Source organism: Burkholderia mayonis (assembly GCF_001523745.2).
Lineage (GTDB): Bacteria > Pseudomonadota > Gammaproteobacteria > Burkholderiales > Burkholderiaceae > Burkholderia > Burkholderia mayonis.
The window spans coordinates 113,833-229,175 of the sequence record NZ_CP013386.1 but is presented as its reverse complement, the minus strand read 5'-3'; the positions used below and the strand labels follow the sequence as shown (position 1 = coordinate 229,175).

Here is a 115,343-nt window from a genome sequence, read left to right as displayed (position 1 = left end):
GCGCACGAGGTGGGTGAGCGGATCGATGATCCGCTCGATGAGGCTCTTGTCGAGCTCGGTTGCCTGGCCGAACGTGACGAGCTCGACCTGCTTGCCGAGCTTGCCAGCAAGGTCGCGCACGAGCCGCGGGAAGCGGCTGAACACATAGTCCATCGGCATCATCCGGATCGACATCACCGCTTCCTGCAAATCGCGCGCGTTGCGCTCGAGCTGCGCCATGCCGTTGTACAGGCGGTCGTGCAGCGCCGGATCGAACGCGCTCGTCGTCTCCGCGAGCATCGCCTGCGTGATCACGAGCTCGCCGACGAGGTTGATCAACTGGTCGACCTTCTCGACGCCCACGCGGATCGAGCTGCCCTCCGCGCTCGCGGCGGCGACCGGGCGCGGCTTGCGGTCGTCGTGATGCTGCGCGGCGGCTTGCGCCGCGCTTTGTGCGGCGGGAGCCGCGGCCGCCGGCGCGGCGGCGGCCGCGACGGGCGCACTCGGCGCGGCGGGTTGCGCAGCCGGCTTCGCTTCGGCGGCGGGCGCCGCCGGCCGGGCCGTGGCCGGTTCCGCCGCGGCTTCGGCGAGCTCAGGCTCGCGTTCGGCTTCGTACGACTGCGACGCCGCCTGCGTCGCGGCGGCCGCCTCGGACTGCGCCGCTCCGGTGCCCGGCGCGGTGCCGCGACCGATCGCGATCTGGCTTTCGTCGATCACGAAGCAGCACACGGCGATGATGTCGTCCGACGGCACGTCGGTTTCGAGCCACAGCGTGAGCGCGTCGCCCGCCTTCACGCGGCCGACGATCTGCCCGAGATTGCCGAGCTCCTCGGTCAGCAGTTCCTGGTCCTTGTCGCCGACGCCCGTCAGCGTGATCTTCAGATGCGGGCCGTCGCCGCCTGCGGCGTCGGGCGCGCCGGGCGCCGGATGCGCGGCCTCGACTGCCTGCTCGACGACGTGCTCGGGCACGCCGAAGAGGTCTGCCGTCGGCGCGGCGGGTGCGGCAGACGCGGCGGCTGGAGCGGGCGCAGCCGGTTGAGCTGCGGCCGGTGCCGCCGCTGCGGCAGGCGCTGCCTGCGCGCCGCTCGCCGACGCTTTCAGCCGTTCGAGCTTCCCGCAGATCGCGGCGGCCGCGGCCGCGTCGGGCTCGGCGCTCGCGCGGTAGTCGGCGAGCTGGTCGGACAGCACGTCCTTTGTCTCGAGGAACGCATCGACCATCTCCTTCGTCAGTGTCAGTTCGTGGTTGCGCGCGCGATCGAGCAGCGATTCGAGGATGTGCGTCGTCTCCGTGAGCGCGGTGAAGCCGAACGTCGCGGCGCCGCCCTTGATCGAATGCGCGGCGCGGAAGATCGCGGCCAGATCCTCGGGATCGGGCGAGGCGACGTCCAGGTTCAGCAGGAGCTGCTCCATCTGCGCGAGCAGCTCGTCGGCTTCGTCGAAGAACGTCTGATAGAACTGTGTGATATCGAGAGTCATGCCGGTTCACCGCATAAAAACGTCGTGTTCATCACGAAAGGCTCGACGACGACGCAAGCGCCGCGACGAGCTCGAGCAGCGCGTCCGGGTCGAGCGGCTTTTCGATCCAGCCGGTCGCGCCCGCGGCGCGCGCCGCGTCCTTGAACGCATCGCCGTTCTCGGTCGTGAGGACGAGAATCGGCGTCGCCTCGTAAGCGGGCTGCCCGCGCAGCGCCGCGATCACCTCGAGGCCGTTCTTCTTCGGCATGTAGTGATCGGTCAGCACCAGGTCGAACGTCGCGGCCAATGCAACCTCGAGTCCGGCCTCGCCGTCCGAGGCGACGGTCACGTCGTAGCCCGCTTCGCCGAGCGTCGCGTGCAACAGCGTGCGCATCGTGGCGGAATCGTCGATGGCGAGAATGGTTCGAATCATGTCGTGTCTCGAATGCGTGTCTCGAAAGCGTCAGGGTTTCTGTGCGGCGGGGCTCGAGGCGCCCGGCGAAGCGGGCGCGGCGGCCGCGCCGGGCGGCGTGATCTGCTGCGCGAGACGTGCCGAGCCGGCCGCGTCGGACGACAGCGTCGTCGTCGTCGCGTCGTCGCGCATCAGCGCGAGCTCGGATTTGCGGTTCAGCACGATGATGCTGATCCGGCGGTTCTCCGGATCGAGCGGATCCGCCTTGTTCAGGTTCTGCGTCGACGCGAGGCCGAGCACGCGCAGCACCTTCGCCTCGTCCATGCCGCCCGCGATCAGCTCGCGGCGCGACGCGTTCGCGCGATCGGCGGACAGTTCCCAGTTGCTGTAGCCCTTCTCGCCGCCCGCGTACGGCACGGCGTCGGTGTGGCCCTGGACGACGATGCGATTCGGCACGTCGTTGAGCGTCTTGCCGATCTCGCGAAGGATGTCGCGCATGTACGGCTCGACGGCGTCGCTCGACATCGCGAACATCGGCCGCTTCTGTGTATCGACGATCTCGATGCGCAGCCCCATCAGCGTCGAATCGATGCGGATCTGCTGCTTGAACTGGCGCAGCGTCGGGTTCGCCTCGATCGCCGCCATCAGCTTCACCTGCAGGTCGTGCAGCCGCACCTGCTCGCGGCGCTCGAGCGAGCCTTGCGCCTGCGCGAGCGCTTCGTCCTCGCTCTTCTTCGCGATGCGGTCGGCGAGACTGGTCGAACCGTCGGTGCGGCGCGTCGCGCCGGCTTCGATGCTCGAAATGTCGCGGCCGCCGCCCTTGACGATGCTCGAATCGTCGGCGCTGCGGTCGCCGCTGCCGAAAATCGCAGCCTTGAGCGGCGTGTTGAAGTACTCGGCAATCCCCTTCAACTGCACGGGCGTCACAGCGGAGAGCAGCCACATCAACAGGAAGAACGCCATCATCGCGGTCATGAAGTCCGCGTACGCGAGCTTCCATGCACCGCCGTGGTGCCCCTTCTTCTGCTGGTTCACCCGCTTGACGATGATCGCCTGATCCTTGCCTTTGCTCATGTCGGGGCCCTCGCGCTCACTTCGCTTTCACGCGGCGCACGTGCTCTTCGAGCTCGGCGAACGACGGGCGCTCGGTCGAGAACAGCACCTTGCGGCCGAACTCGACCGCGATCGCGGGTGCGTAGCCGTTCAGGCTCGCGAGGATCGTCACTTTGATGCACTGGAACATCTTGGTCGACTCGGCGACGCGCTGCTCCGCGAGGCTCGACAGCGGGCCGATCAGGCCGTACGACAGCAAAATGCCGAGGAACGTGCCGACGAGCGCCTGCGCGATCATCGCGCCCAGCACCGCGGGCGGCTTGTCGGCGGACGCCATCGTGTGGACGACGCCCATCACCGCGGCGACGATCCCGAACGCCGGCATCGCGTCGCCAACGCGCATCAGCGCGTGCGCGGGGCCTTCGCCTTCCGCGTGGTGCGTCTCGATCTCCTCGTCCATCAGGCTTTCGATCTCGAACGCGTTCATGTTGCCACCCACCATCAAGCGCAGGTAGTCGGTCAGGAATTCGACGATGTGCTTGTCGGCGAGGATCTTCGGATACTGGGTGAAGATCGGGCTCTTCTCGGGGTCGTCGATGTCCGCCTCGAGCGTGAGCGTGCCTTCCTTGCGCGCCTTCGCGAGCAACACGTACAGGAGCGCCATCAGCTCCATGTAGATGTCCTTGTTGTACTTCGAGCCCTTGAACAGCGAGGGCAGCACGCGCAGCGTCGCCTTGATCGTCTTGATGCCGTTGCCGAGGATGAACGCGCCGACGCCCGCGCCGACGATCATCAAGATCTCGACCGGCTGAACGAGCGCGCCCAGGTGTCCGCCCGCCAGCGCGTAGCCGCCGAACACGGACAACAACGTCACGAGAGTTCCCACGAAAATCAGCACTGCCTGTCCCTCACGAATGCGCGGCCGGGAGGCCGCCGTTAAGTGGTTTACGGCAGTCGGAACGAAAACTTTGAGAACCGCCCCGGAGAGGCCCGCCGGTGTAAACCAGCAGATGGGGAAAACGGCGCGCCGCCCGACGGACGGCGCGGCTCGACAGCCGGAGCGAACGCTCGCTCGCCCGCGGCTTATGCGGTTTGTCGACTTATGCGGCGATGGCGGCCCGGCCGGCCAACGCGGCGGCCTTGCGGGTCTTGCCCGCGCGCGACGGCGGCTGGCAGAGACCGCACACGTAGCCGTGATGCGGATCGTGCGCGTGCGCGACAAAGTGTCCGCCACAGCGGGTGCACGGTGTCATCTGCAGCATGCCGGAATCGAAGAAACGCACGAGCGTCCAGGCGCGCGTGAGGCTCAGCGCCGCTTCGTCGTCCGACATACCGACGTGCTCGAGGTACAGCCGGTATGCCTTGACGATCGCCTGGATCGACTCGCAGCCGCCGTGCTCGCGCATGAAACGGTAGATGTTATAGAACAGCGAAGAATGAATGTTCGGCTGCCACGTCATGAACCAGTCGGTCGAGAACGGCAGCATCCCCTTCGGCGGCGAAACGCCCTTCAGCTCCTTGTAGAGCTTGATCAGGCGATCGCGCGACAGGTTCGTCTCGGCTTCGAGCAATTGCAGCCGCGCGCCCAGTTCGATCAGTTCGATCGCCAGGGTGATCTCCTTGACCTCGATCACTACGCTCTTGGACGCCATCGCCGCTCCCCGTTATTTCCGTTAATCGAACAATAAGATTGACAATTTCTGCAGATGCATCAATGCGCCCGAACGGGAGACGCGGCTTCCCTCAACGGAAGCTTTCGACCGGCTGACCGGCCATCAGGATCGCCGAGTGCGCGTGCGCGACGGCAGAGCTGCGGCCTTTGTCGGCGAGCGACGACAGGAGCGAGTGATCGTCGAAACGGAAACGGCAGAGCATCTGGTTCGAGGCGGCGAGCTTGACCGTCTGGGCAAGCGTCAGGTTCACGAGCACGTCGGCGAGTTCCTCCGAAATCCCCATGCGGAACATGCCCATGGCCTTGTCCTCGCGCAGCAGTCGTTGCGCGAGCAGCAGGTAAGACAGGTTGACTTCGTTGATCTCGGCGAGCATTTCGCTGGTTGCGCTCATGATTCGATTCCCCCGTAAGAAATCTTTGGCCAATCGGTGATGCCAATGAAAACGTTTGCTCGATCTACCCAGTAAGGCCGGGCAATCGGCTTGTTTATATTCTTACGGGCATTTTGGCCAATCAGCGGGGACGCCGCTATCAGTGAAGGGGAATGCGCTTTGCCGGAATTGTCTGTAAACCGTGTAGGAATTTTTCTGACATAGCGCGGGGTGGCCGGCGGAGCCGCCCATCTGGCCGAAAGTCGCGCCAGTCAGCGCAGGGGGAAACACTATCTTCAGGCGCGGCAGCGGCAAAACGGCGCAATCCGCTCGAATGGACGGACGACTTTCGCATTCCGTTTTTGCCACATGCTAGCCATTCGGCCGGGCGATTTCTAGGGTTTTCGCGTATTTCATCCTGTAACAAGGGTTAAGCGTTTGAAAAATCCCTCGATACCGCGCGGACGATCCCGATAATGAATCGGAACGCCCGGTCCGGCGACATTCGCCGAGCACCGCTTGCTTGCCCCAGGGCAGGCGCCCGCCGCTCATCGGGAGCGTTGCTCGCGGCATCCGTCGGCGAGTTCCGCTCTCTTCGCAACGGAGATCGCTCATGCGCATTGCCCAAATCGCCCCGCTCTACGAAGCCGTTCCGCCCAAACTCTACGGGGGCACCGAGCGGGTCGTGTCCTATCTGACCGAGACGCTCGTCGAAATGGGGCACGACGTCACGCTGTTCGCAAGCGGCGATTCCGTCACGTCGGCGCGCCTCGAGGCCGCCTGGCCGCGCGCGCTAAGGCTCGATCCGTCGATCCGCGACGGAATGGCGCCCCATATGCGCCTTCTCGAGCAGGTTGCGCGCGTCGCACATACGTTCGATGTCCTGCACTTCCATCTCGACTACCTGCCGTTTCCGCTGCTGTCGCGTCTCGATGCGCCGTTCGTCACGACGCTGCACGGCCGCCTCGACCTGCCGGAACTGCAGCCCGTGTTCGACGCGTTTCCGAACGCGCCCGTCGTGTCGATCTCGGACTCGCAGCGCACGCCGCTGCCGCAGGCCGGTTGGGCAGGCACCGTCTACCACGGGCTGCCCGCCACGCTGCTCACGCCGCAGGCCGACCGCAAGCCCGAATATCTCGCCTTCCTCGGCCGCATCTGTCCGGAAAAGCGCGTAGACACCGCGATCCGGATCGCAGCGCAAAGCGGCCTCCCGCTCAAGATCGCGGCGAAGGTCGACAAGGTCGACGAGGATTATTTCAAGACCGAAATCGAGCCGCTCCTCGATTCCGCGCATGTCGAGTTCATCGGCGAGATCAACGAGGCGCAGAAGCCGGCGTTTCTGTCAGGCGCGAAGGCGCTGCTGTTCCCGATCGACTGGCCGGAGCCGTTCGGCCTCGTGATGATCGAGGCGATGGCGTGCGGCACGCCCGTCGTCGCGTTCAACCGCGGCTCCGTGCCGGAAGTGATCGACGACGGCGTGACGGGCTTCATCGTCGAGGACGTGCAAGGCGCGGTGGGCGCGCTGCACCGGATCGACGAATTGTCGCGCGATGCAATCCGCGCGCAATTCGAGCAACGTTTCAGCTCGCACGCAATGGCGCGGCGCTATATCGACATCTATGAAACGCTGCGCGAGTCGGCCAAGCAACCACAATGGCGACGCGCGGCGGCGGGTTAACCCTTTAGCCGGCGCCATTGCAGAAATGATGCGCCCATTACGTCCCACAGAGAAGAAAGCCGCATCGGTAAATGCGGCTTTCTTTTTGCCAAGCGCTCGATAATCAGCCGATCAAAAACCGCTCACGGTTTTTGCCGACGATCCAATGCGGTGGCTTCCCGCGGCCGCTCCACGTGCTGCCGGATTTCGGATCGCGGTATTTGGGCGGCAGCGGTCCTTTCTTCGGCGGACGACCGCGCCTTGCGCGTTCGGCGAATCCCAGATCCTGCGCCGTCAGCCCATACTCGGCGATCTTGCCTTGCAGCTCGGCGATCACGGCCGCGACTTCCTGATGACGCACCTCGTCCGCCTGAGCCTGCAGCTCGGCGATCTGCGCCTTGATTTTCGCGTATTGAGACATTTCGACTCCCTATATCATGATCCGCCTGGCATTTCCCAGCCTAGACACAAAGGATCTATTGCGCAATCGGAATTGCTACGAAATCCACCAAATTTATTTCGTCTGATAAATTTTAAAAATCAATTGCAATACTCCTGCAATGCGGCCTTATTCTAATAAAAACACTGATCGGCCAATCTCAATTTGACAATCGTTGACCCTTCACAATCCGTAAGATTTCCTATAATCCAGACGGCGTTCGTGGATGCGTCCCCGCTTTTGGCGGCGCGATCCGTTTTCGATTTACATGACCAGGAGCCACTTCAATGAAATTACCTCAGCGTCTCGCAGCGGAAGTGTTCGGCACGTTCTGGCTCGTTCTAGGCGGCTGTGGCAGCGCCGTGCTGGCGGCCGCTTATCCGGGCCTCGGAATCGGCTTTGCCGGCGTCGCATTGGCCTTCGGCTTGACGGTCCTGACGATGGCGTTCGCAATCGGCCACGTCTCCGGATGCCACCTGAATCCTGCCGTGAGCGTCGGCCTGACCGTGGCGGGACGTTTCCCGGCCCGCGATCTCGTGCCGTATGTCGTCGCGCAGGTCGTCGGCGCCACGCTCGGCGCGTTCGTGCTGTATCTGATCGCGACCGGCAAGCCGGGCTTCGACGTCGTCGGCAGCGGCTTCGCGACGAACGGCTATGACGCGCGCTCGCCCGGCCATTACTCGCTCGCGGCCGCGTTCCTCTGCGAAGTCGTCCTGACGGGCTTCTTCCTTTTCGTAATCCTCGGCTCGACCGACAAGCGAGCGCCAGCCGGCTTCGCGCCGATCGCGATCGGCCTGTGCCTCACGCTGATCCACCTGATCTCGATCCCGGTGACGAACACGTCGGTGAACCCGGCGCGCTCGACGGGGCCGGCGCTCTTCGTCGGCGGCGAGGCGATCGGCCAGCTGTGGCTGTTCTGGGTAGCGCCCATCATCGGCGCGGCGATCGCCGGTGTGGTGTACCCGCTCGTCGCGGGCCGCGACGAAAGCTGACGCCGGCGCGGCAGGATTCGCGCCGGCCGTCCGCACCTCGCCTCACGGGGCGACGCGACAGAGGGATACGATCATTCGCCCCTCGCCGGTCAGCGGCGACGGGGCGAAGCCGGAACGGGCGCCGTGGCGCCCGTTTTTTCATCGACGGCGGCTTGCCGTGCGCGTCAGTGCGTCGCGGAATCCTCGAGCACGAACAGCGTACGCAAATGGCGCGCGACGCCCGCTTCGAAATTGTTGCCGATCCGCGGCACCTTCGGCAGACGCGAGACGAGATCGGGATTCGCGTTGTTCATCATGAACGGGTGCCCTGCCGTCTCGAGCAGATCGATGTCGTTCATGTTGTCGCCGAACGCGACGCAATGCGCGGAATCGACGCCGAGCCGCTCGAGCACGACACGCAGCGCGCGCCCCTTCGACACGTTCGCCGTCATCACCTCGAGGCAATCGGGTAGCGAGTACGTGACGTACAGCGCGTCGCCGAACTGGCGCGCGAGGTTGTCGGAAATGACGGCCAGATCCCCCGGCTCGCCGATGTAAAGCACCTTCGCGATGTCCGCGCCGTCGTGCGACAGCATATCGACGACGTCGTAGCGAAATCCGGAATCCTGATGGAATGCGAGCAGATGCGGCGCGTCGCGGTCGATCAGCCAGCCGTCGTTCGTGAAGAGATTGACGATCACGCGGCCGTGCGGGCCGACAAGCTCGGGCCGCACCAGTTGCCGCACCGTGTCGGCGGGCACGTCCTGCGCGTGGATCCGCGTATCGTCGGGCGCATGCACCCGCGCGCCGTTCGACGTGATCAGGTACGGCCGGATGCCGAGCACGTCGCGAATGCCGGCGACGTCCGCATAGTGGCGTCCCGTCGCGATCACGAAGCGCACGCCGTCGCCCGCGAGCCGCCGTACCGTGTCGATCGTGTACAGATCGAGCTGGTGATCGCTGTTGAGCAGGGTTCCGTCGAGATCGGTTGCGATGACTTTGTACATGGCGGACATCGGAGGATGCGGGGGGCGCAGAGAGAAGCGGACATTCTATCGTCGGATGGAAAACGCTGCTCGCCGATGTCCGTTCACGCTCGTCGCACTCATTGCTGCGCCGTGAGCCCGAGCCTTGCCGCTTCCCGTGCGGCAAGCCGCAGTGCGCCGTGCGAGGAGTCGGCTTGCGGCGCGACGAGCCGCGCACGGTGGGGCTCCGGCACCGCGCTCACGAGCGCGTCGGCAAGCCCGCCGCACAATGCGACGGGCAGCGCCGCAGCAGGATCGAGCGCATCGATCATCTTGCCGATCTCGGCGCCCGCTTGCTCGATCCATTGCGCGGCGGCCGGATGGTCGCGATGCGCGAGCACGATCGGCGCAAGGCATGCATATGCCGTCTGATTCGCTTCGCATGACCAAACGATGAGCGCGTCGCGATCGGACGCGCCGGTATACGTGACGAGCGCCTGCGCGAACGCGTCGAGCGGAGCGCGGCCGTCGAGCGCCTGCTGCGCGTACGACAGCGCGCGCAGGCCGAGCCATGCGCCGCTCGCCTCATCGCCGGACGGAAAGCCGTACCCGCCCGCGATCCGGCAGGCGCCCGTCTCGTCAAGCGCGGCGGCAATGCTGCCGGTGCCGAGCGCGACGACGACGCCCGGCGCGCCGCCGTGCGCGCCGACGACAGTCGTGTATGCGTCGCTTTCGACCGCGAGCGCGGCAAGCGGCGCGCTCGCGCGAAATGCGCTCAGCCACTCGCGATGGTTCACGCCGGCAAGGCCGCAGCCAAGCACGCAGCGCTGCCAGTCGAACGCGACGCCGGCCCGCGCGCAAGCGTCCATGCAGGCGCCCCCGATCGAGCGCCACGCGGCGTCGATGCCGAGCGCGAGCCCCGACGGCCCACCGCTGCCTTGCGCGAGTTCGCGCCCCTGCGCATCGGCGAGCACCGTACGGGTGCCCGTGCCGCCGCCGTCGACGCCGATCAGAAAAATGTCATTGCCCATTGCCGCTTCAGTCCAGATGATTCGTCGAAGTGTCACTGATGTAAGAGCTTAACCGCAACGGCCCGCCGCGCCCATCGGCCGAACGGCCAGGCTTGCACGCGCTCGCCGATCCGTTATGCTGGCGCGACCAGATCGACGAAACAGGCGAGAGATGCCGATGCAGGAACGCTGCAATTGGGTAAAAACCGAAGCGGACGCTCACTATCACGATACCGAATGGGGCGTGCCGTCGCACGACGACCGGCACTTGTTCGAAATGCTCGTGCTCGAGGGCGCACAGGCAGGCTTGTCATGGTCGACGATCTTGAACAAGCGCGCCGGCTATCGCGCGGCGTTTGCCGACTTCGACGTCGACAAGGTCGCCCGTTTCACGCCGAAGCGGATCGACGAGCTGGTGCTCGATGCGCGCATCGTACGCAACCGCGCGAAGATCGAGGCAACCGTCGCGAACGCGCGCGCGGTCCAGCAGATTCGCGCGGAGCACGGCTCGCTCGCGGCGTTCCTGTGGTCGTTCGTCGACGGCGCGCCGTTACAGAACGCATGGGCGTCGTACCGCGAAGCGCCGGCGTCGACCGAGCGCTCGGATGCACTCAGCAAGGCGCTCAAGCGCTACGGCTGCAAGTTCGTCGGCTCGACGATCTGCTATGCGCTGATGCAGGCGACGGGCATGGTCAACGACCACGAGAAGAACTGTCCATGCCGCGCGCGCTGCGCGGCGCTCGGCAAGAAGATGGGGAAAAAGGGGTCGGCGGCATGACGCTTGGGCGTCCGGCCACGTGCGTCAGCGACGATCTCAGCCGAACTGCGGGGCGTCGGTTCGCGGGGCTGGGCGTGAAGTAGAAGCAGCGGACCGTCGAGCCGCCTTCGATTGCACTCGGCGAAGCGGGCGTGAATTCGAAGATGGGCGTGTGTCGATCGACGACCCGATGAACCGGCGGTCTCGGGAGCATCGGGAGTTCCAGCACGCGGACGACGTGAAACCAGGCGATCCACGCACGGCGAGCGCCGCCGCGAAGATCGACCTCTGGTGCGGCGAGCACGCGCCGCGCTCGATCGAGCGCGCGGCGCGTGTGGTGTGTCGCGACCGCTTGCACCCGCCCTGCCCGGCTGCTGCCCGCGCGACCCAAGCAAAACGGCGGTGCGACTTCTTGCGAAGCGGCACCGCCGTCGAGGCGAAGCGGACGAAGCTTAGTGGAGCTTCTTCGGCAGCATCTGGCTGCGCAGGCGCTTGTGCAGACGCTTCACCGCAGCAGCCTTCTTGCGCTTGCGCACGGCAGTCGGCTTTTCGTACGATTGGCGCTCACGCAGCTCGGCGATCAGGCCATTTTTTTCGATAGCGCGGCGGAAGCGGCGAATCGCCACTTCGAACGGCTCATTTTCTTTCAAAAGAATCGTCGTCATGTCGTTCCTAATTTGCTTGATACGGTCAAAAACGTAGCGGCCAAGCGCCACGCACCGGCCTTCCGGGCGTTTCCACGAACGGGCGAAACGAGCGGGTAAGCGGCCTCGGAGGCCGGAAAAGAGAGGCGGAATGCACCGCGAAACGCCCGGCAATCAACACCAGACGCCGCGTTTGACTGCCAGCAGACATGCCCTACGCATCCACGTAAACGGCAAAGGCGTGACAGAAATCTCAATTCAGCCGATCATCATAACAGGTAATTGTCGGCTGAGCCAGTGGTTTATTGTTCTTCCAAGGCTTCCGCATGAAGACCCTTGTCAATCAAGGCCAAGAATGGAACTTCGCAGCTCAGGGTCCCCAGCGGCGAGGTTGCGGATATTTTTGAGGCTGACTTTCTTGGGCTGCTGTTGCTGGGCCAGTCGGGCCAGATTAAGGGTCATTTTTCGCAAGGTCGCCATATTGCGGGCAGCTACTTTGTCGTGGATCAGACAGGCATCCTCGGCCCACGAGACATCCAGCATCCAGTGCAACTGGTTTTCGATGCCCCAATGGGCCCAGATCAATTGCATCATCTCTGCCGCCTTGGCCGGCTTCGAACTGATGGAGTAGCGCAGCTCGGTCGCGAGCTTCTCACCGATCCGGCGCGTGCTCTCGATCATCACCAGCCGCTTGATGCCCGCCCATTCCCGTTCCAGCGCCGAGAGCCAGTCCACATCCTCACCGACGCGGCAGATTTGTGTTTCGAGGCGGCCGTGCGACTTGCCATGCTCGACATGCTCCCAGTAGGAGTGCTCCAATTGATCTTGTCGGGCCGCGGTGAACCACTGGCGAATGCCCTCGGCCAGCTTGGGCTGGTTCTCCTTGACCGCCAGCACGTAATCCGCCTTGGCCTCGACGATGGTTCGTGCAATCTCGTGTTAGGTGCCCATCGCATCGATACTCACCGTCGCCCCGCTCAACTCCAGCGTTTTGAGCAATTCAGGAATCGCCGTCAGCTCGCTGCTCTTGTCGGCCGTGCTCACTTGCGCCAGACTCAAGCCGTTATTCGAGCACCACGCCGACACCAGATGCAGCGCCGATGCCTCTCGGGTGCGGCTGCCGCGCACGCTCTTGCCGTCGATCGCCACATGCTGACCGGCAAGGCTCGGGCACAAACCACTCGTCCAGGCGACAAAGCATTGTTCGAACGGCACCGGATTGAGCGCCGCAAACACCCGGCTGAAGGTATCCGGCGACGGAATGCCGTTCTCGTACGGCAGATGCTTGCGCAGCCACGCCAGTTGGCTACGCCCCCCACAGCGTCATCGTCTCCGCCCACACAGCACGGCGCACAAGGCTGTCAGTAGAATCTCGTCCAGCGCGTGGCGGCATTTACGGCAACGCGGATCGTATAGATCCTCAAACGCGCCCATGATCGTGGCCACCTCTCGGGTAAAAATCGAAAGTAAACCTCAGGCGATTCTTGCTTACAACCGCCTTCTGCCCTCAAGCCCATTGTTTATCGGCGCCTTCATGCGGAAGCCCTGCTTGTTCTTCTGACCGAAAACCTGTGCAAGCGCCGTTGCGCGCGCCGCGAACGGCACCGGGCCGTGCATGCGATTGCTGCACCTGCAACGTTTGCTCACCGAACGATCTGAGCAAAAAAATCGGGCCGAATCTCGTCGCGTCCCTCAAGTTTTTTTGGCGTGCGCCGAAATCCAGCACAAGGCGGCCGGCAAAGAACGAGTGCTTCCGCCCCCGCCAATAGTGGCATTGATGGGCTCTACGGCTCAATTAGGAGATTTTCATGCTCGGAATCAACAGCAACATCAACTCGTTGGTCGCTCAGCAGAACCTCAACGGCTCGCAAAGCGCCCTGTCGCAAGCGATCACCCGTCTGTCGTCGGGCAAGCGCATCAACAGCGCAGCCGACGATGCAGCAGGCCTCGCTATCGCGACCCGGATGCAAACGCAGATCAACGGCCTGAACCAGGGCGTGTCGAACGCGAACGACGGCGTGTCGATCCTGCAAACGGCGTCGAGCGGCCTGACGTCGCTGACGAACAGCCTGCAGCGTATCCGCCAGCTCGCGGTGCAAGCATCGAACGGCCCGCTGAGCGCGAGCGACGCATCGGCGCTGCAACAGGAAGTTTCGCAGCAGATCGCTGAAGTGAACCGTATCGCTTCGCAGACGAACTACAACGGCAAGAACATCCTCGACGGCTCGGCTGGCACGCTCAGCTTCCAAGTCGGCGCGAACGTCGGCCAGACGGTCAGCGTCAACCTGACGCAAAGCATGTCGGCTGCGATGATCGGCGGCGGCATGGTCCAGTCGGGCCAGACGCTCGGCACGCTCAAGGTCGCCGTCGATTCGAGCGGCGCGGCCTGGACGTCGACCAGCACCGGTCAGGAAACGACGCAAATCAACGTCCTGTCGGACGGCAAGGGCGGCTTCACGTTCACCGACCAGAACAACCAGGCGTTGGCTGCGGCGGCCGTCACCGCGCTGTTCGGTTCGTCGACCGCAGGCACGGGCACCGCGGCCGCGCCGGCGTTCCAAACGCTGACGGTGAACGCAGCTGCAACCAGTTCGCTGAGCGCGTCGGATCAGGCGGCGGCGACGGCAATGGAAGCGCAGATCAACGCGGTCAACCAGCCGCAGACGGTCTCGAACCTGAACGTCAGCACGCAGACGGGCGCCTACCAGGCGATGGTGTCGATCGACAACGCACTCTCGACGGTGAACAACCTGCAGGCAACGCTCGGTGCCGCCCAGAACCGCTTCACCGCGATCGCGACGACGCAGCAAGCGGGTTCGAACAACCTGGCGCAAGCGCAATCGCAAATCCAGAGCGCGGATTTCGCTCAGGAAACCGCGAACCTGTCGCGTGCGCAAGTGCTGCAGCAAGCCGGCATCTCGGTGCTCGCGCAAGCGAACTCGCTGCCGCAGCAAGTGCTGAAGCTCCTGCAATAACGTGTACCGAACGACGGGCCGCGCTGTCCGGCGGCCCGCCTTTGTGCGGCGGCGCAACACCCTCGTGGCCGCCGCACGTTTTTGTTTTCTGAATCTACCGAATCTCGCGAATTTCGCGCGCCGTTTCCGGCGACGAAGGGAGCTATCCGATGTCCACGCCCGTCACCAGCACTACGACTACGACGCAGCAGCAAACCAACGCGGCGCTACAGCAAGCAGCGCAGTCGATCATCAGCGGCTCGACGGGCAACTCGTCGATGGACGTCAACTCGCTCGTGACCGCGCTCGTCAACGCAAAAACGGCGGGCCAGACCGCCGCGCTGTCGACGTCGATCGCCACCGACCAGACGACGCTTTCCGCGCTCGGCACGCTGAAGGCCGCGCTCACCGCGCTGCAAGCCGGGATTGGCTCGCTCAGCGACGGCACGTTGACCCAGAAATTCACCGCCACGGCGACGGGCAGCGGCCTCACGGCGACGACGGCCGCCGGCGCGGTGGCCGGCAGCTATTCGGTTGCCGTCACGCAAATCGCCACGTCGCAGACGTTGTCTTCCGGCGCATTCGATGCGACGCAGCAGCTCGGCACGGGCACGCTGACACTGTCGGTCGGCGGCAAATCGACGTCGATTTCGATCGACTCGACGAACAACACGCTTTCCGGCATCGCCGCCGCGATCAATTCCGCATCGAACAACCCCGGCGTGACGGCGACGATCGTCACGGGCACCGACGGCGCGCACCTCGTGCTGCGCTCGGCGACGACGGGCGCCGCGAACGTGATCAACGTCGGCGTGAGCAACCTGTCCGGCGACAACGGGCTGTCGAGCCTCAATGTGACGTCGACGGCGAGCACGACGGGCGGCCAGTCGACGATCCAGTCCGGCGGCACGATCGCATGGATGCAAAGCACGTCCGCGCAGGACGCCGAGTTCACGGTGGGCGGCATCGCCGCGTCGAGCGCGAACAACGCGGTGACGGGCGCGATCGCCGGCGTCACGCTGAATCTGACGCAGGCCGCCGTCGGCACGACGCAGACGCTCGACGTCGCGACCGACACGACCGCGCAGGCGACCGCGATCACGAACGTCGTCAACCTGTACAACACGGTCGTCACGACGATGGCGTCGCTGTCGTCGCTGTCGGGCGCGGGCACCAGCTCGCAAAGCGCGGGGCCGCTCCTCGGCGACTCGACGCTCAACATGATCCGCAACTCGCTCGCACGGGTCGTCGGCGCAGGCGTCACGACGGGCGGCTCGACCGTGTCGCTCGCGTCGATCGGCATCACGTTCGCCGATAGCTCGACGTCGACGCAGGCGGACGGCACGCTGACCATCGACACCACGAAGCTGAATGCGGCGCTGCAGAACAATCCGTCGACCGTCGCCGCGCTGTTCAACTCGACGAACGGCATCGGCGCTGAACTGAACAACACGATCCAGGGCTACGTGCAGACGGGCGGCGTCTTCGATACCCGTTCGAACGCGCTGAACCAGGATCTGAAGAGCCTCGCGCAGCAGCAGACGCAGCTCGCGTCGTACGCGTCGCAGCTGACGTCGCAGTACAACGCCCAGTTCACCGCGCTCAACACGCTGATGGCGCAGATGAACACCAATTCGAACTACCTGACGCAACTGTTCGGCGGCGCCAACAGCTCGGGCACGCTGGCGACCAACAAGTAACGAATCGAGCACGATGGAGAAGCCGGAAATGGATCAGCTGTCGTTGGTTGAACACGTGCTGTCGATCACCCGCGAAATCGATCACGCGGTGCAGATGGCCAACTGGACCGAGGCCGCGCGCCTGACCGAAGAGCGCTCGCCGTATCTGATGTCGATCTCGGCCGAACAGACGCCCGCGTCGCTCGCGCTCGTGCGCCAGGTCCAGGCGATCGATGCTGCGCTTCTCGCGAACGCGAAGGCGGCGCAAGCCGAGTTGCAGGTCGAATACCGCACCGCCATGGATCGGTTGAGCAAGGCCGGCGCCTATCAGGCGGCTGCGCAGTTCTGATCTGACGAATTCCCCCCACAACAACAAATCACGCGTTTCGGCGCGTGCTCGTTCACCTCACGGCCCGCCGCAAGGCGGGCATTTTTTCGCCCGTTGTGCGCAGACGCGATCTATCAATTGGCGGACAATTTCTCACCGGGATGCTCGATTAGGCCGCTAGATATCGCTCATTCGGTCGGGGCACGTTCTTCATGCCCGCATCCTCGCTCGGCCCGCCCCTCGGAGCAGCAGATGCATGCCGACATCGCACTTGTGCCCCAAAAAGCATGCTTGCCCATCGTCGTGACGGCAAGTTCGAACGTGCTGGCCGAATGGCGCGTAAGCGCAGCAAGTCCGCAGTCTCGCTCGGCATACGCGGGCCGAGTCGAGCCGGCAACGCTTCGCCTACGCTCAACCCGCCCCGCTTCACCCACTCAAAATTCAATAGAGCCAAAATTGAGAACGCTTCCCCGAAGCCACAGCGGCCATCGACGCAAAGCGAAGAATGGTCGCCAGCGGGAACCGCTTGACAAGCCGCCCGCCGCCGTGGATCACTGAGGCTTCTTCTTACCCCGCCTTACCCCGCGAAAACGCGAAAGGATGCTCCCATGTCCGTCGAAACCTGGCTCGCATTCGCCGGCGCGAGCATCGTGCTCCTGATGATCCCCGGCCCGACGATCCTGCTCGTGATCGGCGATTCGCTCGCGAACCGCAATCGATCGTCGTGGAGCACCGTCGCGGGCGTCGCGGCCGGCGACACCACCGCGATGACGATCTCGCTCGCCGGCGCGGGCGCGCTGCTCGCGATGTCGGCCGCCGCGTTCACGGCGCTCAAGCTCGTCGGCGGCGGTTATCTGATCTATCTCGGCATCCGGTCGATCCTGCACGCGCGTCGCATCGGCGCGAGGGACGTGAGCGTCGAGCGCCGCTCGGCGAAGCGGCGTTTCTTGTCCGCATGGGCCGTCACCGCGCTGAACCCGAAGAGCATCGTGTTCTTCGTCGCGTTCACTCCGCAGTTCATATCGCCGCACGAGACGTTCGCGCAGCAGTGCGCGGTTTTGCTGCCGACTTTCGTCTGTCTCGCGACGATCAACGCCGCCTGCTATGCGCGCATCGCGCGTTTCGCGGCCGCTCGGCTGACGGGCGCCGCGGCGCAGCGCCGCTTCGGTTATGGCGGCGGCGCCGCGCTGATCGGTGCGGGTACGCTGACGCTCGGGATGTCGCGGAGCTGACCTCGCGCGTGTGCCGGCCGGCCGCGCAGGCAATGCCGGCCGCGCGTCCGAGGCGAACACGTGAATACTCCCGGAAGCCTGACGCACGTTCGAAGCGGCGCACGAGCGCCCCGAAAGCTGTCCCATCCGCGATGCCGGCCGCATCTGCTAAACCGGCTCGCAAGCACGCCCGACAACCGGGCGTGCTGCCCGCTACGGCATCTCGGCCGAGCGTCAGCCGAGATCGAGCGCCGCAGTCAGATCCCCCGGCGGCAGCGCGTCGCGCGCCGCGAACGCGCGCTCGCGCGCGAGCACGCCGTCGAGCGGCGAAAGCCCGTGCACGCGCGAAATGAAGCGCAGGATCGAATTCGTGTCGTACAGCGTGTGATCGACGTAGCCCTTCTTCGCGAACGGCGAGATCACCATCGCCGGGATCCGCGAGCCCGGGCCCCAGCGGTCGCCCTTCGGCGGCGACACCGGGTCCCACCAGCCGCCGTTCTCGTCGACCGTCAGGATCACGACCGTGTGCGGCCATTGCGGGCCGCGCATGATGTGGTCGATCACCTTCGCGATGTGACGGTCGCCCGACTCGACGTCCGCATACCCCGCGTGCATGTTCAGGTTGCCCTGCGGCTTGTAGAACGTGACGGTCGGCAGGCGTCCCGCGACGATGTCGGCGATCAGATGGTTCGTCGACGGATCGTCGCCGAGGCCCGCATCGCGCACGTGCCGGCGTCGCGCCTCCGAGCCAGGCGCGTAGTTCGCGAAGTAGTTGAACGGCTGATGGTGATACTGGAAATCCGGCATCGAGCCCGTGTCGCGATGCTCGAGCGCGAATTGCCACGCGCCGCCGTACCACGCCCAGTCGATGTCTTTCTCCGACAAGCGATCGCCGATCGTCGCGTAGTGCTGCGGCGGCAGCACGCGCGGATTCGACGGATCCGCATACGCCGGGTTGCCGTCGACGGGCGGCCGCACGCTGCTCGGCTGATACGGTGGCGCCATCGTGTTCACCGCGTAGCCGTCCGGCGTGAAGAGGCCGTCGTTCTCGAACTTCGGCGGGCCGTCGAGCGCCGATGCGGGCGAATCCGTCGCGAGCTTCAGGCGCGCGCCGGTCGGATCGTCGCCTTCGACGACCGACACCAGATGCTTCGCCGGACTCTTCTGCACGTCCGGATAGAGCGGCGCTTGCGCGGAAATCAGGAAGATGTGGTTCAGCCACGAGCCGCCGAACGCGGCCATGAAGAAGTTGTCGCAGAGCGTGTATTGCCGTGCGAGATTCCAGAGCCGCAGCGTTTCGGCCGAATTGCGGTAATGGCCCATCACGAGCCCGCCCGAGTCGGCCCATGCGGCGAACTGGTCGTTGCGGCCCGCGTTGATCTGCATCTGGTTCTGATAGAAGCGATGCCACAGATCGCGCGTGATGACACCGTTCGGCAGCGGCTTGCCTTGCGCATCGGGAATCACGAACGGCGCGTTGGGCAGCCCCGTGATGTCGCGCTCGCCGATCATATAGCGCTTGCCGTCGACGACCTGCGCCTGCGGCACGAGGCCGCCCCAGATTTTCGGCAGCGTCGGCAGCGGCGTCCTGCCGTCACGGTCGAGTTGCGCGTAGCGCTCGGACGGCACCGCGCCGAGTAGCTGCTGCACGCCGGGGAAATCGCCGAACAGGTTCGCGAAGCTGCGGTTCTCCGCATAGATCACGACGATGTTGCGCACCTCCTTGCGCAATGCGGCATCGAGCCGCAGATCATCGGCCGTGCGCGGGGCGCCCGGTTCAGTCGTCTCGCAGCCGGCAAGCGCGACGCTCGCGCCGAGCGCGGCGATGCCGCCGAGCACGCGGCGGCGGTCGGGGTCTTCGGGAAGGTCGGTCGACGGGGAATTCTTGTCAGTCACTTCTGCTCCTCGATCTTCTGGTTGGTCGTACGGTCCGTCGCGCGCATCGGCGCCTGGAACCGGCAGCGTCGCATCGCTGCTGCCGCAGTCGGACGTGTTTCGTGCGCGCGCGGCCGTTCGACGCCGCTGCCGGCACAATGCGCGCCGCCGACCTATCCGCAACACGCATTCGAACCGCTAGAACGTTTGCAAAAAGGCCGAAGCGACGTGGCCGCAAACCGTCACAAAAACATCACATTCGCGACTATAGCGTGCCGATCGCACTAAACCCTGCTCAATTGATGCATGAACAGCGAAAAATGAAACATTCGTGCGCAAGTTCACCGCGCAAGGAGATCATGTTGCGGGCGCGATCGCGCCGCGAACGCGGCGACCGAATCCGGCATCGCGCCTGTGCGTCGGCCGCACGAGCGGCGCGGTCGAGCGCGTCGCAATCGAGGTGCAGGCGCCGTAATGCGCAACACGCCGGCAGTGTTGCTCAAAAAAAAACGGCTTGGCCATCCCGGGCCGAGCCGTTTCCTCACCGATCGACGCCGACGCTCAGTCAGTGCCGTACTTCGGCGAATGCGGGCCGTACAGCAGCCCGTTCGGCTGGCCGGCCGACAACATCCGGCCGCTCGTCAGCCCCGCGACGTCGACCGCGTCGTCGCTCAGCGTGTGCGCGATCTGCTTGACGGCCGCCTGCGCGAGCGTGGCGATCAGGCCGAAACCGCTGAAATCCATGCTGGAGCCGAGTTCCTTGCCGGTCGCGCGCCCGGTACCCTGCCACAGCAAGTCGCCCGTGCGCAGGTCGACGAGCTTCGCGGACGCCGACACGACCGTCGTGCTGTCGAGCACCGTGTAGACCGAGCCGTACTGCGTGACTGTCGTGTACAGCGCCGCGTCCGCGCCGAAGATCTCGCGCAGCTTCGCGGGCGACACGCTCTGGACGTCGGCGGCGTTCGTCAGGCCGTTCTGCTTGAACGTCTCCTCCATCACGGCGACGGGCACGACATAGTAGCCCGCTTCGGCGACGGGCTGCGTCATCCGCGACAGGAGGCCATACGTCGCCTTAACGTCCGACGTGTCGTTCTGCGGCGGCAGCAGCAGGATCGCGCGCGGCTGGCTTTTCTTGAACGCGGTGTAATCGACGTGCTTCGCCGGCCCAGCGCACGCGGCGAGCAGCACGAGCACGGACACGGCCGACAGGCGTCTTGCGGAAATGAACTTGAACATGGCGGCCCTTATTGCTGTTGTGCGTGCGTTTGAGTTTGCACCGGCGCTTGCGGTTTCGGTTGCGGCGCCGCGGATTTCTTCTTCAGCAGGAAATCCATGAACGGCGACGATTCGGGAAACGATGCCTTCTCGGCCTGGAATGCCTGCTCGGCCTGCTGTTCCTTGCCGACGCTCGCGTACAGCATCCCCAGATGCGCTTCGAATCCGGGCGGCGGACGGTTGCCCTTCGCGCGAATCTGCTGCAGCGCCTTCTCGAGCGCGTCGATCTGGTCTTCGGGGCTCTTTTGTCCCTTGAAGTATTCGTAGACTTGCGGCTGATAGCCGTCCCATTGATAGAGCGGCTTCGGCTGATTCGCCGCGCAGCCCGTGAGCAGCGCGCCTGCTGCCGCGATCGGCAGCCAGGCCCCCGTCTTGAAGGTCTTCTTCGTTGTTGTCATTGTCGAATGAGTCGATGGATGAATGATTCGGCGCGCGCTGCGCCGCGCGCTTACTTGCCGGACGCGAGCGCGCCCGCGTCGACCTGCTCGACGAGGTGATTGACCGCTTCCTGGATCGCGAGATCGAGCACCTTGCCGTTCAGCGTCGAGTCGTAACCGGCGGTGCCGCCGAAGCCGATGATCTCGCGGTTCGACAGGCTGTATTCGCCCGCGCCCTGGCTCGACAGCACGACTTCCGACGTCGTCGTGTCGACGATGTTCAGGTTCACCTTCGCGTACGCGATCTGGCTCTTGCCGCGACCGAGAATGCCGAACAACTGCTGATCGCCGACTTCCTTGCGGCCGAACTCGGTCACGTCGCCCGTCACGACGTAATTCGCGCCCTTCACTTTCTGCGTCTTCTTCATGAAGGCGGCCTCCTGCTTGATCTCGTCGAGATTCTCGCGATCGAGCACGTTGAAGCGGCGGCTCTGCTGCAGCTCCGTGACGAGAATCGTCTTCGCCTGGCCGCCCAGACGATCGATGCCGTCGGTGAAGATGCCGCGCATGTAGCTCGAACGGTTATCGAACTTGCCGACCGCGATCTCGATCGGCTTGCCGGCAAACGGCTTTTGCGCGCTGGCCGACGCAGGCACGGGCAGCGTGCGCGACGCTTCGGTCGCGCAGCCGCTCAACGCGACGATGGCCGATGCCGCGAGCAACGCCAGAACTGTCTTCGAAGTTTTCAAATGATGGACCCTCCTTGGAGATCGCTAAAAACGCCGTGTCGACGGTCCGGTGCCGATCGGTCGGCCCGGGTCGTCGCACTCCGCGTGCGCGAATCGATCGGCGCGCTTGCGCGTCCCGGATTCGTCGCCTGCGGCGGCGTCCGTGAAGGCGCGCGCAACGAGCGCGCACGCCGAACGGCGTCGCGTTGCGCTAACGAGCCGCGACGCGACGCCGAATGTCAGATGCAGGATCGAATGAGAAGCGCGAATGGTCGGGATTCGCGCGCAGCGGCCGGCGGGTCCGGCCGTGCATCGGCACGCCGGCGCGTGCGCGCAGCGCGACGCGGCGCACGGCCGGACGGTGTCGAGCCCGCGCGCGGGAAGCGCAGGCCGGATACGATCGCGGCGCGACGCGCCAACGCCGATCGGCCGCGCGCCGGACCGCGCATCGGCCGCGACGCGACGCGCGCCGATGCGTTGCGGCGCACGGGTCCGTTCGCCGCGCATGCTGCCGGCTCGACCGTGTTCACCGCCCCCCGATGCCTGGATGAAGCCAGGCGCCAAATCTCGTTGTGTGCTGCCACTGAGCTCTCACGACACGCAATTATTCTCGTAGAGCGCAACGATAACGGCAACCGTGCACAGGCGACAACAAAAAAGTGCCGAATGTCGAGCGCCCGCAACGTTGCACGCATAACGGGCCGCGTGTCGACGCACCGGGATACCGGGCATTTCTCGATTTCGATTGCCATACCGAGTTTGAAATGCCGATGAAGCACGCCAGTTCGAATTCGGTGGCTTCGGCTCCGACCGGCACGATGGCGGCGAGCTCGATTGATTTCGACACGCGGTCGATATAAGGTGGCACCGCGATTCCGTCACCCCGCAATCAACGGCAGCGATTGCGACGATCGCCGCCGATTCGATTATTTCCGCACACGCGTCGATTCGGCGCGTTCACCCGAATTCCATCAACCGATTCACTGCCAGAGACCTTATCGATATGCCTTTCGTCACGATCGATGGCCAGCCTCTTCACTATCAGATCAGAGGCGCCGGCGCGCCTGTCCTGTTCGGGCACAGCTACCTGTGGGATTCGTCGATGTGGGAGCCGCAGCTCGACGCGCTCTCGAAGTCGTATCGCGTCATCGCGCCCGACCTGTGGGGGCACGGCCAGTCCGGCCCGCTGCCCGCCGGTACAAGCAGCCTCGACGATCTCGCGTCGCAGATGTTCGCGCTCCTCGATCACCTCGGCATCGAGACCTGCTCGATCGTCGGGCTGTCGGTGGGCGGCATGTGGGCGGTCCCGCTCGCGCATCGCGCGCCGCAGCGGATCGACCGGCTCGTGCTGATGGACACCTACGTCGGCGAGGAGCCGGACGCGACGCGCAACCAGTATTTCCAGATGCTCGCGGCGATCGACGCAGAAGGCTCGATTCCCGAGCCGCTGCTCGACGCGATCGTGCCGATCTTCTTCCGACCTGGCATCGATCTCGCGAGCGGGCTGCCCGCGGGCTTCCGGCGCGCGCTGCGGACGTTCGCGACGAACTCGCTGCGCGACTCGGTGATTCCGCTCGGCAAGATCACGTTCGGCCGCACCGACGCGCGCTCGAAACTGAGCGCGCTGCCGGCTGACCGGACGCTCGTGATGTGCGGCGCGAACGACGTCGCGCGACCGCCCATGGAGACCGACGAGATGGCGACGCTCATCGGCTGCGAGAAGGTGCTCGTGCCGAATGCCGGACATATCTCGAATCTCGAGAATCCGGAGTTCGTCACGCGTATGCTGCTCGACTGGCTCGGGCGCGACGGCCGTCAGGCATGACGAGCCTGACGCAACACAGGACGCGGCGCGCAACGCATTCGAAGTACGGCGGCTCGGCGCTACGTCGCGAGCGCCGGTGCGTCGACGCAACCTGACACGGTACGGCCCGCCGGAGACCGTTCGACGGCCGCGCCATCGCTCGCGACGATGCCGAACGGCGCGACGGCGTCGATGCGAGGCCGCACCGCGTGGCCGCCGTGCCGAATCGAATCAGGCGACCTTGAACTGCCCGACCGCTTCGGCAAGCTCCACCGCCTGCGTCTGCAGCGCCGAAGCCGCGGCGGCCGACTGCTCGACGAGCGCCGCATTCTGCTGAACCATCTCGTCGAGCTGCGCGACCGCGCGATTCACTTCCTGGATGCCACGCGTCTGCTCGTCGGCGGCGTTCGAGATCTCGCGCATGATCGTCGTCACGTTCGAGACCGTGCCGACGATGTCGCTCATCGTTTGCCCCGCCTCCTGAACCAGCGTCGCGCCCGTCGACACGCTCGTGACGCTCGACGCGATCAGCGCCTTGATCTCCTTCGCCGCCTGCGCGCTGCGCTGCGCGAGCGTGCGCACCTCGCCCGCGACGACCGCAAAGCCGCGCCCTTCCTCGCCCGCGCGCGCCGCCTCGACAGCCGCATTCAGCGCGAGGATGTTGGTCTGGAACGCGATACCGTCGATCACGCCGATGATGTCGCTGATCTTGCCCGACGCACCTTCGATCTCGTGCATCGTCGACACGACGTCGGAGACGACCGTGCCGCCGCGCGACGCGACGGACGCCGCGTTCGTCGCGATGTCGTTGGCCTGGCGCGCGGCGCCCGCCGATTGCGTGACCGTCGACGTGATCTCCTCGATCGACGCGGCCGTCTCCTGAAGGCTCGCCGCGGCCGATTCGGTGCGGCGCGACAGATCGTGGTTGCCCGATGCGATTTCGCTCGCCGCATGGCGCACCGATTCGCTCGCGTCGCGAATCGCGCGCATCACGTCGTGCAGCTTGCCGACGAACGCATTGAACGAGCGCGCGATCTGCGCGACTTCGTCGCGGCCCGTGTCGTGCAGACGCTGCGTCAAGTCGCCCGTGCCGGAGCCGATCGACTCCATCGCGTCGCGAACGCGCGCGAGCCCCTTGAACGCGACGCCCGTGACGGCGCTCACGATCACCGCCGCGACGACGACGAGCGCGACGAGCGTGCCGATCGACACGAGCAACAGCGAATGCATGCCGGCCGTCGCGTCGGACTTGTCGAGCGCGACGACGGTCAGCCAGTCGGTGCCCGGCACGGCGCGCGCGCGCATCAGCTTCGCGACGCCCGCGACGTGCGCTTCGATCGGCGCGGCGTTGTCGTCGGCCGACGACGCGGCGAGCGCGTCGATGCTCAGATCGTCCGACAGATCGGTGACAGGCTTGAGCGTGAGCTTCGGATCGGAATGCGCGACGATGTGACCGCTGCGGTCGACGAGCATCCCGAAGCTCTCGGGCGTCGGATGGATCGCCTTGACGTTCGCGATCACGCTGTCCATCGCGACGTCGCCGGACACGACGCCCTTCAGCACGCCGTCCCGCAGGATCGGCGCGGCGAACGCGACGACGAGCTTGCCCGTCCCGACATCGACGTAAGGCGGCGTGACGACGGGCTTGCCCGCCTGCACGGCCTGCTTGTACCACGGGCGGCCGGTCGGATCATAGTCGGGCGGGATGCCGGTCGCGTCGGAGAACTTCGCGGTCTTGTCCGCGTAGCCGACGTAGACGTTGGTGAATCCGCCAGCGGCGGCGATCTGCTTGAGCGCCGGAATCGGATCGGGCGCGAGGGTCGCGTCTTCGGCCGACACGATCATCTGCGTCTTCGACGCGACCCAGTCGGCGATGCCCGCCTCGTGGCCGGTCAGCACCGCACTGAGGTTCTGGCTGATGGACTCGCGGTTGTAGCGATTGGCGACGAAGTAGTTGAGCGCCGTGTTGATGACGAGCGAGCCGATGACGATGGCAAGGCACGCGACGAGGATGCGGGACCGGATCGAGGAGAGCATGAGGGCGACATGGGGGGTAGGCGAACTTATTGGTTAACGGCAGCGGAAAGGTCCGACTTAACCCGAAGAAGGCGGAGAGTCAGGGTTTTCGCGCTAGGGTTTACACCGGGTGCGCGAGTGTTTTTGTCTGATGTATTGCCATTTTTCTAACGACTCAAAAGGAATCGAGTCGATCGAAAAAATTGGCGATGAAACGTGAATCGATGGCTCCAAACCGAGTGACTAGCTGTTCGAGCGGAGCGCCATCTCGATTCCATTGCCCCCGTAGCAAAGGAACGGCGAACGACGCAATGCCGGCAACGCAGTCGCCGGCTCGACGCCCGGGCGAAAGCAGGCGCTCGCGAAGGCGGCTACGCATGCAGACGCGCATGACCGCACGGCGCGACCGCATGCCGCTTGACCGCCGCATGGAATCCCATGCAGCGATCGACCGTTCGGCTGTCACCGCTTCTGCTGCTCGTCCTCCGCGTGCAAGAGCTGCTTCTTGAATTTGCCCACCGTTGCGTGATCGTGGCCGTAACTCACCACGCGATAGACCGCGCGAGCAACGTTGCCGCCGCCCACGTTGCAGATGATCGTGCCGTTCGCGCTCTTCAGGCCCGGCGCGTGCTGGCCGATCCAATCGTGATTCTCGATGGTCGTTTCGATGCGGCAATCGTCGGGAATGTCGATCCCGATCTTCGACAAGAAGGCGCGCGGGTGAGACAGATATTCGAGATATTCGTCGGGCGTGCATTCCCAAAAATGAACATGGAATGGCTCGTCACGAATGATCTCGGAACGCGCTGATAGGTCCACGATTTTTGTCGGCATTTTGGTCTCCTGATGCGGCATCGACGCGCCGGCTTGCCATTAATGGACGAAACACAGTCAGTTCGAAAAGGCCGCCGCAGACGAATTCGTCTGCGGCGCTCTCGGGTCCGCGAACGTCGTTCAACGGAACGTTTGCAACCGATCTACAGCGAGCACTTCAGATGCAATCACCACGCATGGATCGGCAATCGCGCTGTCAGCCCACCGGCGGCGTCAGCGGAATCGACATCTCATGCCTGAACAAATCCCCCGGATCGACCGCCTGCTTCGTCGCGACGAGCGACGCCGCCTTGTCGCCGTAGTAAAGCTCGAGCCACCGCGGATCGATTCGCGCCGGGTCCTTCTCGAGATACTTCATGTCGATGTCCGGATAGTTGATGTAGCAGCCCTCGTAGCGGCCGCCGGCATCGTCATAGGGCTTGCCGCCCTGATCCGCATACACGGCGGTGAACAGATCGTGCAGCCATTCGACGTGGAACGCGTCGTCGCCGGGATTCGTCCAGTAGGTCTGATATTGGGACTTCAATAGCGAACGCCGCTGATAGACCGACGTCGGATTCGTGCTTTCGTCGTTCGTGTTCACGCAGCCCCCGTACGAATCGATCTGCACCAGCGTTTGATTCAGACGCGGATCGTCTCGGGTATTCAGATAGGTCCACAGCGCGTCGATCTCGGTGTTGTCGAAATTGCCGATCTGGTACGCCGACTTGTACTTGCCGCGCCGATTCGCGCCCGATGGGTTGATCATCTGCGTCAGATACAGCCAGTCCATCTTTAACGCGTTTCGAGTCGCGTGCGTCAGCCTCTGCCCGGCGAGCGGATGTCCGAGCGTCGGAAGATTCGGCGCGACGAATCGATCCCAGATGACCGGCATCTGGCCGGCCGCCGCATTCATCGTGTCGACGAAATCGATGAAGGGCGCATCCGCCGCGCCGCCGACCGTCCCGTCTTTTCCCGTGTACTGGATCGCGAGCACGATCGGCCCGGTCGAGCGGTGCTGCAGCTTCAGGAGCGTGAACAAACCGCCGTTCGCGCGCGCCGGATCGCCGGCGTTCCAATCGGCGTCGTTGCGGCTGAACCAATCCCAGTAAGTCTGGATGAAGTGGCCGAAGCTCGCCTTCGTGAAATGCGGCCAGGGATACGCGAGCGTCAGCCAGTAAGCGTCGCGCGGCGCATCGGGCAGCGCCTTGAAGTAGTAATTCAGGATGATGCCGAAGTTGCCGCCTCCGCCGCCGCGGCACGCGATGAAGAGCGCCCGGTCCATCGCGTCGGCGCAGCCGAGATGCACATGCTTCGCCTCGAGCGCGGCGCCGCCCCGCGCGGGCGTCAGGATGTCGACGCCGGCCAGCCAGTCGACCGTCAGGCCGTGCATGCGCGACAGCAGGCCATATCCGCCGCCAACGATATGACCGCCCGCCCCAACCGAATAACACGAGCCGCCGGGGAGCGTCTTGCCCGACGTCTTGTACAGGCCGACATAGCCGTCCCAGTTCTGGCTGCCCGAGGCCAGGCGAAACTGGTGACGCGCCAAACCGACGCGATCGAACGCCGACGTCAACTGCCCGCGCGGATCGAAATCGAAACCCGACATCAGACCGAGATCGACGATGGCGAGCGGTCGCCCATCGTCGCTCGGCAAACGGTTCGCGACGAAACCTTCGTAGCAGTGCCCGCCGCTGCGCACGGTGATCCTGCAGCCCTTCGCGAGCGCATCGCGTGACGCCGCGATCACGTCGTCGGCCGTGCGGCATACGTAGATCGCCGCGGCGCCTGCGTTGGCCGTCGGCGGCCAACGCAGGTTGAACCCCTTCTGAAGGGTCGAATAGCGGGGATCGGCGCTGTCGACGAACACATAGGCCATGTGAACCTCCTGCGATCGTATCGGGCACATCCAGACCGGTCGAACGACGGCCGTGCGGCTCGCGCAACGTGCGCGATCGTCTCGGCGATCGAAGGACGAAACGGCCAACGGACGGTCTCGAATCCGATAGCCGCGATTCTGTTCGCGCAGTCAACCGCAACCGGTCACGGGGACGGCGAACCGGCTCACGCGAAATTGAGGTCGATCACCTGATAGAACGCGTTTTGGGTATCGGCGACGTCCCAGGCTGCGAGCAGCACGTGATAGCCGGTGCGATCCGGCAGGTTGAGTTCGTGAACCGTGTCGCCGTCGGGGATCAGTTCCCGGTTTGCGTCCGGCCCCCAATAGGGCTGATACGTGTTCAGGTAGATCTTGAGCGGCTCGGATTCGAACTGCGCGCGTGCAAGCCGCGCACCGGCATCCCATCCCGGTTTGGTGATCCAGTACGTCCAGCGCCGCGTCTTGTGCGGCCTCGAATACGACCACGTGATTTGCAGCGATTGGCCGGATCGCACCGCGTGCTTCTGCCAATGCGCGACGGAATCGGGTTCGTTGAGCTGCGCCCGGGCGTCCGCGGTGCGTCCGCCGCTCGCGATTTCGCCATCGCGCGGCGGTACGCCGTTGGCGACGTCGTCCGGCGCGTCCGGATCTTTCAGCCCGCCTTGGGTTGCGGGAAAGAACTTGCCGCCCTCCAACTCGTTGACCTGTCCCAAATCGAGCTTGCCTGCTTCGTGGAGGAACACGGCGCGCGACTTGGGCGTGATGACGCGACCGTGCTTCGGTGAAATTGCCGCGGAATGTTTTTCGTCTTTCAAACCGGCAGTACTCATATCGCCTCCTTTGCTGCAAATATTCCGGACATCGGCAAAGCCAACGTTTGGAAGCCATTCTCGATACCAATGAAATTTATGCTAGGACTTTAATTCGAGATGCGCCAATTAACTTTCCGCAATGCCCTGCCGTTTGTATTTTTTATTATATCAACGGAATGAGTCTTTATTTATCATTCAGCCAATAATCAAAATTACTGGAATATCGATTCGATAATTGAAATGGTACATGCCCAAAGGACGCTGGCGAAATTAGTCGATCGGGAAACGGCGCGTCTTCGGATGCATGATCCGCGGCGAGTGAGCGCTGACGGTCCGAAATCATGTCAGTCATGGCTGGGAATTCGAACACATGGGCAGCATGCGCGCCATGCAAAGGCGCGACGGCAGTGCTATCTCGCTGCGGCAAGCACGCGGCGGAGGTAACGGCCGTTGTCGTCTTGGATGCTACCGCCGTGGTGAGCTTGCCGCCTGAGTTGAAATTAGCTGCAATTTAGCTGCAATGTCGGTACTCGACGAAGGAGGGAAATTGTCGAGGCCTTATCCGGCTTGGCGCGCCCGGCTGGGATCGAACCAGCAACCCCTGCCTTCGGAGCTTTACCGGCACCCCAAGACCCTTTAAAAATCAAAGCCTTGCGCAACTCGCAAACTGTAAAACCAAGGCTAACCAAGGCCAATCAGGGCTATCCAAGCTCGTCCAAACTGTAATTTCACTGTAGTTCGCGCAGGGCGCGGCGAAACATTTCAGCGCACCACGTCCCCCGCCGTTACACATTTCACCGCTCGCACTGCCAGCTCAGACCTTCAACAATTGCGGATTGACCCACTCTTTCCGCTCGGTATTGTTGAAGTAAACTCCCGCCCCGAGCTTGTAATCCTGTGCCAGGTCACGGAGTGCCTGCGTATCCGACTCGAAAAGAATAAATCGGTACGATTGCCGAAGGGCTGCTGCTAAAGGTGCCGTATCCATCGATATCTCAATGTCGTACTGCCCTGGCAGCCAATTGAAATGCGCGTCAAACATCGAAGTGAACGGAGTCACGAGACCGGGGTCCGCTTCGACTGCCCGTCGTTGCTGATCATTCAACGCCTGGATTTTCCCAATAATGTTGCTCCGGAGAGCATACTCGGCAGTTCGATACACACGGTCATCTTCCCGCGTGAACGGCAGAAAGAAGTTGACGACCTGCCCCCATTCCTCCCTGCTTTGTAACTTGAAGGGGGTGAACAACAGCGCCGGTCCCGTGGGCTGCACCGTGTTTCTTGCCGACATAGTTTGCAACACCTGGCCGTCGCGCTTAACGGTCACTGCGATGCGAGAAACCTTCACATCACGCGCACCAATATTCTGAAAACGAATATGTAGCTGAAGGATTGGGTATCCAATTTTGTGAGAGATCGCCAGAGTGTCGTACAAATCCATGTCCAGGCGACCAGGGCGAAGCCAGCGCAGAACATATGGGGCGGTTGATACAAGGAGTGCCGCCAGTGCGACGACCATACTCCAGAAGGTCCAATCGCTGTAGAAGGAAACTACTGTAGTTACCGGCATGTTGAGACCCCGTTCGAAATTGTTATCGGTTACGCATCAATCTCTTGTTCTGCTCGACGATGATGCAACATCGTGCGCCATTTTTGTAGGGGCTCAGGCTTACATCATGAATTCGCAAGTTAGCGTTTTACGAGTGAAAGGTGAGCTCTAGGCCGATCTCTTTAGGGTCGACGCATCAATTCGCATCGTCGCGCACCAGAACGCACGATTTTCGCACTCCTCGAAACGCCCGAAACCCCGCGCCACATAGGCAGCCGAGCCGAACGGCAGCGTGCACTAAAACCACCCACTCAAGCGAAGCCCGCAGGCGAGGAGGGGACCGCGCAAAGGCGGCTGCGGCGCCCTCCTTCGCACATCGGCCTCCTCCCCCCATTTCCGCCCCCATCCGCCCGCCTGACGGGACTACAGCGGCCTCGCGCGATCTGGCTGAAGCCCGGAGAACGCCCCGCGTCCCAAGGCGCTGTAGCGCCTCTATCCAAACGCAGTCGCATAGGCTTGCACTGGCCGCCAAGTTCCGATAGAAATTAGCGCAAGACTAACGGGGCGCCGCCGCGCTAGCCGAACCTGCGCCATAACAACCTGAGAGCTCTGTCCCGAGGAATACCCTATGCCCGCCGAGTGCACATTCGTCCTGAACCGCAGCCGCCTATCGACGCTGACCTGTCCAGGATTCGGAAGCGTCCCCGCCTTTTCCGGTAACGGCCGATACATCAACGATCCGGGCTCGACCGCCGTAGCGGATAAGGGGCCACTGCCCGCGGGCGTCTACTACATCATCGACCGGCAAAGCGGCGGCCATCTTGGCTGGTTCCGAGACACGGTGATGGATGCAGCCCTGAACACGAATCGCGCGGACTGGTTCGCGCTGTATCGCATTGACGGCCAGATTGACGACTGGACGATCGTCAACGGCATCCGCCGCGGCCATTTCCGCCTGCATCCGGTCGGCCGGCTGGGCGAAAGCGACGGGTGCATTACGCTGACGAGCCGTGGGCAGTTCGATAAGCTGCGGGCTTTCCTGAAAGCGCAACCGACTATGCAGGTCCCAGGCACCTCATTCAGGGCATATGGGAGGGTGACGGTTAAATGAAGATGATCGGCCGTATATTGCTGGCGCTGCTGCTTACCTGGCCTCTTCTGACGGGCATCTCGTCATCGCCGTTGCTGGTGCATTGGTTCGCAAACGGCGGCGAAGGCTGGAACGCGCTGTCGCCCGTGTTTCGCGCGCTCGGCTCTGACGGCGGCGAACAAAACGAAGAGATCTTCGTCGGCATCCTGCTCGTCATCAGCTTCGTCCTCGCGCTCGTTCTGTCGTTCGCCTTCTTCGGCTTGGTCGGCCGCCTCCGGCATTCGACCAATCGCTGACATTCGCAGCCTCGCGGCAACAGAAATCGGGACGATGGGACGCTAGACGGGACAACGGGACGCTAGTCGGGACACGAATGGGACAGCGACGGGATGCCTATGCGCCGTCGCGCCGAGCGACTCAGCAGCTCGCGCTCGTCAGACGCAAAAAAGGGCCGCGCCCGGTTGCCCGGTGCGCGGCCCTTCGTTCGGCGAATGCGATTCGCTATGCTGGCTTGTGCGTCTTGAGCCACTCCTTCAACGCAGCATTCACCCGCGTTTGCCAGCCTCGGCCGGTCGCTTTGAACGCGTCGAGCACGTCGTCGTCGAGTCGGATCGTCGTCGCGGTTTTGTGACTGCCGAGCGGCCGGCCCGGCCCGCGACGGACCAAGCGGTCGCCGACGTACTCGTCCGCCCTCTCAAAAAATTCGTCGGTCAGCTCCGGCGCGTCGTCCGGATCAACCCAATTGGTGTGCGTAGCTCGCTTGCTCACGGTCATTTGCTTTCCTCATGCTGATAATGCGGCGAGCCTCGCCGCGAGGCGTCCAAACCATCACGATCATGCGGCCGTCCAGCGTGCCGACCGTGATGTAACGCGATTCCACGTAATCCTCCCGCGTATCCTCCAATGTGAAGTGGTGCCCGGCGAACACCTCCACGGCACGCGCGAAATCCAGCCCCCGCTCGGTCAGTGTCTTGTCGCGTTTGTTGGGATCGAATTCAAGTTCCATAGCCATTATTGTATGTACAAAAACACCCTGTTGCAACGAATATTTGTACATACTTTTATCCGTATGAGCCAGCCGGCATCGGGGCTCGCACGCGTCCGCACGCGGTCAATGCGCTACGCCGCGACAGGCGCCGGCGGAATCTCGTAATCGTCGAACGCCACGACCTCCTCGCCGAGCCAGTCGTTCAGCTCGGCGAAGCGCGCCTGTAGCGGCCTGATTTCGTTGCGCCCGAACACGCGCGCGGCGGTGGCCGTTGCCGAACGTCAGGAAATCGAGCGCCCACCGCTCGAACGCGTGCCGCGACAGCCAGCGGTGCGGGCGGAACGTCGACGCCAGCACGTTCGCCTTGAAGTACAGCGCCGAGCTATGGTGCGTGCTCGCACGGAACGATTTCGCCAGGCCGGCGAAGCTGACCGGCGGCTCGAACCACTCGCCGTTCGACCAACACTCGACGTAATCGAGAATCTCGGCCCGGTTCATGACGGGCGTGGGATCGTCGAACGTGAAGACCTCGGCGCGCGCCGGCGCGGCGCTGCCGGCGCTCGGATTTGGCGCGGCCGCGAACGTGCGCGGCGCGCGCGATCGGCGCTTGCTCATGAGTAGAACTCCGTGAATGAAGAAGAATGGATGCCGCCGCCGGCGAGCGGCTCGCGGTCGATCGCGTGCAGGCAGGCCCACGCCAGGTCGGCGTGGCCCGTCTCGTCGTTGCGGCCGGCGGTGTAGGTGGATTGGCGGCCGCTTGCCGTCATCGTCTGCTTGATCGCCATGAACGACGCGGCCAGATCGATCCACCCCGCGTCGAATTGCAGGCGGCCGTTGCGGATGACGAGCGCGTCGACGAGTGCCTCGCGCGCGAAGTACCACGTCGCGCCGATCTGCCGCGACTTCAGGATGTTGCGCGTGCGCTGATCGCCGTTCCGATACCAGACCTTCTGATAATCGAACAGCGATTCGCGGAACGCTTCGATGATGCGTTTGTGCTGTTCCTCGCTGATTTCGTTGCGCGGCGCGCGGCGCTTCGGGCCGGCGTTGCGCGACGCAATCTTCGGGTTCAGGTCCGATTCCTTGCCCGTCTCGTCGTACTTGCGCACGCGCGCGAGCCGCTCGACCTGACGGCCGAGCAGGTCGATTTCCTTGTAGTCCGCGCCGTCCTTCTTGTCCTTCGCGATCAACGCCATCATGCGCACTTCGAGCGATGCCTCGATGCGCTCGACGGGCGTTGAATCCTTCCACTTTTCGCGGCGGCACCATGACGCAACGGTTGCGGGCTTGATGTCGAGATGGCGGGCGATGGACGCGATGCGCCAGCCTTGCCAATAGAGCGTGCGCGCGACCTTGCGCACGTCGTTTTCGAGCTGATGGGAGTCCGTAGTTTCTAGCATGCGGCCAAGCGTAGGCCGACGCGTGCGCGCGAGCACGCGCAGCGCGCTGTACCCGCGTGACCCACAAACGCCGCGGATTGAGCCGTGGCGCGTGAACATCGAACACGAGAGCCACGCTCACTTAATCATGTTCGTTCATACGATTACGTAATTGCATCGAATGCAGCAATTTTCGAGAGCCGACCGCTGAAAGATTTAACGGCGCTGTGTGCGCACATTGCCCCGACCGCCGAATTCGTCGTGCTGTTGGAAGAATGGCTGAAGATCCTCGCGTCAATCGGATTAGAAGCCGAATTTCCGATCGTACGGCATCGGCTAAGAATCTGTTCTCCCGCAAGCGCGAGAACGATGGAGAACGCGTACGCAAATTCGTCGAACAGATCGTGGACCATGCGCCCGACGCGGAGCTTGAAGCCACGACGCTGAGCGCCGCAGCCGTGAGCGCATCGCATAAGGGCGTCAACTTTCGAATCAGGCAATCTCAAAATTTCCCACTTTAATTGGTAGTTTAAAATAAAGCTCAGGCGACTATATTAAAAGCATGGCTGCCTCACTTCGCAACCATGCCGAACGTATCGCGGCAGATCTGATACGTAAATAACTCCATGGAGAGTTTCATGAGTGAAAATTATATCGCGCTCAGCAGCGACAAAAAATTTCGAATTGCCGTCAAATCGGTTATTGACAAAGCTCCGCTTGGGCTTTTTGTCAAAGGAACACTTTCCTCGAAGAACTATATATGGAATATGGATGAAGATACTGGACTTATTTTGCTTGAGGCCTCTGTCTCAGGTCAAGATCCTTTCTCCTGGACGGCGACGGGAACAGATAATGAGGTAGTGATGGCGTTTAAGACAAAGGGGGATAGGGACCAACTATGGTCATTCCCCAGAACTAATGGAAAGGGCCCCATTCGCCTAAAGTACAATGACAAATATGTTGTTACCGCCAAAAAAACGGGTGATGAGGGCGATATTAAATTAGAGCTCTATAATGGCGGCGAGAGCCAGATTTGGTATATTGGTGATGCAGAGACTTTCGAGAAAGACTAACCCGAACTTATAATGGGATGGCTCATTTTAATAAATGAGCCTCCATTTGGGTAGCACTCTTTCAATCCGCGCCGTCCTTCTTCTCCTTCGCGATCAACACCATCATGCGCGCTTCGAGCGATGCCTCGATGCGCTCGACGGGCGTTGCATCCTTCCACTTTTCGCGGCGGCACCACGACGCGACGGTCGCGGGTTTCACGTCGAGATGGCGGGCGATCGACGAGAGGCGCCAGCCTTGCCAATAGAGCGTGCGCGCGACCTTGCGCACGTCGTTTTCGAGCTGATGGGAGTCCGTAGTTTCGAGCATGCGGCCAAGCGTAGGCCGCCGCGCACGCGCGAGCACGCGGAGCGCGCTGTACCCGCGTGACCCACAAACGCCGCTCGTTGAGCCGTAGCGCGTGAACGCCGAACATGAGAACCACGCTCACTCAACCCACGTTCGACCCTCTCTATGGCAAGCAAATCGAAATTCTTCCGCGTCGCAGTGGAAGGTGCGACCGTCGACGGTCGCGAGATCAAGCGTGAATGGCTCACGCAGATGGCGAAAAACTACGACCCGAAACTGTACGGCGCGCGACTGAACATCGAGCACATCAAGGGCTGGGCGCCGCTCTCGAATTTCAACCCGTTCGGCGCATACGGCGACGTGATCGCGCTGAAGGCGGCCGAAATCGAAGACGGCCCGCTGAAAGGAAAGATGGCGCTGTTTGCGCAAATCGATCCGACCGACGAGCTCGTCGCGCTGTCGAAGAAGCGCCAGAAGATTTTCACGTCGATCGAAATCAACCCCGACTTCGCGGACAGCCAACTATGCGGCGATCGCGCTCGCCTGGCGCTATCTCTGCGAATTCGCCGGCATGGACCCGAGCGAGGGTGGCTTTCCGCATGACCTGATCGCGGAAATGAACGGCCACGTCGCCGAGACGAGCGCCGATCGCGAGCCGTGGGTCTGGATCATGGAAACGGTGCTGTCGGAGATCGACGGCGGCAACTACAAACACCCGTACACCTTCGATACGGTCGACGGCGAGTTCTGCCTGTTGCTGCGCACGGGCCACGTGATGGACCACCTCGCGCACACGAGCGCGCTACGCGACAAATGGAACGGGCTGCCTGTGAAGTCCGACCGCGTGTTCAAAGCGCAGCTCAAGCACGCCGGCGTCGTGGTCGGCGAGAAGGAAGTCGAGCGCCGCATTTACACCCGCCGCGTGCCCTACCTCACGCCGGTTTCGCTCGAGCGCCTGGCCGTGTTCGGCCTGCACGTGTCGATCCGCGATGACCTGGCGACCGATGCACTCGAACGGGGGCACGCATGACCCGCTCTCAGCCATCGCGGCCGCCGTGCGGCCGTGCCCCTTCCCTCGTTCATTCCGGCCGCGTAGCGGCCCTGAAATCGGGTTTCCGCTGCGTGCGCCGATGCGCGCAGCAGTCGGCGCACGCCAACCCGCGGCCGCCGCTTGGTTCACTTCCCCCCGTTCCCCCCGCGAGTCGAAACGGCCGGGCAACAGCGCGAGCCGAGAGGAAGCGGGGCCGCGCGGGCGAAATTTTCCACAGCGACCGGGCAGGCAGCGCACGCGAATCGTGGATTTCGACGGTGTCCGCTCGTAAGTCATTGATTCTTGAAGCGAGTGCCGCCGCGAGTCTCCCTCGATTTGCCACTAGTCAAGCCGCTTTTGCCATGAGTCCGGTTTTTGCTCGGGCCGCCGCCGTCCTTCTCTCTTCTCTCTCTATTTCATTGAAAAAGAAAGAGAAAGAAAGCGAGGAAGGGCAAGGCATAGGTCGAAACGGACTGCCACGAGTTGAGCGCGTTTTGCCATCAGTGACAGACGCTGCCTATTTTTTAGGCCATGAGTTTGTCGGTGTTGCCATGCCTGAATGATGGCAATTGATGGCGCACACACACCTTAAAAATCAAAGAGTTATGAGAGATTTCGGTGCAAACCATCAGTCCACGAGTTGCGCTGCGTGTGCTCCCCCGGCGCGGGACGCGGGCACGATGCCAGTGAACACGGTCGACCTGCCCGCCGCAGCCGCGATGCTCGGTGCGCATCCCGAGACGGTGCGCTTGAAAGCCAAGGCGGGCGCGCTACCCGGCAGGAAGGTCGGCAAGCGCTGGATGTTTTCGACAGTTGCCCTGCAGCGTTACCTCGCCGGAGAATGGACTCCGCGAGTTGTGCAGGGCGAACGTCCCGGAGAAATTGAAAGATGTCGCTCTACAAACGAGAAAGAAGTTCGAACTGGTATTACAAGCTCTACCCCCCTGGCGGCGGAACGCCGCTACAAGGCAGCACTGGCACCAGCGACCGAGCCAAGGCGCAGGAATTTCACGACCGCCTGAAAGCAAGCATGTGGGATCAAGCGAAGCTCGGCCAGGCGCAGCAGTACACCTGGAACGATGCTGTTGTCGCGTACCTCGAGGATCGCGAAGGCATCGCGAGCATCGAGACAACGAAGATTCACCTGCGTTGGCTGGATCCGCATCTGAACGGCGAGCTGCTCGTGAACATCGACCGCGACAGGATCGACGCAATTGAGCGCGCGAAGCGTGCGGAGCCCGTCATGGTTCGCACGCGAAGTGGCCTGAAGCAGACCGGTCGGACGGTTGCAGCCGGCACCGTACGGCGCGTCGGCGGCGTCATCATTGCTGTGCTGAATCATGCGGCCGAACGCGGCTGGATCGCGCGGGCGCCGACACGGAAGCGGAAGAAGTCGGCCGCAAAGCGCATCCGTTGGCTCAGTCAGGCGGAAGCGGGCCGATTACTCACGCAGTTGCCCAACCATCTCGCGGCAATGGCGCAGTTCAGCCTTGAAACCGGACTACGACGCGCGAATGTGACGGGGCTGCAATGGTCCCAGGTCGACCTCGTGCGTCGGGTTGCCTGGATCCATCCCGACCAGGCGAAAGCGCGCAAGGCGATCACCGTGCCGCTGTCCGAAACCGCAGTTGAAGTGCTACGGCAGCAGATCGCAAAAAAACGGAAGTCTGAACACCTCGAAAGCGTGTTCGTGTACAAGGGCGTGCCGGTTCGCCAAACCACGACGGAGGCGTGGCGGAAGGCGTTGAAGCGCGCACACGTCAAGGACTTCCGATGGCATGACCTACGGCACACCTGGGCGAGCTGGCATGTGCAACGCGGCACGCCGTTGCAGGTGCTCAAGGAGCTCGGTGGCTGGGAAACGATGGAGATGGTGCAGCGCTACGCACACCTATCGGCCGATCACCTCGCGCAATGGGTGACCCCGCATACACAAGTCGCGGAGGTGATCCAGTTGCCGCCGCCGGCGACGCGGGAAAGCGTGCGAAGGGCCGGATAACAGGTGTACTTTAGCTACACTCGGTAAAAACGACGGTGGGGGAAAATCGCTGAGAGCCTTATCCGGCTTGGCGCGCCCGGCTGGGATCGAACCAGCAACCCCTGCCTTCGGAGGGCAGTACTCTATCCATTGAGCTACGGGCGCTTACGGATGCGATGCGGCCCTAGATAGCCGCAACGCGTAGCAAGACGGCAAGAATACCTTGTTTCCACTGGACCGTCCACCGCGGCTGCGCGTCCATCCCACATCCCTCTCGCATCGCCCTCCGCGCGCGTCGCCCGCCCCTCCGGCTTGCGGGTAAACACGCGCCGGGCGATCGCTCGCCGCCATGTAAACGTTCCGTCTATAATCGTCCGAGCTTCACCCAACAGCCGTTCATTGCCGTACCGCTCACAATTCCTAATCATGGAGACGAGGCAAGCATGAGCGAAGCACCCCACGGAGCCCCCATCAAAACCCCCGGGCAACTCATCGCAGTTGTCATCGCGTCATTCGCGATCCCGATCGCGGTCATCGTCCTGTTCGCCACCTACGCCAATCACGCGTTCCGCACGGGCGCCGGCACCGACGGCCTGTCCGACGAAGCCGTCGCGAAGCGCATCGCGCCCATCGCACAAGTCGACGTGAAGGACGCAAACGCGCCGCGCGTCTACAAGACGGGCGAGGAAGTCTACAAGGCCGTCTGCGTAACCTGCCACGGCACCGGTGCAGCCGGCGCGCCGAAGTTCGGCGACGACGCCGCCTGGGCGCCGCGCATCGCCGCCGGCTACGACGAGGTGCTGCATATCGCGCTGACCGGCAAGGGCGCGATGCCCCCGCGCGGCGGCACGAACCCCGACGACTACAGCGACTACGAAGTCGCGCGCGCGGTCGTCTACATGGCCAATCAAGCAGGCGCGAAGTTCGCCGAGCCGGCGCAGCCGGCCACGAATGCGGCGTCGGCTTCCGGCGCGGCCGCCGCGTCTGCGCCAGGCGCTTCCGATACGGCCGCCGCCGACGCGCAAGCCGCCGCCGCGATGGCCGCAATCGCCGCTTTGCCGAAACCGGGCGAGGCGCCCGCAGCCGGCGCGAACGCCGAAAGCTCGGCGTCGGCCGGCAAGGCGCTGTACGAATCGACGTGCCAGGCATGCCACGCAACGGGCGTGCTGAACGCACCCAAGTTCGGCAACAAGGCCGACTGGGCGCCGCGCCTGAAGGATTCGATGGATACCGTCTACAACTTCGCGCTGCACGGCAAGGGCGCGATGCCGCCCAAAGGCGGCTCGAACGCGTCGGACGCCGACGTAAAGGCGGCCGTCGACTACATGGTCAACGCCGCGAAGTAAGCACCGGCGCGGCATCACGCGCGGCAGACAACCCCGCGATCCGTGGTCTTCCGCGGCGCGGGGTTTTTTCTTGATAGGGTCCGCCGGCGCATGCCGCATGCCGCAGGCGCAAGAATCGACGCGGATCGTTCGTCCGGGCGGCTCGCCACAACCGGGCTTGAGAAGCCGCGGCCCGATCCGCGCGGCCGACCTGTTTCCGCCTGCGGCTCCTTGCCAGACGTGCCTTATGCAAGATCGCGGCAAAGCCGCGGCCGGCACGTGCAGGCCGCACCACGCTGCGCGATGCAATCGCCGACGGCAACCGTCGCGAAGCGTCCGCGATGCCGCCAACCTCCGCGAGATCGTTCGCGCATCTCGTCGCGGCCCGCGAGCCTAGCCATTGCGCGATTGACCCCTCATCAGCCCCAATGACACCCTCACGTCGCGCCGCAGCACAAACGCGGCGTTCCTCATAACCGCCCGAAAACCCAGGCGCGGCAGCCCCCGCCGCGCGCCCCGCTCACTTCTGCAGCAACGCCTTCAAGCTCGCAAGCCGGTCCTTCGGCGTCATCGGCGCCTCTTCGGGCGTCGGCGGCGGGGCTTCGTCGAGCCCCATCTCGGCGATGAAGCGCGACTGCTCGCACACGATGGTCTCCCGCGCACGCTTGCGCTTCTTGCACCAGTTCAGATGCAGGCTGCGCTGCGCGCGCGTGATCGCGACGTACATCAGCCGGCGCTCTTCCTCGATCCGCTCGTCGTCGATCGGGCCGTCGTCGCTGCCGCCGCTGTGCGGCATGATCCCTTCCTCGACGCCGACAAGGAACACGTGCGGATACTCGAGCCCCTTCGACGCATGCACGGTCGACAGCCGCACCGCGTCCGGATCCTCTTCCTTGCCTTCGAGCATCGACATCAGTGCGACCGTCTGAATCAGGCCGAGCAGGTTCTTGCCGGTGTCGGCGAGGCCGTCCGCGTTGTGGAAGCCGTCCGCTTCGCCGTCGGCTGCCTCTGCCGGCTCCGGCTTCGTCCCCTTGCGTTTCAGCCATTCGAGGAATTCGAGCACGTTCTGCCACTTCGTCTGCGCCTGCCGTTCGTCGTAGGCGTCGTACAGGTACGCTTCGTAGTGGATCGCTTCCATCATGTCGTCGAGGACGACTGTCGCGGGCTCCTTGTCCGCGCGGTCGGTCAGGCGCTGGATGAAGTCGCAGAAGATCCGCAGCGGCTCGATCTGCCGCGCGGACAGCCGCGCTTCGATCCCGCCCATGTAGACCGCCTCGAACAGCGACACCTTGGCCTGCCCGGCGAACGCGCCGAGCGCCTCGAGCGTCGTGTTGCCGATCCCGCGGCGCGGCGTCGTGACCGCGCGGATGAACGCGGGATCGTCGTCGGCGTTCGCGATCAGGCGCAGGTACGCGCACAGGTCCTTGATCTCCGCCTTGTCGAAGAACGACTGGCCGCCCGACAGCACGTACGGAATCCGTTCGCGCCGCAGCACCTGTTCGAAGATCCGCGCCTGAAAGTTGCCGCGGTAGAGGATCGCGTAATCGCGGAACTGCGTGCGCCGCTCGAACTTGTGCGCGGACAGCCGGAACACGACCGATTCGGCCTCGTGCTCCTCGTCGTTGCACGGCGTGACGGTGATCGAATCGCCCATTCCGTGCTCGGACCACAGCTTCTTCTCGAACAGCTTCGGGTTGTTCGCGATCACGTTGTTCGCGGCGGTCAGGATCCGCACGGTCGACCGATAGTTCTGCTCGAGCTTTACCAAGTGCAGTTTCGGGAAGTCCTTGCCGAGCTGCGCGAGGTTCTCGAGCGTCGCGCCGCGCCAGCCGTAGATCGCCTGGTCATCGTCGCCGACCGCGGTGAACGCGGCGCGCGGGCCCGCGAGCAGCTTCAGCAGCTCGTACTGGCACGCGTTGGTGTCCTGGTATTCGTCGATCAGCAGATAGCGCAGCTTGTTCTGCCAGCGATCGCGGACCGGCTCGTTGCGCGCGAACAGCTCGGCGGGCAAGCGAATCAGGTCGTCGAAATCGACCGCCTGATACGCATGCAGCGTCGCGACGTAATTGCGATAGACGAGCGCCGCCTGGTGCTCGTCCCCGTTGGCCGCAATCGTCATCGCCTCCTCGGGCATGATGAGGCCGTTCTTCCACAGCGAGATGATCGTCTGGATCTTGCGGATCAGGCCCTTGTCGGTCGTGCCGATCTGCTCCTGGATCATCCCGAAACAGTCGTCCGAATCCATGATCGAGAACTGCGGCTTCAGGCCGACGTGCTCTGCCTCCTGCCGCAGGATCTGCACGCCGAGCGAGTGGAACGTGCAGACCGTCAATTGATTGACGGGCACCTTGCGGCCTTCCTTGCCGGGCGTCGTGAGCGTCTTGCCCTCGAGGAGCTTGCCGACGCGCTCGCGCATTTCGGCGGCGGCCTTGTTCGTGAACGTGACGGCGGCAATGTGGCGCGGCTCGAAGCCTTTTGCTTCGATCAGGTGCGCGATCTTCTGCGTGATGACGCGGGTCTTGCCGCTGCCCGCGCCGGCGAGCACGAGGCAGGGACCGTCGAGATAGCGCACCGCTTCGCTTTGAGCGGGATTCAGGCCTGCGGACATGATGGCGGATGGTGTTGCGGTTGACGGCGGCGAAGCCGGAGGCGCCGCGAACGAAGCGCAGCCGGCGCGCGGACGGCGGCGCCGGTCCCGGCAAATGGCTCGCGGGACGCGCATGTTAACACGGCGACGGCCGGCGGTTCTTTCGCGAATGTGAAACGATCGCTGCGATAGCCGTTCGGACAGTGTGCACCCGGCGTTCGCGCGACGGGGGTGCTGACCGACGGCGCGAGGCGCGCGCCGTCTCCCCCGCCGCCGATCGTGCGCGGCGTTCTTTGATAGCATGCCCCTTTTACCGGACGCGCCCTCCGATGCTCGCGCTGAAGCTCACGCTGGTTCCTCTGTTTCTGCTGATCGTGTCGATGTCGGGCAGGTGGTGGGGGCCATCCATTGCGGGCTGGCTCGCGGGGCTCCCGGTCGTCGCCGGTCCGATTCTCTTCCTCCTTGCCGTCGATCGCGGCCCCGCGTTCGGTGCGCATGCGGCGCTGCTGTCGCTGTCCGCGATCGTCGCGTCCGAATCGTTCAACTTCGCGTACGCGTGGACGTGCCGCCGGCATCGGTGGCCGCTCGCGCTGGCGGCCGGGCTTGCCGCCTGGATTACCGCCGCGAGCATGCTCGTGCGCCTGCCCGCGACACCGCTCGCCGCGACCGCCGTCGCGCTCGCAGCGACGCTGTTCGGCCAGTCCTGTCTGCCGCGCGGCGGAGCGGCCGCGCCGCGCGCCCCGTTGGCGCCCGCCGATCTCGCCGGCCGGCTCGCAGCGGGCGCGGCGCTTGCATTCGCCGTCACGTCGCTGTCAGGTGCGCTCGGCGCCGCATGGAGCGGCCTGCTCGCCGTGTTTCCGCTGCTCGGCAGCGTGCTGTCGGTGTCGTCGCATCGCACGCACGGACCCGAATTCGTCGTCCATCTGCTGCGCGGCATGGTGCTCGGCCGCTTTTCGTTCGCGGCGTTTTGCCTGTGCGTCGCGCTGGCGCTGCCGCACCAGCCGGCGGTCTGGGCGTTCGCCGAAGCCGCCGCGCTGTCGATCGTCGTGCAGGGCATGACAAAGCGGTTCGCCGCCCGCGGCTCGCGCCCGCAAGCGTCGACGAGCATGGCGACGCCCGACTGAGCGATCGCGCGCGCCGCTATCACGGGCACACGCCATCGACCTCGACATGATTACGGGAACTGCATGGGAATCGGAAGAAGTTGAAGCGAACGGGCGATATTCAGTTCGATTTCGGCTCTCGCGAGCATCGGACGGGCATCGAAAGTCGGTTGGACAGGAATCGAATCCCGTCGCTTCGGCAATCCGCCTTCCGCGCCGCGGCAGCGCCGAAAGCGTCGCACTCGGCGCGCCTGTCGTTCGGCTTACGCGCGCCCTGTCCGTTCGGCCAACGTGGCCGGCAACCCGTTCCGCCCCCATTCGTCATGCCACAATAGTCATCCGTCGCCGTGCGGCGTCCAAGCCGCAGCGCCCCCGTTTTGCAAGCAGACAGGATCGTTCATGTCGTCAACGCTCAAGATTGGTTTGATGGGTTTCGGTTTCGCAGGCGCGACGTTCCACGCGCCCGTCATCGCGCACAGCGGCCGCACGCAGATCGCCGCGATCGCCACCGGCCAACCGGAACGCGCGCGCGCCGCTTATCCGGACGCCGTCGTCGTGCCGGATCTCGATGCGCTCGTCGCGCGCGAGGACGTCGAATGCGTCGTGATCGCGACGCCGAACGACACCCATTTCGAGCTGGCGAAGCGCGCGCTCGAAGCGGGCAAGCACGTGGTCGTCGACAAGCCGGTCACCCTGACTGCCGTCGACGCGCTCACGCTCGCCCGCCTCGCGGCCGCGCGCGGCCGCGTGTTCGCACCGTTCCACAACCGCCGCTGGGACGGCGATTTCCTGACTGTGCGTCAACTCGTCGAAAGCGGCGAGCTCGGCCGCATCACCTATTTCGAATCGCACTTCGACCGCTTCCGTCCGCGCGTGCGCACGCGATGGCGCGAGGAAGCGTCGCGCGGCGGCGGGCTGCTGTTCGATCTCGGACCGCATCTGATCGACCAGGCGCTCGCGCTGTTCGGCACGCCGGATACGGTGAGCGCGACGGTCAAGACGCGACGCGACGGCGGCGACGCGCCCGACTTCGTCCATCTGCAGCTCGGCTATCCGGACAAGGACGTCATCCTGCACGCGAGCGCGCTCGCGGCCATCGATCCCGCACGCTTCACCGTGCTCGGCACGCAAGCCGGCTATCAGAAGCACGGGCTCGACACGCAGGAAGATCAGCTGAAGGCGGGCCTCACGCCCGACGACGTCGAGTTCGGCGGCGGCAACCCGCCCGGCGTGCTGCGCGGACTCGACGGCGAGCTCGAGATCGAGCGTCCGGTGCCGACACTCGACGGCCAGTACGCGGAGTTCTATCGCGCGCTCGCCGCATCGATCCACGACGGCGCGCCGTTCCCCGTCGCGGCGCAGGACGCGGTCGACGTGATGACGATCATCGAGCTCGCCGCGCGCAGCGAACGCGAAGGCCGGCGCCTGCCGTTCGTGCGCGAAGCGATCTGAGCGGCGCGCGACACGCCGTCGGCGCGATCGGGCGCCTGCGGCTTGCCTGATCTTCAAGCTTCAACAAACCGTTACAAACGATTCGGGAACGAACGTCATCTCGACGAGGGTCTGAGCCGTTCGTCTAATTGCCTGTCCGGCATCGACAATCAGGAGAATGCAATGCAACGGTTGATCCGCGCGGCGGTATGCTGCGTCCTTGTCTCGTCGCTCGCGGCATGTGTGGTCACGCCGCCGCGCCCCGCGCCGGCACCCGCGCCCGCGCCGGCACCCCGCCCAAGTCCGCAGGTGGTCGGCTACGAGCGGATGCAGCAGATCCAGGGCCGTATCGACAACCTGAACCACCGCATCGACGCGCGCGTGAACGCCGGCTACTATCCGCCGCCGCAAGGCGCCGCGCTGCATCGCCGGCTCGACGTGATCCGCCAGGAGTCGACCGACATGGCGGCCCAGCACGGCGGCGGCCTGTCCGCCGACGAGCAGCGCGTGCTGAACCAGGAACTCGATACGGCCGCTCGCGCGATCGGCGAGTGAGCGTTCCGGGCGGCCCGTGGGCCGCTCGGCCGATAACGCTTCGGGACGCGGCTTCGGCGACTTTCGCCCGAGCCGCGCATTCACGAGGCGGCACTTCGCGGTTCCAACCCCGGCCCGCTCACCGCTCACCGCTCACCGCTCACCGCTCACCGCTCACCGCTCACCGCTCACCGCTCACCGCTCACCGCTCACCGCTCACCGCTCACCGCTCACCGCGAACGCGCCACACGCTCACCGGCAAACAACGCGCCGACGTCGCCCCGCATACCACCGTCGCTTGTCTTCAAGCGACAGCTATTTGCCCAAATTGACAACCCATCCGCGCTCGCGTACATTCGCCCGCACGCGTCGGGAGAGCGTGCGGCCGTCGTTCGTTGATCGAAAGGCAAGCCGCGCCGCCGAAGGGGCACACCCGCAAACTCTCAGGCAAAAGGACCGGCCGCGTCGAAGAATCCGTCTGACGACGACATGCGTCGGACGCCGTTTTTCGCACTCTGGAGAGCGGCAGTAGCTGCGTGCACGCAACGCGTCGCACGGGCAGGCTGCCCACCGAAGGGGCGCGCGCGAACCGGATCGAATCCATCGCGCAATCTCTCAGGTATCGAGGACAGAGGGGCATGCACGCATCGCAGGCGGCTTCACGCGCCGGCGGTTCGCCGAGTCTGCCGTTTTGTTTTCGCGGCCGGGCCGAAGCCCGGCCGCCTTGCCTGAGACCCCGATGACCGTTCTCAAAATCACCCCGCTTCACGCTGCGCATCGCGCCCTCAATGCCCGCATGGTCGACTTCGGCGGCTGGGACATGCCCGTCAATTACGGCTCGCAGATCGACGAGCATCAGGCCGTGCGCACCGACGCCGGGATGTTCGACGTGTCGCACATGTGCGTCGTCGATTTCACGGGCCCCCGCGTGCGCGCTTTCTTCGAGCACGCGCTCGCGAACAACGTCGCGAAGCTGCAGACGCCCGGCAAGGCGCTCTACTCGTGCCTGCTGAACCCGCAAGGCGGCGTCATCGACGATCTGATCGTCTACTACTTCACCGAGGATTTCTTCCGCGTCGTCGTCAACGCCGGCACCGCCGACAAGGACGTCGCGTGGTTCACCCAGCTCAACGAGCAAGGCGGCTTCGGCCTTTCGATCGCGCCGCGCCGCGACTTCGCGATCGTCGCCGTCCAAGGGCCGAACGCGCGTGCGAAGGTATGGGACACGATCCCCGCCGCGCGCGCGGCGACGAGCGAGCTCAAGCCGTTCAACGCCGCGCAGGTCGCGGGCACGCCGTTCGGCGACCTCACCGTCGCGCGCACCGGCTACACCGGCGAGGACGGCTTCGAGATCATCGTCCCGGCGGCGTACGTCGAAGCGCTGTGGAACGCGCTCGCCGAGCGCGGCGTGCGTCCGTGCGGACTCGGCGCGCGCGACACGCTGCGCCTCGAAGCCGGCATGAACCTGTACGGCCAGGACATGGACGAGACGGTGTCGCCGCTCGACGCCGGCCTCGCGTGGACGGTCGATCTCGCCGCGCCGCGCGCGTTCGTCGGCCGCGACGCGCTGGAGCGCGACGGCTCGCGCGCCGCGTTCGTCGGCCTGATCCTGCAGAAGGAAAACGGCAAGGCGGGCGGCGTGCTGCGCGCGCACCAGAAGGTCGTGACGCCGCATGGCGAAGGCGAGATCACGAGCGGCACGTTCTCGCCGACGATGCAGGAATCGATCGCGTTCGCGCGCGTGCCGAAGGACGTCGCCGCAGGCGACACGGTGCACGTTCAGATCCGCGACAAAAATCTCCCCGCGCGCGTGGTAAAACTGCCGTTCGTGCGCAACGGCAAGGTGCTCGCAGTCTGACGCGCGGCAGCCGGCGCGCCCGCGCGCGCGAAACCAGACTCAATTTAAACGCTTGAACGAATTCAATCTCAGGAGCATCCGATGAGCAACGTCCCGGCCGATCTGAAATACACGGAAGAACACGAGTGGGTCCGCACCGAAGCGGACGGCACGCTGACGGTCGGCATCACCGACCACGCGCAGGAAACGCTCGGCGACATCGTCTTCCTCGAACTGCCCGAAGTCGGCAAGACCGTGAAGGCGGGCGACGCCATCGGCGTCGTCGAGTCGGTGAAGGCAGCGTCCGACATCTACACGCCGGTGTCGGGCGAAGTGGTCGAAGTGAACGCGGCGATTGTCGACGCGCCCGACCAGGTCAACGGCGACGCGTATGCGAGCTGGCTTTTCAAGATCAAGCTCGAAGCAGGCGCGTCGACCGACAAGCTGATCGACGCAGCCGCCTACGAGAAGCTGGTCGGCTAATCCACCCACTCACGAACCGCGCGGCGCGCCGGCAGCACGGGCCGCCGCGCCGCGTGGGACCAGAGTAAGCGCTAAAGCGCCAACTCTGGTCGACACAGGAATGCTATGAAGCTCGAATACCCGGATCATCTGATGAAGCGCACGCCCCTCTCGCTCGCGGCGCTCGAAACGCACGACGCGTTCGCCGAGCGCCACATCGGCCCCGATGACGCCAGCCAGCGCGCGATGCTCGCCACGCTCGGCTTCGCGTCGCGCGCCGCGCTGATCGACGCCGTGATTCCCGCGTCGATCCGCCGCGGCGACGCGCTGCCGCTCGGCCCGTTCGTGCAGCCGAAGAGCGAGGCGGAAGCGCTCGCCGCGCTGCGCGAGCGCGCGGACAAGAACCAGGTGTTCCGCTCGTACATCGGCCAGGGCTACTACGACACGCACACGCCCGCCGTCATCCTGCGCAACGTGCTCGAAAACCCGGCGTGGTACACCGCGTACACGCCGTACCAGCCTGAAATCTCGCAGGGCCGCCTCGAGGCGCTCCTGAACTTCCAGCAGATGGTCGCGGATCTGACGGGCCTCGCCATCTCGAACGCGTCGCTGCTCGACGAGGCGACGGCCGCGGCCGAGGCGATGACGCTCTTGCAGCGAGTCGGCAAGCCGAAGTCGAACCTGTTCTACGTCGCCGACGACGTGCTGCCGCAGACGCTCGAAGTGATCAAGACGCGCGCGAAGCCGGTCGGCATCGAAGTGAAGACGGGCCCCGCCGCCGACGCCGCGAGCGCGGACGCGTTCGGCGTGCTGCTCCAGTATCCGGGCGCGAACGGCGACGTGCGCGACTACCGCGCGCTCGCCGACGCGATCCACGCGGCGGGCGGCCACGTCGTCGCCGCGGCCGACATCCTCGCGCTCACCGTGCTCGCGCCGCCCGGCGAATGGGGCGCGGACGTCGCGGTCGGCAACACGCAGCGCTTCGGCGTGCCGATGGGCTTCGGCGGCCCGCACGCCGCGTACATGGCGGTGCGCGACGAATTCAAGCGGCAGATGCCGGGCCGTCTCGTCGGCGTGACGGTCGACGCGCAGGGCAAGCCCGCGCTGCGCCTCGCGCTGCAAACCCGCGAACAGCACATCCGCCGAGAGAAGGCAACGTCGAACGTCTGCACCGCGCAGGCGCTCCTCGCGATCATGGCGAGCATGTACGCGGTCTATCACGGCCCGCGCGGCCTGAAGACGATCGCGCTGCGCGTGAACCGCGTCGCGGCGCTCCTCGCAGCGGGCGTCGAGCCGCTCGGCTATGCGCTCGTCAACGACACGTTCTTCGACACGCTGACGATCGACACCGGCGCGCGCACCGCACAAGTCCACGAGCTCGCGAAGGGCAAGCGCATCAACCTGCGCCGCGTGAGCGGCACGCGAGTCGGCGTGTCGGTCGACGAAACGACGACACGCGCCGATCTCGCCGACCTGTTCGCGATCTTCGCGCAGGCGGCGGGCGCGACGGCGCCCGATGTCGACACGCTCGACGCCGCGCTGCCCGGCGTGCCCGCGCTGCCGGCCGGCCTCGAACGCACGAGCGCGTACCTGACGCACCATGTGTTCAACCGCCACCATTCGGAAACGGAAATGCTGCGCTACCTGCGCAGCCTGTCGGACAAGGATCTCGCGCTCGACCGCTCGATGATCCCGCTCGGCTCGTGCACGATGAAGCTCAATGCGACGTCGGAGATGCTGCCCGTCACGTGGCCCGAGTTCGGTCAGATCCACCCGTTCGCGCCCGCCGAGCAGACGGTCGGCTATCGCGAGATGATCGGCCAGCTCGAAGAAATGCTGGTGGCGGCAACTGGCTACGCAGCCGTGTCGCTGCAGCCGAACGCCGGCTCGCAGGGCGAGTACGCGGGCCTCTTGATCATCCACGCGTATCACGAATCGCGCGGCGAAAGCCACCGCAACATCTGCCTGATCCCGGCGTCCGCGCACGGCACGAACCCGGCGTCCGCGCACATGGCGGGCATGAAGGTCGTCGTCGTCGCGTGCGACGCGCAGGGCAACGTCGACATCGCCGATCTGAAGGCGAAGGCCGACGCGCATTCGAACGATCTCGCCGCGATCATGATCACGTATCCGTCGACGCACGGCGTGTTCGAGCAGAACGTGCGCGAAATCTGCGAGATCGTCCACGCGCACGGCGGCCAGGTGTACGTCGACGGCGCGAACATGAACGCGATGGTCGGCCTGACCGCGCCCGGCCAGTTCGGCGGCGACGTGTCGCACCTGAACCTGCACAAGACCTTCTGCATCCCGCACGGCGGCGGCGGCCCGGGCGTCGGCCCGGTCGCGGTCGGCGCGCACCTCGCGAAGTTCCTGCCGAACCAGCGCTCGACCGGCTACGCGCGCGGCGACGAAGGCATCGGCGCGGTGTCGGCGGCGCCTTACGGCTCGGCGTCGATCCTGCCGATCTCGTGGATGTACATCGCGATGATGGGCGCGAAGAACCTGACCGCCGCGACCGAAACCGCGATCCTCAACGCGAACTACATCGCGAAGCGTCTCGCGCCGCACTACCCGGTGCTGTATTCGGGCCCGGGCGGGCTCGTCGCGCACGAGTGCATTCTCGACCTGCGTCCGATCAAGGACGCGAGCGGCATCAGCGTCGACGATGTCGCGAAACGCCTGATGGACTATGGCTTCCACGCGCCGACGATGAGCTTCCCGGTGCCGGGCACGCTGATGGTCGAGCCGACCGAATCGGAATCGCAGGAGGAACTCGACCGCTTCATCGCCGCGATGATCGCGATCCGCGACGAAATCCGCGCGGTCGAGGAAGGCCGCGCCGACCGCGAGGACAACCCGCTGCGTCACGCACCGCACACGGCAGCCGTCGTCACCGCGAACGACTGGCCGCATGCGTACTCGCGCGAAGAGGCCGCGTTCCCGGTCGCATCGCTCGTCGCGAACAAGTACTGGCCGCCCGTCGGCCGCGCGGACAACGCATATGGCGACCGCAATCTGTTCTGCTCCTGCGTGCCGGTCTCGGAATACGCATGACGCGCCGGCGCGGCCTGCGCGCCGCGCCGTGTTCCTTTCATCGGCGACGCGCCGTCCGCAATACGCCGTTGCGGACGGCGCGCGCGTTCGCATTCGCCCGCAAGTCCGGCTAACATCTCACACCGCGATCCAGCCATTAAAGGAGTTCTGCATGGTGCGTCAGACGTTTCCGGGCCGCGCGCAGGCGACGCGGCGGCGCTTGAGCGCGCTCGCGCCGGCGCTTCTCGCCGCCGCCGCGCTGACGGCGGCCGGCCCCGCCCGGGCGGCGATGAATTTCTGCGCCGCGCCCGCGCTGCAGAGCAGCGAGGCGACGCACGCCGAGCCGGGCGTGCAGGCGCTCATCAAGAGCGTCGACGTGCATCTGAACGACGAGCCGAAGGCGTTGCCGCGCGTGCACACCGAAGGCACGCTGCCGCACGAAGGCATCTACGACCAGAGCGCCGAGGCGCTCAACGACATGGAGCTGATGCGCAACGCGGCGCTCGCGTGGCGCGTGACGAACCAGAGCCGCTATCTGGCGCTCGTCGACCGCTTCCTGTCGGCGTGGGTGAACACTTACCGTCCGAGCTTCAATCCGATCGACGAGACGCGGTTCGAAAGCCTGATCCTCGCGTACGACATGACGGCGAGCGTGCTGCCCGTGAAGACGCGCAACGCGACGGCCGCGTTCATCGCGTCGCTCGGCAACGGCTACGTGCAGCAGATCGACGCGCAGAAGCGCCCGCTCAACGGCACGTGGCGCAACAACTGGCAAAGCCACCGAATCAAGCTGATCGCGCTCGCCGCATTCACGCTCGGCGATCGCAAGATGATGAACGCCGCGCAGCGGCTCTTCGTCGAGCATCTCGCCGACAACGTCGAGCCGGACGGCACCACGTACGATTTTCTCGAACGCGACGCGCTGCACTACGCGGTCTACGATCTGCAGCCGCTCGTGACAGCGGCGCTCGCCGCGCGGCGCTTCAACCGCAACTGGCTGCGCGAGCGCGCGTCGAACGGCGCGACGCTCGCTGCCGCGCTCGACTGGCTCGTGCCGTACGCGCGCGGCGAAAAGACGCACGAAGAATTCGTCCGTTCGCCGGTGCCGTTCGATGCAAAGCGCCGTGAGGCGGGCCTGCCCGGCTATTCGGGCATGTGGGAGCCGAAGAACGCGACCGAGCTGTTCCACCTCGCCGCGCGCCTCGACGGCCGCTACACGAGCGTCGCCCAACAACTCTCGCCGATGCCGCCTGCGTGGCTGGCCGCGTGCTTGCCGCTGCCGGCGCGGTGATCCCCCAATACTTCTAGCAATTCAGGAAAGGAAATGGCAGTCAGCGTGTTCGATCTTTTCAAAATCGGCATCGGTCCGTCGAGCTCGCATACGGTCGGTCCGATGCGGGCCGCGCTGATGTTCGCGCAAGGGCTCGAACGCGACGCGCTGCTCGCCGCGACCGCGAGCGTGAAGGTCGAGCTGTACGGCTCGCTCGGCGCGACGGGCAAGGGCCACGGCACCGATCGCGGCGTGATGCTCGGCCTGATGGGCGACGCGCCCGACACCGTCGAGCCGTCGACGATCGCCGCGCGGCTCGACGCCGTGCGCGACTCGAAGACGCTCGCGCTGCTCGGCACGCATCCGGTGCCGTTCGTGCCGAAGGAGCACGTCGCGTTCTACCGGCAGGCGCTGCCCGAGCATCCGAACGCGATGAAGCTGCGCGCGGCCGACGCGAACGGCGCGGTGCTGCGCGAGGCGACCTATCTGTCAGTGGGCGGCGGCTTCGTCGTCACCGCGGGCGCACCGAACACGAAGGTGCTCGCCGCCGTCGAGCAGATGGCGCATCCGTTTCGCACGAGCGCCGAGCTGCTCGCGCTCACCGAATCGACCGGCAAGTCGATCGCGCAGCTGATGTGGGAAAACGAGCGCGCGTGGCACACCGAGGAGGAGACGCGCGCGGGCCTGCTGAAGATCTGGGACGTGATGCAATCTTGCGTCGCGCGCGGCTGCGGGATCGACAACCCGGACGCCGACGGCAACCTGCCCGGCCCGTTCCAGGTCAAGCGCCGCGCGCCGCAGCTCTATCGGACGCTCACGGGCAACCCGGAGCAGGCGCTGCGCGATCCGCTGTCGATGATCGACTGGATCAACCTGTATGCGATCGCCGTCAATGAAGAGAACGCGGCGGGCGGACGCGTCGTCACCGCGCCGACCAACGGCGCTGCAGGCATCATCCCGGCCGTCCTCCATTACTACACGCGTTTCACGCCGGGGGCGAACGAGCAAGGCGTGATGGACTTCCTGATGACGGCGGCGGCGATCGGCATCCTGTACAAGCTCAACGCGTCGATCTCGGGCGCCGAAGTCGGCTGCCAGGGCGAAGTCGGCGTCGCGTGCTCGATGGCGGCGGGCGCGCTCGCGGCCGTGCTGGGCGGCACGCCGCAACAGGTCGAGAACGCGGCCGAAATCGGCATGGAGCACAACCTCGGCCTCACCTGCGATCCGGTCGGCGGGATGGTGCAGATTCCGTGCATCGAGCGCAACGCGATGGCGTCGGTGAAGGCCGTCAACGCCGCGCGCATGGCGCTGCGCGGCGACGGCACGCACTACGTGTCGCTCGACTCCGTGATCAAGACGATGCGCGAGACGGGCGCGGACATGAAGACGAAGTACAAGGAAACGTCGCGCGGCGGGCTGGCGGTGAATATCGTCGAGTGCTGATGCGGGGGCGGCCGAACGCCGCCTCCCGGTTTTCTTCGCGCCGCGCTCGCGGCCATCCGGCCACGCAACTCGCGCGGCGCATGGCCGGCTCACGTGCGGCGAAGCGGCGCGCTTACGGCATTTTTACGCGTCCACAACCGGTACTCGGCGTATCTCGCTCTTGCCGCAAGCAGCGCTCGGATCTCTCCCCTACCTCAAGCAACACCCTAACGACAAAAAAACCGCCTGCCGCCCGTGGCACCAGCTCGCGAGCGCGCAATGCCGACCAGCGCGCAGCGCGTCGACGCCGCCGCGCGCCTACCATTCCTGTCAGTATCGCGCCCGCCCGCCAATCGATATCTTGATCGGCGGGACTACCGTCCGAGCGGCCGCGTCGCCCGACGTTCGCCGCCGCAGCCGTGCTCGTCTCCGACTCCCCATGTCGCTCAAAGGAGAAAAAATGATCATCGCTACGTGGAACATGCTGGGCGCAACCAATGCCGTCTATTTGGACCCGGTACTGCAACAAACCCGCGCAAACGTGCTGTGCCTGCAGGAATGCGGGTCGAACTTCGCGACGTTGCTGGAGGAAAGGGCGCCGATCATCGGCAACGACGGCGCAATCATCGGCTACACGGGTAACTTCAGAGTCCGCGCGGACTTCATGGAATGCGTGTACTGGGAAGCGCCCCAAGACCGGCTCGGCCTCGCCGTGCTCAGCAACATCGCCCCGAGCGAGCGCCATATCCTGATGCCCGCCGCCGCGGGCTTCAATCCGAACAGCCCGCGCGCGATGCCGTGGTGCACGGTCACCGATCCCCAAACGCGTAACGCCATCACGATTTATTCGATTCACAGCCCGCCGGTATCCCGCAACGTCACGCTGGCCAATGTCTGCACGTGGAACAATGCGCAGATCGGACAGATCAGTCAGCTCGGCGGAACCTGGGCATGCGTCGGTGACTTCAATGCGCCGCCGAATGCGGCGGGATTCGTTCCACCGCCGCAAGGCGCCGTCGTGAGCAGCAACCGCGCGACGCAACAAGGCGGCGGCATTCTCGACTATGCGATCACCAACGCGCCTGGATTCACCTTTTCTCAGGCCGGAACTCAATTGGTCGGCGCATCGGATCACTACCCGCAGTCGTTCCGCTGGTAATCGCCATCGGGCGCGCCATAGGTAATGGCGCGCCTTCCGCCACCTTCCCTTCCGGCGTAAGCTGTACGTCCCGCCACGAAGGGAGTCCGTCTTACATGTCGATTTCCCCGGACCTCGAGCAGCGCGCCACCACCGGCGCACGCCTGCTCGTCGACGCCCTGCTCGCGAATCACGTCGAGCGCGTGTTCTGCGTGCCCGGCGAGAGCTTTCTCGCCGTCCTCGATTCCCTCGCCGACGAAACCGAACGCATCCAGACCGTCGTCTGCCGGCACGAAGCCGCCGCCGCGAACATGGCGGAAGCGGTCGGCAAGCTGACCGGCCGGCCAGGCATCGCGTTCGTCACGCGCGGCCCCGGCGCGACGCACGCATCGATCGGCGTGCACACCGCATTCCAGGATTCGACGCCGATGATCCTCTTCATCGGCCAATGCGCGCGCGAGCATCTCGATCGCGAGGCATTCCAGGAAATCGACTATCGGCGGATGTTCGGCCAGCTCGCGAAGTGGGTTGCGCAGATCGACGATCCGCGCCGCATCCCCGAATATCTGAGCCACGCGTTTCACGTCGCGATGTCGGGCCGGCCTGGCCCCGTCGTGCTCGCGCTGCCCGAGGACGTGCTGTCCGAGTCGTGCGCGCCGCAACCCGTCGCGCCCGCGGCGAAGCGCATCGCCGCTGCGCCGTCCGCCGCGCAGATGAACGAGCTGCGCGAGCGGCTCGCGCGCGCCGAGCGGCCGCTCGTGGTCGCGGGCGGCAGCGGCTGGACGCCCGAGGCGGGCGCGGATCTGCGCACGTTCGTCGAGCGCTGGCAGTTGCCGATCGCGTGCGCGTTCCGCTATCAGGACACGTTCGACAACGAGCATCCGCAATACGCGGGCGACGTCGGCCTCGGCGTGAATCCGGCGCTCGCGCGCCGCATCCAGGATGCGGACCTGCTGTTCGCGCTCGGCCCGCGACTCGGCGAAGCGACGACGGGCGGCTATACGCTGATCGACATTCCGAAGCCGAAGCAAGTGCTCATTCACGCGCACCAGGGCGCGGACGAACTGGGGCGGGTCTATGCGGCGGATCTGCCGATCGCGTCGGGGATGCCCGAGATCGCCGCGCAGCTCGCCGCGCTCGAGCCGCCGGCATCGCCCGCGTGGACGGGCAGCGCCGCCGACGCGCATCGCGCCTATCTCGACTGGCGCACGCCGCGCCCGATGCCGGGCGGCGTGCAGCTCGGCGAGCTGATGCTGCAATTGCGCGAACGGCTGCCGCACGACGCGATCGTCACGAACGGCGCGGGCAATTACGCGGCGTGGCTGCATCGCCATTTCGCGTACCGGCATTTCCGCTCGCAGCTCGCACCGACGAGCGGCGCGATGGGCTACGGCGTGCCGGCCGCGCTCGCGGCGAAGTCGCTGTATCCGCAGCGCACGGTCGTCGCGCTCGCGGGCGACGGCTGCTTCATGATGGCGGGCAGCGAGCTCGCGACCGCGATCCAATATGGGCTCGCGATCGTCGTACTCGTCGTGAACAACGGTCATTTCGGCACGATCCGCATGCATCAGGAGCGCAACTATCCTGGGCGTGTGCACGGCACGGGGCTGACGAACCCGGATTTCGCCGCGTACGCGCGCGCGTTCGGCGCGCACGGCGAAACGGTCGAGCGCACCGCAGATTTCCTGCCCGCGCTCGATCGCGCGCTCGCGAGCGGGCTGCCCGCGCTGATCGAGATCCGCGTGCCGCAGGACGCCTGCACGCCCGCCGCGACGCTCGAGCAGGTGCGTGAGCAGGGCCTGCGTGCGCGTCGCGCTTGACGCGTCGTCCTGCACCGCACCCCGCATCGATGACGACGCACGCCGCAGCCACGTTGTCGCCCGCCGACGCGCTCGCCTACCCCGGCACGCTGCTCGCGCCGGACGGGCGGCTCGTCGCGCCATACGATCTCGAGCGCACGGCGGCCGACGCGCACGGCTACGTCGGCGCGGCGGCCCGCCTCGGCCTGTTGCACGCGGCAAGCCGCCCGTTCACGCTCGATTACGCGACGTTATCGACCGTTCACGTGATCAACGGGATGGGCGTCACACTCGGCGACTCGGTGATCGGCCTCACGGCGCTCGCGGCGATCGAGACGCGTCACCCGCACGCGCGCTTCGTGCTGTACCGGCCCGCGCATGCGCCCGCCTACGTCGACGCGCTGTACCGGCTCGCGGCGGACGTGATCGCGCCGATCCGCCCGCTGCCGTGGCCTGCCGCCGCGCTGCCAGCCGGCAACACGCGCATCGATCTCGGCAATCACCTGTACTGGCCCGCGTTCGCAACACTGCCGATGATCGACTTCTTCCTCGCGGCGCTCGGCGTACCGCCCGAATCGGTCGCCGCCGGCGCGAAGCGCAATCATTGGCTCGCCCGGCTGGCGCTGCCCGAGCCGCCGCGCGAATGGCGCGGCCGGCGCTACGCGCTGTTCTGCCCGCAGGCAAGCACCCCGCTGCGCAGCATTCCGCCGGCACTGCGCGCCGCGCTCGTCGACCGGCTCGCGCGGACCTACCGGCTGCCCGTGGTCGGCTTCGAGCCGATCGATCATCCGGATTACGTCGACGTGAGCGACCACTCCGGCGATACCGCGCAGTTCATTCGCTGGGTCAAGCACGCGAGCGTCGCGCTGTGCGCGGACACGTCGGCCGTACACATCGCGGCCGGGTTCGACGTGCCGACGCTCGCGTGCTTTTCCAGCATCGCGCCCGACTTGCGGGTGCGCGACTATCCGTTCTGCACGGCGATCGCGCTCGACGTGCCGGAGACGCTGCGCAATCGCCACAAGAGCGACGCGGCCGGCGATATCGCACTGGTCGAGGCTGCGTATCGGCGGGTCGATTGGGACGCGATCGCTTGGCCGCCGGCGCGGGGGTGAGCGCGGCGAAGCCATTGAGCAAGCGGTAAGCGGAAGTGGTAAGCGATGAGCACGGAGCAGCGCGCGGGCGCCGGTACGCACGGTCGGGCACGCTTGCGATAGTACTTGCTTGCCGCCTTTCCACAAGCGCCATGCGATCCGCTGCTGCCGCGCTTCGTCGCGCAAGTGACGGCAATCCGCCGACATCTCACTCGCCCGGCATCGCAAGCAAGCCGCCGCATCGTGCGATGCCGCGTCAAGCCGGCACAAGCGCCAGCCGCCCCGCTCGCAACCGTCCTTTTTCAGCAAGCGAGCGCGTCGCGCAAGGTCTCGGACGGCCGTGCGCCGAACATCCGCCGATAGTCGGTCGCGAACTGGCTCAAATGCCAGAACCCCCACGCGGCCGCGACGTCCTGCACCGAATCCGCCGCGCGTCCGCGCAGGTCGCGCCGCACGCCGTTCAGCCGCAGCGCGCGCAGGTAGGTCGCGGGCGCCATCCCGAGCACGTCCTGGAAGCAGTACTGCAGCGTGCGCCGGCTCACGTGCAGCTGCTCGCACAGCTCGGGCACGCCGACGGGCCGCGAACGATGCGCAAGCACGTAGTCGCGCGCGGCCGCGACGATCTTGCGCCGCCGCGACGAATGCTCGACGGTCACGTCGGCGGCAGGCGACACGCACAGGTCGAACAGCGCCGCGAGCACTTCCGCCTGCAAGTCGTTGCGCGCGCAGTCGGACAGCGGCGCGCCCGCCGCGCTCATCGCGTCCGCGTCGTCGAGCCGCTGGGCGAGCAGCGCGCAAAGCCGCGTGAGCCGCGCCTCGCCGACGCGCACGACGGGCACGAGCGGCAACCGCTCGTCGAGCCCGCAGCGCTCGACCTCCTCCGCGTAGCGGCGCAGCACCGCACCGCGCACGACCAGCCCGTAGATCGAGAATTGCGCGGGCGTCAACAGCTCGAATTCGACGTTGCCGGGCCGGAACGCGAGCGCATCGGCGGCGATCGGCCGCGCGTCGATGCGCGCCGCGCCGTCGCGCGCGACCGGAATGCCGAACCAGTACGCGTCCCCGCGCACCTCGCACGCCTGCCGCAGCGTGTGGCTCGTCGTCTCCCGAAACACCTTCATCGTGTCGAGCGGCAGCTCGGTCAGCGTGCCGACGAAGCGGCCCGCCGCGAGCTGGTCGTAGGTCTGGCGCCAGCCGATCAGGTTGCGCGCCTGCTCGTCGGCGTCGTGCGCGACGCTGACGACGGCGCGCCCGGCCGTGCCGTCGCCGTCCGCGCTGCGCCCCGTGTCCTCCGCCGTCGTCTCGGCGCCGGTGTGCTCGTGATCCATCGCGCCCTCTTTTGCGTCGCTGAAGCTGAAACGATCCGTTCGATTACGCAATTCCCATGCCGAAGCGTAGCGTCGCCAAAATCGCCGGTCTCGTCTTCGCGCTGCGCCGCATTTGAACAATCCGCATGCGGCGGCTGTTCAACGACGGCGCAGTCGCGCGCGCCAGGCGGCGGCGCCCGCGCGCCGAGCCCCGCGCCGGGGCCCCGATGCACCGCCGCGCAGCCGGCTGGCACGGTTTTGGCGTAACGACGGGCGTCGCGCACGTCGCGCGACGCATCACCGATACCGACATGCGAGGAGCAACGATGAATCACGCGGACATGCAACACCTGAACATCGAATTTCCGTACCGCAAGCAATACGGGAATTTCATCGGCGGCGAATGGGTCGCCCCGGTCGGCGGCGAGTATTTCGACAACGTCTCGCCCGTGACCGGCCAGCCGTTCACCGCGATCCCTCGCTCGCGCGCAGCGGATGTCGAGCTCGCGCTCGACGCCGCGCACGCCGCGAAAGCCGGCTGGGCCGCGGCGAGCGCGGGCGAGCGCGCGAACGTGCTGCTCAAGATCGCCGACCGGATGGAGGCGAACCTCGCGCGTCTCGCGGTCGCCGAGACGATCGACAACGGCAAGCCGCTGCGCGAGACGACCGCGGCCGACGTGCCGCTCGCGATCGACCACTTCCGCTACTTCGCGGGCTGCATCCGCGCGCAGGAAGGCTCGATCGCCGACATCGGCGGCGACATGGTCGCCTATCACTTCCACGAGCCGCTCGGCGTCGTCGGCCAGATCATCCCGTGGAACTTCCCGCTCCTGATGGCCGCGTGGAAGCTCGCGCCCGCGATCGCGGCCGGCAACTGCGTCGTGCTGAAGCCGGCCGAGCAGACGCCCGCGTCGATCCTCGTGTTCGCCGAGCTGATCCAGGATCTGCTGCCGCCCGGCGTGCTCAACATCGTCAACGGCTTCGGGCTCGAGGCAGGCAAGCCGCTTGCGTCGAGCAAGCGGATCGCGAAGATCGCGTTCACGGGCGAGACGTCGACGGGCCGCCTCATCATGCAGTACGCAAGCGAGAACCTGATCCCCGTCACGCTCGAGCTCGGCGGCAAGAGCCCGAACATCTTCTTCGCCGACGTGATGGACCGCGACGACAGCTACTTCGACAAGGCGCTCGAAGGCTTCGCGATGTTCGCGCTCAACCAGGGCGAGGTCTGCACGTGCCCGTCGCGCGCGCTCGTCGAGGAGAGCATCTACGAGCGCTTCATGGAGCGCGCGCTCAAGCGCGTCGAATCGATCAAGCAAGGCCACCCGCTCGACGCGCAGACGATGATCGGCGCGCAGGCGTCGTCCGAGCAGCTCGAAAAGATCCTGTCGTACATCGACATCGGCCGCAAGGAAGGCGCGCAGTGCCTGACGGGCGGCGAGCGCAACGTGCTCGGCGGCGAGCTGTCGGAAGGCTATTACGTGAAGCCGACCGTGTTTCGCGGCCACAACAAGATGCGCATCTTCCAGGAAGAGATCTTCGGGCCGGTGCTTGCGGTAACGACGTTCAAGTCCGAGGAAGAGGCGCTCGAGATCGCGAACGACACGCTGTACGGCCTGGGCGCGGGCGTCTGGACACGCGACGGCAACCGCGCATACCGCGTCGGCCGCGGCATCCAGGCGGGCCGCGTGTGGACGAACTGCTATCACGCGTATCCGGCGCACGCGGCGTTCGGCGGCTACAAGCAGTCGGGGATCGGCCGCGAGACGCACAAGATGATGCTCGACCACTACCAGCAGACGAAGAATCTGCTCGTCAGCTACAGCGAGAAGCCGCTCGGGTTCTTCTGATCCCGCACGCGGGCGATGCGCGACCGATACGCGTCGCATGAACGGCTTGGCCCGGCTCGGTGGATTCGCGTCTCGATGCGGATCCGCCGGGCGTTCTTGCGACTGGGATGTCGAATCGGTCGAGCGGGCGAGCGGCTCGCGCGTCGTCACATCGTCGCGTCGTCGCGTCGCGGCACTAGGCGCGACTCGGCGCAGTGCGACGTAGAGTCTCATCTCGCGCACCTCGTTCGCAGGGCGCACGTCTTCCATCGTCGCGTCAATCGTCGTCGCATCATTCATTGGCCGCACGCTCTTCACACCAAGTCGGCCGGGCGATCGTCGCGTCGACTCAACCGCATTCGCGATCGAGCGTCAGCGTGCGCGGCTGCCGAGCGGGTCCGGCCGCCGGCTCTTCATGCGCGCGGGTCCGGCTCAGGAACGCGAACGCGGCGAGCGCGCACAACAGCGTGACGACCGTCAGCCCTTCGAGCACGCTGCCGAACGCTGCCGCATAGCTTTGCCGCAGCGTCGCGCGCGCGACGCCCGGCAACAGTGCGGCTGCATGCGCGAGATCGCCCGTCGCGAGCCGCGCGGCGGCCTCGTGCACGGCGGCCGGCGCGGCGAGCGACGCTGTCGCCGAACGCACGTGCGACTGCGCGAACGTCGCCAGGATCGCATTGACGATCGCGAGCGCGATCCCCTCGCCCGCGACCCGCGTCGTGCTGAAAATCCCCGTCGCCATCCCGGCGCGCGCCTTCGGCACGACGCTCACCGACAAGCCGTCCATCAGCCCCCACGGCATCCCCGCGCCGACGCCGATCGCAAGCATCGGCGCGATCGCCGCGGGACCCGCGCCGTCGTGCAGCGCGCGGCCCAGCCACCAGAGGCCCGCGGCGGCGATCACAAGGCCGATGCCCGAGATCACGCCCGCCGACATCCGGCGCGTGAGCGTCGCGGCGATCATCGGCACGACGAGCATCGGCGCCGACAGCGCGAGCATCAGCCAGCCTGCGTCGACTTCGCTGAAGCCGTCGACGCCGATGAAGCGCAGCGGCAGCACGACGAGCAGCACGATGTAGCAGCAGCAGGTCGCGATCGGCAGCACCTGCACGCCGACGAAGCGCGGGTAGCGAAACAGCGCCAGGTCGAGCATCGGCCGCGCGACGCGCGTCTCGATCGCCGCGAACGCGATCGCGAAAAGCGCCGCGCCCGCGAGCAGCCCCGCGACGAGTGGGCTCGCCCAGCCGCTTTCAGGCGCCTGGATCACGCCGAACGTGAGGCTCGACAGCATCGCGGTGAACGCGAGCGTCCCCGCCCAGTCGAGGCCTTGCGCGTTCGGATCGCGCGATTCGCGCATCCGCGGCACGCCGACCGCGAGCGACAGCGCGCCGGCCGCCGCGCCGGTCGCGAAGATCGCGCGCCAGCCGAAGCGCTCGATCAGCACGCCCGCGAGCACCGGCCCGAATGCAAGCCCGAGCCCGAACGTCGTGCCGAGCAGGCTGAACGCGCGGGTGCGCGCGGCGCCGTCGAATTCCTGCGCGAGCGCGGCCGTGCCGCCCGCGAGCGCCGCCGCCGCCGCGACGCCTTGCGCCGCGCGCAGAAGATCGACGACGACGATCGACGGCGCGAAGCCGAGCGCGAGCGAGCACGCGGTGAAGCCGCCGACGCCGAGCGCGAACACGCGCTTGCGGCCGAACTGGTCGGCGAGCGCGCCCGCCGCCATCAGCAGGCTGCCGAACGTCAGCATGAACGCGTTCGTGATCCAGCTCATCGCGATCGGGCCGCCGCCGAGATCGCGGCCGATCGCGGGCGTCGCGACCGCGCCGCCCGAAAAGCCGAGCGGCAGCGCGAGCGCGGCAAGACAGACGGCCGCGAGTATCGCGAGCCGCGCGGCAGAAAAAGATCGATCCATCGTCATCGCTCCGTTCGGAAAGCGTCGGTCGTCGCCGCGCCGCGGCGGGCGCGGCGAGCAAGCCGGCAGAGCGACGAACGATAATCCGGATTCAATCGACGAAAAACAACGCAAGATTCCGTATATTGCTGATTTCAATTCCTGAATTTCAGCGAACGAAGAGACTCGGAGCGATATGGACAACCTGAATGGCATCGTCGCGTTCGTGCGCACGGCGGAGACGCTCAGCTTCGTCGCGGCCGGGCGCAAGCTCGGCGTGTCGGCGTCGGCGGTCGGCAAGACGATCGCGAAGCTCGAGCGCACGCTCGGCGTGCGGCTCTTTCACCGGACGACACGCAAGGTCATGCTGACCGACGAAGGACGCCACTTCTACGAGCGCTGCCACCGCGTGCTCGAAGAGCTGCGCGACGCGGAGGCGACCGTGTCGCAGAGCGCGCAGACGCCGCGCGGCCGGTTGCGCGTGAGCCTGCCCGTGATCGGCTACCGGTTCCTGCTGCCCGTCTTGCCGGAATTCAAGCGCCGCTATCCGGACGTCGAGCTGGATCTCGATTTCAACGACCGGCTCGTCGACGTCGTCGAAGGCGGCTTCGACGCGGTGATCAGGAGCGGCGCGCTCAGCGATTCAAGCCTGATGTCACGCCGCCTCGGTCCGTTCTGCTTCGTGCTGTGCGCATCGCCCGCGTATCTCGCGCTGGCGGGCACGCCGCGCACGCTGCGCGACCTCGACGCGCACGCGTGCGTGCGCTACCGCTTTCCGACGACGGGCAAGCTGCAGCCGTGGGCGCTGCTCGCCGACGGCTGCGAGCCGCCGAACCTGCACACGGCGATGACGTGCAACAACATGGAGGCGCTGCGCGCCGCGGTGATGGCGGGATTCGGCATCGGCTACATGCCGGACTTCCTCGCACGCGACGCGCTCGCCGAAGGTGCGCTCACGACCGTGCTCGACGATTATCGGATCGGCCCCGGACAGTTCTCGATCCTGTGGCCGTCGAATCGGCAGTTGTCGCCGAAGGTGAGAGTGTTCGTCGATTTCGTCTGCGAACGGCTGTTTCGCGACGCGTGATGCACGACGCACGACATCCGACGCCTGACGCCTGACGCCTGACGCCTGACGCCAAAAGCGTGACACATCGGACGCCGTCCGGCCCGAAAAAATACTCGTCCGATTTTCGGTTGCCGCCCGCGCGCGACGCGCGCTATCGTCGTTCCATCGCATTCGCTGGAGCCTGCCATGCGCATCGCCGACCCGCGGCGGATCGACGTCTATTACCGTGCGCTCGTCGAACGGTCGCCCGAATACGCGGGCACGTTCTTCGTCGGCGTGAAGACGACGTCGGTGTTCTGCATCTCGACCTGCCGCGCGCGCAAGCCGAAGCGCGAGAACGTCGAATTCTTCACGACGCTCGACGACGCGCTCGCGGCCGGCTATCGCCCGTGCAAGATCTGCCGGCCGACGCGCCCGGCGAGCGAGCCGCCGCCCGCCGTCGCGCGGGCGCTCGCGCTCGTCGATGCGCATCCGCACGAACGGATCTCCGACGACGCGCTGCGTGCGCACGGCATCGGCCCGGAAAGCCTGCGCCGCTGGTTCGCGCGGCACTACGGGATGACGTTTCACGCATACCAGCGGATGCTCAGGATCGACGCCGCGCGACAGACGATGCGGGACGGCGCCCGCACGACCGATGCCGCAGTCGACGCCGGCTACGGCTCGCTGAGCGGCTTCGCACACACGTTCAGGAAAATTCTCGGAGACACGCCGATGCAAGGCGCTCATACGAACACGATCGTCACTGCCCGCTTTACGACGCCGCTCGGCCCGATGTTCGTCGGCGCGACGGACAAGGGCGTCTGCCTGCTCGAATTCGTCGATCGCCGCACGCTCGCGGCCGAATTCGCCGATCTCGAGCGTTTGCTCGGCGCGCGCGTGCTCGTCGGCGAGAATCGGCACACGCGGCAAGCGCAGCGGGAGATCGCCGAATACTTCACTGGCAGGCGGCAGCGCTTCGACGTCGCGCTCGACGCGCCCGGCACCGCGTTCCAGCGCGCCGCGTGGCGGCAACTGCTGACCGTGCCGTACGGACGCACCGCGGCGTATCAGCAGCAGGCGCGCAAGCTCGGCAGCCCGCTCGCCGTGCGCGCGGTTGCCGCGGCGAACGGCGCGAACCGCATCTCGATCATCGTGCCGTGCCATCGGATCATCGGCAAGGACGGCTCGCTCACGGGCTACGGCGGCGGAATCGAGCGCAAGCGGTGGCTGCTCGAGCACGAGCGGCGGCATGCGGATGTGCCGGTCGAGACAATCGAGGCAAGCGCGGAGGGATAAGGCCGGCGCTTCCGCGCGCGGGCGCAGCCGCACCGCCCTCTGCCGGCGCCACACGAGCGCGTTTCACCGCACCACGGCCGAACTACGCCGCCGCGATCCGCTCCGCGTCCGCCGAAGACAACAACGCATCGCTGTCGTCCTTGAGTCCGACGCCCGTCAGCCCGAGCCGCCGCGCATGCGTCATCAGATAGTGCAGCTTGTGCGCGGCCGCATCGTGCGGCAGCCCTTCGGGACGCACGTTCGAGATGCAGTTGCGCTGCGCGTCGTGGCAGCCGACCTTCGGCGCGTACGTCAGATACACGCCGAGGCTGTCGGGCGAGCTCAAACCCGGCCGCTCGCCGATCAGCATCGCGACGAGGCCCGCGCCGAGCAGCTCGCCGATCTCGTCGCCGAGCGCGACGCGCGCCTGCCGCGCGACGACGACAGGCCCGATCCGCCAGCCGTCGAGCTTCGGCCGCATCGCATTCAGGAGCGGCAGCGCCTGCTTCGCGGCCGCGAACGCCGACAGCCCATCGCCGACGACGAACACGACGTCCGGCGCGGCGTCGAGCGCCGCGCCGTAGCCGGCGAGCAGCGCGCGGCCGTCGTCGGACAGCTTGCGGCCGAGGTCCGGCCGGCGCAGGTAATGCTGCCGGTCCGGCGCGGCGCTCTGCACGCCGAGCGTCGGGAGTCCGGCCGCTTCGATCTCGCGCCGCAGCGCGTCGGCGTCGAGCGGCTGGTGGACGGCATCGCGCGCCTGCGCGTGCGACAGGTTGAACGCAAGCAGCGGCGCGGTCGGCAAGCTGTTGCCCGCGCGTCCGAGCGCGATCCGCGCGTTCGTGAACGTCTTGAGCTGCCCCCACGGGTTCTTTTCGACCGCGTCGCTCATGCGGAAAGCCCCATCCAGTCGTTCGCGCCGGCGAGGAGCGGCACGCGCGCCGACGCGGCGCGCAGCGCGCCGTGCGCATCCGCGATCTCCATCGCCTCCAGCCATTCCTCGAACTCGGGCGCGCGGCGCAGGCCGAGCACCTCGCGCACGTAGAGCTGATCGTGAAACGACGTGCTCTGGTAGTTGAGCATCACGTCGTCCGCGCCCGGAATGCCCATGATGAAGTTGATGCCCGCGGCGCCGAGCAGCGTCAGCAGGTTGTCCATGTCGTCCTGGTCGGCTTCCGCATGGTTCGTGTAGCAGATGTCGCAGCCCATCGGCACGCCGAGCAGCTTGCCGCAGAAGTGATCCTCGAGCCCCGCGCGAATGATCTGCTTGCCGTCGTACAGATATTCGGGGCCGATGAAACCGACCACCGTATTGACGAGAAACGGCTCGTACGCGCGCGCGACCGCGTAGGCGCGCACCTCGCAGGTCTGCTGATCGACGCCGTGATGCGCGTTCGCCGACAGCGCGCTGCCCTGACCCGTCTCGAAGTACATCAGGTTGTTGCCGACCGTGCCGCGCTCGAGCGCCAGCGCCGCCTCGCGCGCTTCGGCGAGCAGCGACAGCGAAATGCCGAAGCTCGCGTTCGCCTTCTCGGTACCCGCGATCGACTGGAACACGAGATCGACGGGCGCGCCCTTCTCGATCGCCGCGATCGTGTTCGTCACGTGCGTGAGCACGCACGACTGCGTCGGCACGCGGTAGCGCTCGCGGAACGCGTCGATCATCGCGAGCAGCTTCGTGATCGCGGCGAGGCTGTCGGTCGCCGGATTGATGCCGATCATCGCGTCGCCGCAGCCGTACATCAGGCCGTCGAGCATCGAGGCGGCGATCCCTTTCACGTCGTCGGTCGGATGGTTCGGCTGCAGCCGCACCGACATCCGTCCCGGCAGCCCGACCGTGTTCCGGAAGCGCGTGACGACGCGGCGCTTTCTCGCGGCCGCGATCAGATCCTGGTTGCGCATCAGCTTCGACACCGCCGCGACCATCTCCGGCGTGAGTCCCGGCGCGATCCGCTCGAGCGCGGCCGAATCGGCGGCGCTCGACAGCAGCCAGTTGCGAAAATCGCCGACGGTCAGATGCGAGATCTCGGCGAATGCGTCGCGCGAATGCGTGTCGACGACGAGGCGAGTGACCTCGTCGTCTTCGTAAGGGATCACCGCCTCGTTGAGGAATGCAGCGAGCGGCACGCTCGCGAGCGCCATCTTCGCCGCGACGCGCTCTTCCTCCGTCGCGGCCGCGACGCCCGCGAGCTGGTCGCCGGAACGCAAAGGGCTCGCCTTCGCGAGCAGCGTCTTCAGGTCCGCGAAGCGGTAAGTGCGCGAACCGATCGTCTCCGTATATCGCATCTGGACTCCTTGTCGTAACGGCCGCGCGCCGCCCTCCGGCGCGCGGCGCACGCTTCCTACTCCTCGAGCAGCGCGTCGGCGGGCGCGGCCGCGCGCTGCGAGCGCGTCGCGAGGAAGTAGCCATACCCGAGCGCGACGAACACGACGAAGATCGACGCAACGAGCGCGTTGAAGTACACCATCGTGCCGAGGCACACGATCGCCGCAACGAGCGCGAACGCCGGGAAGAACGGATACAGCGGCGCGCGGAACGGGCGTTCCATCCGCGGCTGCACGCGGCGCAGCTTGAAGAGCGCGGCCATGCTGACGATGTACATCACGATAGCGCCGAATACGGACATCGTCACGATGTTCGCAGTGAGCGTCTGGCCGCCGAACTGGATCAGCTCGTCGCTGTAGATCGCGACGATGCCGACCACGCCGCCCGCGAGAATCGCGCGATAAGGCGTCTTGAAGCGCGGATGCACCTTCGCGAGCCATTCGGGCAGATAGCCTTCACGAGCGAGCGCGAAGATCTGGCGCGAATAGCCGAGGATGATCCCGTGGAACGACGCGACGAGGCCGAACAGGCCGAGCCACACGAGCATGTGCATCCAGCCGCTGTTCGCGCCGACGATGTACTTCATCGCCTGCGGCAGCGGGTCGTTGATGTTCGCGAGCTTGGTCCAGTCGCCCGCGCCGCCTGCGAACACCATCACGCCGATCGCGAGCGCGACGAGCGTCAGGATGCCGGCGACGTACGCGATCGGGATCGAGCGCTTCGGATGCTTCGCTTCCTCCGCCGCCATCGCGACGCCTTCGATCGCGAGGAAGAACCAGATCGCGAACGGAATCGCCGCGAACATCCCGTGGAACGCACCGACGCTGAAGTGATCGGCGCCGGACCAGCCGCCCTTCATGAAGTTGCTCCACGCGAAGCCCGGCGACACGACGCCCATGAACACGAGCAGCTCGAAGATCGCGAGCAGCGTGACGACGAGCTCGAACGTCGCGGCGATCTGCACGCCGACGATGTTGAGTGCCATGAACACGAGATACGCGCCCATCGCCGCGTGCTTCGGTTCGAGCCCCGGAAACTGCACGTGCAGGTACGCGCCGATCGCGAGCGCGATCGCGGGCGGCGCGAACACGAACTCGACGAGCGTCGCGACGCCCGCGAGATAGCCGCCTGCCGGGCCGAACGCACGCCGCGCGTACGCGAACGGGCCGCCCGCGTGCGGGATCGACGTCGTGAGCTCGGTGAAGCTGAAGATGAAGGTCGTGTACATCGCCGCGACGAACAGCGCTGTGATGACGAAGCCGAGCGTGCCCGCGCTCGCCCAGCCGTAGCTCCAGCCGAAGTATTCGCCGGAGATCACGAGACCGACCGCGATGCCCCACAACTGCCAGGTGCCGAGGGTTTGCTGCAGCGCCGGCTGCGCTGCCTTGCCGCCACCCGCGCCGGGACGGCCATTCGACTCTGTCTGCATGAATCTCTCCTCGAAGGGGCGGAGCCCGGCGCCGAGATCGGCCCGCCCCGCAACTGAGAATCGATGCTAGTGAGTCAATAATTGACGTGTTATCGAAAATCGGCAAACGTCCGCGCTTTCATTTCGCATACGGAAATATTTCCGACGGCTGAAGCGGGCGCATGCAGGGATCGGTGTGCACGCGCGCGTTGCGACTTGCTGCATCGCAACGCACGGCGGATGCGGCGAATGCGACCGGCGGCATGCGTCGCATCGGATGCGCGCGTATCCGCACGCCGGCCTCCTCGCGTGCCGCCCGCCGAGCGTCCGCGTCCGCCGCACGACACGACAGCGAACTTGTGTCGCCCGGCACACAGATCGCCGGCGTGCAAGCCCCTACATTGTGGTCACGCAGTGAGCGTCCCGCGCGCCGTCTTTCCGGCGACGCGCGGCCCAGCGATCGACCATTCCAATCATTCAGAGCATGCGGGACTCCTATCTCGATACCGCTCGGGGCGCGGGCATCATCCTCGTCGTGTACGGCCACGCGCTGCGCGGCCTGTTCGCCGCCGGCCTCGTGCCGGCCGGTTGGCCGAGCGCTCTGCTCGCCGCGACCGACTACACGATCTACACATTCCACATGCCGCTCTTCTTCCTGCTGTCGGGGCTGCACGTGCCGAAGTCGCTGCAGCGCGCGGGCGACGGCTTCCTGCTCGCGAAGCTGCGAACGATCGTCTATCCGTACTTCGCCTGGTCGCTGCTGCAAGGCGCGGTGCAGCTCGCGCTGTCGTCGCGCGGGATGAATCATGCGTTCACGCCGAACGATCTGCTCGCGATCGGGTGGCGGCCGTTCGGCCAGTTCTGGTTCCTGTACGCGCTCTTCATCTGCATGCTGATCGCATGGGGAGGGTCGATCGTCGCGCCCGGCATCCGTGCGCACGACCGCGCGGCGTCCGGACGTGCGCTCGCATCGCTTGCGGCGCTCGCGATCGGCGGACTCGCGGTCGTCGCGCTCGCCGCCGGCTCGTCGACGCAATGGGGCATTGTGTCGATGACGCTCACGTACCTTCCGTTCTTCGTGCTCGGCATGCTGATCGGCGACAAGCTGCCCGCGCTCGTCGAACGCGCGTCGAGCGGGCGCTCACTCGTCGCCGTTGCCGTGACGTTCGCCGCGGCGGTCGCGCTCGCGCATCGCTTCGGCGAACCGGACAGCGTCTGGGCCTTGCCCGCCGCACTCGCGGGCTGCGCGCTCGTGCTGCTCGTCGCGGATCGCGCGGCGCGACGCGGCGACGCCGCGCCCCGGCTCGCGCGCCGTCCGACGTGGCTCGAGCACATCGGCTTCGCATCGATGCCGATCTATCTCGCGCATATCCTCGCGACGGCCGCCACGCGCATCGCGCTCGTCAAACTCGGCGTCGTCGACGTCGGCGTGCAACTCGCGCTCGGCACGCTCGCGGGAATCGTTTGCCCGATGCTGCTCTATGTACTCACGCTGCGTTCGGGAACGGCGCGGCTCGTCGGCTTCCCGCCACTGCCGGCCGGTTATGCGCGCGCGCCGGAGAAAGGCCGGATCGGCAGCGCGGATGTCGCTTGATCGTCGGCACGATCGTTGGACATGCTAATCGATCTGCTCTCGCCGCGAATCCGGAACGAGATGCTGAAATGAACCGTCGCCGTATGCGCGCTCGACCTTCGAAACAACGACGTGATACCCGTCGTACCACTTGCGGAACCCGCGCTTCGCATCGAGGTGCTTCGGATGCGCCGCGAACGCGCGCAGCGTCGCCTCGTCGCGCCAGTAGTAGCTCGCGTTGAACATCAGCCCGTCCGTCGAGCGCCACGACTCCATGCCGACGAAGCCGGGCAGGCTCGCCGCGACGTCGTCGATCGACGCGGTCAGCCGCCGGAATTCGTCGTCGAAGCTGCCGGGCCGGTAGATGAAAGCGGCAATGTACATCGGAAGTTCTCCTATCGATGACGCGCGCATGCGCCGTGTGCACCGTGTGCGTCGCTCACGACAGCCTCGACATCGTCGCAAGGCGCACCGCAAGCAGCACGAATAAGGCCGCGAGCCAGGCAGATGCCGTGCGATGCCCGACGAACCCGCGCACCGCATGGCCGGCCGCGCCGAGCAGCGCGTGAAACGTGATGCTGATCGCGGTCAGCACGCAGCCGAGCGCGACCAGTTGGCCGGCGATCGACGCGCCGTGACGATCGACGAACTGCGGCAGAAAGACGATGAAGAACAGCAGCGCCTTCGGATTCGACAGGCTGTTCAGCATCGCGCGCATGCCGACCGACCAGAGCGACCGCTCAGTTGCGGCGGCCTTGCCGAGCGAACCGGGATGGCGCACCGCCTTGTACGCCATCCAAAGCAGATAGGCCGCGCCCGCATAGCGGATCAGGTCGAACGACGGCGGCCACGCGGCGACGATGGCCGCGACGCCCGCCGCCGTCAGCGCGGTGAGCACCAGATCGGCGGCGCCGACGCCGAGCGCCGCGGCGATGCCGCCGCGCAGCCCGTACGCCGCGCCGTGCGCGATCACAAAAGCCATGTTCGGGCCCGGCGACATCAGCAATACCATCACGGCCGCGATGAAGACCGACAGAGTGGACGTCTGGATCATGTTGGCGAATGTTTGCGTGAACGACACGCGCAGCGTAATCTGCGCCATCCGATACAAACAAACAATTGTTCTAGATACAACGCGATGGCCGAATCACGCTACCAGACGATCGTCGACGACTTCGCCGCCCGCATCCGCGCCGGCACGCTCGCGCCCGGCGCGCAGTTGCCGACGATCCGCGCGTTGATGAAGCGGCACGGGATCGCGCTGGCGACAGCGTCGCGCGTCTACGCGGCGCTTGCGGAAGCGGGATTGATCGTCGGCGAGACCGGGCGCGGCACGTTCGTGCGCGACACGTCGCTGCCGCGCGGGCTCGGCCTCGAGCAGCATCCGGCGAAGGCGGGCGCGATCGATCTGACGTTCAACTATCCGTCGCTGCCGGGCCAGGTCGAACTGCTGCGCAGCGGTCTGCGCGGCCTCGCCGCGTCCGGCGATCTCGACGCGCTGCTGCATTCGGCGCCGCAAGGCGGCCGCTGGCACGAGCGGCAGACCGTCGCGAGGCATCTGCGCAATCGCGGCATCCGCGTGCCGGGCGAGCAGGTGCTGATCGTCAACGGCGCGCAGCAGGGGCTCGCGGTGACGCTGATGGCGACGATGAAGCCGGGCGAAATCCTCGCTGTCGACGCGCTGACGTATCCCGGCATGAAAGCGCTCGCGCTCGCGCACCGAATCGTGCTTGCGCCGCTGCCGCTGTCGGCAGAGCAGAACCTGGATCTCGACCGGCTCGACGCGCTCTGCAGAAAGCGCCCGGTGCGCGCGGTCTACACGATGCCGACGCTGCACAATCCGCTCGGCTCCGTGATGTCCGCGCAGAGTCGCATGCGCCTTGCCGAGCTCGCCGAGCGTCACGATCTGCTCGTCATCGAGGACGGCGCATACGCGTTTCTCGCCGAGCCCGCGCCGAAGCCCGTATTCACCCATGCGTCCGATCGCACGGTCTACGTATCGGGGCTGTCGAAGAGCGTCGCGTCGGGATTGAGACTCGGCTTCGTGGCCGCGCCGGAGCGCATCGTGCCGGCGCTCGAGCACGCGATTCGCGTGTCGACGTGGAATACGCCGTCGCTGACGGTCGCGCTGGCGTGCCAGTGGATCGACAGCGGAATCGTCGACACGCTCGAGGAACGCAAGCGCAAGGATGCGCGACGCCGGCAGACGCTCGCGCGACGGATATTGCGAGACGGCGACGTCGTCTCACATCCGTCTTCCTACTATCTGTGGCTTGCGATGCCCGAGGAACTGCGCGCGGACCGGGTCGCGGCAGAACTCGAGCGCGAAGGCGTGCTCGTGACGACGGCCGAGCCGTTCTCGACCGCGCCGAGCGCGCCGCATGCGCTGCGGATCGCGCTCGGCTCGATTGCGCTCGAATCACTCGAAGACGCGTTGCGGAAGGTTCGAAGCGCGGTAATCGGGTGACGTTCGCGTCGAAGTCCGGCACGCGAAAACGGCGCCCGGTGCCACACCGGCGCGCCACCGCGGAAACCGCGCCGATGCACGGGCGATCGTCGCGCGACCGCCCGCGCGTCAGTCCTGCTTGCCGCGCTGGTTGAAACAGCGGTCAAGCAGCTTGCCCGCGGCTTCGCGGCCGCCAAGACCGAACGACAGCGCGACCGCGACAGCGATCGCGCCGAGCACGAGGCCGAACGCGAGCTGCACGATCTCGTTCGCGATGCCCATCGCGCGCAATCCCATCGCGAACACGAGGCCGAGAATCGCGAACTGCGCGATGCGTGACAAGAGCCGGCTGTGCTCGCTGTCGGTCTGCTCGATCACGCGGCGCGCAAGGCCCGCGAGCCAGAAGCCGATCACGAGGATCACGCCGCCCATCAGCACGTGCCCGCCGAACTCGATGAACAGCGTGACGACGTCGCGCACCTGCGTGAAGCCGAGCCGGTTCGCGGCTTCGACGGTCGCGAACAGCATCGCGAAGAAAATCACGAGCCGGCCGGCCAGCACCGAAGGCTGCAGCATCCCGGTGAACACGCGCTCGACGCCGAGCACGGCGGGCAGGCCGTCGACTCCCGCGGCGACGAGCAGCTTCTGCACGAGCGCGCCGACGAAGCGCGCGACGTAAAACGTGACGAGCACGATCACGACGGCCGCGAAGATGTCGGGCACCGCGTTGAGGAACTGGCCGAGCAAGTCGGTCGCGGGCCGCGAGATCGCCTCGATCTTCAGCGCGTCGAGCGCGGAGATCAGCGTCGGCACGAACACGAAGATGAAGACGACCGTGCCGATGAGGCTCGAGATCTTCACGGGCGCCGGGCTCTCGACGCTTTGCGTGAGCCTGTCGGCGCCCGCCGCGATGAGCAGGTTCGTGACGAGCCCGCGCAGAATGCGCGCCACGAGCCAGCCGACGAAGCCGATCACGGCCGCGGCGAACACGTTCGGCACGATCGCGAGGATCTTGTCGATCATCCCCTGCACGGGCGACAGCAGCCCGTTCAAATCGAACGCGGCGAGGATCGCCGGGATGAACATCAGGATCACGAGCCAGAACAGCACGTCGCCGAGGTACGAGCTCATCGGCCGCATCCCTGCCGTTTCCGACAGTTTGCTGTCGATCTTGCTCGCTTTCAGCGTCTTGTCGGCGAGGCTGCGCAGCAGCGATGCGATCAGCCACGCGACGAGCGTGAGCGCCGCGCCGCCGAGCAGGTTCGGAAGATAGTTGATGATCTTCGTGACGAGAAGCGAGAACGGATTCGATACCGCGTAGAGGTTCAGCACGTTGAAGATGCCGACCGCGGTCACGAGCAGGATGAGCCAGAACAGGCCGCCCGCGATGATGCGCTCCACTTGTGCGCCTTGGCCGGTGCTTTCGGCGATGCGCGCATCGACCTTCAGCGCGCTCAGCAAGCGCCGCACGCCCGCCCGGACGATCACGGCGATCAGCCAGCCGACGACCAGGATGCCGAGCGCGCCCGCGATCTTGGGCAGATAAACGCCGAGCGTGCTCTGCATCGACGTCAGGAAACTGGATGAATCCATATGTTCTCTCCCGAAAAGCGTGATGTTGCGTTGGACCTCGACGAACAACCTGCGGACTCCGAAGAAAAACCTGGCTCCGCAGCGGCGACCTTACACGGGGAACGATGACGGCTTCAATCGTGCTTCACTGTACTCGAACTTTATTCTAAGGGATCGATCCTGCTAATAAAAATCGTGCGCACGGACGTTGCGCGCGTCGCGAAATGATGCGGCACACGGCGCGCGTTCGTGTCGGCGAGTCGCAAGCATGAAACAGACGGGATGATTGATGGAAGAATGTGAACCGGCTTGCGCAAGACGCTTTCGTTCGCTATGGCAGGCCCGGGATTTGCTGTGCGGGGCGTCGGACAGACAGGGGGCGATTTGGGTGCGCCGTGCGCGCTGAACAACGGCTGCCGTGGGCAAGTTTGGCCGTGTCGCGGCTGAGTCGGCGGATTCGCTTCGCTGCAGATAGGGCAGCGAGAAAACGAACGGGTTCGGACGCTCACCGCGACTGGATTGCGTCGAACCACTGCATCAAACATATCGACGCTTGCTTACTTGTGCACCGAACGAACGGGTCGACTCGAATATATCGACCCGAATAGCGCGCCTGAAATCTCACGCACGCAATCGCGAACTTGCTTAGCAGCGCTATCGGAATGCGCGCGCCGACGCATCGCATGGCAACCGCCCGCACCCCGCCCCGCCTCGCGTCACGCGCGCGCCTTCGAGACTGCCGTCCCGCATTGCGGGCAGTAGCGCGCGGATGCATCGAGCAGCGCGCGACATCCACCGCACGCGGCCGGTGCCTGCGATACGCCGCACTGCGCGCAGAACTTCGCATCCGCTCCGTTGATCGCGCCGCACTTCGCGCATGCGGCGCGCTGCACGGGCCCGCTCGTCTCCCTTTGAGGCGGAACGCCGCTACGTTCTCGATCCCGGCCGTCGTCACTCGGTGCGTCCCGGCGGCCCCAACCGCGGCCGCCGGGACTGTCGGAGCCCCAACCGTAGCCGCGGCCATGACCGTGCCCACCGCCCGCCCCGCCACCGTGATGGTTGCGACGGCCGCCGTTTCCATGATGCCCACCGCCGACGATCCGCTTGAGCCAGTTCATCGTCTCCTCCGTTCACTGTCCGCGGCGCAGCAGTCGCAAGCCATTGCCGACGACGATCAAGCTCGCGCCCGCGTCGGCGAACACCGCCATCCACATCGTGCCCATCCCTGCGACCGTCAGTCCGACGAACACCGCCTTCACGGAGAGCGCGAACATGATGTTCTGCACGAGCACACGATGCGTCGCGCGCGACAGCTGCACGAATGCCGGGATCTTCCGCAGGTCGTCGTCCATCAGCGCGACGTCGGCCGTCTCGATCGCCGTGTCGGTGCCCATCGCGCCCATCGCGAAGCCGATATCGGCGCGCGCGAGCGCGGGCGCATCGTTGATCCCGTCGCCGACCATGCCGACCGCGCGGCCGCCTGTCGCGAGTTCGTCGACGGCGGCGAGCTTGTCCTGCGGCAACTGGTTGCCGCGCGCGTCGTCAATGCCGACCTGCTGCGCGATCGCCTCCGCGGTGTGCGGGTTGTCGCCCGTCAGCATCGCAGTCTTGATGCCGAGCGCGTGCAGCTCGGCGACCGCCGCGCGGCTCGTGTCCTTCACCGTGTCGGCGACCGCGAAGAGGCCGAGCACGCGCGTGCCGTCGATCAGCATCACGACCGTCTTGCCCTGCCGCTCGAGCTCGTCGAGGCGCGCTTCGAGCGCGGGCGTGCAGCATTCGAGTTCTTCGACGAGGCGGTGGTTGCCGAGCCAGTACAGCGTGCCGTCGATCGCACCGCGCACGCCGCGGCCCGGAATCGCCTCGAAGTCGGCGACGTCGAGGAACGACGCGTCCCTGCCGTTGCCGACGCCGCCCGCGCCGCCTTCGGCTACGCCGGCCACCGCGACCGCCTGCGAAACCGGATGGTCCGAGCGCGCGGCGAGGCTCGCGGCGAGCCGCCGCACACGGGCGACGTCGATGCCGGCCGCGCGCATCTCGAAGTCGGTCTGCACCGGCTTGCCGCGCGTGATCGTACCCGTCTTGTCGAGCGCGAGCCACGCGAGCCGGCGGCCTTGCTCGAGGTACGCGCCGCCCTTCACGAGGATGCCGCGCCGCGCGGCCGCCGCGAGACCCGACACGATCGTCACGGGCGTCGAGATCACGAGCGCGCACGGGCACGCGATCACGAGCAGCACGAGCGCGCGATAAATCCAGTCGCGCCATGCGCCGTCGAACACGAGCGGAGGCGCGATCGCGACGATGAGCGCGATCGCGAAAACGATCGGCGTGTAGATGCGCGCGAAGCTGTCGACGAAGCGCTGCGTCGGCGCCTTCGCCCCCTGTGCTTCCTCGACCGCGTGGATGATCCGCGCGAGCGTCGTGTTGCCCGCGACCGCCGTCACACGATATTCGAACGAGCCGGCTTCGTTGATCGTGCCCGCGTACACCGGGTCGCCGTCGCCTTTCTCGACGGGCAGGCTCTCGCCCGTGATCGGCGCCTGATTGACGGTCGAGCGGCCGGCGGCGATCTCGCCGTCGAGACCGATCCGCTCGCCGGGCTTCACGCGCACGACGGCGCCGAGCGCGACCTGCGCGGCATCGATCGTCCGCCACGAGCCGTCGGGCTGCTTGACCGTCGCGGTGTCGGGCGCGAGCCGCATCAGGCTCTGGATCGCGTTGCGCGCGCGATCGAGCGAGCGCGCCTCGATCAGCTCGGCGACGGTGAAGAGCACCATCACCATCGCGGCCTCGGGCCACTGGCCGATCGCCATCGCGCCCGTCACCGCGATGCTCATCAGTGCATTGATGTTCAGATTGCCGTTCGTGAGCGCGATCCAGCCTTTGCGGTACGTCCCGAGGCCGCAGGTCGCGACCGCGGCGAGCGCGAGCGCGGCGGCAAGCCATACGGGAAGCTGCAGCCACGTGACCGCCTCGGACGCGGCCGCCGCGCCGCCCGCGATCGCGAGCGGCCACCACGGCCGCTGCGCTTCGGCCGGCACGGGCGACGCGCCGCGGCCCGTCGCGCCAGTGTCGGCCTGCTCGGGCGTCATCCCGAGCGAGCGGATCGCGCCGACGATGCCCGCCTCCGCGCCCGGCGCGTGCTCGACCGTCAGCATCCGCTGCATCAGGTTGAATTCGAGCGCCGCGACTTCGGCCATCCCGCCGAGCTTCTTGCGGATCAGCGTTTCTTCGGTCGGGCAGTCCATCTGCATGATCCGGAACGCGGAGCGCACGCGGCCGTCCGCTGCCTTCCGCGCGCCAGGCAGCGGCGCGAACGCGGCGGGTGCGGGTGCGCAGCAGTCGGCATCGGCATCGGCATCAGCGTGGGAGTGGGAGTGCTGACGATCGTCGTCGGCTCGCGCATCGTGGCCGCAACCAATCGAACCACGATCGTGAGACGGGGCTCCACGGTTTGCAAGCGCGTCGATATCGCCGTGCTGGTGGTCGTGCGAACAACAACCGTCGGCGCGTGACTGAGCGTGACCATCGGCGCGAAGCAGAACTTCACCGTTCGCTCCTTCACCATTCGCTCGCGCGCCGGAGTCCGCATTGCGTCGATCGGGATGGTGATCGCGTTCGCGAGAATGGGCATTGCCATGCGCATGGCCTTCGGCGTCACGGTGCGCGCAACCCTGGTGTCGAGCGCCGTCCTTTCGGTTCGGGTCGGCCGCATCCGCCAGCTCGCGCCCGCGTGAACGCCCGTCCTGACCGTACGCGTACGCCGCGGCACCATCAGGGGCGTGCACGTGCGAATGCGAGCGAGCGTCGACGGATGCCGGATCGCGCACATCGTTCGGATGCGCGCAGTCGCGATCGGTTTCGGGCGTACGCGGCCGGTTTTCGGCCCGGGTGGCCTCGGTCATGGCAACTCCTCTGTGACTGACGATGTACAGTTAACACCTTGAAGTCACTACAAGGTCAACCCTTTTTGTAAGGAGATTCGAATGAAAATCGGCGAACTTGCGAAAGCGGCCCGGTGCACGCCCGAGACGATTCGTTTCTATGAAAAAGAGGGGCTGATGCCCGACGCGGAACGGACCGGCTGCAACTACCGCAACTACACCGGCGCGCACGTCGAGCGGCTGCGCTTTATCCGCAATTGCCGCGCGCTCGACATGACGCACGACGAGATCCGCGCGCTGCTGCGCTTCACCGACGATCCAGCGGACCGCTGCGATTCCGTCAACGCGCTGCTCGACGCGCACATCGGCCACGTCAACACTCGCCTCGCAGAACTCGAGCAGTTGCGCGCGCAGCTGATCGAATTGCGCGAGCGGTGCCAGGGCGAGCATGCGGTCGAGGACTGCGGGATCGTGCACGGGCTCGCGACGATGGAAACGCCGGACATGCCGGGCAAGCGCTCGCACGTCGGCTGACATGCGGTGTCCGCCGATGTCCGAGCGGCGGGCGTTGCGGCGCTTGCGTTCATTTATATCTAGTCATAATATAACTAGAAATTAATTAACTACTCATGTTATGGCTCGATATTCTCCACTTGCACTCGTCGTGCTCGCGATGCTCACCGAAGCGCCGATGCATGCGTACCGAATCCAGCAACTCGTGAAGCTGCGGGGTAAGGACGAGATCGTCAACGTCAGGCAGCGCAACAGCCTCTACCAGACGATCGAGCGCCTGCAGCGCGACGCGCTGATCGCCGTACGCGAGACCGAACGCGACGGCGCGTTTCCCGAGCGCACGGTCTACGAAATCACCGATGCTGGCCGCGACACCGCCCGCATGTGGCTGCGTGAGCAGCTCGCGCGACCGGCGCGCGAATTTCCGTCGTTTCCGGCCGCGCTGTCGGTGCTGCCGCTACTGTCCGCCGACGACGCGCGCCGCCAGCTCGAAGCGCGTGCCGCCGCACTCGAAGCCGAGCTCGCCCGTCTCGACGAAACGCACGACGCCGCGCTCGCGATGCAGATCCCGCGGCTCTTTCTGCTCGACGGCGAACTGATGCGGGTGACGCTCGAAGCCGAGCTCGATTGGGTACGCAGCATCGTCGAGCATCTGAAGGTTGGCGCGCTCACCTGGAGCGAGGCTTGGCTGCGCGAGGTCGCCGCGCGATTCGCGCAGGCCGATTCGCCAGATTCGGAATGAATGGGCGAAGCGCCATCGCGAGAGTCGAGCCGTCGCTTCTTTCTCTGACCGACAGTGCCGGCTTCATTGCCGGGCGTGCTGCGTGCTGCGTGCTGCAACGGCAACGGCAACGGCAACGGCAACGGCAACGGCAACGATGCTACGCAGATTCGCGTCGTCCGCAACAACGTCCAGGGCACGAGCAGAAACGACGACGCACCGCCTCCAGCGGAAACCGCTCGCACACCGCACCTCACCCCATCCAGCCGCGACTACAGCATCTTCCCGGGATTCAGGATCCCGAGTGGATCGAGCGCGCTTTTCATCGCCCACATCACGCCGATCTCGGCAGCGCTCCGCGAGTACCCGAGATATGGCCGCTTGAGCACGCCGATCCCGTGCTCGGCCGAGATCGACCCGCCCATCGTCCGCACGATTTCGTAGACGACGTGCTCGACGCCGTCCGCGCCATGCGCGGGCAGATCGGCGAGCGACACGCCGATGTGCACGTTGCCGTCGCCGACATGCCCAAAGCACAGACACACCGCATGCGGCCAGCGCGCACGCAGCGCGGTATCGCAGCGCTCGGCGAACACGCCGAGTTCGGCGACGGGCTAGCTCACGTCGAAATTGAGCAGATGCGGCAGCGCGTCGATCGCGAGTCCTTCGCGCAGCGTCCACATGTCGCGCGTCTGCCGCTCCGACGCGGCAAGCGCCGCATCGCTCACGAGCCCTGCATCGAAGCACGCGCCGAGACGCTGCTCGAGCGTGTCGCGCGCATCGATGCGCGGATCGCTCGCCGCGCATTCGATGCGGACGACGAAATCGTCGTCCGCATCGAACGGCGGCGTGACGCCCGGCGTATACGCGACGACGTAGCGATAGAACGCCAGCCACATCGCCTCGAAGCTGACGACGCACGGCAGTGTCGCGCGCACGTCGCGCCAGAACCGCACGAGCGTGTCATAGTCGCGCACGCGGCATAGCGCCGTCGCAGGCGCCGCGAGCGGCGGATGCAGCCGCAGCACCGCGCGCGTGATGACGCCGAGCGTGCCTTCGCTGCCGATGAAGAGCTGCTTCACGTCATAGCCGGCGTTGTTCTTCAGCATCCGGTTCAGCGACGTGACGACCGTCCCGTCCGCGAGCACCGCTTCGATGCCGAGCGTCTGCTCGCGCATCTTCCCGAAGCGGATCGCGCGCGTGCCGCCCGCGTTGGTCGCGAGCATGCCGCCGATCTGGCACGAGCCGCGCGCGCCGAGATCGACGCCGAACGCGAAGTCGGCCGCTTCCGTCGCGTCCTGCACAGCTTGCAGCGTCGTGCCCGCGCGCGCTCATCGCACCACATCCTTCACTTCGTCGAGACGTCGATGTCGCCGAAGTACTTCCGGCCTAGCGTCTTCACGGTGCCGTCCGCCTTCAGCTTGTCGATCACGGCGTCCAGGCGCGCCTTCAGCGCATCGTCGCCCTTGCGCAGCCCGAACGCGATGCCACTTCCCAGAATCTTGTCGTCGCGCACCGGCTGCCCGACGAATGCGAAACCCTTCGCATCCGGCCGCGACAGGAATCCGCGCTGGCCCGCGGGCGCGAGCACGAGCGTGCCGTCGAGGCGGCCTGCCGTGAGATCCGCGTATGCCTGGTTCTGGTCCTGATACGCGACGACCCGCACGCCCGCGCCCACCCAGTGCGCATTCGCGTACGCTTCCTGGATCGAGCCCTGCAGCACGCCGACCCGCTTGCCCTTCAACGATTCCGGCGTCGGCACGAGGCCGCTGTCCGCGCGTGCGATCAGTTGCGTCGGCACGCGGTAGATCACCGTCGTGAAGTCGATCGCCTGACGTCGCTGGTCGGTCGCGTTCATCGCCGAATTGATCGCGTCGAACTTGCGCCCCTGCAGCGCGGGAATCAGCCCGTCGAACGACGTCTCGACCCACTTGCACGCGAGCTTCGCCTCTTTGCAGACGGCGTTGCCGACGTCGATGTCGAAGCCTTGCAGCTCGCCGTTCGCCGCCTTCGATTCGAACGGCGGATATTGCGCTTCGAGACCGAAGCGCAGCGTTTGCGAAGCCTCGGCGCGCGCCGCGCCCGAGCCCGTGACGACGCCCAATGCGCATGCGAGCGCCAGGCAGATTTGCAGTCGTTTCATCGATGATTCTCCTTGAGGTCGGGGTCGTGTCCGGTCATCGGCGCGATGCACGCGTCAGAGGCTGCGCAGACGCCGCGCGCCTTCGATCAGCGTCGCGTCGTCCTTCGAAAAACTGAGGCGGATGCAGCCGGTGTTCGTGCCGTCCGCATAGAACGCGGATAACGGAATCGTCGCGACACGCGCGTCGCGGATCGCGCGCAGCACGAAATCGGCGTCGGATTCGTCGGAAAAATGCCGAAAGCGCGCGAGCATGAAGAACGAGCCCTCGCTCGACAGCAGCTCGAAACGCGAGCCGGAAAGCTCACGCACGAGCAGATCGCGCTTGCGCTCGTAGAACGCACCGAGCTCGAGATAGCTCGACGGCTCGGCGAGCGCTTCGGCGAACGCGTGCTGCATCGGCGTGTCCGCCGCGAACGTCATGAATTGATGGACCTTGCGCAGCTCGCGCGTGAGCTCGGCCGGCGCGAGGCAGTAGCCGACGCGCCAGCCCGTCACGTGATACGACTTGCCGAACGACGACACGATCACGCTGCGCTCCGCGAGCACGCGATGGCGCGCCATGCTGTGATGGCGCGCGCCGTCGAACACGACGTGCTCATACACCTCGTCGGACAGCACCACGATGTCGGTGTCCGCCGTGAGTTGCGCGAGGCGCGCGATGTCGGCGTCGCCGAAGATCGTCGCGGTCGGGTTGTGCGGCGTGTTGAGGATCAGCATCCGCGTGCGCGGCGTGATGTTGGCGGCCACTTCGTCCCAGTTCACGCGAAAGCCCTCTGCCGACAGCTTGATCGCGACGGGCGTCGCACCCTGCAGGCGGACGATCGGCGCGTAGCTGTCAAACGACGGCTCGAAGTAGATCACCTCGTCGCCCGGATGCACGAGCGCGCTGATCGTCGCGTAGAGCCCTTCGCTTGCGCTCGCGACGACGGTTATTTCGGATTCCGGATCGTAGCGTCCGCCGTACAGGCGCTCGGTCTTGACGGCGAGCGCCTCGCGCAGCGCGGCGACGCCCGCCATCGGCGCGTACTGGTTGTGCCCATCGCGCATCGCGCAGGCGACGCGCTCGACGAGCGCCGGATCGGGCGCGAAGTTCGGCGCGCCCTGCGACAGATTCAGCGCCCGATGTTCGACGGCGAGCTGGCCGATGACCGTGAAGATCGTCGTGCCGACGTCGGGCAGCTTCGAACGGGGCGCGGCGGCGCTCTGCATGGGTCTTCCTTTCTCCTGGAATGGCGCGCCGGTCATCTCCGACGCATGGGTCAACGACGCGGATTTGGCCTGAGCCAATTTCTCGCGGCAATCGAAAGTTCGTCATGGCAGGCATGACGAAAACTCATAACGCGGGAGAGCGGGCGACGCGGGACGGCGGAGGCTATGTTGTTCGATGCAGGCTGGAGCGTTGGTGGAAGGCGTCGCGTGATCGATGCCGGTGACGCGTGGCCGCTGTCATGGGGCCTATCCAGACGGCTGACTCAGCGGTTCAGCGGTTCAGCGGTTCAGCGGTTCGCAGCCTGACGGGTCTGCCGATCACCAGTTCGACGCATACGAAGCCTGCGGGAAGCTCATCGACATCGACGAGAAAAGCGCTGCGACCGCACGGCAGCGCCCGTCGGCATTCGCAACATCGGCGGCGAGACATCCGGCCCGGCTCAACCAGAAACCGCGCCGCCGCCGACACCGACATCCGCCCCCGCCGCGAGATACGCGTCCACAGCCCGATGCAGTTCGCCGCGCAACTGCACGACATCGACGGCCGCACCCTGCGTCAGCAGCGATTGCGACACCCACCCGTAGCACAACGCATGCGCGACACGCGCCGCCACGTCGAGCCGCACATTCGCCGGCGCATCGCCCGCTCCCGCGAGCGCGTCGCGCCACAGCGCGACGTAGTCGTCGTAATGCCGGCGATACGCGTCGATCGGCGAGACCTTGCGCTCGAGCGTAAAGATCGCGGCCCATACGCGCGCGTCCTGCTCGATCACATCGACCTGCGCGTCGACGAGCGCGGCCGCGATCGCCCTGCAACCCGCGCCGCGCCGTACATCGACGACGCCGCGCATCCGCGCCGCGAGCGCCTTCACGTAGTGGTGGATCGTGAGCGCCGCGAGGCTCTCCTTGTCGCCGAAATACTCGTAGAACGTGCCGACGCTCACGCCCGCAACCGCGGCGATCTCGCGAATCGTCGCCTTCGCGTAGCCGCGCTCGAGCCAAACCCGAACAAACGCCTGCTGCAGCGCCTCCGAGCTCGCGTGCGCGCGCCGCTGCCGCGGACGGCGGCGCAAGGCCGGCTGCGGCTGCGCGATCGTCTTGTCGGGATGCGCGGAAACCTGAACATGTCGCGAAGTCATCTTTGCTAACCTGATCGAGCCGAACAACGACACGGAGACGTCCATCATGGCCTGGTCGACCCACGCGGTGAGCAACCAGTTCGACGAATTGATCGACTATAACCTCTTCGCGACCGACCCTGCGCTCGGCGAAGCGCTCGAACGCGCGGGCGCGTCGTGGGCCGCGCCGCAGCTCGACGCGTACGGCGCGCGGCTCGGCGCGCGCGACACCGCGCAGCAGGCCGAAGACGCGAATCGCCATGTCCCCGAGCTGAATGCGTTCGACCGCCGCGGCCGCCGGATCGACCGCATCGATTTCCATCCGAGCTGGCACGCGCTCCTCGGCCTCTATCGTGAACAGGGCCTGATCTCGCTCGCGTTCCGCGACGCGCGCGCAGGCCGCTGGGCGGCGAACGCGGCGGGCTTCTATCTGCACGGCCAGATCGAGGCGGGCACGCTGTGCCCGGCGACGATGACGCAGGCGAGCATCCCAGTTTTGCAGAAGGAGCCCGCGCTGTGGGCACAACTGAAAGACAAGCTCTACAGCAACGTCCATGATCCGCGCGACGTGCCGATCGACGCGAAGCGGTCGATCACGCTCGGCATGGGGATGACCGAAAAGCAGGGCGGCTCGGACGTGCGCGCGAACACGACGGTCGCAGCGCCCGTCGGCGCGGGCGGCCGCGGCGGCGACTATCTGCTGCGGGGTCACAAGTGGTTCTTCTCCGCGCCGATGTGCGACGCGCACCTCGTCGTCGCGCGCACCGAGTCGGGCGGCACGTCGTGCTTCTACGTGCCGCGCTGGCGGCCGGACGGCACGAAGAACGCGGTGCTCGTCCAGCGGCTGAAGAACAAAGTCGGCAATCGCAGCAACTCGAGCAGCGAGGTCGAGCTCGACGACGCGTGGGGCGTGATGCTCGGCGAAGAAGGCCGCGGCATTCCGACGATCATCGAAATGGCGACCTACACGCGCCTGAACTGCGTGCTCGGCAGCGCGGCGATCCTGCGCCAGGGGCTCGTGCAGGCGATCGCGTATACGCGGCAGCGTCACGCGTTCGGCCGCGCGCTCGCTGAGCAGCCGCTGATGCGCGCGGTGCTCGCCGATCTCGCGCTCGAGAGCGAAGCGGCGCTCGCGCTTGCGATTCGGCTCGCGCAGGCGTTTGAGCGCGGCGAGCCGGCGTGGACGCGCATCGTCACGCCGGCCGCGAAATTCTGGGTCTGCAAGCGAGCGGTCGAGGCGGCGGGCGAAGTGATGGAAGTGTTCGGCGGCAACGGCTATGTCGACGACGGCCCGATCGCGCGACTGTTCCGCGAGGCGCCCGTCAATTCGATCTGGGAAGGCTCCGGCAACGTGATGTGTCTCGATGTGATGCGCGCGATCTCGCGCGAGCCGGACGCGGCGCACGCGCTCGTCGACGAACTGCACGCGCTCGGCGGCCGCGATGCGCGGATTCGTGCGGCGCTCGACGCGCTGCGCACGCTGCTCGGCACGCCGCCCGATGCGCTCGAAGCGCTCGGCCGCGTGCTCGCGCAGCACATCGCGCTCGTCGCGCAAGCGTGCCTGCTGCTCGACGCGGCGCCCGCCGCCGTCAGCGACGGCTTCATCGCGACGCGCTTCGGCGAACCGGTGTGGGGCCGCGTGACGGGCGCGCTCGATTCGCGCCGCGTCGACGTCGCCGCGCTGCTGCAACGCGCGTACGCCGCATAACCGCGCGCGGCGCCGCCGCTCGCGCGCCGCGCTTTTCCGCGCCACGTCCGCCGCAAGCAAGGAATCCGAAGCGATGAACCTGATTGCCGCTCTCGACCGCGCCGCGCGCGCGACGCCCGACAAGCCGTTCCTGCGCTACGACGGCGCGACGACCACGTATTCACAGATGGATCGCCGCTCGCGGCGCGCGGCCGAGGTGCTCGCCGCGCTCGGCGTCGCGCCGGGCGATCGCGTCGCCGCGATGTGCTTCAACACGCCGGCGTTCTTCGATCTGCTGCTCGGCGCGTGGCGCATCGGTGCGGTCGTCGTGCCGATCAACCACAAGCTGCAGGCGCCGGAAGTCGACGCCATCCTCGGCCACAGCGCGAGCCGCGCCGTGCTGTTCGACGCCGCGCTCGCGCCCGTGCTCGCGAAAGTCGACCACGACGCGCATCGCCTCGTGACCGAAGGCGATGCGAGCAGCGCCGCGTCGTTCGACCGTCTCGCCGCCGACGCGGGCGGCATCGCGTCCGGCACGCCCGACGACGCGGCGCTCGCCGAGATTCTCTACACGTCGGGCACGACGGGACGCCCGAAGGGCTGCCTGCACAGCCATCGGACAGTCGCGCTCGCCGCCATGACGAGCGCGCTCGCGCTGTCGATGACCGAGCGCGAGCGCACGCTGATGGCGATGCCGATCTGGCACGCGTCGCCGCTCAACAACTGGTTCGGCGGGACGCTATATGTAGGCGGCACCGTCGTGCTGATGCGCGACTATCATCCGCTGCACTTTCTGCAGACGGTCGAGGCCGAGCAGGCGACGCTGTATTTCGGCGCGCCGGTGTCGTACACGCTGCCGCTCGATGCGATCGCCGACTTCGCGTCGTTCGATCTCACCAGCGTGCGCGCATGGCTGTACGGCGGCGGGCCGATCGGCGCGGACATTGCGCGCCGGCTGATGCGCGCGTACCGCAGCGAGGCGTTCTATCAGGTGTACGGGATGACCGAGACGGGCCCGGCCGGCACGGTGCTCCATCCATTCGAGCAGACCGTCAAGACGGGCTCGATCGGCCGGCAGGGCACGCCTGGCGTCGACGTGCGGGTCGTGACCGCGTCGGGCGACGACGCACGGCCGGGCGAGATCGGCGAAATCCGGTTGCGCGCGGACAGCATGATGCTCGGCTATCTCGACGATCCCGACGCGACGCGCGCGGCGTTCGCGGACGGCGGCTGGTATCGGAGCGGCGACGTCGCGCGCGTCGACGACGACGGCTATCTGTTCGTCGTCGACCGGATCAAGGACATGATCGTGACAGGTGGCGAGAACGTCTATTCGAAGGAGGTCGAGGACGTGCTGACCGCGCATCCGGCCGTCGCGGAAGCCGCGGTGATCGGCCGTGCGCATCCGGAATGGGGTGAGACCGTGATCGCGCACGTCGTGCTGCGCACGGCGAGCGGCGCGGATGGTGCGGTCGATGCCGACGCGCTGCGCGCGTTCTGCGCGAAGCGGCTCGCCGCGTACAAGATCCCGCGCGAATACGTGTTCGCCGAGCGTCTGCCGCGCACGCCGACGGGCAAGCTGCAGAAGCACTTGCTGCGCGCCAGCGGCGCGTAATGCGGCGGCGGCGGCGACGGCGACCCTTCGGCATCCGAACCTCACGACGCTCGAACGCCGTGACTCACTGGCTCGGCACACCGCGCACCGCGCACTGCGCGCCGATGCCGATGCCGATGCCAACTCAATCGCAAGCATCGCCCCGTGCGACGCGCCGCCGGGCATCCGTCGACAAAACAAAGCCCCGAACCTGCTTGCGCAGATCCGGGGCCCGTCGATATCGAAGCGCGAAACGGACGCCGTTACGCGACGCCCGCGCCACGCGCGACGCTTACTTGCCGCCGATGCTCTTGAGCGGCTTCCACTCGCCCTTCTCGACCTTGTAGATCGTGATGCCGCCGTTGCGCAGGTCACCCTTCGTGTCGTACGCGATGTGCGTCGACGTGACGCCCGCCATGTCGGTCTTCGACAGCAACGGCAGATACTTCGCCGGATCGGTCGAGTTCGCCTTCTTCATCGCGTTGAACATCGCCATCGCGCCGTCGTACGCGTACGGCGAGTACGTCTGCACGTCTTCGCCGAAGCGCTTCTTGTACTTGTCCGCGTACGTCTTGCCGCCGGGCATTTCGCCGAGCGGCAGGCCGGCGAGCGAAGCGATCGAGCCTTCGGCCGCGTCGCCCGCGATCTTCAGGAAAGTCGGCGTGTGCACCATCTCGCCGCCCATCAGCGGCGCCGCGACGCCGAGCGACTTCATCTGCTTGGCCATCGGCGCGGCCTGCGAATCCGCGCCGCCGTAGTAGACGAGATCCGGCTTCGACGCCTTCAGCTTCGTCAGGATCGCCTTGAAGTCGACTGCCTTGTCGTTCGTGAATTCACGGTCGACGATCGTCGCGCCCGCCGCCTTCGCCGCCTTCTCGAACTGATCGGCGAGACCCTGGCCGTACGCCGTGCGATCGTCGACGATCGCGATCTTCTTCATGCCGAGATCCTTCACCGCGAACGTGCCCGCGACCGAGCCCTGCTGCGTGTCGGACGTCATCATCCGGAAGGTCGTCTTGTAGCCTTGCTGCGTATATTCCGGCGCGGTCGCCATCGCGATCTGCGGGATACCCGCGTTCGCGTAGATGCGCGAAGCCGGGATCGTCGTGCCCGAGTTGAAGTGGCCGAGCATGCCCTTAATGCCGTCGTCGACGAGCTTCTGCGCGACCGTCGTGCCGGTGCGCGGGTCGGCCTGATCGTCCTGCGTGTCGAGCACGAACTTCACCGGCTTGCCGCCGATCACGGGCTTCGTCGCATTGAAGTCCTCGATCGCGAGCACGATGCCGTTCTGCATATCCTTGCCGTAGTGAGCCTGCGCGCCCGTCATCGGCGCAGCGAAGCCGATCTTGACGTCATCCGCGTGCGCCGTCCCCGCGAGCGACATGACCGCGACGAACGTCGCGCCTGCCAGCTTTTTCATCGTGTGTTGCATATCTTCTCCTAGTACCAGGGTAAATGGAGCGACTTCGGGTTCGCCTTGCCGCTTCCGTTTCTTGAGGCGAAGGGCAAGGATTGCTCAGCCAATCGTCATCAAATTCGCATTGCCGCCCGCCGCCGCGGTATTCACGCTCACCGAGCGCTCCGTCAGGAGCCGCTCGAGCGCGTAGTCTTCGTCGTCGCCGTTCTCGAACGCGCCCGCCGCGACGCCCTGCACCGATACGATCGGCCCCGGACGCTGCGCGACCTCCTTCACGAGCGCGAGCAGCTCGTCGCTGTCGCCTTCGAACAGCACCGCATCGAACGCCGCGTCCGCCTGCTTGCGCACGCTCGCATGCGACTTCAGCGATGCCGGCAACGCCGCCGCGAGCGCCTCGCCCGCCGCGCCCGCGAAGAGCGCGCGGTTGCCGGTCGCGAGCACGGCGGCGAACTGCGCGCGCGCGCCGCTTGGCGTCGCCGCGATGCACAGCACCGTGCCGCGCGCGCCGAGTGTATACGTATTGCGTTCGCCCGTCGGCCCTGCGAGCACCGCCGTCGCACCGGCCAGCACGTGCGACAGATAGCCGTCGCAGCGCGCGGCGAGCGCCGGCTCGCGCTGCTCGATCAGCCAGTCGCGCAGCGCAGTCAGCGCGGCGGAGGGATTATCGCGCGACTCGCCGTCCTGCGGCGCATCGACGACGAGCGACGCCTCGAGCGACTTCGGCAGACCGGCCGGGCGCGTCGCGAGGAGGCGCTGCAGGTAGAGCGCGCCGCCTGCCTTCGGCCCCGTGCCCGACAGCCCTTCGCCGCCGAACGGCTGCACGCCGACCACCGCGCCGATCACGTTGCGGTTCACGTAGATGTTGCCGACGTGCGCGCGGCCGATCACGTGCGCGATCGTCTCGTCGATCCGCGTGTGGATGCCGAGCGTGAGGCCGTAGCCCGTCGAGCGGATCTGCTCGAGCAGCTTGTCGAGCGCGCTTCGGCGATAGCGGACGACGTGCAGCACCGGGCCGAACACTTCGCGCTTCAGCTCGTCGACGCTGTTGATCTCGACGATCGTCGGCGGCACGAAGGTGCCTTGCGCGCACGCTTCCGGCATCGTCAGCTGCGTGACCGCATGGCCCTTGTCCGTCATCGCGGCGACGTGCGTGTCGATCGTGCGCTTCGCGTCGGCGTCGATTACTGGGCCGACGTCCGTCGACAGGCGATCCGGATTGCCGAGCGCGAGCTCGCGCATCGCGCCCTTCAGCATCGTCAGCGTGCGATCGGCGACGTCGTCCTGCAGGCACAGCACGCGCAGCGCGGAGCAGCGCTGACCGGCCGAGTCGAACGACGATTGCAGCACGTCGGCGACGACCTGCTCGGCGAGCGCCGACGAATCGACGATCATCGCGTTCTGGCCGCCCGTTTCGGCGATCAGCGGAATCGGCTTGCCGTCCGGATCGAGGCGCGACGACAGCGTCTTGTTGATGAGGCGCGCGACTTCGGTCGAGCCGGTGAACATCACCGCGCGCGTGCGGGGATCGGCGACGAGCGCCGCGCCGACCGTCTCGCCGTTGCCGGGCAGGAGCTGCACCGCGCCAGCCGGCACGCCGGCGTCGCGCAGCAGGCGCACCGCCTGCGCGGCGATGAGCGGCGTCTGCTCGGCCGGCTTCGCGAGCACCGTGTTGCCGGCCGCGAGCGCGGCGGCCACCTGGCCCATGAAGATCGCGAGCGGGAAGTTCCACGGGCTGATGCAGACGACGGGGCCGAGCGGACGGTGCGTGTCGTTCGAGAACTCGTCGCGGATCTGCGCCGAGTAGTAGCGCAGGAAATCGACCGCCTCGCGGATTTCGGCGATCGCGTTCGGCAGCGACTTGCCCGCCTCGCGCACGATCAGGCCCATCAGCGTGTGCATCTGCGCTTCGAGCAGGTCGGCCGCGCGCGCGAGGCAGTCGGCGCGCGCGTCCACGGGCGTCGCCTGCCAGATCGGCGCGGCCGCGACGGCGTGCGCGAGCGCCGCGCTCACCTGCTCGGGCGTCGCCTCGCTGACCGTGCCGACGACGTCGCGCAGGTCGGCCGGATTGCGCACGTCGCGCGCGGGGGCGTTCACGAGCGCGTCGTCGGCGAGCATCGGCGCGGCGCGCCACGGATGATGCGCGCTCGCGAGCAACGCCGACGACAGCGACGCGAGCCGATGCTCGTTCGACAGATCGAGGCCCATCGAATTGAGGCGCGGCGCGCCGTACAGCTCGCGCGGCAGCGGGATCTTCGCGTGCGGCGCGCCAAGCGGCGCGACCTGCTCGGCTTCCTCGACCGGGTCGGCGACGAGCGCCTTCACCGATACCGACTTGTCGGCGATCCGGTTCACGAACGACGTGTTCGCGCCATTCTCGAGCAGGCGGCGCACGAGGTACGCGAGCAGCGTCTCGTGCGTGCCGACGGGCGCGTACACGCGGCACGGGCGGTTCAGCTTGTCGCGGCCGGTGACTTCTTCATAGAGCGGCTCGCCCATTCCGTGCAGGCACTGGAATTCGTACTGGCCGGGGTAGTAGTTCTGGCCCGCGAGGTGATAGATCGCGGAGAGCGTATACGCGTTGTGCGTCGCGAACTGCGGATAGACGGCGTCCGGCGCGGCGAGCAGCTTCTTCGCGCACGCGAGGTACGACACGTCGGTGTAGATCTTGCGCGTGTAAACCGGATAGCCTTCGAGGCCGTCCACTTGCGCGCGCTTGATCTCGGAATCCCAGTACGCGCCCTTCACGAGCCGCACCATCACGCGATGGCGGCTGCGGCGAGCGAGGTCGATCAGATAGTCGATCACGAACGGGCAGCGCTTCTGGTACGCCTGCACGACGAAGCCGATGCCGTTCCAGCCGGCGAATTCCGAATCGAAACACAGCGCCTCGAGCAAATCGAGCGACAGCTCAAGCCGGTCCGCTTCCTCGGCGTCGATGTTCAGGCCGATGTCGTAGCGGCGCGCGAGCAACGCGAGCGAGCGCACGCGCGGCAGCAGCTCGCTCATCGTGCGCTCCTGCTGCGAGCGCGAGTAGCGCGCGTGCAGCGCCGACAGCTTGATCGAGATGCCCGGGCCCTCGTAGATGCCGCGGCCGCCCGCTGCCTTGCCGATCGCGTGGATCGCCTGCTCGTACGACGCGTAGTAGCGCAGCGCGTCCTCTTCGGTCGACGCCGCCTCGCCGAGCATGTCGTACGAGTAGCGGAAGCCGCGCGCTTCGAACTTGCGGCTGTTCGCGAGCGCTTCGGAAATCGTCTCGCCCGTCACGAACTGCTCGCCCATCAGGCGCATCGCCATGTCGACGCCCTTGCGAATCAGCGGCTCCCCGCCCTTGCCGATCAGGCGCGTCAATGCCGACGACAGGCCCGCTTCGCTGTTCGTCGTAACGAGCTTGCCCGTGATCATCAGGCCCCAGGTCGCCGCGTTGACGAACAGCGACGGTGCATGGCCCACGTGCGAGCGCCAGTCGCCCTTGCTGATCTTGTCGCGAATCAGCGCGTCGCGGGTCGCGCGATCGGGGATGCGCAGCAGCGCTTCGGCGAGGCACATCAGCGCGACGCCTTCCTGGCTCGACAGCGAGAATTCGTGGATCAGTCCTTCGACGCCGCCACCCGAGCTCTTCTCGCGCAGCGCCTCGACGAGACTCGCGGCCATCGACTGGACGTCCGACGCGAGGCTCGCGGGCAGCCGCGCCTCGCCGATCAGGAACGGCACGCATTCCGGCTCCGGACGCCGGTACGCGGCCGTGATCGCCGCGCGCAGCACGGATTGCGGCTGCACGTTCTGCGCGAATTCTAGGAACGGGTGCGGCACGCCGTCTTCATCGCCGTCGGCGTGGCCGTCGGACAAATCGGCGACGCCCGTGTGGCCGGACAGTTCCGGCGGCAGTTGACCATGCTCGATCCGCTCGAGATACGCGAAGATCGCCTGCTTGATCAGCCAGTGAGGAGTGCGCTCGAGCCGCGACGCCGCGTCCTTCAGACGCGAACGGAGCAGATCGTCGACTTTGACGCCCAGTGTGGTGCTTGCCATGATTTTCTTCTGGGGCCAGCCCGATGCCGGCCAAGGACTTTAAAAGATCGCAAAATCGTAAGACACCCAATAAAAAGGTGCAACCAGATTGCGCAATTGGTTGCACCTCACAAATCCCGTTTAATATCAATGCGTTATCAAAAAATGTGAATCGCACGCACCAATTTGATCGATCAGTATTTTCCCTGATCCTGTCAATTTTGCCGGCTCGATTTTCGCAACGATCTGACGTGATATCTGATTTGCGTGCGCCCGCTGCCCGCGGATGCGAAGGAGAAACGAGATGGACGGATGGGTAGTGATCGGCATCGTGCTCGCGGCCTGGATCGCGGGCGCGATCGTATTCGTACACCGCGCGTCGGCGGTGTTCTTCCAGGCGCTAGGGCGCGCGCACGACGCCGACGCATGCGAGCGCGACGCGCCGCTCGCCACGCTGCGCGAAGCGCACGAATGATGCGTCAGATGTCGAGCGGATCGACTTCGACGCTCCAGCGCAGCACGCCCTTCAGCTCGCGCAACAGCGGCTGCCACGCGCGCAGCGTGTGCTGAAGCACCGCGCGCGACGCGCTCTCGATCAGCAGTTGCGCCCGATGGACGTTCGCGACCTTGACGATCGTCATCGGCACGGCGTCGTAGACCGTCACGCGGTCCGCGCCCGGCAGCGTCGAAAACGCGTCGGCCGCCTGCTGCAGGAACGCGAGCGCCGCATCGAGCGTGCGCCCTTCGGCGCGTAGCAGCGCCTGATAGACGAACGGCGGCAGATGCGCGTCGCGCCGCTCGCCGAGCGTCGAACTCGCAAAACCGACGTAATCCTGCCGCGCGAGCGCGTGATACAGCGCGTGGCGCGAATAGCGCGTCTGGATCAGCACCTCGCCCGGCAGCCCCGCGCGCCCTGCGCGGCCGCTCACCTGCATCAGTTGCGCAAACAGCCGCTCGCTCGCGCGGAAATCGTGCGAAAAGAGCGCGGTATCGGCATTCAGCACGCCGACGAGCGACACCCGCTGGAAATCGTGCCCCTTCGCGATCATCTGCGTGCCGACGAGGATGTCGACTTCACCCGCGTGCACGTCCGAGAAGAGCGCCTGCGCGCTGCCCTTGCGGCGCGTGCTGTCGGCGTCGATGCGCAGGATCCGCGCGCCGGGCACCGCCTGCGCGAGCGTCTCCTCGACGCGCTGCGTGCCGCGGCCGAGCGGCGCGATGTCGACGTTCCCGCATTCCGGGCACGACCGCGGAATGCGCGCCTCCCATCCGCAGTGATGGCAGCGCACCGCGTGCTCGGGCTTGTGCATCACGACATACGCGCTGCAGCGCGGACAGCCGGCGACCCAGCCGCATGCGTCGCACGCGAGCGCGGGCGCGTAGCCGCGCCGGTTCAGGAACACGAGACTCTGCTCGCCGCGCTCGAGCCGCGCCTTCAGCGCGGCGACGAGCGGCCCCGACAGCCCGCCCATCGACGCGCGGCCGCGCCGCCGCTCCTCTTCCAGATCGACGAGCCGCACCGACGGCAGCACGGCGTCGGCGACCGCGCGCTTCGACAGCGTGAGCCGCTTGTAGCGGCCCTGCTCCGCCTGCCACCAGGTCTCGAGCGACGGCGTCGCCGAACCGAGCACGACCGGAATCGCGAGCTGCTTCGCGCGCCAGACGGCGAGATCGCGCGCCGAATAGCGCAACCCTTCCTGCTGCTTGTAAGCCGGTTCGTGTTCCTCGTCGACGACGATCATCGCGAGCGACGGCAGCGACGCGAGCACCGCGAGCCGCGTGCCGAGCACGATCCGCGCGCGGCCGGTGTGCGCGGCGATCCAGTGGCGCGCGCGCTCGCCTTCGGCGAGACCGCTATGCAGCGTGACGATCGCGTCGGCGGGCAGCATCGCCGCGAAGCGCGTACGAAAAGCCGCCTCGAACTGCGGCGTCAGGTTGATCTCGGGCACGAGGACGAGCGCCTGCGCGTCGGGCCGCCGCTCGAGCAGCGCGGCGAGCGTCTGCAGATAGACCTCCGTCTTGCCGCTGCCCGTCACGCCATGGAGCAGGAACGGCGCGAAGCCGTCCGCCGACGTGATCGCGTCGAGCGCTTCGGCCTGTTGGTCGGTCAGTTGCGGCGGCGTCGCCACCGCGCGCCGGCCGGCGGCGGGCGCCGGGTTATCCACAAGCTGTGCGTCGGCGTCCGTGATCGCGATTTCGTCGCACGCGGCCCAGCCTTGCGCCTGCCACTCGTCGAGCACCGCGACGGCCTTCGGATGCAGCGCGCGAACTTCGGCGAGCGACAGCACGGGCGCGTCGGCGAGCGCCTGCGCGAGCCGGCGCAGCGCCGCCCCGCGCGCGGGCAGCGCGTCCGGCAGCGCGGCGCGCCCGGCGTCGAGCAGCCGGAAGCGCAACTCGGGCGCAAGGAGGCGTCCCCAGCGCGACACGTCGCGCAGTGCCTGCGGCAGCGCGGGCAGCGCGACTTCGCCGAGCCCGCGCTGATAGTAGTCGGCCGCGAACGCGACGAGGTCGAGCCAGTGCCGCGACAGCGACGGCAGCTCCGCGCACACCGCGTCGACCGCCTTCAGCCGGTCGGCGGGCACGTCCGTGTGAGCGGTCACTTCGCATACGAGCCCGACTGCGCTGCGCCGGCCGAACGGCACCTGCACGAGCATCCCCGGCATGGCCGGGACGTCGGCGCGATAGCGGTAATCGAACAGCGTCGGCAGCGGATGGTCGAGCGCGACGCGCACGAACGCGTCAGTCATCGGTGCGGCGCCGCCGAACGCCAGAATGCCCGGCATACCAGACATCCGCGACGCCCGCGAAGTTAAAGTAAAACGTCACTTTCGGCGCTAAGTTTTGGATTCTCATTAAGAATCGCGGCGCGACCGCCGATCCTGTGGATAACTTTGTTGAGAACTCGCCCTCGATGACCCCGCAAAGGCGCTGCCTACGGCCATCCACTGCTTTTTCCGGATCGGACAGCCCGGCCGCGAAGCCTTATCCCGCAAGGCTGCTATCCAATTTCCGACGCCATAGCGCAGCCCATTCGCCGATAAAGCCCTCTACCGCGCTGCAACGTGGAAAATGTGCATAAGTCAAGTCTTGACAAGCATAAGAACGCCATTGGACGGGCGCTTGCGCCCTGTTTGGTCGCGATTGCGCAAATTCGCCGCATCGCGCCGCAGCAACGGACCGCTTGCGATCATGATCCCGATCCGCTGCGGATCGCGCGGCTATGGCGATGCACTTCGTCGACGAGCTCCGCGACGTGCTCGGGCGGCGTGAACTGCGAGATCCCGTGGCCGAGGTTGAACACGTGCCCCGGATGGTTGCCGTAGCTGTCGAGCACCGCGCGCGCTTCGGCGCGGATCGTCTCGGGCGGAGCGAAGAGGATCGTCGGATCGAGGTTGCCCTGCAGCGCGACGCGGCCCGCCACGCGCTCGCGCGCGCGGCCGAGGTTGACCGTCCAGTCGAGCCCGACCGCGTCGACGCCCGTCGCCGCGATGTCCTCGAGCCAGAGCCCGCCGCCCTTCGTGAACGCGATCGACGGCACGCGCGCGCCGTCGTGCTCGCGCTTCAGCTGCGAGACGACGCGCCGGATATAGTCGAGCGAGAAGCGCTGATACGCGCCGTCGGCGAGCGCGCCGCCCCACGTGTCGAAGATCATGACGGCCTGCGCGCCCGCTTCGATCTGCGCGTTCAGATAGGCGGCCACCGCCTGCGCGTTGACGTCTAGAATCCGGTGCATCAGATCGGGCCGCGCGTACGCCATCGACTTCACCGCGCGGAAATCGTCCGAGCCGCCGCCCTCGACCATGTAGCACGCGAGCGTCCACGGGCTGCCCGAGAAGCCGATCAGCGGCACGCGCTGGCGGCCCCGGCCGTCGGTGAGCGCGCGGCGGATCTCGCGCACCGCGTCGGTCACGTAGCCGAGCGTCGCGCCGATGTCCGGCACCGCGAGCTTCGCAACGTCGGCCTCGGTGCGCACCGGATGCGCGAACTTCGGCCCTTCGCCCGCTGCGAAATCGAGGCCGAGCCCCATCGCGTCGGGGATCGTCAGGATGTCGGAGAACAGGATCGCGGCGTCGAGCGGGAAGCGCTCGAGCGGCTGCAGCGTGACTTCGGTCGCGTAGTCGGGGTGCTTCGCGAGCCCGAGGAAGCTGCCCGCGCGCGCGCGCGTCGCGTTGTACTCGGGCAGGTAGCGGCCCGCCTGGCGCATCAGCCAAATCGGCGTGTAGTCGGTCGGCTCGCGCAAGAGCGCACGCAGGAAGGTGTCGTTGATGAGAGTCTGGGCCACGATGAATGCGACGAAGCGAAACGCAAAGGGGCATTCTACCGGACGCGGCGCCGCGCTCAGCGTTCGCGGCCATATGACGCTCGCCGCCGCTCCGTTATGATCCGGCGTTCCGACCGGCCACACGTATCGAGGAGACACGATGAAGAAGACGTTGCTCGCGCTCGCCTGCTGGGCGGGCTTCGCCCATGCGCAGACCGTGCCGCAGCCCGCCGCGCCGGCATCGCGGCTCGACGACGTGCTAGCGCGCGGCACGCTGCGCGTCTGCACGACGGGCGACTACAAGCCGTACACGTATCGCCGCGAAGACGGCGCATTCGAAGGAATCGACATCGACATGGCGGCATCGCTCGCGAAGTCGCTCGGCGTGAAGACGGCGTTCGTGAAGACCACGTGGCCAACGCTCACGAACGATTTCGTCGCGAAATGCGACGTCGCGGTGGGCGGCATCTCGACGACGCTCGAGCGGCAAAAGCGTGCGTTCTTCACGCAGCCGTACGTGACCGACGGCAAGACGCCGATCGTGCGCTGCGCGGATGTCGAGCGCTACCAGACGATCGCGCAGATCGACCAGCCGCAGACGCGCGTGATCGTGAATCCGGGCGGCACGAACGAGCGCTTTGCGAAGCAGCACTTCACGCACGCGCGGATCACCGTTTTTCCGGACAACGTCACGATCTTCAAGCAGATCCTCGCGGGCAATGCCGACGTGATGGTCACGGACGCGTCGGAGACGCTGTTGCAGCAAAAACTGAATCCGGGCCTGTGCTCGGTGCATCCGGACAAGCCGTTCCAGTTCGGAGAAAAGGCGTACATGGTGCCGCGCGGCGACGTCGTGTTCCAGCAGTACGTCGATCAGTGGCTGCACCTCGCGCGTGAAACGGGCGAGGTGCGGGCGATCTCGGATAAGTGGCTCAAGTGAACGCGATGCGGATGGCGGTGCGATGCGCGCGTGCGGACGTTGCGCCGCAGCACGCGGCGTCGTGCGCCGGCGCGCCCGCCGTGCGCGGATGTATCGGCGCCGCGGTTGCGCGCCGCGGCGATGCTTGCGCTGCGAACGCCACGCCTGCGCGACGTCGCTAATCGATCAGCCGACGATGCTCGATCTTCACGCACCGATCGACGACGACGTCGAGGCCCGCCGCGCGCGCCTTCGCAACGGCGGCGTCATGCACGACGCCGAGCTGCAGCCAGACCGAACGCGCGCCGATCTCGATCGCCGCATCGACGACAGGCGGCACGTCCGCCGACTTGCGGAATACGTCGACCATGCCGATCTCGGCGCCTTCGGCCGCGAGCGCCGCGCGCGCGTCGGCAAGCGACGCATGAACGGTCTCGCCGAGCACCTTCGTGCCGGCGAGCAGCGGATTGACGGGTACGATCCGATAGCCGTTCCGCTGCATGTATCCAGCGACTTCATGACTCGGTCGATAGGGTTTATCCGAAAGGCCAACTACCGCGATCACCCGATCGCGTTTCAAAATCTTTCTCAGGACTGTGTCAGTCGATATCGCTGTCATTTCGATGCATGTTTGATGGCGCCCGAAAGCTTGACCGGTCCAGCCTAGCACATCGTAAAAGGGGCCTGGCGGACCTCGAAGGCGCCGTTTTTCGATGCGGTAAAAATGACATCTCGCCCCTTTCGAAACAGCAAAAAATCCCGCAAAGCCTTATCCGACGGGGGTTACAACCTGAAACACTTTGTTACCGCGACGGTGGGGTAATTCGCCCAAAATGCCTCTCACGGTTTCAACACGGATGCGGTCTCGTGTGCAGCGTGTGAGCGGACACAAGCACAAACAAACGAGCCCGTCGGTTTCGTACCGAATCCCTTCCCAGGGGCATCCTTGTTGGAGTCGTCGTCGGCCCACGCCGATGCGTTCCACCTTTGGTCTCCTCGCGCTAACCCCGTAGCGTGTGGTTTTTAGCGGGCTCATCAGCCCGCTTTTTTTCGTCCATCGAAAACGTGCACGACGCCTCACGCCGTCTTCTGCATGCTCAATCCCAGTTCGTCGATCATCCGTTCGCGCATCACGAACTTCTGCACTTTGCCCGTCACCGTCATCGGCAGCTCGTCGACGATGCGCACGTAGCGCGGCACCTTGTAGTGCGCGATCTGGCCGCGGCAGAACTCGCGCAGCTCGTCTTCCGTCATCGTCTCGCCTGCGCGCAGCACGATCCACGCGCACACCTCTTCGCCGTACTTCGAATCGGGGACGCCGAACACCTGTACGCTCTGAATCTTCGGATGCCGAAACAAGAACTCTTCGATCTCGCGCGGATAGACATTCTCGCCGCCTCGGATCAGCATGTCCTTCAGGCGTCCGACGATGTTGCAGAAGCCTTCTTCGTCGAGCGTCGCGAGATCGCCCGTGCGCATCCAGCCGTCGACGACCGCCTCGCGCGTTCTCGTCTCGTCGTCCCAATAGCCGAGCATCACCGAATAGCCGCGCGTGCACAGCTCGCCCGTCTCGCCGACAGGCACGATCGCGCCCGTCGCGTCGACGATCTTCGCGTCCAGATGCGGTTGGATGCGGCCGACCGTCGTCGTGCGCTTCTCAAGCGAATCGGTCGTCGAGCTCTGGAACGACACGGGGCTCGTCTCCGTCATTCCGTACGCGATCGTCACCTCGGACATGTGCATCTTCGCGACGACGCGCTTCATCGTCTCGATCGGGCACGGCGAGCCCGCCATGATGCCCGTGCGCAGCGTGCTCAGGTCGAAGCGGTCGAAGTCGGGATGATCGAGCTCGGCGATGAACATCGTCGGCACGCCCTGCAGCGCCGTGCAGCGCTCGTCGGAAACCGCCGCGAGCGTCGCGCCCGGCTCGAACGCCGCGCCGGGAAACACCATCTTCGCGCCGGCCGACACGCACGCGAGCACCGACAGCACCATCCCGAAGCAGTGATAGAGCGGCACCGGAATGCACATCGCGTCGGCTTCGGTGAGCTGCATCACGCTCGCGATCGAGCGCGCATTGTTGACGACGTTGCGATGCGTGAGCGTTGCGCCCTTCGGGCTGCCCGTCGTGCCGCTCGTGAACTGGATGTTGATCGGATCGCGGCGGTCGAGCGTCGCGCCGATCGCATCGAGCCGTGCGGGATCGAGCGCCGCGCGGCCGCGCGCAAGCATCTCGGCGAAGCTCAGCATGCCCGCCGGCGCGACGTCGCTCATCGTCACGACCGTGCGCAGGCTCGGCACGCGCGCTGCGTGCAGCTCGCCGCTCGTGTGCGTCGCGAGCTCGGGCGCGAGCTCGACGATCATCTCGGTATAGGCGGACGTCTTGAAACGCTCCGCCGCGATCAGCAGCTTGCAGCCGACCTTGTTCAGCGCGTATTCGAGCTCGGCGAGCCGATAGGCGGGATTGACGTTGACGAGCACCGCGCCGATGCGCGCGGTCGCGAATTGCGTGAGCAGCCATTCGGCGCGATTCGGCGACCAGATGCCGACCCGATCGCCCCGTTCGACGCCGAGCCCGATCAACGCGGCCGCGAGCACGTCGACTTCGTGTGCGAACGCCTGCCACGTCCAGCGAATGCCCTGCTCGCGGAACACGACCGCGGGCCGCTCGGGAAAGCGCGCGACCGTGTCGAGCAGAAACTGCCCGATCGTCACTTCGCTCAATGGGACCTCGGTCGAGCCGCGCACGTACGAAAGCCCGTCCTGCGGCGCGATCAGCGCGCCGGCGCCTGAATCTGCTGCCATGAGAGTGTCTCCGCCAATGGAACGTTTCGGGAACGTTTGATCGTTTTGGACGTATTTCTGTAAATTATTCTGCCATCCGCTTACGACACTCTGACATCAAGTGTTACCCGCAAAGCGCGGCGCGCGTCCAAAACGAAAAAAGCAGCCCGAAGGCTGCCTTTTCGATGCAAAAGCGCGAATCGAACGCGCGCGATGAGGCGCGCGAACGCTTCAGTGCTTGCCGCGGATCTTCGCGAGACGCTGGATCGCTTCGAGCTGCGCCATTGCGGTCGCGAGTTCCGACTGCGCCTTCGCGAGATCGAGGTCCGACTTCGCGTTCTGCAGCGTTTCCTCTGCGCGCTTTCTCGCTTCCTCGGCCTTCGCCGCGTCGAGATCCTTGCCGCGAATCGCGGTGTCGGCGAGCACCGTCACGGCGCCCGGCTGCACTTCGAGAATGCCGCCCGCGACGAACACGAACTCTTCGTCGCCGCTTTCGGCCTCGATGCGCACCGCACCCGGACGAATCCGCGTGATGAGCGGCGTGTGACCCGGCAGGATGCCCAGCTCACCTGCTTCGCCCGGCAGCGCGACGAACTTCGCCTGGCCCGAGAAGATCTGCTCTTCCGCGCTGACGACGTCTACTTTGATGGTTGCCATATCGACTCCTGTCGATCGGAGTTAGCGCTTTAGCGCTTACTCCGATCCCATGCCGTGGTTGGTCAGCGTTAGCGCTTCAGCGCTTACTCTGGCCCCGCGGCGGTCGATCGGAGTTAGCGCTTTAGCGCTTACTCCGATCCCATGCCGTGGTTGGTCAGCGTTAGCGCTTCAGCGCTTACTCTGGCCCCGCGGCGGTCGATCGGAGTTGGCGCTTTAGCGCTTACTCCGACCCCATGCCGTGGTTGGTCAGCGTTAGCGCTTCAGCGCTTACTCTGGCCCCGCGGCGGTCGATCGGAGTTGGCGCTTTAGCGCTTACTCCGATCCCATGCCGTGGTTGGTCAGCGTTAGCGCTTCAGCGCTTACTCTGCCCCCGCGGCGGTCGATCGGAGTTGGCACTTCAGCGCTTACTCCGATCCCATGCCGTGGTTGGTCAGCGTTAGCGCTTCAGCGCTTACTCTGGCCCCGCGGCGGTCGATCGGAGTTGGCACTTCAGCGCTTACTCCGATCCCATGCCGTGGTTGGCCAGCGTCAGCGCTTCAGCGCTTACTCTGCCCCCCCGGCGGTCGATCGGAGTGAGTGCCTCAGCCCTCACTCCGATCCCATGCAAGGCACGGTTGAGCGTATTACGTAGGCGCCCGTCCGCGGCATGCTGCCGAAACGGCAGTCATCGCGGACGCACGGGCGCCCGCTGCGTTACACCCGACCTTTACTGGATCTTCTTGGCCTTCTCGAAGGCTTCGTCGATCGTGCCGACCATGTAGAACGCCTGTTCCGGCAAGTGGTCGCACTCGCCGTCGACGATCATCTTGAAGCCACGGATCGTTTCCTTGAGCGGCACGTACTTGCCCGGCGAACCCGTGAACACTTCGGCGACGTGGAACGGCTGCGACAGGAAACGCTGGATCTTACGCGCGCGAGCGACCGACAGCTTGTCTTCCGGCGACAGTTCGTCCATGCCCAGAATCGCGATGATGTCGCGCAGTTCCTTGTAGCGCTGCAGCGTCTGCTGAACGCCGCGCGTGATCGAGTAGTGCTCTTCGCCGATCACGTTCGGATCGATCTGGCGCGACGTCGAGTCGAGCGGGTCCACCGCGGGGTAGATACCGAGCGAAGCGATGTCACGCGACAGCACGACCGTTGCGTCCAGGTGGCCGAAGGTCGTGGCGGGCGACGGGTCGGTCAAGTCGTCCGCAGGGACGTACACGGCCTGAACCGACGTGATCGAGCCTGTCTTTGTCGACGTGATGCGCTCTTGCAGCTTGCCCATTTCTTCAGCCAGCGTCGGCTGATAGCCCACCGCCGACGGCATACGGCCGAGCAGTGCAGACACTTCGGTACCGGCCAGCGTGAAACGGTAGATGTTGTCGACGAAGAACAACACGTCGAGGCCTTCGTCACGGAAGTGCTCGGCCATCGTGAGGCCCGTCAGCGCGACGCGCAGACGGTTGCCCGGCGGCTCGTTCATCTGGCCGTACACCAGCGCGACTTTGTCGAGAACGTTTGAGTCCTTCATTTCATGATAGAAGTCGTTCCCTTCGCGGGTACGCTCGCCCACACCGGCGAACACGGAGTAACCGCCGTGCTCCTTCGCGATGTTGTTGATCAGTTCCATCATGTTCACGGTCTTGCCGACGCCCGCACCGCCGAACAGACCGACCTTGCCGCCCTTCGCGAACGGACAGATCAGGTCGATGACCTTGATGCCCGTTTCGAGCAGTTCGGTCGACGGCGACAGTTCGTCGAACGCCGGCGCCTTCTGGTGGATCGAGCGCGTGTGCTCGCTTTCGATCGGGCCAGCCTCGTCGATCGGACGGCCGAGCACGTCCATGATGCGGCCGAGGGTCGGCTTGCCGACCGGCACCGAGATCGGCTTGTTCGTGTTCTTCACCACGAGGCCGCGGCGCAGGCCGTCGGAGGCGCCCAGACAGATGGTGCGGACCACGCCGTCGCCCAGTTGCTGCTGGACTTCGAGCGTCAGTTCCGAGCCGTCGAGAATGAGCGCGTCGTAAATCTTCGGCATGCTGTCGCGCGGGAATTCCACGTCGATAACGGCGCCGATGCACTGTACGATCTTGCCTTCTACCAAAGCAGTAGTACTCATCGCATTTCCTTTAAATACCTGATTCTTTACTCGCGCAAAGGCGCAGTTTCGAGTCGCCCGGACAGGGTTGCCCGAGCGAGGAGCGTCTCGGCTCGCGCGCCCGCTTAAACGGCGGCGGCGCCGCCGACGATCTCCGACAATTCCTTCGTGATCGCTGCCTGACGACTCTTGTTGTACGACAGTTGAAGCTCGCTGATCACCGTCTTCGCGTTATCCGAAGCGGCCTTCATCGCGACCATCCGCGCCGATTGCTCCGACGCCATGTTTTCCGCGACGGCCTGGTACACCAGCGCCTCGACGTAACGCACGAGCAGCTCGTCGACCACCGCCTGCGCATCCGGCTCGTAGATGTAATCCCACGACGTGGCGGGCATGCCGTCGCTGCTGTCGAAATGTTCGGTCGACAGCGGCAGCAGCTGCTCGATCACAGCTTCCTGCTTCATCGTGTTGATGAAGCGCGTGTACGCGAGATAAACGGCCGACAGCTTGCCTTCCGAATACAGATCGAGCTGCACCTTCACCGCGCCGATCAGCTTGTCGAGGTGCGGCGTGTCGCCGAGATGCACGACCTGCGAGATCACCTTCGCGCCGAAACGGTTCAGGAAGCCGAGGCCCTTGCTGCCGATCGCGGTGGCTTCGAGCTTCTGGCCCTTGTCGTCGAGCTCCTTGAACTTCTGAATCGACGCACGCAACACGTTCGTGTTCAGACCGCCGCACAGACCCTTGTCGGTCGTGACGAGGATGATGCCCGCGGTCTTCGCGCCATCGTTCGCCACCATGAACGGGTGACGGTACTCCGGGGTCGAGCGGCTCATGTGCGCGGCGATGGCGCGGACCTTGTCGGCATACGGGCGGGCAGCGCGCATGCGTTCCTGAGCGCGGCGCATCTTCGATGCGGCCACCATCTCCATCGCCTTCGTGATCTTGCGCGTGTTCTGCACGCTCTTGATCTTGCCGCGAATTTCCTTCATTCCAGCCATTGCTTGCTCCTTGACCGAAGCGGGGCGAGCGCTTTACGCAACCCGCACCACTTCAAGGTGTCCCTCGCGGATCAATAGGCACCCGACTTCTTGAAGTCCTTCAGAGCGGCGTGCAGCGCGCTCTCGTCGTCCTTCGACAAGTCTTTCGTGTCTTCGATACGCTTGATGAGGTCAGCGTGGCTCGTCTTCAGATATTCGCGCAGGCCTTTTTCGAACGGCAGGACGTCCTTGACTTCGAGGTCGTCGAGGTAACCGTTGTTCGCCGCGAACAGCGACACGGCCAGCTCCCACACCTGCAGCGGCTGGTACTGCGGCTGCTTCAGCAGTTCCGTCACGCGACGGCCGCGCTCGAGCTGCTTGCGGGTCGCTTCATCGAGATCCGACGCGAACTGCGCGAACGCCGCCAGTTCACGGTACTGCGCGAGGTCGGTACGAATACCGCCGGAGAGCTTCTTCACGACCTTCGTCTGCGCGGCACCGCCCACGCGCGACACCGACACGCCCGCGTTGATTGCCGGACGGATACCCGCGTTGAACAGGTCGGTTTCCAGGAAGATCTGGCCATCGGTGATCGAGATCACGTTCGTCGGAACGAACGCGGTCACGTCGCCTGCCTGCGTTTCGATGACGGGCAGCGCCGTCAGCGAGCCGCTCTTGCCCTTCACTTCGCCGTTCGTGAACTTCTCGACGTACTCTTCCGACACGCGAGCCGCACGCTCGAGCAGACGCGAGTGCAGATAGAACACGTCGCCCGGATAGGCTTCGCGGCCCGGCGGGCGGCGCAGCAGCAGCGAGATCTGGCGATACGCCCAAGCTTGCTTGGTCAAATCGTCATAGATGATGAGGGCGTCCTGGCCGCGATCGCGGAAGTACTCGCCCATCGTGCAGCCGGCGTACGGCGCGAGGTATTGCATCGCGGCCGATTCCGAAGCCGAAGCGGCGACGACGATCGTGTATTCGAGCGCGCCGGTTTCTTCGAGCTTGCGCACCACGTTCATGATCGACGAAGCCTTCTGGCCGATCGCGACGTAGATACAGATGAGATCCTTGCCCTTCTGGTTGATGATCGTATCGATCGCCACCGCGGTCTTGCCGCACTGACGGTCGCCGATGATCAGCTCGCGCTGGCCGCGGCCGATCGGCACCATCGAGTCGATCGACTTCAGGCCCGTCTGCACCGGCTGCGACACCGACTTACGCCAGATCACGCCCGGGGCGATCTTTTCGATTGCGTCCGTCAGCTTCGCGTTGACCGGGCCCTTGCCGTCGATCGGATTGCCGAGCGCATCGACCACGCGGCCGACGAGTTCCGGACCGACCGGGACTTCGAGAATGCGGCCCGTCGTCTTGACGATGTCGCCTTCGGAGATGTGTTCGTATTCGCCGAGAATCACCGCGCCGACCGAGTCGCGCTCGAGGTTCAGCGCAAGACCGAACGTGTTGCCCGGGAATTCGAGCATTTCGCCCTGCATCACGTCGGACAAACCGTGGATGCGCACGATACCGTCGGTCACGGAAATCACGGTGCCCTGGTTGCGAACGTCCGCGCTCGCTTCAAGGCCCTGGATCCGGCTCTTGATCAGCTCGCTGATCTCAGAGGGATTGAGTTGCATTATTCGCTCCTGATATTCAATTCTGTTGCGTGCCGGCCGCTTAGGCGCTCAGGCGGTCAAAGCCACCTGCATGCCGGCGAGCCGCGCGCGGACCGAGGTATCGAGCACTTCGTCGCCAACCGTCACGCGCACGCCGCCGATCAGCGACGCATCGACTTCGATCGTCGGCTTCAGCTTGCGCTTGAACCTGCGCTCAAGGTTTCCGACGAGTTCGGCAAGCTGCGCGCCTTCCAGCGGGAACGCGCTGACGATCAGCGCATCCGCCGCGCCTTCGCGCGCATTCTTCAGCTCGTCGAACTGCGCGGAGATTTCCGGCAACAGCGCGATACGATGATTTTCGACCAGCATCCCCACGAAGTTCTTCGCTTCCGCGCTGGTCGCGAGCGGCGCCTTCACCGCGGCGAGCAGCAGCTCGCTGACTTGCGCGCGGCTTACCCTGGGGCTTGACGCGACGGACAGCACTTCGGGCAGGTGCGCAACCTGTGCCAGCTCTTGCACGAGCGTGGACCAGGCGGCGATGTCACCACCCTCGGCCACGCGGAACAGCGCTTCTGCGTAAGGGCGGGCGATGGTTGCAAGTTCGGCCATGATCAGAGCTCGGCTTTCAGTTGATTCAGCAGTTCGGCGTGGGCCGTATGATCGACTTCGCGCTTCAGGATCTGCTCGGCGCCCTTCACGGCCAGCGAGGCGACTTCGCCGCGCAGCGTTTCACGGGCCTTCACGATTTGCTGATCGGCATCCGCCCTCGCCTGAGCGATGATGCGGGCCGCTTCGGCCTGCGCGTTCGCCTTGATTTCTTCGGCGACCGCCTGCGCGCGCTTTTCAGCTTCGGCGATGCGCTGCTGGCCTTCGTTGCGGGCCTGCGCGAGTTCCTGGTCGACGCGCTTGTGCGCCGCTGCGAGTTCCGCCTGCCCCTTTTCCGCAGCCGAAAGGCCGTCGGCAATTTTCTTCGAGCGCTCGTCGAGGGCGTTGATCAACGGCGGCCACACGAACTTCATCGTGAACCACGCGAGGATCAGGAACACGACCATTTGCGCAAACAGGGTTGCGTTGAGATTCACGGTGTTTCCTTAATCTGCTATTCCGGAAAAATGAAACGACGAGGAGCGCACCGAAAAAAACTTTCGAGTCGCGCTCACTTTCCGTTCCGCCCTGCGCCGGCAAGCCTGACGCATTTGTATTTCCGAGGAACCCTTAGCCCGCGAGCTTCGACAGGAGCGGGTTCGCGAATGCAAACAGCATGGCCACACCCACGCCAATCAGGAACGCCGCATCGATCAGACCAGCCAGCAGAAACATCTTCGTTTGCAGCGGGTTGATCAGTTCCGGCTGACGTGCGCAAGCTTCGATGTACTTGCCGCCCATCAGGCCGATACCGATACAGGCGCCGATTGCACCCAGGCCGATGATGATACCGATACCGATAGCGGTCAGACCTTGGATGTTGGCGATGAAAGCTTGCATGATCACTCCTTTGAGAAAAGACTTGGAACTGGAATTAAAAAACTGAAAACAAACTTGCTTGATTGTCCGGCACGCTTAGTGCGACTCGTGCGCCTGACCGAGATACACCAGCGTCAGCATCATGAAAATGAACGCTTGCAGCAGAACAATCAGGATGTGGAAGATCGCCCAGATACTGCCTGCGAGGACATGACCGATGAAGCCGAGTATCGATGCGTCCGCGCCGAAGCCCCACATGCTGCCGAGAAGGGCGATCAGCAGGAACAGCAACTCACCCGCGTACATGTTGCCGAACAGCCGCATGCCGAGCGACACGGTCTTCGCGACATATTCGACGATGTTCAACGCAAGGTTCGGAATCCACAGCAGCGGATGCGCACCGAACGGGGCCGACAGAAGCTCGTGCGCAAAACCGCGCGGCCCCTTGATCTTGAGGCTGTAGTAGATCATCAGCACGAACACGCCGAGCGCGATGCCGAGCGTGCCGTTCAGGTCGGCCGTCGGCACGATGCGATGATGCGAAATGACTTGCGACAGGCCCAGCCAGCCGATCACGCGGCCCGGCAGGTCGACGGGAAGGAAGTCGAGCGAGTTCATCAGCGCGACCCAGACGAACACGGTCAGCGCGAGCGGCGCAATGAAGGTGCGATTGCCGTGAACGACCGCCTTCGACTGGTCTTCGACCATTTCGACGATCATTTCGATCATGCACTGGAAGCGTCCCGGCACGCCCGGCGTCGCCTTGCGCGCGGCCAGACGCAGGATGAGGATGGTGACGATGCCGCAGACGATCGACCAGAACAGCGTGTCGAGATTCCAGACGTGGATATCGAAGATCGACGTCTGATGCGCGGTGGAAAGGTTTTGCAAGTGGTGCGCAATGTACTCGGACGGATCCAGAGCACGCGTTCCTTCGCTAGCTGCCATAATCGTTGATGTCACCCAAATTGTCGAAAATCGGTATATCCGCTTCGCCGCAATGGTTCATTGCGGGAACGGGCCAACGCGGGAACTGTCGAATCCACGCGCGGCACTTAATGCCTTATCGCCAGGCGAGCGCAATCCAGTACGTCTTCAGCACCAGCAGATACGTGACGAGCAGCGGCACCCAATGCGCGCCGGGGTACCCCAACGCGACGGCAACGAACATTGCAATCGTCGCGCCCATCTTGAGTACTTCGCCGATCACCCAGCCCATCACGGTATCCGCGCCTTTTTGCCTCAGACGCGCCGCGAACAACGCACTCGGCACCCAGCCGATCGCTCCACCCAGAAATGCCGATTGAGCAGCGGCGCCCGGCGACTTGGAAAACAGCCACCACGCCAGTGTTGCAACCAGGGACAAGACCATTTGCGCCATCACGACCCGATAAGGCGTGACGCGCGATGGCCGGCTCACTTCAGGACCGAACAGCGCTTCCGCCTCGGCCCGCGTGAGCGGAGCGACATCAACTTCCTGCTGTTCGACATCCCAGTCGTTTGCGGCGGATTCGCGCCGCCCGACGGCTCCCGAAACGGTGCGTTGCGCTCGCCGATCTTCGTGCCTTTTATCCGGCGCTCGATCCGCCATCGCAGTTATTTCCGCTCAATCCCTATTCGGCCCTAAAGCTTTCCGAAAGCTTTCAGGGGTGCCTAACTAACAAATCCGGGCGATTGTAAGCGATAGTTGCAGGTGATTCAAGGCTTTAGACGCGACAAAAATCCGTATGAAACGGCGCTTCATGATGCGAAAAGTTCGTGAATTTTTGGCGTCCGGCGGCAGTTGTAAGGTGAGTTTTTTTGATCGCTTGCGCGCCGTGAAACACGCTCTCCCCGGCCCCGGTCCGGCACATTCGGCTGCTCAAAAATAATGCAGCACGAGCGCGCCGAGCACGGCGCTCGCGACGCCGAACGGAATGCTCACGAGATGGAACGGCAGCCACATCCCGCGCGCCCGCGACAGCCGGATCGCGATCAGGTTGGCGAGCGAGCCGATCGCGACGCCAAAGCCGCCGACGCTCACGCCGAACGCGAGCGCGCGCCAGTCGCGCGTGAACTCCGACAGCAGGATCGCAGCAGGCACGTTGCTGATCCCTTGCGACAGCAGCACGCCCGCCGCATACGCGCGCAGCGGTGTGTCGAGGCCGATGCCGGCGATCGTCCGATGGACCGCCGGCAGCGTCGCCGCACTGCGCAGCACGACGAACATCAGCACGAAGATCAGCAGCAGCAGCCAATCGATCTTCAACACCGCGTCGCGCCTCACGATCAGAAAAAGCGCCGCGAGCGCGAGCGAGCCGACGAGCGCATGGTGCGCGTCCGCGAGCAGCACGAAGCCCGCGAACAGCGCGACGGTCGCAAACGCATGTGCGCGATCGACCGGCCGTTCGATGCGGTCCTTCGACAAGTCGAGCGGACGGCTTTCGAACGCGCATGCGGTCATGGCGAGCAGCAGCACCATCAGCACGAGCGCGAGCGGCCCGAGCGCGATCACGAAATGGCCGAACGAGACGCCGCTCAATTGCCACAGAAACAGGTTTTGCGGATTGCCGAGCGGCGTCGCGATCGCCCCCGCGTTTACCGCCAGCGCGATGTAGATCACGAGGCGCTTGAACGGCAACGGCGTCAGCTCGCGCAGCGACAACACGAGCGGGATCACGACGAAGAGCGCGACGTCGTTCGTCAGCCACACCGACAACGCTGCGGCGAACATGACGAGCAACGCGGCAAGCGCACGCTCCGAACGCACGCGGTGAACGATTCGATGCGCGAGCCACATCAGGAAGCCCGACAGCTCAAGCGCCTTCGTCAGCATCAACAGGCCGGCGAGCGTCGCGACCGTCTGCCAGTCGACGAGCCGCGCGAGCGCAATCGCCGATTGCGGGTGCGCGAACTGCAGCGCGATCAGCGCCGCAATGAGAATGGATAGGACCGGCTCGTGCAGGATGAACGCGATGATGCGCGCCGGCGCACGGCCGCCGACCAAATTCGACACGTCTCCGTTACGCAGTGACGTTGCCGCGCAATCGCGCGAGGATGCCTTCGAGCGCGTCGAGGTCGCCGAAATCGATCGTCAACTGACCGCGCCCGCGGCGACCGACCTTGATCTTCACGTTCGATGCGAGCAGATCCGACAGCTCTTCTTCGAGGCGCCGCGTGTCGCGGCCGCCGTCGTCCTTCGCACGCGCCTTCACCGTCGGTTCGGCCTTCGTCGTGTGCGTGACCAGCTTTTCCGCCTCACGCACCGACATCCGCTTGTTGACGACCTGATGCGCGAGCGTGATCTGCGTCGCGGCATCCACCGCGAGCAGCGCGCGCGCGTGGCCCATGTCGAGATCGCCCGCTAGCAGCATCGTCTGCACCGGCGTCGCGAGGTTCAGAAGGCGCAGTAGGTTAGACACCGCGCTGCGCGAGCGGCCGACCGATTCTGCCGCCTGCTCATGCGTGAAACTGAATTCGTCGAGCAGACGCTGGATGCCGTGCGCCTCTTCAAGCGGATTCAGATCCTCGCGCTGAATGTTCTCGATCAGCGCCATCGCGGCAGCGGCCTGGTCGGACACGTCCTTCACGAGAACCGGCACCTCTTCGAGGCCCGCGAGGCGCGCGGCGCGGAAACGCCGCTCGCCCGCGATGATCTCGTATTTGTCAGATGAAATAGGTCGCACGAGGATCGGCTGCATCACGCCCTGCGCGCGAATGCTCGCGGCAAGCTCCTGCAGGCTGCCCTCGTCCATTCGGGTACGCGGCTGATACTTGCCGGCCTGCAGCTTGCCGAGCGCGAGCACGTTCGGCGCGCCGTCGATCTTCACCGCTTCGGTGATGTCGGCACTGCCGCCGAGCAGCGCTTCCAGGCCGCGTCCCAAACCCTTTTTCTTCGCTACCGCATTCATGTTCTGTTCCCTCGATTCTCGTCTGGAAGGCCGACTCAAAGCGCGCGCACCCGCTCGATCATTTCCGCACCGAACTGAATGTAGGCTTGAGCGCCGCGCGAGCCACGATCGAACACCACACCGGGAAGTCCGTAGCTGGGCGCCTCGGCAAGCCGCACGTTGCGCGGAATCACTGCGTCGAACACCTTGTCGCCGAAGTGCGCCTTCAGTTGATCAGAAACCTGCTGCTGCAGCGTGATCCGCGGATCGAACATCACGCGCAGCAAGCCGATCACCTTCAGGTCGCGATTCAGGTTCGCATGCACTTGCTTGATCGTGTTGACGAGGTCGGACAGCCCTTCGAGCGCAAAGTATTCGCACTGCATTGGGATCACGACGCCGTGCGCCGCGCACAGACCGTTCAGCGTCAACAGCGACAGCGCGGGCGGACAATCGATCAGCACGAAGTCATAGTCGTCCGCAACCATCGCAAGCGCGGCCTTCAGCTGGCGCTCGCGGTTCTCCACGCTCACCAGCTCGATTTCCGCGCCGGCGAGCTCGCGGTTCGCCGGCAGCACGTCGTACTTCACCGCTTCGGGACGCACGCGCGCGTCGGCAACCGTGACACCGTCGACCAGCACTTCGTAGACAGTCGACTCGCATTCGGCCTTGTCGATGCCGCTGCCCATCGTGGCATTGCCCTGCGGGTCCAGATCGATCAGCAGCACGCGTTGCCCCTGCGCCGCGAGGCTCGCGGCAAGATTGACCGTCGTCGTCGTCTTGCCGACGCCGCCCTTCTGGTTCGCCACGCAGAAGATCTTTGCCATCGTTGGTGTGTTCCTTCTCTTCAAATGGTCCGGGCGCCTCACGGCGCGCCGGTTAAATTGCTTCGCCGAGCTCGACTTCGATCAGATGCCGCTCCGCATCGAGCGACGGAACCGTCAGACGGATCGCTTGCTTGACGCGCGCGCCGGCGGGCAAGCGGCCGATTTCATCGTCGGGACGCACGCCCTTCATCGCCCAGATCGAACCGCCCGGCGCAACGAGGTGCCGGGCAAGTGTAACGAAGTCCGCCAGATCCGCGAATGCCCGCGACACGATCACGTCGAATTTCCCCGGGACGTCGCCGCCGGGACGCAGCGTTTCGACGCGCCCCGTCACGACCGACAGATTGCCGAGCTTCAGCTCGGCCTTCGCCTGGGTCTGGAATGCGGATTTCTTGTGGACGATGTCGTTCAGCGTCACCTGCCATTCAGGCAGCGTGATCGCGAGCACGATGCCCGGCAGACCGCCGCCGGAGCCGACGTCCAGCGCGGTCGCGACCGCGCCGTGCGCGCCGAGATGCGGAACGATCGACAACGAATCGAGGATGTGTTGCACCAGCATCTGTCGCGGATCGCGAATCGCGGTGAGGTTGTAGACCGCGTTCCATTTCGCGAGCAGCGCGACGTAATCGAGCAGCGCGCCGTGCTGCGCATCGCTCAACGCAACGCCCAACGCTTCCGCACCTTCCGACAGCAATGCTCCCAGCGTTTCCCGGCTGGCAATCGGGGCTTGACGACGTTGCGCCGTCATTGCTGCGCCGCGGCGTTTTTGGCCTCCGCATCGGCATTCGAGGCGCCGTCGGCGCCCTTCCGCCGGCCGAGCCCGCGTTTCTTTAGATGGACCATCAGCAACGAGATTGCAGCGGGCGTCACGCCCGAGATCCGCGATGCCTGCCCGATCGTTTCCGGGCGGAACTGATTCAGCTTCTGACTCACCTCGAACGACAGACCGCGCACGTCCGTGTAGTCGATACCATCGGGCAATCGCGTATTTTCGTTCGCACCGTTCCGTTCGATCTCGCCGGCTTGGCGCTCGATATAGCCCTGATACTTGATGCCGATCTCGATCTGCTCCTTGATCTGTACAAGCAGGATCTCGTCGTCGGTCAGCGGTTCGGCCGGGCCGCACTCGCCGCCGTGCAGCGCGCACACGCCTTCATAGCTGACGCCGGGCCGGCGCAACAGCTCCGCGAGACTATATTCGTGATCGATCGGCTTGCCGAGCAACGCGATCGCCTCTTCGGCAGGCAGCGTCTTCGGCGTCATCCATGTCGTGCGCAGCCGTTCGGTTTCACGTGAAACAGCGTCGCGCTTCCGGTTGAACGCGTCCCATCGAACGTCGTCGACGACGCCCAGTTCGCGCCCGATTTCGGTCAGACGCATGTCCGCGTTGTCTTCGCGCAGGCTCAGTCGATATTCGGCGCGGCTCGTGAACATTCGATACGGCTCGGACACACCGCGCGTGACCAGATCGTCGACGAGTACGCCGAGATATGCCTGGTCGCGCCGCGGACACCACGCCGCTTTCTCTTGTGCATAGCGGCCTGCGTTGATGCCAGCCAGCAAACCTTGCGCCGCTGCCTCTTCGTAGCCGGTCGTGCCATTAATCTGGCCCGCAAAAAACAGGCCATTGATCGCCTTGGTTTCCAGTGACGACTTCAGCGCGCGCGGATCGAAATAGTCGTACTCGATCGCATAGCCGGGGCGCAGGATGTGCGCCTGCTCAAGGCCGCGCATCGAGTGCACGAGCTCGAGTTGCACGTCGAACGGCAAGCTGGTTGAAATGCCGTTCGGATAGAACTCGTTGGTCGTCAGCCCTTCCGGCTCGAGGAAGATCTGGTGCGAATCCTTCGACGCAAAGCGGTGAATCTTGTCCTCAATCGATGGGCAATAACGGGGCCCGACGCCCTCGATGACGCCTGTATACATCGGCGAACGATCCAGGCCACTGCGAATGATGTCGTGCGTGCGCTCGTTCGTGTGCGTGACCCAGCACGGCAGCTGCTGTGGGTGCTGCTCGGCCCGCCCGAGGAACGAGAACACCGGAATCGGATCGAGATCGCCCGGCTGTTCTTCGAGCTTCGAGAAGTCGATCGTCCGGCCGTCGATACGCGGCGGCGTACCGGTCTTCAGCCGCCCTTGCGGCAGCTTCAACGCCTTCAGGCGCGACGATAGGGACACCGCAGCCGGATCGCCAGCGCGGCCGCCTGTATAGTTGTTGAGCCCGACGTGGATCTTGCCGTCCAGGAACGTGCCGGCCGTCAGCACGACTGCACGCGCCCTGAATCGAACGCCGACCTGCGTGACCGCGCCGACCACCCGATCCCCTTCGACCATCAGATCGTCGACCGCCTGCTGGAACAGCCACAGATTCGGCTGATTCTCCAGACGATGACGAATCGCCTGCTTGTACAGCACGCGATCGGCCTGCGCACGCGTCGCGCGGACAGCCGGTCCCTTCGACGAATTCAGGATACGGAACTGGATGCCGCCTTCATCAGTGGCGGCCGCCATCGCACCGCCGAGTGCGTCGACTTCCTTGACCAGATGGCCCTTGCCGATGCCGCCGATCGACGGGTTACAGCTCATCTGGCCGAGGGTTTCGATGTTGTGCGTCAGCAGAAGCGTCTTCGCGCCCATGCGAGCGGAAGCCAACGCGGCCTCGGTGCCGGCGTGACCGCCGCCGACGACGATGACGTCAAATTCAATGGGATAAAGCATTGCGGACTTCGCGCAGGACGACGCACGAACCTATCAGAGAAATGTATGGGCCGAATTATAGCGGGTTAGCTTTTGACTCGAATCTCGTTCGAACGGCCGATCAACAAAAAACGGCGTGTTTCACGTGAAACACGCCGCCGGTGAGAGCACGCGAAGCGGCCGCTAAACCGCTTTCTTCGCGAGTCCGAGATAGGTTTCGATGACCTGGGGATTCCGTGCGAGTTCGCCCGCCGGACCGTCGAGGGCGATCTCGCCGGTCTCGAGCACATAACCGTAATCGGAAATCTGCAGCGCCGCGCGCGCGTTCTGCTCGATCAGCAGCGTCGCCACGCCCGTTCCACGCAGCGCACTGATGATATGGAAAATCTCCTTCACGATCAGCGGCGCGAGCCCAAGGCTCGGCTCGTCGAGCATCAACAAGTCCGGCTTGCCCATCAGCGCGCGCCCGACAGCGAGCATCTGCCGCTCGCCGCCCGACAGCGTCCCCGCCACTTGCTTGCGCCGCTCCTTCAGCCTCGGAAACAGCGCGAAAACTGGCTCGAGCTGGTCGAGAAAATTCGCGTCGCCGGCCATCTTCCGCCGGTACGCACCCAGCACGAGGTTATCTTCGACTGACATTGTACCGAACAGCTCCCGCTTTTCCGGCACGAGACACATGCCA

The 115,343-nt window shown here is 65.8% G+C and carries 96 protein-coding genes, 1 tRNA gene, 8 pseudogenes and 2 riboswitches (2 of these 107 only partly in view); of the genes and pseudogenes, 42 read left to right on the top strand and 63 right to left on the bottom strand.

Annotation, left to right across the window (positions count from 1 at the left end; all coding sequences use genetic code 11):
- The 6 genes from cheA to flhD all read right to left on the bottom strand — a co-directional run.
- Positions 1 to 1,455: the 5' portion of a chemotaxis protein CheA gene (cheA, locus tag WS70_RS01175; RefSeq protein WP_059597566.1), read on the bottom strand. It extends 843 nt beyond the left edge of the window; 1,455 of the gene's 2,298 nt are visible here — the first part of the coding sequence; it begins with the start codon at positions 1,453 to 1,455; its stop codon lies beyond the left edge, outside the window.
- A gap of 31 nt (positions 1,456 to 1,486) precedes the next feature.
- A complete protein-coding gene (locus WS70_RS01170) occupies positions 1,487 to 1,867 on the bottom strand; it encodes a response regulator (protein WP_059473816.1) in 381 nt (126 codons plus the stop codon).
- Positions 1,868 to 1,897: 30 nt separating this feature from the next.
- Positions 1,898 to 2,920: a flagellar motor protein MotB gene (gene motB, locus WS70_RS01165; protein ID WP_059473817.1), complete on the bottom strand. Its 1,023-nt coding sequence runs from the start codon at positions 2,918 to 2,920 to the stop codon at positions 1,898 to 1,900.
- A gap of 16 nt (positions 2,921 to 2,936) precedes the next feature.
- Positions 2,937 to 3,797, bottom strand: coding sequence for a flagellar motor stator protein MotA (gene motA / locus WS70_RS01160; protein ID WP_059473818.1), 861 nt, complete (start codon positions 3,795 to 3,797; stop codon positions 2,937 to 2,939).
- 202 nt (positions 3,798 to 3,999) lie between these two features.
- Positions 4,000 to 4,551, bottom strand: a complete 552-nt coding sequence (gene flhC, locus WS70_RS01155) for a flagellar transcriptional regulator FlhC (RefSeq protein WP_059473819.1) — start codon at positions 4,549 to 4,551, stop codon at positions 4,000 to 4,002.
- Positions 4,552 to 4,642: 91 nt separating this feature from the next.
- Positions 4,643 to 4,963, bottom strand: a complete 321-nt coding sequence (gene flhD, locus WS70_RS01150; RefSeq protein WP_059473820.1) for a flagellar transcriptional regulator FlhD — start codon at positions 4,961 to 4,963, stop codon at positions 4,643 to 4,645.
- A 592-nt stretch (positions 4,964 to 5,555) separates the two neighbouring features.
- Between flhD and WS70_RS01140 the strand changes: the two genes are divergently transcribed.
- A complete protein-coding gene (locus tag WS70_RS01140) occupies positions 5,556 to 6,620 on the top strand; it encodes a glycosyltransferase family 4 protein (RefSeq protein ID WP_059473821.1) in 1,065 nt (354 codons plus the stop codon).
- Between the two features lie 103 nt (positions 6,621 to 6,723).
- On the opposite strand, the gene WS70_RS01135 is transcribed toward WS70_RS01140, so the two are convergent.
- On the bottom strand, positions 6,724 to 7,020 hold the full coding sequence (locus WS70_RS01135) for an H-NS histone family protein (protein ID WP_010107088.1): 297 nt from the start codon (positions 7,018 to 7,020) through the stop codon (positions 6,724 to 6,726).
- Between the two features lie 305 nt (positions 7,021 to 7,325).
- On the opposite strand from WS70_RS01135, the gene aqpZ reads away from it, so the two are divergent.
- Positions 7,326 to 8,030, top strand: coding sequence for an aquaporin Z (gene aqpZ, locus WS70_RS01125; protein WP_059473822.1), 705 nt, complete (start codon positions 7,326 to 7,328; stop codon positions 8,028 to 8,030).
- Positions 8,031 to 8,194: 164 nt separating this feature from the next.
- Here aqpZ and WS70_RS01120 read toward each other — a convergent pair whose 3' ends face one another.
- Both WS70_RS01120 and WS70_RS01115 read right to left on the bottom strand, forming a co-directional pair.
- Positions 8,195 to 9,016 carry a Cof-type HAD-IIB family hydrolase gene (locus WS70_RS01120; RefSeq protein WP_059473823.1) on the bottom strand — a complete coding sequence of 274 codons (822 nt, stop codon included), beginning with the start codon at positions 9,014 to 9,016 and terminating at the stop codon, positions 8,195 to 8,197.
- 98 nt (positions 9,017 to 9,114) lie between these two features.
- Positions 9,115 to 10,005, bottom strand: a complete 891-nt coding sequence (locus tag WS70_RS01115) for a glucosamine kinase nucleotide-binding domain-containing protein (RefSeq protein ID WP_059597567.1) — start codon at positions 10,003 to 10,005, stop codon at positions 9,115 to 9,117.
- Between the two features lie 151 nt (positions 10,006 to 10,156).
- Here WS70_RS01115 and WS70_RS01110 point away from each other — a divergent pair, with 151 nt between their 5' ends.
- Positions 10,157 to 10,762: a DNA-3-methyladenine glycosylase I gene (locus WS70_RS01110; protein ID WP_082716543.1), complete on the top strand. Its 606-nt coding sequence runs from the start codon at positions 10,157 to 10,159 to the stop codon at positions 10,760 to 10,762.
- Between the two features lie 431 nt (positions 10,763 to 11,193).
- Here WS70_RS01110 and rpsU read toward each other — a convergent pair whose 3' ends face one another.
- Complete coding sequence (gene rpsU / locus WS70_RS01105) at positions 11,194 to 11,406, bottom strand: 30S ribosomal protein S21 (RefSeq protein WP_006401410.1); 213 nt, start codon at positions 11,404 to 11,406, stop codon at positions 11,194 to 11,196.
- A 318-nt stretch (positions 11,407 to 11,724) separates the two neighbouring features.
- Positions 11,725 to 12,819: pseudogene (locus tag WS70_RS01100) on the bottom strand (ISAs1 family transposase).
- Positions 12,820 to 13,193: 374 nt separating this feature from the next.
- Between WS70_RS01100 and WS70_RS01090 the strand changes: the two are divergent.
- From WS70_RS01090 to WS70_RS01075, 4 genes are all read left to right on the top strand, one after another.
- Entirely contained in the window at positions 13,194 to 14,360 is a 1,167-nt protein-coding gene (locus WS70_RS01090) for a flagellin (RefSeq protein WP_059473826.1), read from the top strand.
- Positions 14,361 to 14,509: 149 nt separating this feature from the next.
- Positions 14,510 to 16,039 (top strand): flagellar filament capping protein FliD, encoded by a 1,530-nt coding sequence (gene fliD, locus WS70_RS01085; protein WP_059473827.1) that lies wholly within the window; start codon positions 14,510 to 14,512, stop codon positions 16,037 to 16,039.
- Positions 16,040 to 16,052: 13 nt separating this feature from the next.
- Positions 16,053 to 16,367 carry a flagellar protein FliT gene (fliT, locus tag WS70_RS01080; RefSeq protein WP_059473828.1) on the top strand — a complete coding sequence of 105 codons (315 nt, stop codon included), beginning with the start codon at positions 16,053 to 16,055 and terminating at the stop codon, positions 16,365 to 16,367.
- A gap of 587 nt (positions 16,368 to 16,954) precedes the next feature.
- Positions 16,955 to 17,578 carry a LysE family translocator gene (locus WS70_RS01075; protein WP_059473829.1) on the top strand — a complete coding sequence of 208 codons (624 nt, stop codon included), beginning with the start codon at positions 16,955 to 16,957 and terminating at the stop codon, positions 17,576 to 17,578.
- Between the two features lie 213 nt (positions 17,579 to 17,791).
- Here the strand turns inward: WS70_RS01075 and WS70_RS01070 are convergent, their stop codons facing one another.
- The 4 genes from WS70_RS01070 to WS70_RS01055 all read right to left on the bottom strand — a co-directional run bounded on the left by WS70_RS01070 (position 17,792) and on the right by WS70_RS01055 (position 21,833).
- Positions 17,792 to 19,453 carry an acid phosphatase gene (locus WS70_RS01070; protein ID WP_059597569.1) on the bottom strand — a complete coding sequence of 554 codons (1,662 nt, stop codon included), beginning with the start codon at positions 19,451 to 19,453 and terminating at the stop codon, positions 17,792 to 17,794.
- Positions 19,454 to 19,993: 540 nt separating this feature from the next.
- Entirely contained in the window at positions 19,994 to 20,668 is a 675-nt protein-coding gene (locus WS70_RS01065) for a DUF799 domain-containing protein (RefSeq protein WP_059473831.1), read from the bottom strand.
- 8 nt (positions 20,669 to 20,676) lie between these two features.
- On the bottom strand, positions 20,677 to 21,105 hold the full coding sequence (locus tag WS70_RS01060) for a DUF4810 domain-containing protein (protein ID WP_059473832.1): 429 nt from the start codon (positions 21,103 to 21,105) through the stop codon (positions 20,677 to 20,679).
- Between the two features lie 50 nt (positions 21,106 to 21,155).
- Positions 21,156 to 21,833, bottom strand: coding sequence for a CsgG/HfaB family protein (locus WS70_RS01055; RefSeq protein ID WP_059473833.1), 678 nt, complete (start codon positions 21,831 to 21,833; stop codon positions 21,156 to 21,158).
- A gap of 84 nt (positions 21,834 to 21,917) precedes the next feature.
- On the opposite strand from WS70_RS01055, the gene WS70_RS32645 reads away from it, so the two are divergent.
- Together WS70_RS32645 and WS70_RS01035 are read left to right on the top strand one after the other, a co-directional pair.
- Positions 21,918 to 22,586 (top strand): hypothetical protein, encoded by a 669-nt coding sequence (locus WS70_RS32645; protein ID WP_226382796.1) that lies wholly within the window; start codon positions 21,918 to 21,920, stop codon positions 22,584 to 22,586.
- A gap of 229 nt (positions 22,587 to 22,815) precedes the next feature.
- Positions 22,816 to 23,637, top strand: a complete 822-nt coding sequence (locus WS70_RS01035) for an alpha/beta fold hydrolase (protein ID WP_059597570.1) — start codon at positions 22,816 to 22,818, stop codon at positions 23,635 to 23,637.
- A gap of 210 nt (positions 23,638 to 23,847) precedes the next feature.
- Here WS70_RS01035 and WS70_RS01030 read toward each other — a convergent pair whose 3' ends face one another.
- From WS70_RS01030 to WS70_RS00995, 5 genes are all read right to left on the bottom strand, one after another.
- Positions 23,848 to 25,653 (bottom strand): methyl-accepting chemotaxis protein, encoded by a 1,806-nt coding sequence (locus WS70_RS01030; RefSeq protein WP_059597571.1) that lies wholly within the window; start codon positions 25,651 to 25,653, stop codon positions 23,848 to 23,850.
- A gap of 441 nt (positions 25,654 to 26,094) precedes the next feature.
- Entirely contained in the window at positions 26,095 to 26,487 is a 393-nt protein-coding gene (locus WS70_RS01020) for a hypothetical protein (RefSeq protein WP_226382795.1), read from the bottom strand.
- A gap of 175 nt (positions 26,488 to 26,662) precedes the next feature.
- Positions 26,663 to 28,327, bottom strand: a complete 1,665-nt coding sequence (locus tag WS70_RS01015) for a BBE domain-containing protein (RefSeq protein WP_059597572.1) — start codon at positions 28,325 to 28,327, stop codon at positions 26,663 to 26,665.
- Positions 28,328 to 28,512: 185 nt separating this feature from the next.
- The gene (locus WS70_RS01005) at positions 28,513 to 29,157 is read right to left on the bottom strand and encodes a lytic polysaccharide monooxygenase auxiliary activity family 9 protein (RefSeq protein ID WP_059473838.1); all 645 of its coding nucleotides are present in this window, start codon (positions 29,155 to 29,157) and stop codon (positions 28,513 to 28,515) included.
- A gap of 796 nt (positions 29,158 to 29,953) precedes the next feature.
- Positions 29,954 to 30,658, bottom strand: a complete 705-nt coding sequence (locus tag WS70_RS00995) for a hypothetical protein (RefSeq protein WP_159082850.1) — start codon at positions 30,656 to 30,658, stop codon at positions 29,954 to 29,956.
- Positions 30,659 to 31,316: 658 nt separating this feature from the next.
- Between WS70_RS00995 and WS70_RS00990 the strand changes: the two genes are divergently transcribed.
- Both WS70_RS00990 and WS70_RS00985 read left to right on the top strand, forming a co-directional pair.
- Positions 31,317 to 31,799 (top strand): DUF2778 domain-containing protein, encoded by a 483-nt coding sequence (locus tag WS70_RS00990; RefSeq protein ID WP_059473839.1) that lies wholly within the window; start codon positions 31,317 to 31,319, stop codon positions 31,797 to 31,799.
- A complete protein-coding gene (locus tag WS70_RS00985; protein ID WP_059473840.1) occupies positions 31,796 to 32,074 on the top strand; it encodes a hypothetical protein in 279 nt (92 codons plus the stop codon). The genes WS70_RS00990 and WS70_RS00985 overlap by 4 nt, the downstream gene beginning before the upstream one ends.
- 205 nt (positions 32,075 to 32,279) lie before the next feature.
- Here WS70_RS00985 and WS70_RS00980 read toward each other — a convergent pair whose 3' ends face one another.
- The 4 genes and pseudogenes from WS70_RS00980 to WS70_RS00965 all read right to left on the bottom strand — a co-directional run bounded on the left by WS70_RS00980 (position 32,280) and on the right by WS70_RS00965 (position 34,166).
- On the bottom strand, positions 32,280 to 32,552 hold the full coding sequence (locus WS70_RS00980) for a BrnA antitoxin family protein (protein WP_059473841.1): 273 nt from the start codon (positions 32,550 to 32,552) through the stop codon (positions 32,280 to 32,282).
- Positions 32,512 to 32,784, bottom strand: a complete 273-nt coding sequence (locus WS70_RS00975; RefSeq protein ID WP_059473851.1) for a BrnT family toxin — start codon at positions 32,782 to 32,784, stop codon at positions 32,512 to 32,514. The genes WS70_RS00980 and WS70_RS00975 overlap by 41 nt, the downstream gene beginning before the upstream one ends.
- A 129-nt stretch (positions 32,785 to 32,913) precedes the next feature.
- Positions 32,914 to 33,381: pseudogene (locus WS70_RS00970) on the bottom strand (phage portal protein); the annotation flags it as partial.
- Positions 33,378 to 34,166: a terminase gpP N-terminus-related DNA-binding protein gene (locus WS70_RS00965; protein ID WP_082716545.1), complete on the bottom strand. Its 789-nt coding sequence runs from the start codon at positions 34,164 to 34,166 to the stop codon at positions 33,378 to 33,380. The pseudogene WS70_RS00970 and the gene WS70_RS00965, both read right to left, overlap by 4 nt.
- A gap of 254 nt (positions 34,167 to 34,420) precedes the next feature.
- On the opposite strand from WS70_RS00965, the gene WS70_RS32270 reads away from it, so the two are divergent.
- The gene (locus tag WS70_RS32270) at positions 34,421 to 34,666 is read left to right on the top strand and encodes a hypothetical protein (RefSeq protein ID WP_203235993.1); all 246 of its coding nucleotides are present in this window, start codon (positions 34,421 to 34,423) and stop codon (positions 34,664 to 34,666) included.
- A gap of 117 nt (positions 34,667 to 34,783) precedes the next feature.
- Positions 34,784 to 35,218 carry an RICIN domain-containing protein gene (locus WS70_RS00955; protein WP_156438432.1) on the top strand — a complete coding sequence of 145 codons (435 nt, stop codon included), beginning with the start codon at positions 34,784 to 34,786 and terminating at the stop codon, positions 35,216 to 35,218.
- A 64-nt stretch (positions 35,219 to 35,282) separates the two neighbouring features.
- Here WS70_RS00955 and WS70_RS00950 read toward each other — a convergent pair.
- A pseudogene (locus WS70_RS00950) lies at positions 35,283 to 35,525 on the bottom strand (terminase gpP N-terminus-related DNA-binding protein); the annotation flags it as partial.
- 144 nt (positions 35,526 to 35,669) lie between these two features.
- Here WS70_RS00950 and WS70_RS00945 point away from each other — a divergent pair.
- From WS70_RS00945 to WS70_RS00925, 5 genes and pseudogenes are all read left to right on the top strand, one after another.
- A pseudogene (locus tag WS70_RS00945) lies at positions 35,670 to 36,020 on the top strand (GPO family capsid scaffolding protein); the annotation flags it as partial.
- 1 nt (position 36,021) lies between these two features.
- Positions 36,022 to 36,534 (top strand): annotated as a pseudogene (locus tag WS70_RS00940) (toprim domain-containing protein); the annotation flags it as partial.
- A 278-nt stretch (positions 36,535 to 36,812) separates the two neighbouring features.
- Entirely contained in the window at positions 36,813 to 37,097 is a 285-nt protein-coding gene (locus WS70_RS32635; RefSeq protein ID WP_197419312.1) for a hypothetical protein, read from the top strand.
- Between the two features lie 9 nt (positions 37,098 to 37,106).
- Positions 37,107 to 37,310 (top strand): annotated as a pseudogene (locus WS70_RS33550) (hypothetical protein); the annotation flags it as partial.
- 113 nt (positions 37,311 to 37,423) lie between these two features.
- On the top strand, positions 37,424 to 38,533 hold the full coding sequence (locus WS70_RS00925; RefSeq protein WP_059473356.1) for a tyrosine-type recombinase/integrase: 1,110 nt from the start codon (positions 37,424 to 37,426) through the stop codon (positions 38,531 to 38,533).
- A 68-nt stretch (positions 38,534 to 38,601) separates the two neighbouring features.
- Here WS70_RS00925 and WS70_RS00920 read toward each other — a convergent pair.
- Positions 38,602 to 38,677: transfer RNA gene (locus WS70_RS00920), tRNA-Arg, on the bottom strand.
- Positions 38,678 to 38,955: 278 nt separating this feature from the next.
- On the opposite strand from WS70_RS00920, the gene WS70_RS00915 reads away from it, so the two are divergent.
- The gene (locus WS70_RS00915; RefSeq protein WP_059597394.1) at positions 38,956 to 39,858 is read left to right on the top strand and encodes a c-type cytochrome; all 903 of its coding nucleotides are present in this window, start codon (positions 38,956 to 38,958) and stop codon (positions 39,856 to 39,858) included.
- Positions 39,859 to 40,357: 499 nt separating this feature from the next.
- Here WS70_RS00915 and WS70_RS00910 read toward each other — a convergent pair whose 3' ends face one another.
- Positions 40,358 to 42,445, bottom strand: coding sequence for a UvrD-helicase domain-containing protein (locus WS70_RS00910; protein WP_059473400.1), 2,088 nt, complete (start codon positions 42,443 to 42,445; stop codon positions 40,358 to 40,360).
- Between the two features lie 308 nt (positions 42,446 to 42,753).
- Between WS70_RS00910 and WS70_RS00905 the strand changes: the two genes are divergently transcribed.
- From WS70_RS00905 to WS70_RS00845, 11 genes are all read left to right on the top strand, one after another.
- Positions 42,754 to 43,548 (top strand): hypothetical protein, encoded by a 795-nt coding sequence (locus WS70_RS00905; protein ID WP_059473401.1) that lies wholly within the window; start codon positions 42,754 to 42,756, stop codon positions 43,546 to 43,548.
- Between the two features lie 378 nt (positions 43,549 to 43,926).
- Positions 43,927 to 44,979 carry an oxidoreductase gene (locus WS70_RS00900; RefSeq protein ID WP_059473402.1) on the top strand — a complete coding sequence of 351 codons (1,053 nt, stop codon included), beginning with the start codon at positions 43,927 to 43,929 and terminating at the stop codon, positions 44,977 to 44,979.
- A gap of 162 nt (positions 44,980 to 45,141) precedes the next feature.
- Entirely contained in the window at positions 45,142 to 45,513 is a 372-nt protein-coding gene (locus tag WS70_RS00895; RefSeq protein WP_059473403.1) for a hypothetical protein, read from the top strand.
- Between the two features lie 339 nt (positions 45,514 to 45,852).
- Positions 45,853 to 45,962: riboswitch (glycine riboswitch) on the top strand.
- 35 nt (positions 45,963 to 45,997) lie between these two features.
- Positions 45,998 to 46,134: riboswitch (glycine riboswitch) on the top strand.
- 97 nt (positions 46,135 to 46,231) lie between these two features.
- The gene (gene gcvT, locus WS70_RS00885; protein WP_059597393.1) at positions 46,232 to 47,350 is read left to right on the top strand and encodes a glycine cleavage system aminomethyltransferase GcvT; all 1,119 of its coding nucleotides are present in this window, start codon (positions 46,232 to 46,234) and stop codon (positions 47,348 to 47,350) included.
- A gap of 81 nt (positions 47,351 to 47,431) precedes the next feature.
- Entirely contained in the window at positions 47,432 to 47,812 is a 381-nt protein-coding gene (gene gcvH / locus WS70_RS00880; protein ID WP_059473404.1) for a glycine cleavage system protein GcvH, read from the top strand.
- A 105-nt stretch (positions 47,813 to 47,917) separates the two neighbouring features.
- Complete coding sequence (gene gcvP, locus WS70_RS00875; protein ID WP_059597392.1) at positions 47,918 to 50,845, top strand: aminomethyl-transferring glycine dehydrogenase; 2,928 nt, start codon at positions 47,918 to 47,920, stop codon at positions 50,843 to 50,845.
- 151 nt (positions 50,846 to 50,996) lie between these two features.
- Positions 50,997 to 52,115 carry an alginate lyase family protein gene (locus tag WS70_RS00865; protein ID WP_059597390.1) on the top strand — a complete coding sequence of 373 codons (1,119 nt, stop codon included), beginning with the start codon at positions 50,997 to 50,999 and terminating at the stop codon, positions 52,113 to 52,115.
- A gap of 33 nt (positions 52,116 to 52,148) precedes the next feature.
- Positions 52,149 to 53,537 (top strand): L-serine ammonia-lyase, encoded by a 1,389-nt coding sequence (locus tag WS70_RS00860; protein ID WP_059597389.1) that lies wholly within the window; start codon positions 52,149 to 52,151, stop codon positions 53,535 to 53,537.
- 439 nt (positions 53,538 to 53,976) lie between these two features.
- Positions 53,977 to 54,675, top strand: coding sequence for an endonuclease/exonuclease/phosphatase family protein (locus WS70_RS00855; protein WP_159082848.1), 699 nt, complete (start codon positions 53,977 to 53,979; stop codon positions 54,673 to 54,675).
- A gap of 95 nt (positions 54,676 to 54,770) precedes the next feature.
- Positions 54,771 to 56,474, top strand: a complete 1,704-nt coding sequence (locus WS70_RS00850) for a thiamine pyrophosphate-binding protein (protein WP_059473410.1) — start codon at positions 54,771 to 54,773, stop codon at positions 56,472 to 56,474.
- A gap of 29 nt (positions 56,475 to 56,503) precedes the next feature.
- Positions 56,504 to 57,568 carry a glycosyltransferase family 9 protein gene (locus WS70_RS00845; RefSeq protein ID WP_059597388.1) on the top strand — a complete coding sequence of 355 codons (1,065 nt, stop codon included), beginning with the start codon at positions 56,504 to 56,506 and terminating at the stop codon, positions 57,566 to 57,568.
- A 281-nt stretch (positions 57,569 to 57,849) separates the two neighbouring features.
- Here the strand turns inward: WS70_RS00845 and WS70_RS00840 are convergent, their stop codons facing one another.
- A complete protein-coding gene (locus WS70_RS00840; protein WP_059597387.1) occupies positions 57,850 to 58,875 on the bottom strand; it encodes a helix-turn-helix domain-containing protein in 1,026 nt (341 codons plus the stop codon).
- Between the two features lie 305 nt (positions 58,876 to 59,180).
- Between WS70_RS00840 and adh the strand changes: the two genes are divergently transcribed.
- Positions 59,181 to 60,701, top strand: coding sequence for an aldehyde dehydrogenase (gene adh, locus WS70_RS00830; protein WP_059597400.1), 1,521 nt, complete (start codon positions 59,181 to 59,183; stop codon positions 60,699 to 60,701).
- Between the two features lie 328 nt (positions 60,702 to 61,029).
- On the opposite strand, the gene WS70_RS00825 is transcribed toward adh, so the two are convergent.
- Positions 61,030 to 62,598, bottom strand: a complete 1,569-nt coding sequence (locus WS70_RS00825) for an MFS transporter (RefSeq protein ID WP_108033985.1) — start codon at positions 62,596 to 62,598, stop codon at positions 61,030 to 61,032.
- A 169-nt stretch (positions 62,599 to 62,767) separates the two neighbouring features.
- On the opposite strand from WS70_RS00825, the gene WS70_RS00820 reads away from it, so the two are divergent.
- Positions 62,768 to 63,658, top strand: a complete 891-nt coding sequence (locus WS70_RS00820; RefSeq protein ID WP_059597386.1) for a LysR family transcriptional regulator — start codon at positions 62,768 to 62,770, stop codon at positions 63,656 to 63,658.
- Between the two features lie 168 nt (positions 63,659 to 63,826).
- On the top strand, positions 63,827 to 64,918 hold the full coding sequence (locus WS70_RS33510) for a bifunctional transcriptional activator/DNA repair enzyme AdaA (RefSeq protein ID WP_059597385.1): 1,092 nt from the start codon (positions 63,827 to 63,829) through the stop codon (positions 64,916 to 64,918).
- An 82-nt stretch (positions 64,919 to 65,000) separates the two neighbouring features.
- On the opposite strand, the gene eutC is transcribed toward WS70_RS33510, so the two are convergent.
- Genes eutC through eat form a run of 3 tightly spaced genes read right to left on the bottom strand, consistent with a single transcriptional unit; the run spans position 65,001 to position 68,649 of the window.
- Positions 65,001 to 65,786 carry an ethanolamine ammonia-lyase subunit EutC gene (gene eutC / locus WS70_RS00810; protein ID WP_059473415.1) on the bottom strand — a complete coding sequence of 262 codons (786 nt, stop codon included), beginning with the start codon at positions 65,784 to 65,786 and terminating at the stop codon, positions 65,001 to 65,003.
- A complete protein-coding gene (locus WS70_RS00805) occupies positions 65,783 to 67,180 on the bottom strand; it encodes an ethanolamine ammonia-lyase subunit EutB (RefSeq protein ID WP_059597384.1) in 1,398 nt (465 codons plus the stop codon). Before WS70_RS00805 ends, eutC begins: the two co-directional genes overlap by 4 nt.
- A 56-nt stretch (positions 67,181 to 67,236) precedes the next feature.
- Positions 67,237 to 68,649, bottom strand: a complete 1,413-nt coding sequence (gene eat, locus WS70_RS00800) for an ethanolamine permease (RefSeq protein ID WP_059597383.1) — start codon at positions 68,647 to 68,649, stop codon at positions 67,237 to 67,239.
- A gap of 463 nt (positions 68,650 to 69,112) precedes the next feature.
- On the opposite strand from eat, the gene WS70_RS00795 reads away from it, so the two are divergent.
- A complete protein-coding gene (locus WS70_RS00795) occupies positions 69,113 to 70,222 on the top strand; it encodes an acyltransferase family protein (RefSeq protein ID WP_059597382.1) in 1,110 nt (369 codons plus the stop codon).
- A gap of 24 nt (positions 70,223 to 70,246) precedes the next feature.
- Here WS70_RS00795 and WS70_RS00790 read toward each other — a convergent pair whose 3' ends face one another.
- Entirely contained in the window at positions 70,247 to 70,585 is a 339-nt protein-coding gene (locus WS70_RS00790) for an antibiotic biosynthesis monooxygenase family protein (RefSeq protein ID WP_059597381.1), read from the bottom strand.
- Between the two features lie 55 nt (positions 70,586 to 70,640).
- The gene (locus tag WS70_RS00785) at positions 70,641 to 71,255 is read right to left on the bottom strand and encodes a LysE family translocator (protein WP_059473571.1); all 615 of its coding nucleotides are present in this window, start codon (positions 71,253 to 71,255) and stop codon (positions 70,641 to 70,643) included.
- Between the two features lie 84 nt (positions 71,256 to 71,339).
- Here WS70_RS00785 and WS70_RS00780 point away from each other — a divergent pair, with 84 nt between their 5' ends.
- Positions 71,340 to 72,668 (top strand): aminotransferase-like domain-containing protein, encoded by a 1,329-nt coding sequence (locus tag WS70_RS00780; protein WP_059473420.1) that lies wholly within the window; start codon positions 71,340 to 71,342, stop codon positions 72,666 to 72,668.
- A gap of 108 nt (positions 72,669 to 72,776) precedes the next feature.
- Here the strand turns inward: WS70_RS00780 and WS70_RS00775 are convergent, their stop codons facing one another.
- From WS70_RS00775 to WS70_RS00765, 3 genes are all read right to left on the bottom strand, one after another.
- Positions 72,777 to 74,240 (bottom strand): mechanosensitive ion channel, encoded by a 1,464-nt coding sequence (locus WS70_RS00775; protein WP_059473421.1) that lies wholly within the window; start codon positions 74,238 to 74,240, stop codon positions 72,777 to 72,779.
- A gap of 695 nt (positions 74,241 to 74,935) precedes the next feature.
- A complete protein-coding gene (locus tag WS70_RS00770; RefSeq protein WP_059473422.1) occupies positions 74,936 to 75,337 on the bottom strand; it encodes a zinc ribbon domain-containing protein in 402 nt (133 codons plus the stop codon).
- Positions 75,338 to 75,349: 12 nt separating this feature from the next.
- The gene (locus WS70_RS00765; RefSeq protein ID WP_059597398.1) at positions 75,350 to 77,758 is read right to left on the bottom strand and encodes a heavy metal translocating P-type ATPase; all 2,409 of its coding nucleotides are present in this window, start codon (positions 77,756 to 77,758) and stop codon (positions 75,350 to 75,352) included.
- Here WS70_RS00765 and WS70_RS32100 point away from each other — a divergent pair.
- The 3 genes from WS70_RS32100 (at position 77,738) to WS70_RS00755 (ending at position 79,355) form a co-directional block, all read left to right on the top strand.
- Entirely contained in the window at positions 77,738 to 77,953 is a 216-nt protein-coding gene (locus WS70_RS32100; protein WP_162498946.1) for a hypothetical protein, read from the top strand. The genes WS70_RS00765 and WS70_RS32100 overlap by 21 nt on opposite strands.
- Before the next feature lie 249 nt (positions 77,954 to 78,202).
- A complete protein-coding gene (cadR, locus tag WS70_RS00760; protein WP_059473423.1) occupies positions 78,203 to 78,634 on the top strand; it encodes a Cd(II)/Pb(II)-responsive transcriptional regulator in 432 nt (143 codons plus the stop codon).
- 100 nt (positions 78,635 to 78,734) lie between these two features.
- A complete protein-coding gene (locus tag WS70_RS00755) occupies positions 78,735 to 79,355 on the top strand; it encodes a PadR family transcriptional regulator (protein WP_059597380.1) in 621 nt (206 codons plus the stop codon).
- 251 nt (positions 79,356 to 79,606) lie between these two features.
- On the opposite strand, the pseudogene WS70_RS00745 reads toward WS70_RS00755, so the two are convergent.
- The 4 genes and pseudogenes from WS70_RS00745 to WS70_RS00725 all read right to left on the bottom strand — a co-directional run.
- A pseudogene (locus tag WS70_RS00745) lies at positions 79,607 to 80,662 on the bottom strand (FAD-binding oxidoreductase); the annotation flags it as partial.
- A 20-nt stretch (positions 80,663 to 80,682) separates the two neighbouring features.
- Positions 80,683 to 81,477: an ABC transporter substrate-binding protein gene (locus tag WS70_RS00740; RefSeq protein ID WP_059473428.1), complete on the bottom strand. Its 795-nt coding sequence runs from the start codon at positions 81,475 to 81,477 to the stop codon at positions 80,683 to 80,685.
- A 54-nt stretch (positions 81,478 to 81,531) separates the two neighbouring features.
- On the bottom strand, positions 81,532 to 82,686 hold the full coding sequence (locus tag WS70_RS00735) for a pyridoxal phosphate-dependent aminotransferase (protein WP_059473429.1): 1,155 nt from the start codon (positions 82,684 to 82,686) through the stop codon (positions 81,532 to 81,534).
- 440 nt (positions 82,687 to 83,126) lie between these two features.
- Positions 83,127 to 83,825, bottom strand: a complete 699-nt coding sequence (locus WS70_RS00725; protein WP_059597397.1) for a TetR/AcrR family transcriptional regulator — start codon at positions 83,823 to 83,825, stop codon at positions 83,127 to 83,129.
- Positions 83,826 to 83,871: 46 nt separating this feature from the next.
- Here WS70_RS00725 and WS70_RS00720 point away from each other — a divergent pair, with 46 nt between their 5' ends.
- Positions 83,872 to 85,512, top strand: a complete 1,641-nt coding sequence (locus tag WS70_RS00720; protein ID WP_059473430.1) for an acyl-CoA dehydrogenase family protein — start codon at positions 83,872 to 83,874, stop codon at positions 85,510 to 85,512.
- 73 nt (positions 85,513 to 85,585) lie between these two features.
- Positions 85,586 to 87,106, top strand: coding sequence for a class I adenylate-forming enzyme family protein (locus WS70_RS00715; protein ID WP_059597377.1), 1,521 nt, complete (start codon positions 85,586 to 85,588; stop codon positions 87,104 to 87,106).
- Positions 87,107 to 87,377: 271 nt separating this feature from the next.
- Here the strand turns inward: WS70_RS00715 and WS70_RS00710 are convergent, their stop codons facing one another.
- Positions 87,378 to 88,517 (bottom strand): branched-chain amino acid ABC transporter substrate-binding protein, encoded by a 1,140-nt coding sequence (locus tag WS70_RS00710; protein WP_059597376.1) that lies wholly within the window; start codon positions 88,515 to 88,517, stop codon positions 87,378 to 87,380.
- An 84-nt stretch (positions 88,518 to 88,601) separates the two neighbouring features.
- Entirely contained in the window at positions 88,602 to 92,531 is a 3,930-nt protein-coding gene (putA, locus tag WS70_RS00705) for a trifunctional transcriptional regulator/proline dehydrogenase/L-glutamate gamma-semialdehyde dehydrogenase (protein WP_059473433.1), read from the bottom strand.
- A 283-nt stretch (positions 92,532 to 92,814) separates the two neighbouring features.
- Between putA and WS70_RS32265 the strand changes: the two genes are divergently transcribed.
- Positions 92,815 to 92,985 carry a hypothetical protein gene (locus tag WS70_RS32265; RefSeq protein ID WP_082716472.1) on the top strand — a complete coding sequence of 57 codons (171 nt, stop codon included), beginning with the start codon at positions 92,815 to 92,817 and terminating at the stop codon, positions 92,983 to 92,985.
- 4 nt (positions 92,986 to 92,989) lie between these two features.
- Here WS70_RS32265 and WS70_RS00685 read toward each other — a convergent pair whose 3' ends face one another.
- On the bottom strand, positions 92,990 to 95,257 hold the full coding sequence (locus tag WS70_RS00685; protein WP_059597396.1) for a primosomal protein N': 2,268 nt from the start codon (positions 95,255 to 95,257) through the stop codon (positions 92,990 to 92,992).
- Between the two features lie 440 nt (positions 95,258 to 95,697).
- Positions 95,698 to 96,792: a uroporphyrinogen decarboxylase gene (hemE, locus tag WS70_RS00675; RefSeq protein WP_059597395.1), complete on the bottom strand. Its 1,095-nt coding sequence runs from the start codon at positions 96,790 to 96,792 to the stop codon at positions 95,698 to 95,700.
- Positions 96,793 to 96,931: 139 nt separating this feature from the next.
- On the opposite strand from hemE, the gene WS70_RS00670 reads away from it, so the two are divergent.
- On the top strand, positions 96,932 to 97,711 hold the full coding sequence (locus WS70_RS00670; protein WP_059473434.1) for a transporter substrate-binding domain-containing protein: 780 nt from the start codon (positions 96,932 to 96,934) through the stop codon (positions 97,709 to 97,711).
- A gap of 157 nt (positions 97,712 to 97,868) precedes the next feature.
- On the opposite strand, the gene WS70_RS00665 is transcribed toward WS70_RS00670, so the two are convergent.
- The 18 genes and pseudogenes from WS70_RS00665 to WS70_RS00575 form a co-directional block, all read right to left on the bottom strand.
- Positions 97,869 to 98,309, bottom strand: a complete 441-nt coding sequence (locus WS70_RS00665; protein WP_082716474.1) for a CoA-binding protein — start codon at positions 98,307 to 98,309, stop codon at positions 97,869 to 97,871.
- Positions 98,310 to 98,530: 221 nt separating this feature from the next.
- Positions 98,531 to 98,726, bottom strand: a pseudogene (locus WS70_RS33545) (hypothetical protein).
- Positions 98,727 to 98,767: 41 nt separating this feature from the next.
- On the bottom strand, positions 98,768 to 100,495 hold the full coding sequence (locus WS70_RS00655) for an AMP-binding protein (protein ID WP_059597375.1): 1,728 nt from the start codon (positions 100,493 to 100,495) through the stop codon (positions 98,768 to 98,770).
- A gap of 210 nt (positions 100,496 to 100,705) precedes the next feature.
- Positions 100,706 to 101,131 (bottom strand): F0F1 ATP synthase subunit epsilon, encoded by a 426-nt coding sequence (locus WS70_RS00650; RefSeq protein ID WP_059473437.1) that lies wholly within the window; start codon positions 101,129 to 101,131, stop codon positions 100,706 to 100,708.
- Positions 101,132 to 101,837: 706 nt separating this feature from the next.
- Positions 101,838 to 103,232 (bottom strand): F0F1 ATP synthase subunit beta, encoded by a 1,395-nt coding sequence (gene atpD / locus WS70_RS00640; RefSeq protein ID WP_059473438.1) that lies wholly within the window; start codon positions 103,230 to 103,232, stop codon positions 101,838 to 101,840.
- A 104-nt stretch (positions 103,233 to 103,336) separates the two neighbouring features.
- On the bottom strand, positions 103,337 to 104,212 hold the full coding sequence (atpG, locus tag WS70_RS00635) for a F0F1 ATP synthase subunit gamma (protein WP_059597922.1): 876 nt from the start codon (positions 104,210 to 104,212) through the stop codon (positions 103,337 to 103,339).
- A 71-nt stretch (positions 104,213 to 104,283) separates the two neighbouring features.
- Entirely contained in the window at positions 104,284 to 105,825 is a 1,542-nt protein-coding gene (gene atpA, locus WS70_RS00630; protein ID WP_010107219.1) for a F0F1 ATP synthase subunit alpha, read from the bottom strand.
- Positions 105,826 to 105,873: 48 nt separating this feature from the next.
- A complete protein-coding gene (locus tag WS70_RS00625; RefSeq protein ID WP_059473440.1) occupies positions 105,874 to 106,413 on the bottom strand; it encodes a F0F1 ATP synthase subunit delta in 540 nt (179 codons plus the stop codon).
- Between the two features lie 2 nt (positions 106,414 to 106,415).
- Entirely contained in the window at positions 106,416 to 106,886 is a 471-nt protein-coding gene (locus WS70_RS00620; protein WP_059473441.1) for a F0F1 ATP synthase subunit B, read from the bottom strand.
- A 133-nt stretch (positions 106,887 to 107,019) separates the two neighbouring features.
- Complete coding sequence (gene atpE / locus WS70_RS00615; RefSeq protein ID WP_025990054.1) at positions 107,020 to 107,289, bottom strand: F0F1 ATP synthase subunit C; 270 nt, start codon at positions 107,287 to 107,289, stop codon at positions 107,020 to 107,022.
- Between the two features lie 75 nt (positions 107,290 to 107,364).
- Positions 107,365 to 108,216 (bottom strand): F0F1 ATP synthase subunit A, encoded by an 852-nt coding sequence (gene atpB, locus WS70_RS00610; protein WP_059473442.1) that lies wholly within the window; start codon positions 108,214 to 108,216, stop codon positions 107,365 to 107,367.
- A 115-nt stretch (positions 108,217 to 108,331) separates the two neighbouring features.
- Positions 108,332 to 108,859 (bottom strand): ATP synthase subunit I, encoded by a 528-nt coding sequence (locus tag WS70_RS00605; protein WP_059597923.1) that lies wholly within the window; start codon positions 108,857 to 108,859, stop codon positions 108,332 to 108,334.
- A 270-nt stretch (positions 108,860 to 109,129) separates the two neighbouring features.
- Positions 109,130 to 110,263, bottom strand: coding sequence for an SLC13 family permease (locus WS70_RS00600; RefSeq protein ID WP_059473444.1), 1,134 nt, complete (start codon positions 110,261 to 110,263; stop codon positions 109,130 to 109,132).
- 7 nt (positions 110,264 to 110,270) lie between these two features.
- Positions 110,271 to 111,158, bottom strand: coding sequence for a ParB/RepB/Spo0J family partition protein (locus WS70_RS00595; protein ID WP_059473445.1), 888 nt, complete (start codon positions 111,156 to 111,158; stop codon positions 110,271 to 110,273).
- A gap of 35 nt (positions 111,159 to 111,193) precedes the next feature.
- On the bottom strand, positions 111,194 to 111,964 hold the full coding sequence (locus WS70_RS00590; protein WP_059473446.1) for a ParA family protein: 771 nt from the start codon (positions 111,962 to 111,964) through the stop codon (positions 111,194 to 111,196).
- Between the two features lie 52 nt (positions 111,965 to 112,016).
- Entirely contained in the window at positions 112,017 to 112,712 is a 696-nt protein-coding gene (rsmG, locus tag WS70_RS00585) for a 16S rRNA (guanine(527)-N(7))-methyltransferase RsmG (RefSeq protein WP_082716475.1), read from the bottom strand.
- Positions 112,709 to 114,682: a tRNA uridine-5-carboxymethylaminomethyl(34) synthesis enzyme MnmG gene (mnmG, locus tag WS70_RS00580; protein ID WP_059597924.1), complete on the bottom strand. Its 1,974-nt coding sequence runs from the start codon at positions 114,680 to 114,682 to the stop codon at positions 112,709 to 112,711. The genes rsmG and mnmG overlap by 4 nt, the downstream gene beginning before the upstream one ends.
- A gap of 162 nt (positions 114,683 to 114,844) precedes the next feature.
- A protein-coding gene (locus WS70_RS00575; protein WP_059473449.1) for an ABC transporter ATP-binding protein crosses the window boundary here: on the bottom strand, positions 114,845 to 115,343 show its 3' portion. Its footprint extends 257 nt past the window's final position; the window shows 499 of its 756 coding nt (coding positions 258-756); its start codon lies off the right edge, out of view — the gene reads right to left on this strand; it ends in the stop codon at positions 114,845 to 114,847.

Bases quoted from the DNA above. Each gene is read 5' to 3' on its own strand.
- WS70_RS01120 (WP_059473823.1), bottom strand. From the start codon at position 9,016: ATGTACAAAGTCATCGCAACCGATCTCGACGGAACCCTGCTCAACAGC.
- WS70_RS01020 (WP_226382795.1), bottom strand. From the start codon at position 26,487: ATGCCGCATCAGGAGACCAAAATGCCGACAAAAATCGTGGACCTATCA.
- WS70_RS00665 (WP_082716474.1), bottom strand. From the start codon at position 98,309: ATGACAGCGATATCGACTGACACAGTCCTGAGAAAGATTTTGAAACGC.
- WS70_RS32270 (WP_203235993.1), top strand. From the start codon at position 34,421: ATGGCTGAAGATCCTCGCGTCAATCGGATTAGAAGCCGAATTTCCGAT.
- atpB (WP_059473442.1), bottom strand. From the start codon at position 108,216: ATGGCAGCTAGCGAAGGAACGCGTGCTCTGGATCCGTCCGAGTACATT.
- WS70_RS00840 (WP_059597387.1), bottom strand. From the start codon at position 58,875: ATGGATCACGAGCACACCGGCGCCGAGACGACGGCGGAGGACACGGGG.
- WS70_RS00865 (WP_059597390.1), top strand. From the start codon at position 50,997: ATGGTGCGTCAGACGTTTCCGGGCCGCGCGCAGGCGACGCGGCGGCGC.
- WS70_RS01015 (WP_059597572.1), bottom strand. From the start codon at position 28,327: ATGGCCTATGTGTTCGTCGACAGCGCCGATCCCCGCTATTCGACCCTT.
- flhC (WP_059473819.1), bottom strand. From the start codon at position 4,551: ATGGCGTCCAAGAGCGTAGTGATCGAGGTCAAGGAGATCACCCTGGCG.
- putA (WP_059473433.1), bottom strand. From the start codon at position 92,531: ATGGCAAGCACCACACTGGGCGTCAAAGTCGACGATCTGCTCCGTTCG.
- WS70_RS01115 (WP_059597567.1), bottom strand. From the start codon at position 10,005: ATGGGCAATGACATTTTTCTGATCGGCGTCGACGGCGGCGGCACGGGC.
- WS70_RS00980 (WP_059473841.1), bottom strand. From the start codon at position 32,552: ATGACCGTGAGCAAGCGAGCTACGCACACCAATTGGGTTGATCCGGAC.
- WS70_RS01035 (WP_059597570.1), top strand. From the start codon at position 22,816: ATGCCTTTCGTCACGATCGATGGCCAGCCTCTTCACTATCAGATCAGA.
- WS70_RS00805 (WP_059597384.1), bottom strand. From the start codon at position 67,180: ATGCGATATACGGAGACGATCGGTTCGCGCACTTACCGCTTCGCGGAC.
- WS70_RS00855 (WP_159082848.1), top strand. From the start codon at position 53,977: ATGATCATCGCTACGTGGAACATGCTGGGCGCAACCAATGCCGTCTAT.
- WS70_RS00715 (WP_059597377.1), top strand. From the start codon at position 85,586: ATGAACCTGATTGCCGCTCTCGACCGCGCCGCGCGCGCGACGCCCGAC.
- gcvT (WP_059597393.1), top strand. From the start codon at position 46,232: ATGACCGTTCTCAAAATCACCCCGCTTCACGCTGCGCATCGCGCCCTC.
- eat (WP_059597383.1), bottom strand. From the start codon at position 68,649: ATGCAGACAGAGTCGAATGGCCGTCCCGGCGCGGGTGGCGGCAAGGCA.
- WS70_RS00900 (WP_059473402.1), top strand. From the start codon at position 43,927: ATGTCGTCAACGCTCAAGATTGGTTTGATGGGTTTCGGTTTCGCAGGC.
- WS70_RS00860 (WP_059597389.1), top strand. From the start codon at position 52,149: ATGGCAGTCAGCGTGTTCGATCTTTTCAAAATCGGCATCGGTCCGTCG.
- WS70_RS01030 (WP_059597571.1), bottom strand. From the start codon at position 25,653: ATGCTCTCCTCGATCCGGTCCCGCATCCTCGTCGCGTGCCTTGCCATC.
- WS70_RS00790 (WP_059597381.1), bottom strand. From the start codon at position 70,585: ATGTACATTGCCGCTTTCATCTACCGGCCCGGCAGCTTCGACGACGAA.
- WS70_RS00655 (WP_059597375.1), bottom strand. From the start codon at position 100,495: ATGGCAGCAGATTCAGGCGCCGGCGCGCTGATCGCGCCGCAGGACGGG.
- rpsU (WP_006401410.1), bottom strand. From the start codon at position 11,406: ATGACGACGATTCTTTTGAAAGAAAATGAGCCGTTCGAAGTGGCGATT.
- WS70_RS01090 (WP_059473826.1), top strand. From the start codon at position 13,194: ATGCTCGGAATCAACAGCAACATCAACTCGTTGGTCGCTCAGCAGAAC.
- adh (WP_059597400.1), top strand. From the start codon at position 59,181: ATGAATCACGCGGACATGCAACACCTGAACATCGAATTTCCGTACCGC.
- WS70_RS01110 (WP_082716543.1), top strand. From the start codon at position 10,157: ATGCCGATGCAGGAACGCTGCAATTGGGTAAAAACCGAAGCGGACGCT.
- WS70_RS00845 (WP_059597388.1), top strand. From the start codon at position 56,504: ATGACGACGCACGCCGCAGCCACGTTGTCGCCCGCCGACGCGCTCGCC.
- WS70_RS00625 (WP_059473440.1), bottom strand. From the start codon at position 106,413: ATGGCCGAACTTGCAACCATCGCCCGCCCTTACGCAGAAGCGCTGTTC.
- atpA (WP_010107219.1), bottom strand. From the start codon at position 105,825: ATGCAACTCAATCCCTCTGAGATCAGCGAGCTGATCAAGAGCCGGATC.
- WS70_RS00925 (WP_059473356.1), top strand. From the start codon at position 37,424: ATGTCGCTCTACAAACGAGAAAGAAGTTCGAACTGGTATTACAAGCTC.
- aqpZ (WP_059473822.1), top strand. From the start codon at position 7,326: ATGAAATTACCTCAGCGTCTCGCAGCGGAAGTGTTCGGCACGTTCTGG.
- WS70_RS00590 (WP_059473446.1), bottom strand. From the start codon at position 111,964: ATGGCAAAGATCTTCTGCGTGGCGAACCAGAAGGGCGGCGTCGGCAAG.
- WS70_RS00955 (WP_156438432.1), top strand. From the start codon at position 34,784: ATGAGTGAAAATTATATCGCGCTCAGCAGCGACAAAAAATTTCGAATT.
- WS70_RS01005 (WP_059473838.1), bottom strand. From the start codon at position 29,157: ATGAGTACTGCCGGTTTGAAAGACGAAAAACATTCCGCGGCAATTTCA.
- WS70_RS00915 (WP_059597394.1), top strand. From the start codon at position 38,956: ATGAGCGAAGCACCCCACGGAGCCCCCATCAAAACCCCCGGGCAACTC.
- atpE (WP_025990054.1), bottom strand. From the start codon at position 107,289: ATGCAAGCTTTCATCGCCAACATCCAAGGTCTGACCGCTATCGGTATC.
- WS70_RS32265 (WP_082716472.1), top strand. From the start codon at position 92,815: ATGGACGGATGGGTAGTGATCGGCATCGTGCTCGCGGCCTGGATCGCG.
- WS70_RS01065 (WP_059473831.1), bottom strand. From the start codon at position 20,668: ATGTTCAAGTTCATTTCCGCAAGACGCCTGTCGGCCGTGTCCGTGCTC.
- WS70_RS33510 (WP_059597385.1), top strand. From the start codon at position 63,827: ATGCGCATCGCCGACCCGCGGCGGATCGACGTCTATTACCGTGCGCTC.
- WS70_RS00975 (WP_059473851.1), bottom strand. From the start codon at position 32,784: ATGGAACTTGAATTCGATCCCAACAAACGCGACAAGACACTGACCGAG.
- WS70_RS00755 (WP_059597380.1), top strand. From the start codon at position 78,735: ATGGCTCGATATTCTCCACTTGCACTCGTCGTGCTCGCGATGCTCACC.
- WS70_RS01075 (WP_059473829.1), top strand. From the start codon at position 16,955: ATGTCCGTCGAAACCTGGCTCGCATTCGCCGGCGCGAGCATCGTGCTC.
- WS70_RS01060 (WP_059473832.1), bottom strand. From the start codon at position 21,105: ATGACAACAACGAAGAAGACCTTCAAGACGGGGGCCTGGCTGCCGATC.
- WS70_RS00785 (WP_059473571.1), bottom strand. From the start codon at position 71,255: ATGATCCAGACGTCCACTCTGTCGGTCTTCATCGCGGCCGTGATGGTA.
- WS70_RS00770 (WP_059473422.1), bottom strand. From the start codon at position 75,337: ATGAACTGGCTCAAGCGGATCGTCGGCGGTGGGCATCATGGAAACGGC.
- WS70_RS00735 (WP_059473429.1), bottom strand. From the start codon at position 82,686: ATGCAGAGCGCCGCCGCGCCCCGTTCGAAGCTGCCCGACGTCGGCACG.
- WS70_RS00720 (WP_059473430.1), top strand. From the start codon at position 83,872: ATGGCCTGGTCGACCCACGCGGTGAGCAACCAGTTCGACGAATTGATC.
- fliD (WP_059473827.1), top strand. From the start codon at position 14,510: ATGTCCACGCCCGTCACCAGCACTACGACTACGACGCAGCAGCAAACC.
- WS70_RS00910 (WP_059473400.1), bottom strand. From the start codon at position 42,445: ATGTCCGCAGGCCTGAATCCCGCTCAAAGCGAAGCGGTGCGCTATCTC.
- WS70_RS01170 (WP_059473816.1), bottom strand. From the start codon at position 1,867: ATGATTCGAACCATTCTCGCCATCGACGATTCCGCCACGATGCGCACG.
- WS70_RS00775 (WP_059473421.1), bottom strand. From the start codon at position 74,240: ATGGATTCATCCAGTTTCCTGACGTCGATGCAGAGCACGCTCGGCGTT.
- WS70_RS00595 (WP_059473445.1), bottom strand. From the start codon at position 111,158: ATGAATGCGGTAGCGAAGAAAAAGGGTTTGGGACGCGGCCTGGAAGCG.
- WS70_RS00685 (WP_059597396.1), bottom strand. From the start codon at position 95,257: ATGACTGACGCGTTCGTGCGCGTCGCGCTCGACCATCCGCTGCCGACG.
- fliT (WP_059473828.1), top strand. From the start codon at position 16,053: ATGGAGAAGCCGGAAATGGATCAGCTGTCGTTGGTTGAACACGTGCTG.
- WS70_RS00670 (WP_059473434.1), top strand. From the start codon at position 96,932: ATGAAGAAGACGTTGCTCGCGCTCGCCTGCTGGGCGGGCTTCGCCCAT.
- flhD (WP_059473820.1), bottom strand. From the start codon at position 4,963: ATGAGCGCAACCAGCGAAATGCTCGCCGAGATCAACGAAGTCAACCTG.
- atpD (WP_059473438.1), bottom strand. From the start codon at position 103,232: ATGAGTACTACTGCTTTGGTAGAAGGCAAGATCGTACAGTGCATCGGC.
- WS70_RS00725 (WP_059597397.1), bottom strand. From the start codon at position 83,825: ATGACTTCGCGACATGTTCAGGTTTCCGCGCATCCCGACAAGACGATC.
- WS70_RS00820 (WP_059597386.1), top strand. From the start codon at position 62,768: ATGGACAACCTGAATGGCATCGTCGCGTTCGTGCGCACGGCGGAGACG.
- WS70_RS00605 (WP_059597923.1), bottom strand. From the start codon at position 108,859: ATGGCGGATCGAGCGCCGGATAAAAGGCACGAAGATCGGCGAGCGCAA.
- WS70_RS00990 (WP_059473839.1), top strand. From the start codon at position 31,317: ATGCCCGCCGAGTGCACATTCGTCCTGAACCGCAGCCGCCTATCGACG.
- WS70_RS00650 (WP_059473437.1), bottom strand. From the start codon at position 101,131: ATGGCAACCATCAAAGTAGACGTCGTCAGCGCGGAAGAGCAGATCTTC.
- WS70_RS00905 (WP_059473401.1), top strand. From the start codon at position 42,754: ATGCTCGCGCTGAAGCTCACGCTGGTTCCTCTGTTTCTGCTGATCGTG.
- WS70_RS00850 (WP_059473410.1), top strand. From the start codon at position 54,771: ATGTCGATTTCCCCGGACCTCGAGCAGCGCGCCACCACCGGCGCACGC.
- WS70_RS00895 (WP_059473403.1), top strand. From the start codon at position 45,142: ATGCAACGGTTGATCCGCGCGGCGGTATGCTGCGTCCTTGTCTCGTCG.
- WS70_RS00965 (WP_082716545.1), bottom strand. From the start codon at position 34,166: ATGCTAGAAACTACGGACTCCCATCAGCTCGAAAACGACGTGCGCAAG.
- WS70_RS00985 (WP_059473840.1), top strand. From the start codon at position 31,796: ATGAAGATGATCGGCCGTATATTGCTGGCGCTGCTGCTTACCTGGCCT.
- motB (WP_059473817.1), bottom strand. From the start codon at position 2,920: ATGAGCAAAGGCAAGGATCAGGCGATCATCGTCAAGCGGGTGAACCAG.
- WS70_RS01135 (WP_010107088.1), bottom strand. From the start codon at position 7,020: ATGTCTCAATACGCGAAAATCAAGGCGCAGATCGCCGAGCTGCAGGCT.
- mnmG (WP_059597924.1), bottom strand. From the start codon at position 114,682: ATGCTTTATCCCATTGAATTTGACGTCATCGTCGTCGGCGGCGGTCAC.
- gcvP (WP_059597392.1), top strand. From the start codon at position 47,918: ATGAAGCTCGAATACCCGGATCATCTGATGAAGCGCACGCCCCTCTCG.
- atpG (WP_059597922.1), bottom strand. From the start codon at position 104,212: ATGGCTGGAATGAAGGAAATTCGCGGCAAGATCAAGAGCGTGCAGAAC.
- WS70_RS00780 (WP_059473420.1), top strand. From the start codon at position 71,340: ATGGCCGAATCACGCTACCAGACGATCGTCGACGACTTCGCCGCCCGC.
- cadR (WP_059473423.1), top strand. From the start codon at position 78,203: ATGAAAATCGGCGAACTTGCGAAAGCGGCCCGGTGCACGCCCGAGACG.
- eutC (WP_059473415.1), bottom strand. From the start codon at position 65,786: ATGAGCGACGCGGTCGAAAAGAACCCGTGGGGGCAGCTCAAGACGTTC.
- WS70_RS00825 (WP_108033985.1), bottom strand. From the start codon at position 62,598: ATGACGATGGATCGATCTTTTTCTGCCGCGCGGCTCGCGATACTCGCG.
- WS70_RS00795 (WP_059597382.1), top strand. From the start codon at position 69,113: ATGCGGGACTCCTATCTCGATACCGCTCGGGGCGCGGGCATCATCCTC.
- rsmG (WP_082716475.1), bottom strand. From the start codon at position 112,712: ATGACGGCGCAACGTCGTCAAGCCCCGATTGCCAGCCGGGAAACGCTG.
- WS70_RS00995 (WP_159082850.1), bottom strand. From the start codon at position 30,658: ATGGTCGTCGCACTGGCGGCACTCCTTGTATCAACCGCCCCATATGTT.
- WS70_RS00710 (WP_059597376.1), bottom strand. From the start codon at position 88,517: ATGCAACACACGATGAAAAAGCTGGCAGGCGCGACGTTCGTCGCGGTC.
- WS70_RS00740 (WP_059473428.1), bottom strand. From the start codon at position 81,477: ATGAAACGACTGCAAATCTGCCTGGCGCTCGCATGCGCATTGGGCGTC.
- WS70_RS01140 (WP_059473821.1), top strand. From the start codon at position 5,556: ATGCGCATTGCCCAAATCGCCCCGCTCTACGAAGCCGTTCCGCCCAAA.
- gcvH (WP_059473404.1), top strand. From the start codon at position 47,432: ATGAGCAACGTCCCGGCCGATCTGAAATACACGGAAGAACACGAGTGG.